The 110,965-nt window shown below is 69.9% G+C and carries 115 protein-coding genes and 2 pseudogenes (1 of these 117 cut by a window edge); 36 read left to right on the top strand and 81 right to left on the bottom strand.

The genetic code is table 11. The features are described 5' to 3' along the window. The 7 genes from ACBJ59_RS35650 to ACBJ59_RS35620 all read right to left on the bottom strand — a co-directional run. A protein-coding gene (locus ACBJ59_RS35650; protein ID WP_375114582.1) for a sugar transferase crosses the window boundary here: on the bottom strand, positions 1 to 1,440 show its 5' portion. The gene continues 15 nt to the left of window position 1, outside the view; only the first 1,440 of its 1,455 coding nucleotides appear in the window; it begins with the start codon at positions 1,438 to 1,440; its stop codon lies beyond the left edge, outside the window. A gap of 267 nt (positions 1,441 to 1,707) precedes the next feature. After that, positions 1,708 to 2,058 carry a hypothetical protein gene (locus tag ACBJ59_RS35645; RefSeq protein WP_148433120.1) on the bottom strand — a complete coding sequence of 117 codons (351 nt, stop codon included), beginning with the start codon at positions 2,056 to 2,058 and terminating at the stop codon, positions 1,708 to 1,710. 112 nt (positions 2,059 to 2,170) lie between these two features. Continuing rightward, a complete protein-coding gene (locus tag ACBJ59_RS35640; RefSeq protein ID WP_375114581.1) occupies positions 2,171 to 2,806 on the bottom strand; it encodes a GntR family transcriptional regulator in 636 nt (211 codons plus the stop codon). Next, a complete protein-coding gene (locus ACBJ59_RS35635) occupies positions 2,803 to 3,687 on the bottom strand; it encodes a DMT family transporter (RefSeq protein WP_375114580.1) in 885 nt (294 codons plus the stop codon). The genes ACBJ59_RS35640 and ACBJ59_RS35635 overlap by 4 nt, the downstream gene beginning before the upstream one ends. 46 nt (positions 3,688 to 3,733) lie before the next feature. After that, a complete protein-coding gene (locus ACBJ59_RS35630; protein WP_375114579.1) occupies positions 3,734 to 4,117 on the bottom strand; it encodes a hypothetical protein in 384 nt (127 codons plus the stop codon). A gap of 9 nt (positions 4,118 to 4,126) precedes the next feature. Beyond that, complete coding sequence (locus ACBJ59_RS35625; RefSeq protein WP_375114578.1) at positions 4,127 to 4,648, bottom strand: GNAT family N-acetyltransferase; 522 nt, start codon at positions 4,646 to 4,648, stop codon at positions 4,127 to 4,129. A 20-nt stretch (positions 4,649 to 4,668) separates the two neighbouring features. Further along, positions 4,669 to 5,040, bottom strand: coding sequence for an MmcQ/YjbR family DNA-binding protein (locus ACBJ59_RS35620; RefSeq protein ID WP_375114577.1), 372 nt, complete (start codon positions 5,038 to 5,040; stop codon positions 4,669 to 4,671). Positions 5,041 to 5,405: 365 nt separating this feature from the next. Here ACBJ59_RS35620 and ACBJ59_RS35615 point away from each other — a divergent pair, with 365 nt between their 5' ends. Then, complete coding sequence (locus tag ACBJ59_RS35615; RefSeq protein WP_375114576.1) at positions 5,406 to 5,627, top strand: hypothetical protein; 222 nt, start codon at positions 5,406 to 5,408, stop codon at positions 5,625 to 5,627. On the opposite strand, the gene ACBJ59_RS35610 is transcribed toward ACBJ59_RS35615, so the two are convergent. Next, positions 5,618 to 6,037: a VOC family protein gene (locus ACBJ59_RS35610; protein ID WP_375114575.1), complete on the bottom strand. Its 420-nt coding sequence runs from the start codon at positions 6,035 to 6,037 to the stop codon at positions 5,618 to 5,620. The two genes, ACBJ59_RS35615 and ACBJ59_RS35610, sit on opposite strands and share 10 nt — an antisense overlap. 130 nt (positions 6,038 to 6,167) lie before the next feature. On the opposite strand from ACBJ59_RS35610, the gene ACBJ59_RS35605 reads away from it, so the two are divergent. Further along, positions 6,168 to 6,626 (top strand): hypothetical protein, encoded by a 459-nt coding sequence (locus ACBJ59_RS35605; RefSeq protein ID WP_375114574.1) that lies wholly within the window; start codon positions 6,168 to 6,170, stop codon positions 6,624 to 6,626. Between the two features lie 16 nt (positions 6,627 to 6,642). Here ACBJ59_RS35605 and ACBJ59_RS35600 read toward each other — a convergent pair whose 3' ends face one another. The 4 genes from ACBJ59_RS35600 to ACBJ59_RS35585 form a co-directional block, all read right to left on the bottom strand. Further along, positions 6,643 to 7,032 carry a VOC family protein gene (locus ACBJ59_RS35600; protein ID WP_375114573.1) on the bottom strand — a complete coding sequence of 130 codons (390 nt, stop codon included), beginning with the start codon at positions 7,030 to 7,032 and terminating at the stop codon, positions 6,643 to 6,645. Further along, positions 7,029 to 7,250: a DivIVA domain-containing protein gene (locus ACBJ59_RS35595; protein ID WP_375114572.1), complete on the bottom strand. Its 222-nt coding sequence runs from the start codon at positions 7,248 to 7,250 to the stop codon at positions 7,029 to 7,031. Before ACBJ59_RS35595 ends, ACBJ59_RS35600 begins: the two co-directional genes overlap by 4 nt. Positions 7,251 to 7,307: 57 nt before the next feature. Next, positions 7,308 to 7,637, bottom strand: coding sequence for a hypothetical protein (locus tag ACBJ59_RS35590; RefSeq protein WP_375114571.1), 330 nt, complete (start codon positions 7,635 to 7,637; stop codon positions 7,308 to 7,310). A gap of 82 nt (positions 7,638 to 7,719) precedes the next feature. Continuing rightward, the gene (locus ACBJ59_RS35585; protein WP_375114570.1) at positions 7,720 to 8,364 is read right to left on the bottom strand and encodes a hypothetical protein; all 645 of its coding nucleotides are present in this window, start codon (positions 8,362 to 8,364) and stop codon (positions 7,720 to 7,722) included. A gap of 53 nt (positions 8,365 to 8,417) precedes the next feature. Here ACBJ59_RS35585 and ACBJ59_RS35580 point away from each other — a divergent pair, with 53 nt between their 5' ends. Continuing rightward, positions 8,418 to 9,146 (top strand): MerR family transcriptional regulator, encoded by a 729-nt coding sequence (locus tag ACBJ59_RS35580; RefSeq protein ID WP_375114569.1) that lies wholly within the window; start codon positions 8,418 to 8,420, stop codon positions 9,144 to 9,146. 50 nt (positions 9,147 to 9,196) lie between these two features. Here the strand turns inward: ACBJ59_RS35580 and ACBJ59_RS35575 are convergent, their stop codons facing one another. The 4 genes from ACBJ59_RS35575 to ACBJ59_RS35560 all read right to left on the bottom strand — a co-directional run bounded on the left by ACBJ59_RS35575 (position 9,197) and on the right by ACBJ59_RS35560 (position 12,188). Beyond that, a complete protein-coding gene (locus ACBJ59_RS35575; RefSeq protein ID WP_375114568.1) occupies positions 9,197 to 10,129 on the bottom strand; it encodes a GNAT family N-acetyltransferase in 933 nt (310 codons plus the stop codon). A gap of 90 nt (positions 10,130 to 10,219) precedes the next feature. Continuing rightward, positions 10,220 to 11,113: an arginase family protein gene (locus ACBJ59_RS35570; RefSeq protein WP_375114567.1), complete on the bottom strand. Its 894-nt coding sequence runs from the start codon at positions 11,111 to 11,113 to the stop codon at positions 10,220 to 10,222. A 244-nt stretch (positions 11,114 to 11,357) separates the two neighbouring features. Further along, positions 11,358 to 11,876 carry a type II toxin-antitoxin system RelE/ParE family toxin gene (locus ACBJ59_RS35565; protein WP_375114566.1) on the bottom strand — a complete coding sequence of 173 codons (519 nt, stop codon included), beginning with the start codon at positions 11,874 to 11,876 and terminating at the stop codon, positions 11,358 to 11,360. A gap of 3 nt (positions 11,877 to 11,879) precedes the next feature. Then, the gene (locus tag ACBJ59_RS35560) at positions 11,880 to 12,188 is read right to left on the bottom strand and encodes a type II toxin-antitoxin system prevent-host-death family antitoxin (RefSeq protein WP_185084420.1); all 309 of its coding nucleotides are present in this window, start codon (positions 12,186 to 12,188) and stop codon (positions 11,880 to 11,882) included. 267 nt (positions 12,189 to 12,455) lie between these two features. On the opposite strand from ACBJ59_RS35560, the pseudogene ACBJ59_RS35555 reads away from it, so the two are divergent. Continuing rightward, positions 12,456 to 12,593 (top strand): annotated as a pseudogene (locus ACBJ59_RS35555) (replication initiator); the annotation flags it as partial. Positions 12,594 to 12,741: 148 nt separating this feature from the next. On the opposite strand, the gene ACBJ59_RS35550 reads toward ACBJ59_RS35555, so the two are convergent. From ACBJ59_RS35550 to msrA, 4 genes are all read right to left on the bottom strand, one after another. Continuing rightward, positions 12,742 to 13,188 (bottom strand): hypothetical protein, encoded by a 447-nt coding sequence (locus ACBJ59_RS35550; protein ID WP_375114565.1) that lies wholly within the window; start codon positions 13,186 to 13,188, stop codon positions 12,742 to 12,744. After that, the gene (locus tag ACBJ59_RS35545) at positions 13,092 to 13,646 is read right to left on the bottom strand and encodes a hypothetical protein (protein ID WP_375114564.1); all 555 of its coding nucleotides are present in this window, start codon (positions 13,644 to 13,646) and stop codon (positions 13,092 to 13,094) included. The genes ACBJ59_RS35550 and ACBJ59_RS35545 overlap by 97 nt, the downstream gene beginning before the upstream one ends. Before the next feature lie 525 nt (positions 13,647 to 14,171). Next, a complete protein-coding gene (locus ACBJ59_RS35540; RefSeq protein WP_375114563.1) occupies positions 14,172 to 14,582 on the bottom strand; it encodes a hypothetical protein in 411 nt (136 codons plus the stop codon). A gap of 71 nt (positions 14,583 to 14,653) precedes the next feature. Continuing rightward, positions 14,654 to 15,313, bottom strand: coding sequence for a peptide-methionine (S)-S-oxide reductase MsrA (gene msrA, locus ACBJ59_RS35535; RefSeq protein ID WP_375114562.1), 660 nt, complete (start codon positions 15,311 to 15,313; stop codon positions 14,654 to 14,656). A 123-nt stretch (positions 15,314 to 15,436) separates the two neighbouring features. On the opposite strand from msrA, the gene rarD reads away from it, so the two are divergent. Further along, on the top strand, positions 15,437 to 16,369 hold the full coding sequence (gene rarD / locus ACBJ59_RS35530; RefSeq protein WP_375114561.1) for an EamA family transporter RarD: 933 nt from the start codon (positions 15,437 to 15,439) through the stop codon (positions 16,367 to 16,369). Here the strand turns inward: rarD and ACBJ59_RS35525 are convergent. From ACBJ59_RS35525 to ACBJ59_RS35445, 17 genes are all read right to left on the bottom strand, one after another. Further along, positions 16,337 to 17,326, bottom strand: coding sequence for a polyprenyl synthetase family protein (locus ACBJ59_RS35525; RefSeq protein WP_375114560.1), 990 nt, complete (start codon positions 17,324 to 17,326; stop codon positions 16,337 to 16,339). The genes rarD and ACBJ59_RS35525 overlap by 33 nt on opposite strands. 11 nt (positions 17,327 to 17,337) lie before the next feature. Continuing rightward, complete coding sequence (nuoN, locus tag ACBJ59_RS35520) at positions 17,338 to 18,930, bottom strand: NADH-quinone oxidoreductase subunit NuoN (RefSeq protein WP_375114559.1); 1,593 nt, start codon at positions 18,928 to 18,930, stop codon at positions 17,338 to 17,340. Beyond that, positions 18,927 to 20,486: an NADH-quinone oxidoreductase subunit M gene (locus tag ACBJ59_RS35515; protein WP_375114558.1), complete on the bottom strand. Its 1,560-nt coding sequence runs from the start codon at positions 20,484 to 20,486 to the stop codon at positions 18,927 to 18,929. Before ACBJ59_RS35515 ends, nuoN begins: the two co-directional genes overlap by 4 nt. After that, positions 20,486 to 22,336, bottom strand: coding sequence for an NADH-quinone oxidoreductase subunit L (nuoL, locus tag ACBJ59_RS35510; protein ID WP_375114866.1), 1,851 nt, complete (start codon positions 22,334 to 22,336; stop codon positions 20,486 to 20,488). Before nuoL ends, ACBJ59_RS35515 begins: the two co-directional genes overlap by 1 nt. Before the next feature lie 73 nt (positions 22,337 to 22,409). Then, positions 22,410 to 22,706, bottom strand: coding sequence for an NADH-quinone oxidoreductase subunit NuoK (nuoK, locus tag ACBJ59_RS35505; protein WP_020542667.1), 297 nt, complete (start codon positions 22,704 to 22,706; stop codon positions 22,410 to 22,412). Then, positions 22,703 to 23,506, bottom strand: coding sequence for an NADH-quinone oxidoreductase subunit J (locus ACBJ59_RS35500; protein ID WP_364130615.1), 804 nt, complete (start codon positions 23,504 to 23,506; stop codon positions 22,703 to 22,705). The genes nuoK and ACBJ59_RS35500 overlap by 4 nt, the downstream gene beginning before the upstream one ends. Continuing rightward, complete coding sequence (gene nuoI / locus ACBJ59_RS35495) at positions 23,499 to 24,014, bottom strand: NADH-quinone oxidoreductase subunit NuoI (RefSeq protein WP_375114557.1); 516 nt, start codon at positions 24,012 to 24,014, stop codon at positions 23,499 to 23,501. Before nuoI ends, ACBJ59_RS35500 begins: the two co-directional genes overlap by 8 nt. Next, positions 24,001 to 25,281 carry an NADH-quinone oxidoreductase subunit NuoH gene (nuoH, locus tag ACBJ59_RS35490; protein ID WP_375114556.1) on the bottom strand — a complete coding sequence of 427 codons (1,281 nt, stop codon included), beginning with the start codon at positions 25,279 to 25,281 and terminating at the stop codon, positions 24,001 to 24,003. Before nuoH ends, nuoI begins: the two co-directional genes overlap by 14 nt. Continuing rightward, on the bottom strand, positions 25,278 to 27,653 hold the full coding sequence (locus tag ACBJ59_RS35485; protein WP_364126338.1) for an NADH-quinone oxidoreductase subunit G: 2,376 nt from the start codon (positions 27,651 to 27,653) through the stop codon (positions 25,278 to 25,280). The genes nuoH and ACBJ59_RS35485 overlap by 4 nt, the downstream gene beginning before the upstream one ends. Then, positions 27,650 to 28,939: an NADH-quinone oxidoreductase subunit NuoF gene (gene nuoF / locus ACBJ59_RS35480; protein ID WP_375114555.1), complete on the bottom strand. Its 1,290-nt coding sequence runs from the start codon at positions 28,937 to 28,939 to the stop codon at positions 27,650 to 27,652. The genes ACBJ59_RS35485 and nuoF overlap by 4 nt, the downstream gene beginning before the upstream one ends. Then, entirely contained in the window at positions 28,936 to 29,670 is a 735-nt protein-coding gene (nuoE, locus tag ACBJ59_RS35475) for an NADH-quinone oxidoreductase subunit NuoE (RefSeq protein ID WP_364126334.1), read from the bottom strand. The genes nuoF and nuoE overlap by 4 nt, the downstream gene beginning before the upstream one ends. Further along, positions 29,657 to 30,982 (bottom strand): NADH-quinone oxidoreductase subunit D, encoded by a 1,326-nt coding sequence (locus ACBJ59_RS35470; protein WP_375114554.1) that lies wholly within the window; start codon positions 30,980 to 30,982, stop codon positions 29,657 to 29,659. Before ACBJ59_RS35470 ends, nuoE begins: the two co-directional genes overlap by 14 nt. Before the next feature lie 46 nt (positions 30,983 to 31,028). Beyond that, positions 31,029 to 31,733: an NADH-quinone oxidoreductase subunit C gene (locus tag ACBJ59_RS35465; RefSeq protein WP_375114553.1), complete on the bottom strand. Its 705-nt coding sequence runs from the start codon at positions 31,731 to 31,733 to the stop codon at positions 31,029 to 31,031. Next, positions 31,730 to 32,281, bottom strand: coding sequence for an NADH-quinone oxidoreductase subunit B family protein (locus ACBJ59_RS35460; protein WP_364126328.1), 552 nt, complete (start codon positions 32,279 to 32,281; stop codon positions 31,730 to 31,732). Before ACBJ59_RS35460 ends, ACBJ59_RS35465 begins: the two co-directional genes overlap by 4 nt. 2 nt (positions 32,282 to 32,283) lie before the next feature. Continuing rightward, positions 32,284 to 32,679 carry an NADH-quinone oxidoreductase subunit A gene (locus ACBJ59_RS35455; protein WP_080043646.1) on the bottom strand — a complete coding sequence of 132 codons (396 nt, stop codon included), beginning with the start codon at positions 32,677 to 32,679 and terminating at the stop codon, positions 32,284 to 32,286. 64 nt (positions 32,680 to 32,743) lie between these two features. Next, positions 32,744 to 33,997 (bottom strand): geranylgeranyl reductase family protein, encoded by a 1,254-nt coding sequence (locus ACBJ59_RS35450; RefSeq protein ID WP_375114552.1) that lies wholly within the window; start codon positions 33,995 to 33,997, stop codon positions 32,744 to 32,746. 208 nt (positions 33,998 to 34,205) lie between these two features. Next, positions 34,206 to 35,150: a helix-turn-helix domain-containing protein gene (locus ACBJ59_RS35445; protein WP_375114551.1), complete on the bottom strand. Its 945-nt coding sequence runs from the start codon at positions 35,148 to 35,150 to the stop codon at positions 34,206 to 34,208. Positions 35,151 to 35,429: 279 nt separating this feature from the next. On the opposite strand from ACBJ59_RS35445, the gene ACBJ59_RS35440 reads away from it, so the two are divergent. Then, positions 35,430 to 36,101, top strand: a complete 672-nt coding sequence (locus tag ACBJ59_RS35440) for a hypothetical protein (protein ID WP_375114550.1) — start codon at positions 35,430 to 35,432, stop codon at positions 36,099 to 36,101. Here the strand turns inward: ACBJ59_RS35440 and ACBJ59_RS35435 are convergent. Further along, entirely contained in the window at positions 36,088 to 36,804 is a 717-nt protein-coding gene (locus ACBJ59_RS35435; RefSeq protein ID WP_364126316.1) for a demethylmenaquinone methyltransferase, read from the bottom strand. The two genes, ACBJ59_RS35440 and ACBJ59_RS35435, sit on opposite strands and share 14 nt — an antisense overlap. Positions 36,805 to 36,910: 106 nt before the next feature. On the opposite strand from ACBJ59_RS35435, the gene ACBJ59_RS35430 reads away from it, so the two are divergent. Then, entirely contained in the window at positions 36,911 to 38,116 is a 1,206-nt protein-coding gene (locus tag ACBJ59_RS35430; protein ID WP_375114549.1) for a hypothetical protein, read from the top strand. Here ACBJ59_RS35430 and ACBJ59_RS35425 read toward each other — a convergent pair. Further along, positions 38,113 to 38,331, bottom strand: coding sequence for a DUF4229 domain-containing protein (locus ACBJ59_RS35425; protein WP_364126311.1), 219 nt, complete (start codon positions 38,329 to 38,331; stop codon positions 38,113 to 38,115). The genes ACBJ59_RS35430 and ACBJ59_RS35425 overlap by 4 nt on opposite strands. A gap of 257 nt (positions 38,332 to 38,588) precedes the next feature. Between ACBJ59_RS35425 and ACBJ59_RS35420 the strand changes: the two genes are divergently transcribed. Continuing rightward, positions 38,589 to 38,810: a BldC family transcriptional regulator gene (locus ACBJ59_RS35420; RefSeq protein WP_026214226.1), complete on the top strand. Its 222-nt coding sequence runs from the start codon at positions 38,589 to 38,591 to the stop codon at positions 38,808 to 38,810. Between the two features lie 179 nt (positions 38,811 to 38,989). Here ACBJ59_RS35420 and ACBJ59_RS35415 read toward each other — a convergent pair whose 3' ends face one another. Continuing rightward, positions 38,990 to 39,232 (bottom strand): hypothetical protein, encoded by a 243-nt coding sequence (locus ACBJ59_RS35415; protein ID WP_364126308.1) that lies wholly within the window; start codon positions 39,230 to 39,232, stop codon positions 38,990 to 38,992. A 10-nt stretch (positions 39,233 to 39,242) separates the two neighbouring features. Continuing rightward, the gene (locus ACBJ59_RS35410) at positions 39,243 to 40,448 is read right to left on the bottom strand and encodes a hypothetical protein (RefSeq protein ID WP_375114548.1); all 1,206 of its coding nucleotides are present in this window, start codon (positions 40,446 to 40,448) and stop codon (positions 39,243 to 39,245) included. 138 nt (positions 40,449 to 40,586) lie between these two features. Between ACBJ59_RS35410 and ACBJ59_RS35405 the strand changes: the two genes are divergently transcribed. Next, a complete protein-coding gene (locus tag ACBJ59_RS35405) occupies positions 40,587 to 40,889 on the top strand; it encodes a PLD nuclease N-terminal domain-containing protein (RefSeq protein WP_364126303.1) in 303 nt (100 codons plus the stop codon). Here the strand turns inward: ACBJ59_RS35405 and ccsA are convergent. The 6 genes from ccsA to ACBJ59_RS35375 all read right to left on the bottom strand — a co-directional run bounded on the left by ccsA (position 40,886) and on the right by ACBJ59_RS35375 (position 46,396). Then, complete coding sequence (ccsA, locus tag ACBJ59_RS35400; protein ID WP_375114547.1) at positions 40,886 to 41,878, bottom strand: cytochrome c biogenesis protein CcsA; 993 nt, start codon at positions 41,876 to 41,878, stop codon at positions 40,886 to 40,888. The genes ACBJ59_RS35405 and ccsA overlap by 4 nt on opposite strands. Next, positions 41,868 to 43,427 carry a cytochrome c biogenesis protein ResB gene (locus tag ACBJ59_RS35395; RefSeq protein ID WP_375114546.1) on the bottom strand — a complete coding sequence of 520 codons (1,560 nt, stop codon included), beginning with the start codon at positions 43,425 to 43,427 and terminating at the stop codon, positions 41,868 to 41,870. The genes ccsA and ACBJ59_RS35395 overlap by 11 nt, the downstream gene beginning before the upstream one ends. Further along, positions 43,427 to 44,149 carry a cytochrome c biogenesis CcdA family protein gene (locus ACBJ59_RS35390; protein WP_375114545.1) on the bottom strand — a complete coding sequence of 241 codons (723 nt, stop codon included), beginning with the start codon at positions 44,147 to 44,149 and terminating at the stop codon, positions 43,427 to 43,429. Before ACBJ59_RS35390 ends, ACBJ59_RS35395 begins: the two co-directional genes overlap by 1 nt. Beyond that, a complete protein-coding gene (locus ACBJ59_RS35385; RefSeq protein WP_375114544.1) occupies positions 44,142 to 44,708 on the bottom strand; it encodes a TlpA family protein disulfide reductase in 567 nt (188 codons plus the stop codon). Before ACBJ59_RS35385 ends, ACBJ59_RS35390 begins: the two co-directional genes overlap by 8 nt. Before the next feature lie 71 nt (positions 44,709 to 44,779). Then, positions 44,780 to 45,418, bottom strand: coding sequence for a histidine phosphatase family protein (locus tag ACBJ59_RS35380; protein ID WP_375114543.1), 639 nt, complete (start codon positions 45,416 to 45,418; stop codon positions 44,780 to 44,782). 57 nt (positions 45,419 to 45,475) lie between these two features. Next, positions 45,476 to 46,396 carry a LysR family transcriptional regulator gene (locus ACBJ59_RS35375; protein WP_375114542.1) on the bottom strand — a complete coding sequence of 307 codons (921 nt, stop codon included), beginning with the start codon at positions 46,394 to 46,396 and terminating at the stop codon, positions 45,476 to 45,478. Positions 46,397 to 46,580: 184 nt separating this feature from the next. On the opposite strand from ACBJ59_RS35375, the gene ACBJ59_RS35370 reads away from it, so the two are divergent. Beyond that, positions 46,581 to 47,438, top strand: a complete 858-nt coding sequence (locus tag ACBJ59_RS35370) for an EamA family transporter (protein WP_375114541.1) — start codon at positions 46,581 to 46,583, stop codon at positions 47,436 to 47,438. On the opposite strand, the gene hemL is transcribed toward ACBJ59_RS35370, so the two are convergent. The 7 genes from hemL to ACBJ59_RS35335 all read right to left on the bottom strand — a co-directional run bounded on the left by hemL (position 47,435) and on the right by ACBJ59_RS35335 (position 55,407). Continuing rightward, positions 47,435 to 48,724: a glutamate-1-semialdehyde 2,1-aminomutase gene (hemL, locus tag ACBJ59_RS35365; protein ID WP_375114540.1), complete on the bottom strand. Its 1,290-nt coding sequence runs from the start codon at positions 48,722 to 48,724 to the stop codon at positions 47,435 to 47,437. The genes ACBJ59_RS35370 and hemL overlap by 4 nt on opposite strands. 524 nt (positions 48,725 to 49,248) lie before the next feature. After that, positions 49,249 to 49,878, bottom strand: coding sequence for a bifunctional DNA primase/polymerase (locus tag ACBJ59_RS35360; protein ID WP_375114539.1), 630 nt, complete (start codon positions 49,876 to 49,878; stop codon positions 49,249 to 49,251). Between the two features lie 128 nt (positions 49,879 to 50,006). Then, a complete protein-coding gene (gene hemB, locus ACBJ59_RS35355) occupies positions 50,007 to 50,990 on the bottom strand; it encodes a porphobilinogen synthase (protein WP_364126275.1) in 984 nt (327 codons plus the stop codon). A 28-nt stretch (positions 50,991 to 51,018) separates the two neighbouring features. Then, positions 51,019 to 52,563 carry a bifunctional uroporphyrinogen-III C-methyltransferase/uroporphyrinogen-III synthase gene (locus ACBJ59_RS35350; protein ID WP_364126272.1) on the bottom strand — a complete coding sequence of 515 codons (1,545 nt, stop codon included), beginning with the start codon at positions 52,561 to 52,563 and terminating at the stop codon, positions 51,019 to 51,021. Beyond that, positions 52,560 to 53,477 (bottom strand): hydroxymethylbilane synthase, encoded by a 918-nt coding sequence (hemC, locus tag ACBJ59_RS35345; RefSeq protein ID WP_375114538.1) that lies wholly within the window; start codon positions 53,475 to 53,477, stop codon positions 52,560 to 52,562. Before hemC ends, ACBJ59_RS35350 begins: the two co-directional genes overlap by 4 nt. Beyond that, on the bottom strand, positions 53,477 to 54,733 hold the full coding sequence (locus ACBJ59_RS35340; RefSeq protein ID WP_375114537.1) for a glutamyl-tRNA reductase: 1,257 nt from the start codon (positions 54,731 to 54,733) through the stop codon (positions 53,477 to 53,479). Before ACBJ59_RS35340 ends, hemC begins: the two co-directional genes overlap by 1 nt. After that, positions 54,730 to 55,407, bottom strand: coding sequence for a redox-sensing transcriptional repressor Rex (locus ACBJ59_RS35335; protein WP_375114536.1), 678 nt, complete (start codon positions 55,405 to 55,407; stop codon positions 54,730 to 54,732). The genes ACBJ59_RS35340 and ACBJ59_RS35335 overlap by 4 nt, the downstream gene beginning before the upstream one ends. A 115-nt stretch (positions 55,408 to 55,522) precedes the next feature. On the opposite strand from ACBJ59_RS35335, the gene ACBJ59_RS35330 reads away from it, so the two are divergent. Beyond that, positions 55,523 to 55,759: a glutaredoxin family protein gene (locus ACBJ59_RS35330; protein WP_364126262.1), complete on the top strand. Its 237-nt coding sequence runs from the start codon at positions 55,523 to 55,525 to the stop codon at positions 55,757 to 55,759. A gap of 6 nt (positions 55,760 to 55,765) precedes the next feature. Here the strand turns inward: ACBJ59_RS35330 and ACBJ59_RS35325 are convergent, their stop codons facing one another. Next, positions 55,766 to 57,250, bottom strand: a complete 1,485-nt coding sequence (locus ACBJ59_RS35325; RefSeq protein ID WP_375114535.1) for an antibiotic biosynthesis monooxygenase — start codon at positions 57,248 to 57,250, stop codon at positions 55,766 to 55,768. A 179-nt stretch (positions 57,251 to 57,429) separates the two neighbouring features. Between ACBJ59_RS35325 and ACBJ59_RS35320 the strand changes: the two genes are divergently transcribed. Genes ACBJ59_RS35320 through ACBJ59_RS35310 form a run of 3 tightly spaced genes read left to right on the top strand, consistent with a single transcriptional unit; the run spans position 57,430 to position 59,714 of the window. Further along, complete coding sequence (locus ACBJ59_RS35320) at positions 57,430 to 58,116, top strand: sigma-70 family RNA polymerase sigma factor (RefSeq protein WP_364126257.1); 687 nt, start codon at positions 57,430 to 57,432, stop codon at positions 58,114 to 58,116. A gap of 59 nt (positions 58,117 to 58,175) precedes the next feature. Then, the gene (locus tag ACBJ59_RS35315) at positions 58,176 to 58,814 is read left to right on the top strand and encodes a DUF5667 domain-containing protein (RefSeq protein ID WP_375114534.1); all 639 of its coding nucleotides are present in this window, start codon (positions 58,176 to 58,178) and stop codon (positions 58,812 to 58,814) included. A 30-nt stretch (positions 58,815 to 58,844) separates the two neighbouring features. Beyond that, entirely contained in the window at positions 58,845 to 59,714 is an 870-nt protein-coding gene (locus ACBJ59_RS35310) for an HAD family hydrolase (RefSeq protein ID WP_375114533.1), read from the top strand. A 1-nt stretch (position 59,715) separates the two neighbouring features. Here the strand turns inward: ACBJ59_RS35310 and ACBJ59_RS35305 are convergent, their stop codons facing one another. The 9 genes from ACBJ59_RS35305 to ACBJ59_RS35265 all read right to left on the bottom strand — a co-directional run bounded on the left by ACBJ59_RS35305 (position 59,716) and on the right by ACBJ59_RS35265 (position 66,890). Next, on the bottom strand, positions 59,716 to 60,720 hold the full coding sequence (locus ACBJ59_RS35305) for an LCP family protein (protein WP_375114532.1): 1,005 nt from the start codon (positions 60,718 to 60,720) through the stop codon (positions 59,716 to 59,718). 2 nt (positions 60,721 to 60,722) lie between these two features. Further along, positions 60,723 to 61,301: an RNA polymerase sigma factor gene (locus ACBJ59_RS35300; protein WP_364126247.1), complete on the bottom strand. Its 579-nt coding sequence runs from the start codon at positions 61,299 to 61,301 to the stop codon at positions 60,723 to 60,725. Positions 61,302 to 61,359: 58 nt separating this feature from the next. After that, positions 61,360 to 62,157, bottom strand: a complete 798-nt coding sequence (locus ACBJ59_RS35295; RefSeq protein WP_375114531.1) for an SDR family NAD(P)-dependent oxidoreductase — start codon at positions 62,155 to 62,157, stop codon at positions 61,360 to 61,362. 69 nt (positions 62,158 to 62,226) lie between these two features. Continuing rightward, positions 62,227 to 63,126: a lysophospholipid acyltransferase family protein gene (locus tag ACBJ59_RS35290; protein WP_375114530.1), complete on the bottom strand. Its 900-nt coding sequence runs from the start codon at positions 63,124 to 63,126 to the stop codon at positions 62,227 to 62,229. Continuing rightward, positions 63,123 to 64,118, bottom strand: coding sequence for an NAD-dependent epimerase/dehydratase family protein (locus ACBJ59_RS35285; RefSeq protein ID WP_364126238.1), 996 nt, complete (start codon positions 64,116 to 64,118; stop codon positions 63,123 to 63,125). The genes ACBJ59_RS35290 and ACBJ59_RS35285 overlap by 4 nt, the downstream gene beginning before the upstream one ends. Positions 64,119 to 64,140: 22 nt before the next feature. Continuing rightward, entirely contained in the window at positions 64,141 to 64,239 is a 99-nt protein-coding gene (locus ACBJ59_RS35280; RefSeq protein WP_018654693.1) for a 30S ribosomal protein bS22, read from the bottom strand. Positions 64,240 to 64,413: 174 nt separating this feature from the next. Next, positions 64,414 to 64,617, bottom strand: coding sequence for a helix-turn-helix domain-containing protein (locus ACBJ59_RS35275; RefSeq protein WP_026214222.1), 204 nt, complete (start codon positions 64,615 to 64,617; stop codon positions 64,414 to 64,416). A 312-nt stretch (positions 64,618 to 64,929) separates the two neighbouring features. Next, positions 64,930 to 65,712, bottom strand: coding sequence for a phosphatase (locus tag ACBJ59_RS35270; protein ID WP_375114529.1), 783 nt, complete (start codon positions 65,710 to 65,712; stop codon positions 64,930 to 64,932). A gap of 14 nt (positions 65,713 to 65,726) precedes the next feature. Further along, positions 65,727 to 66,890 (bottom strand): acetoin utilization protein AcuC, encoded by a 1,164-nt coding sequence (locus ACBJ59_RS35265; RefSeq protein ID WP_375114528.1) that lies wholly within the window; start codon positions 66,888 to 66,890, stop codon positions 65,727 to 65,729. Positions 66,891 to 67,017: 127 nt separating this feature from the next. Here ACBJ59_RS35265 and ACBJ59_RS35260 point away from each other — a divergent pair, with 127 nt between their 5' ends. The 4 genes from ACBJ59_RS35260 to ACBJ59_RS35245 all read left to right on the top strand — a co-directional run bounded on the left by ACBJ59_RS35260 (position 67,018) and on the right by ACBJ59_RS35245 (position 70,519). Then, a complete protein-coding gene (locus ACBJ59_RS35260) occupies positions 67,018 to 68,145 on the top strand; it encodes a sensor histidine kinase (protein WP_375114527.1) in 1,128 nt (375 codons plus the stop codon). Beyond that, on the top strand, positions 68,142 to 68,810 hold the full coding sequence (locus ACBJ59_RS35255; protein ID WP_375114526.1) for a response regulator: 669 nt from the start codon (positions 68,142 to 68,144) through the stop codon (positions 68,808 to 68,810). Before ACBJ59_RS35260 ends, ACBJ59_RS35255 begins: the two co-directional genes overlap by 4 nt. Before the next feature lie 81 nt (positions 68,811 to 68,891). Continuing rightward, complete coding sequence (locus ACBJ59_RS35250) at positions 68,892 to 69,782, top strand: ABC transporter ATP-binding protein (RefSeq protein WP_375114525.1); 891 nt, start codon at positions 68,892 to 68,894, stop codon at positions 69,780 to 69,782. After that, positions 69,779 to 70,519, top strand: a complete 741-nt coding sequence (locus ACBJ59_RS35245) for a hypothetical protein (RefSeq protein WP_375114524.1) — start codon at positions 69,779 to 69,781, stop codon at positions 70,517 to 70,519. Before ACBJ59_RS35250 ends, ACBJ59_RS35245 begins: the two co-directional genes overlap by 4 nt. Before the next feature lie 46 nt (positions 70,520 to 70,565). Here ACBJ59_RS35245 and ACBJ59_RS35240 read toward each other — a convergent pair whose 3' ends face one another. From ACBJ59_RS35240 to ACBJ59_RS35220, 5 genes are all read right to left on the bottom strand, one after another. Beyond that, complete coding sequence (locus ACBJ59_RS35240) at positions 70,566 to 71,750, bottom strand: ABC transporter permease (RefSeq protein ID WP_375114523.1); 1,185 nt, start codon at positions 71,748 to 71,750, stop codon at positions 70,566 to 70,568. Beyond that, positions 71,747 to 72,436: an ABC transporter ATP-binding protein gene (locus tag ACBJ59_RS35235; protein WP_375114522.1), complete on the bottom strand. Its 690-nt coding sequence runs from the start codon at positions 72,434 to 72,436 to the stop codon at positions 71,747 to 71,749. Before ACBJ59_RS35235 ends, ACBJ59_RS35240 begins: the two co-directional genes overlap by 4 nt. Positions 72,437 to 72,465: 29 nt before the next feature. Next, positions 72,466 to 73,815, bottom strand: a complete 1,350-nt coding sequence (locus tag ACBJ59_RS35230; protein WP_375114521.1) for an efflux RND transporter periplasmic adaptor subunit — start codon at positions 73,813 to 73,815, stop codon at positions 72,466 to 72,468. A gap of 316 nt (positions 73,816 to 74,131) precedes the next feature. Continuing rightward, positions 74,132 to 74,926, bottom strand: coding sequence for a pyrroline-5-carboxylate reductase (proC, locus tag ACBJ59_RS35225; protein ID WP_375114520.1), 795 nt, complete (start codon positions 74,924 to 74,926; stop codon positions 74,132 to 74,134). Between the two features lie 45 nt (positions 74,927 to 74,971). After that, positions 74,972 to 75,853, bottom strand: a complete 882-nt coding sequence (locus tag ACBJ59_RS35220) for a proline dehydrogenase family protein (protein WP_375114519.1) — start codon at positions 75,851 to 75,853, stop codon at positions 74,972 to 74,974. Positions 75,854 to 75,950: 97 nt separating this feature from the next. On the opposite strand from ACBJ59_RS35220, the gene ACBJ59_RS35215 reads away from it, so the two are divergent. From ACBJ59_RS35215 to ACBJ59_RS35180, 8 genes and pseudogenes are all read left to right on the top strand, one after another. Then, complete coding sequence (locus tag ACBJ59_RS35215) at positions 75,951 to 76,397, top strand: hypothetical protein (protein WP_364126203.1); 447 nt, start codon at positions 75,951 to 75,953, stop codon at positions 76,395 to 76,397. A 116-nt stretch (positions 76,398 to 76,513) separates the two neighbouring features. Further along, entirely contained in the window at positions 76,514 to 80,311 is a 3,798-nt protein-coding gene (locus ACBJ59_RS35210) for a LamG-like jellyroll fold domain-containing protein (protein WP_375114518.1), read from the top strand. A gap of 252 nt (positions 80,312 to 80,563) precedes the next feature. After that, entirely contained in the window at positions 80,564 to 82,435 is a 1,872-nt protein-coding gene (gene dnaK / locus ACBJ59_RS35205) for a molecular chaperone DnaK (protein ID WP_375114517.1), read from the top strand. Continuing rightward, positions 82,435 to 83,025 (top strand): nucleotide exchange factor GrpE, encoded by a 591-nt coding sequence (gene grpE / locus ACBJ59_RS35200; protein ID WP_364126194.1) that lies wholly within the window; start codon positions 82,435 to 82,437, stop codon positions 83,023 to 83,025. The genes dnaK and grpE overlap by 1 nt, the downstream gene beginning before the upstream one ends. Positions 83,026 to 83,047: 22 nt before the next feature. Continuing rightward, complete coding sequence (gene dnaJ / locus ACBJ59_RS35195) at positions 83,048 to 84,223, top strand: molecular chaperone DnaJ (RefSeq protein ID WP_375114516.1); 1,176 nt, start codon at positions 83,048 to 83,050, stop codon at positions 84,221 to 84,223. A gap of 4 nt (positions 84,224 to 84,227) precedes the next feature. Then, positions 84,228 to 84,551: pseudogene (locus ACBJ59_RS35190) on the top strand (heat shock protein transcriptional repressor HspR); the annotation flags it as partial. 31 nt (positions 84,552 to 84,582) lie between these two features. Beyond that, entirely contained in the window at positions 84,583 to 87,156 is a 2,574-nt protein-coding gene (gene clpB / locus ACBJ59_RS35185; RefSeq protein ID WP_375114515.1) for an ATP-dependent chaperone ClpB, read from the top strand. Positions 87,157 to 87,339: 183 nt separating this feature from the next. Next, positions 87,340 to 88,044: a hypothetical protein gene (locus ACBJ59_RS35180; protein WP_375114514.1), complete on the top strand. Its 705-nt coding sequence runs from the start codon at positions 87,340 to 87,342 to the stop codon at positions 88,042 to 88,044. A gap of 168 nt (positions 88,045 to 88,212) precedes the next feature. Here the strand turns inward: ACBJ59_RS35180 and ACBJ59_RS35175 are convergent, their stop codons facing one another. Next, the gene (locus ACBJ59_RS35175) at positions 88,213 to 88,743 is read right to left on the bottom strand and encodes a tetratricopeptide repeat protein (RefSeq protein ID WP_364126182.1); all 531 of its coding nucleotides are present in this window, start codon (positions 88,741 to 88,743) and stop codon (positions 88,213 to 88,215) included. A gap of 172 nt (positions 88,744 to 88,915) precedes the next feature. On the opposite strand from ACBJ59_RS35175, the gene ACBJ59_RS35170 reads away from it, so the two are divergent. Then, positions 88,916 to 89,233 carry a hypothetical protein gene (locus ACBJ59_RS35170; protein WP_375114513.1) on the top strand — a complete coding sequence of 106 codons (318 nt, stop codon included), beginning with the start codon at positions 88,916 to 88,918 and terminating at the stop codon, positions 89,231 to 89,233. A 29-nt stretch (positions 89,234 to 89,262) separates the two neighbouring features. On the opposite strand, the gene ACBJ59_RS35165 is transcribed toward ACBJ59_RS35170, so the two are convergent. The 4 genes from ACBJ59_RS35165 to ACBJ59_RS35150 form a co-directional block, all read right to left on the bottom strand. Continuing rightward, on the bottom strand, positions 89,263 to 89,826 hold the full coding sequence (locus ACBJ59_RS35165) for a TetR/AcrR family transcriptional regulator (RefSeq protein WP_375114865.1): 564 nt from the start codon (positions 89,824 to 89,826) through the stop codon (positions 89,263 to 89,265). Positions 89,827 to 89,923: 97 nt separating this feature from the next. After that, entirely contained in the window at positions 89,924 to 91,657 is a 1,734-nt protein-coding gene (locus tag ACBJ59_RS35160; RefSeq protein WP_375114512.1) for an SDR family oxidoreductase, read from the bottom strand. Positions 91,658 to 91,699: 42 nt separating this feature from the next. Beyond that, positions 91,700 to 92,773, bottom strand: a complete 1,074-nt coding sequence (locus tag ACBJ59_RS35155; protein ID WP_375114511.1) for a CapA family protein — start codon at positions 92,771 to 92,773, stop codon at positions 91,700 to 91,702. 60 nt (positions 92,774 to 92,833) lie between these two features. After that, positions 92,834 to 93,661, bottom strand: coding sequence for a helix-turn-helix transcriptional regulator (locus ACBJ59_RS35150; RefSeq protein ID WP_375114510.1), 828 nt, complete (start codon positions 93,659 to 93,661; stop codon positions 92,834 to 92,836). A 133-nt stretch (positions 93,662 to 93,794) separates the two neighbouring features. Between ACBJ59_RS35150 and ACBJ59_RS35145 the strand changes: the two genes are divergently transcribed. After that, positions 93,795 to 95,180, top strand: a complete 1,386-nt coding sequence (locus ACBJ59_RS35145; protein ID WP_375114509.1) for an MFS transporter — start codon at positions 93,795 to 93,797, stop codon at positions 95,178 to 95,180. A gap of 128 nt (positions 95,181 to 95,308) precedes the next feature. Further along, the gene (locus ACBJ59_RS35140) at positions 95,309 to 96,757 is read left to right on the top strand and encodes a catalase (protein WP_375114508.1); all 1,449 of its coding nucleotides are present in this window, start codon (positions 95,309 to 95,311) and stop codon (positions 96,755 to 96,757) included. A 400-nt stretch (positions 96,758 to 97,157) separates the two neighbouring features. Here the strand turns inward: ACBJ59_RS35140 and ACBJ59_RS35135 are convergent, their stop codons facing one another. Then, on the bottom strand, positions 97,158 to 97,382 hold the full coding sequence (locus ACBJ59_RS35135; RefSeq protein ID WP_364126161.1) for a DUF397 domain-containing protein: 225 nt from the start codon (positions 97,380 to 97,382) through the stop codon (positions 97,158 to 97,160). A gap of 54 nt (positions 97,383 to 97,436) precedes the next feature. Then, on the bottom strand, positions 97,437 to 98,300 hold the full coding sequence (locus ACBJ59_RS35130; RefSeq protein WP_375114507.1) for a helix-turn-helix domain-containing protein: 864 nt from the start codon (positions 98,298 to 98,300) through the stop codon (positions 97,437 to 97,439). 647 nt (positions 98,301 to 98,947) lie between these two features. On the opposite strand from ACBJ59_RS35130, the gene ACBJ59_RS35125 reads away from it, so the two are divergent. From ACBJ59_RS35125 to ACBJ59_RS35100, 6 genes are all read left to right on the top strand, one after another. Next, complete coding sequence (locus ACBJ59_RS35125; RefSeq protein WP_364126155.1) at positions 98,948 to 99,163, top strand: hypothetical protein; 216 nt, start codon at positions 98,948 to 98,950, stop codon at positions 99,161 to 99,163. Position 99,164: 1 nt separating this feature from the next. Continuing rightward, complete coding sequence (locus ACBJ59_RS35120; RefSeq protein ID WP_375114506.1) at positions 99,165 to 99,812, top strand: hypothetical protein; 648 nt, start codon at positions 99,165 to 99,167, stop codon at positions 99,810 to 99,812. A gap of 134 nt (positions 99,813 to 99,946) precedes the next feature. Beyond that, the gene (locus ACBJ59_RS35115; RefSeq protein WP_375114505.1) at positions 99,947 to 102,127 is read left to right on the top strand and encodes a molybdopterin-dependent oxidoreductase; all 2,181 of its coding nucleotides are present in this window, start codon (positions 99,947 to 99,949) and stop codon (positions 102,125 to 102,127) included. Between the two features lies 1 nt (position 102,128). Continuing rightward, positions 102,129 to 102,740 carry an HD domain-containing protein gene (locus ACBJ59_RS35110; protein WP_364126146.1) on the top strand — a complete coding sequence of 204 codons (612 nt, stop codon included), beginning with the start codon at positions 102,129 to 102,131 and terminating at the stop codon, positions 102,738 to 102,740. 30 nt (positions 102,741 to 102,770) lie between these two features. Next, complete coding sequence (locus tag ACBJ59_RS35105) at positions 102,771 to 103,682, top strand: Rieske 2Fe-2S domain-containing protein (RefSeq protein WP_375114504.1); 912 nt, start codon at positions 102,771 to 102,773, stop codon at positions 103,680 to 103,682. Positions 103,683 to 103,711: 29 nt separating this feature from the next. Beyond that, complete coding sequence (locus ACBJ59_RS35100; protein WP_375114503.1) at positions 103,712 to 104,536, top strand: NAD(P)H-binding protein; 825 nt, start codon at positions 103,712 to 103,714, stop codon at positions 104,534 to 104,536. On the opposite strand, the gene ACBJ59_RS35095 is transcribed toward ACBJ59_RS35100, so the two are convergent. The 4 genes from ACBJ59_RS35095 to ACBJ59_RS35080 all read right to left on the bottom strand — a co-directional run bounded on the left by ACBJ59_RS35095 (position 104,533) and on the right by ACBJ59_RS35080 (position 107,412). Then, the gene (locus ACBJ59_RS35095) at positions 104,533 to 104,757 is read right to left on the bottom strand and encodes a hypothetical protein (RefSeq protein WP_375114502.1); all 225 of its coding nucleotides are present in this window, start codon (positions 104,755 to 104,757) and stop codon (positions 104,533 to 104,535) included. The two genes, ACBJ59_RS35100 and ACBJ59_RS35095, sit on opposite strands and share 4 nt — an antisense overlap. 23 nt (positions 104,758 to 104,780) lie before the next feature. Then, a complete protein-coding gene (locus ACBJ59_RS35090; protein ID WP_375114501.1) occupies positions 104,781 to 105,536 on the bottom strand; it encodes a sulfite exporter TauE/SafE family protein in 756 nt (251 codons plus the stop codon). 77 nt (positions 105,537 to 105,613) lie between these two features. Continuing rightward, positions 105,614 to 106,537 (bottom strand): SPFH domain-containing protein, encoded by a 924-nt coding sequence (locus tag ACBJ59_RS35085; RefSeq protein ID WP_375114500.1) that lies wholly within the window; start codon positions 106,535 to 106,537, stop codon positions 105,614 to 105,616. 86 nt (positions 106,538 to 106,623) lie between these two features. Then, on the bottom strand, positions 106,624 to 107,412 hold the full coding sequence (locus tag ACBJ59_RS35080; protein ID WP_364126129.1) for an ABC transporter ATP-binding protein: 789 nt from the start codon (positions 107,410 to 107,412) through the stop codon (positions 106,624 to 106,626). A 68-nt stretch (positions 107,413 to 107,480) separates the two neighbouring features. On the opposite strand from ACBJ59_RS35080, the gene ACBJ59_RS35075 reads away from it, so the two are divergent. Further along, positions 107,481 to 108,197: a hypothetical protein gene (locus ACBJ59_RS35075; RefSeq protein ID WP_375114499.1), complete on the top strand. Its 717-nt coding sequence runs from the start codon at positions 107,481 to 107,483 to the stop codon at positions 108,195 to 108,197. Between the two features lie 111 nt (positions 108,198 to 108,308). Here ACBJ59_RS35075 and ACBJ59_RS35070 read toward each other — a convergent pair whose 3' ends face one another. Then, positions 108,309 to 109,655 carry a WD40 repeat domain-containing protein gene (locus ACBJ59_RS35070; RefSeq protein ID WP_375114498.1) on the bottom strand — a complete coding sequence of 449 codons (1,347 nt, stop codon included), beginning with the start codon at positions 109,653 to 109,655 and terminating at the stop codon, positions 108,309 to 108,311. Between the last annotated feature and the right edge of the window lie 1,310 nt (positions 109,656 to 110,965).

The following is a 110,965-nucleotide window of genomic DNA, read 5'->3' as shown; positions in this document are numbered from 1 at the left end:
TCCACGGGTGACGACGGACCAGGTCTTCCACAGGATCTGCAGGTCGAGGATGAGCGACCAGTTCTCCACGTACCGCAGGTCGAGGCGTACGGACTCCTCCCAGGTCAGGTCGGAGCGACCGCTGACCTGCCACAACCCGGTCATGCCCGGCTTGACCACCAGGCGGCGGCGGACGTCGGCGCCGTACTTGCCCACCTCTTCCGGGAGCGGCGGGCGGGGGCCGACGAGGGACATCTCTCCGCGGAGGACATTGAGCAGTTGAGGCAGCTCGTCGAGGGAGTATTTCCGCAGGAAAGCGCCTACCCGAGTGATCCTTGGATCGTTCCTAATCTTGAAGAGCACCCCGTCGAACTCGTTCGCGTCGAGTAACGCGCTCTTGAGTCGTTCCGCATCAACCACCATCGTACGAAATTTCACGACACGGAACTCTTTGCCGCTTTTGCCGATCCGCACCTGGTGGAACAGGGCGGCACCCGGGCTCGTCATGCGGATCACCACCGCGATCGCCAGCAGCGGCAGGGCCAGCACCACGAGCGCGGCCCCCGCCACCAGGCGGTCGAAGACCGTCTTCACGAACTGCCGCATGCCGTCGAACTCGGGATGCTCCACGTGCAGGAGCGGCATCCCCGCGACCGGCCTGATGCTGATGCGCGGCCCGGCCACGTCGAGAAGGGCGGGGGCCACGAAGAGATCGGTGCGCGCGGTCTCCAGGCTCCAGGCCAGCCGGCGCAGCGCCGCCCCGTCCAGCTCCGGGCAGGCCAGCACCGCCACGGCGTCCGCCTGCTGCCGCTCGACCGCGCTCGCCACGTCGGCGAAGGAGCCCAGGACCGGGATGCCGTCCACGTCGACGTCGAGCGCGTTGTCCGGAAGGCAGGCTCCCACCACCCGCATTCCGTGATACGGCTGCCGCCTGAACTGCACCACCAGGTCGAGGATCGACTCCCGGTGCCCGACCGCTATGACCTGGCGCATGTAGTCGCCCACCGCTCTCCTTCGGTGGAGCCGCTTGCGCATCCGGTAGCGGTAATAGAGCGTGATCAGCAGGGCCAGCGGCAGCATCGCCATCACGAAGCTGCGCGCGATCACCGCCTGCGTGGCGTAGGCCATGATGGCGACGGTGGCCATCAGGCCGATGCCGCCGTTGAAGACGGCCTTGAACTCCTCCGTTCCCTCGCCGTTGGCGCGCTGGCGATACGCCCCGCTCATCAGGAGCGCGACCGGCCAGGCGATGACGAGACCGAACCCCAGCAGGTATTCGGCCAGTGGAATGTACGCGCCGGCGATCAGCCGGATGCCCAGCACGCATACGCATGCGAGCAGCACGCAGATCGTGTCCCCGCATAACAGGAGCCGTAAATACGCCCGCGTCCAGATGCTGGACGCGCGGCGTGGTACGGCCTCGAGGAGCACGACAGCGGACTCCCCAGTCCCCACCCTCATAGCACCACCCTGACAACTCTGTGCACCGCGATAACTTGACGTTCCTTGAACCACATGGGTTGACAAGTCCCACGCACAACAAGGGCGGCGGCCCCCACTAAAGAGTAAAGATCGAGTCCGGCGCGGGGAATAACGTCAAACGTCCACAATCGGACGATTGCCGGGCGGCCGGAGGGGTTGACGGAACGGTCCACAAGTGGCAGCAGTTCCGTAGGGAAATGGGAGTTTTACGGCGACATTTCAGCAGGTTGCCGTTGCGTGAAGCGGCTAGTCGTACTCGAGGTCCGGCAGCGCCGACGGCGGATCCGGGCTGCGCCAGACGACCACCACCCCGTCGTGCGCGGAGTCGGCGGCCAGGGTCAGCCGGTCGAGGTCGAAATCGGGCAGGTAGCGCAGGCGCGCGAGGAACGTGGCGTCCGTGGCCGAGCGCGGTACGACACAACCTTCGCCGTCGCGATCGAGCAGGATGTAGAGGACGTCTTCCCCGGATTCGGTGACGACACGGACCTCCACCACGTCCTCCCAGGCGAGGGCTTCGACGCTACCGTCCGCATAGTGACGAGTGACGCCCTCTTCCGTGACATACACGTAGGAGTCCGGCATCGGATTGCCGTGCATGGCCGCGATTCTTGCGAGTTCCGGGGCAGTCCCGCAAGGGTTCGCGCTCAATGGTGCTCATGCGCACCCCAATCACCTCAATCACCCCGCCGTCACCCTCCGGCGGGCCGGCTCAATGACCCCGCCCCTCACCGCCCCAGGAGTGGCTGAGATGTGCCGCCACGGCCGCCCGCGCCGCCTCCTGCGGCCCGTCCGCGATGGCGTCGAGCAGCTCGCGATGCTCGCTGATCAGCACGTCGCGGTCCTTGTACACCTCGCGCAGCCGCACCAGCCCGAGCCTGGTCTCGGCGGACAGCGCGCCGTAGAGCCGCTCCAGCCGCGGGCTGCCGACCGCCTCGATCAGCGCCTGGTGCAGCGCCATGTGCTCGGCCACGGTCTCCGACCAGGGCGCGTCGTGGGGCAGGGCGGCCATCCGGTGCAGCGCGGCCTCGGCCCCCGGCACCGTCCGCCCCGCCACGGCCCGCGCCATGAGGTCCTCCAGGGGGCGGCGGACGTACATGAGGTCTTCGAGGTCCGAAAGCGTCACTTCTGGGACATAGGCACTGCGGTTGCGTTCGCGCCTGAGCACTCCCTCGTTGACCAGGCTCGCCAGCGCCTCGCGCACGGTCGGCCTGGCGACGCCGTACGCCGCGGCGATCTCCTGCTCGGGCAGCGCGGTGCCGGGTGGGATCTCGCCGGACAACACCCTGCTGCGCAGGGCGTCGGCGAGCGCGCCGACGGTGGAGACGGGTCTGAGCGGCAAAGTCACGGCTGCGACTCTAGCTCCCTTTCCGGCCTTCTTTCCGGCCTCTTGTCTGGTACGGCCACCGCCACGAGGCTGAGGCCCAGCAGCACCAGCCCGGCCACCGAGACCGGGGCCAGCCGCTCGCCCAGCACCACCAGGCCGAGCAGTGCGGCGACGGCCGGCTCGGCCAGGGCCAGCGTGGCGGCCGTGGCCACGGGGGTGGTGCGCAGGCCCCGGCCGTACAGGAAGTAGGACAGAGCCGTGGTCCCGAGCCCCAGGTAGAGCACGGCGAGCAGCGCGCGCGGCTCCGCCATCCAGCCGGCCCCGCTCACCACCAGCACGGGCAGCATGATCAGCGCCGCCCCGCCGAACATCACGCCCATCACCGCGTTGGACTCGCCGCCCTGGCCGATCGCCCGGGCCGCCATGACGGCGTAGAAGGCATAGAGCAGCCCGCCCATCAGCGCGAGCAGGATCCCCGAGACGACCTGCGCACCGGCCTCGGCACCCCCGCCCGCGATCAGCGCCGCGCAGCCGCAGATGGCCGCGCTGGTGGCCAGTGTCCAGCGCCCGCTGGGGCGGCGGCCGTGCAGCACCCAGGAGAGCAGTCCCGTGAAGACCGGCCCGCTGCCGATCGCGACGACGGTGCCGATGGCCACGCCGGTGCGGCCGACTGCGGCGAAGAAGCACAGCTGGTACGCGGCCACCGCGACCGCTCCCAGCAGCAGCCCCGGCCGGACGACCCGGCGAAGGCCGGCCCCGGCCAGGAGCGCGAGAGCGGCACCCCCGATCACCAGCCGCGCGGCCGCCAGGGCCACGGAGTCGGCGGAGACCAGCAGCCCGGCCGTCCCGGCGGTGCCCCAGAGCACGGAAGCGCCCACGACGGCAAGGGGTCCATTCCTCATGGTCCCATTATGCCGTCATTGTCAGACAATCAGACACCCAATTTGCCTAGCTGTCTGACAATTCCTCCAGCAGCTGCTCGATCACCCGTGCCGCCGGAGCCGCCACCTCCCCCGCGTAGTCGTCGAACACGGCCAGCCCGTCGTGGATCCCCGGCACGCTCTTGCGCGGCAGGTCGAGCAGGGTCTCGGCCTCGGCCGTGATGCCGCCCTCCACGTGGAAGGCGTTGCCGGCGGCGACGATGGAGACCTCGAACCGCACCTCACGGCCGTCGGGCAGCATGAAGAGGGCGCCGACGCGGGCTCCCGCGGGCGGGAAGAAATAGGAGAAGCGCTCACTTCTCACGAAGGGATGACGTAATTCGGCGAGAATCTCCGACGCCCGACCCAGGGCCGCCAGCAGCCCGGCCGCGGCCAGACTCTCGCTGTCCACCCGCAAAGGTTAGTTCAGCGCGCCCCACCCTGACCACTCATCGGTGGCCAGCCGCGCATGCCGCTCGACGTCGTATCGGATACCCTCGTAACAGAGCTTGCCCCGCTCGATGCCCTCCGGCAGGAACCCGGCCTTGGTAGCGACCCTGCACGAAGCCGGATTGTTCGTACGATGCCCCAGCTCAAGCCGATAGAGCCCGCGCTCGTCAAAGGCCCACCTCGCGAGCAACTCGGTGGCCGCGACCGCGATCCCCTTGCCCCTGGCCTCGGGGACCACCCAGTAGGACACCCACCCGTTGCCGTGATCATCGATCCGGGCCACCGCGACATTCCCGACGACCTGCTCCCCGCCCGGCCCGTCGACCGTCACCGCGAAGGCGTGCCCCACCCCCGACCACGACGCGATCCACCCGCAGGCGTCCTTGAGCGTGACAACAGGCCAGGGCGCCTGCCGGCGCAGGTCAGGCGCCTGGAAGGCGCGGAGCACGGCGGGTGCGTCGCCCTCGCGCCACTCCCGGAGCCGGACGTTCACAGGGATCACGTTGCCCGAGATTACCCGGATTGCACCCTCTGCCCGATCGGGTGGGAGGCCTCGAAGTCGGCCACCATCTGCCGCGGCGCGGTCAGACACCAGGCCTCGGCCACCAGCTCGAACAGCTCCTCGGCGTCGATCTTGTCGAGATGCACCACCACCCAGCCGAACCGCCCCGCCGTGAACTGCACCTCGAACACCTCCGGCCGCTCGGCCACGAGCGCGATCTGCTCCTCGATCGTGGCCTTGAGCCCGACGGTCTCGGTCGCCTCCCACAGGTAGCCGAACCCCTTGTCGCGCACCTTGAGCGCGATCCACTCGCCGCCATGGCCCATCCGGACCTCAGGCAGCTCGTCCAGCAACTCGAGGAACTCGTCGACACTCACACCCATGCCGCCTGTGTACCAGACCGGACCGACACTTCCCGAGCCGCCTTCGACCCTCGGCAGGGCCCGTAAGCGGACCTGGTGTCGCACGGGTTCCGGCCGGCGTGAGGCCGGACGGAGCAAGCCCGTCGCCGACCGACACTCGACCGACGCGAACCAACTCTGATCGAGCTGATCGACGCTGATCGAGCTGATCGACGCTGAGAAGCTCGACCTGGGCCGCGCGCTGCACGCCGAGGAGCGCGCGGAGGGCAGCGTCGCGGCGCTCGCCCAGCTCCTGGCGGACAGCCAGTCCGACCGGAAGCTGGCCCCGGCGGTGTTGGCCGGGCTCAACCTGTGGATCGCGGAGGTGGAGCAGGCCGCTCGGGAGGGTGCCGGCGAGCTCGCCACCGGCCGAGTTCGTGGACGTCGCGGAGCCGGCCAAGGCGACGGCGGCGGCGTTCGTGGGGCTGGAGCTGAACGAGGGCGCGTCCAGCGCCTGGACGGCACCGTCGGTGTCCGCGCTGGAGGAGCTGACCGTGCTGGCTCACCCGCGGCATCGGACGTACCCGGGCGACCCACACGTAACGCCGGCCGGGCTCACTCACTCGTAATATCGGACCTCGATCACGTTCCCATCGGGATCGGCGAAGAAGAACGTCTCCGGCGCGATGCCCTGCGCCCCGAAGGAGTTCGCCCCGGTGCCGGTGATCTCCACCCCGTTCTGCTTCAACCTGACCTGCAACGCGTCGAAGTCCTCCCTGCTGACCGCCAGGCAGAAATGGTTGATCGGATGCCCGGCGCTCCCCCGCACCCCGGTGCCCTCGTCCACACCCCGCATCGCCTCGAAGGACATCAGGTCGAGAATGCACTCGGGCGATATCCGTACGCTGGGAAAAGGCGCCTTCCCGTCACGGAACTCCGCGGCCCGGACCCCGGGCAGACCGATCACCTGTTCGTAGAAACGCAGGGAGACGAGCTGATCGGAGACCCAGCAAACGATATGGTCAAGGCGTGCATGCATGAAAACACCTCCGTTTTCCCTTCCAATATCTGATGCCCGAATCCCCCTGTCCACCGGCGACCTCGGATCGCCCGCTGTCGGAAATAGCCGGTTCACAGCGAGTTCGTGCCAGGTTCAGCACAATAGTGATGTGACGAACACGACCGCGGCGCCGGCGACGGATCGAATGCCGATAGCCGTGAAGACAGCCCAATATGTCATGACGTTCGAGGTGGCGTTCGGTCTTGCGGGCACGGCACTCATGCTCGTCGTCTTCGCCCCCTCCTTCGAGTGGCCCCTTCTTCTGCCACTCGCCTATGTCACCGCCCTCCTGTCGGCCATCGGCTGGCAACTGAGCCGCTGGCGACGGCGGAGAAGGATGCTGCGCTGGGAGATCGCCGCCGTACAGGTGGTGTCGATGGCGTCCAATCTGACGGACGCCGCCGTCTACTCCGAGCTCACCTGGTCCAAGCTGATCAACCCGTTTCCCCTGATCATCATCATCGCCATGCTCCTGCCCTCGGCGGGCCGCTGGTTCTGCGAGCCCCGCGGAAAATGGCCGCTCAGCTCGCCGGCGATCGCGCCCCGCACCCCGGACAGCGCCGGATGACGCACCTGCGCACCGGTCACCCGGCACGCCGTCCCTCCACACAGAACCGGTTGCCCTCCGTGTCGGCGAGCACCACATAAGGCCACTCCTCGGGCCGCGGATCGTCCGGATAATGCGCCCAGTCCACGCGCCGTGCCCCCAGGGCCACCAGCCTCTCGACCTCCTCGTCGAGGTCACGATCACCAGCGTGGAGATCGAGATGAACGCGCGGGAACTCCTCCGCCGGGCTCTCGCTCACATCCAGCGCGATCGCGACCCCGGCCACACCCGGCGGCGGCTCCAGCACGATCCAGTCGTCACCCTCGAACCGCGGCGCCCTGCGCACGTAACCGAGCGCCCGCCCCCAGAACCCGGCGGCCCGTACGTCATCCCCCACACCCAGGGAGATCTGCCCGATGACCGTCATCGACCGTCCAGGCGCCGCACCCACTCATCCAGGGCCGCGTGGACCTCGCGGGGGTCGTACCCCCTGAGCACGAGCTCCAGCCCGCCTTCGGTGAGCTCCTTGCGCAGCTCCGCCCCCGACAGCTCCCCGGAGCCACCGAGCGCCCGCTGGACGCGTTCGGCCAGCTCATCGACCTGGTCCCGGCGGTAACCACGGAACCGTACCCTGAAACGCGCCACGCGCAGATCATCACAGCCCCGCCGATCATTGTCGAGGGCCCCTATCGACGGCGGAACTCAGTAGCTGTCGCTCCACCGATACCAGTGACCCCGCACATGCTCGAAGGACGAAGCCACCGCATCGGAGTCGTCCGTGTCGACCGGCACGCCGTTCGGGCTCCAGACATAGCCGTAGGGATCCACCCCACCGGTGCTGTTGCCCGCCTGGAAATACACCCGGTCGCCGTCCCGATGGACCTCCTCGAACTCGAACGCCCCGATTTCCCGCGGCAGTTCCCCGTCACCCGCCGCCCGCGCCACCTCCTCCATGCTCGCCACCGACCGCGCGAACCGGTCCTTCTCGGAAAGCCCGCAACCCGACAACGAAACCACCGCCACGAGCACCACGACGGCACCCCGTGACCACGGCATCCCACCACCCACCGATCTCGGGCCGAGTCCCCGGTGAACCCGGCCGCCGCTCCGTACGTCACCCACGCCGCAGAAACCGCCGGCCCAGCAAGCCGTACCACAAGATGACCGGCAACTGCAGCGCGTACCCGAGCTGTTCCAGGGCCACCGGCACCCCCTCCGCCCCGGCCGTCCACGGCAGCACGACCGCGGCCAGACCGAAGAGAGCCGCGCAAAAGCCGGCCCGGCGAAGCCCGGCAGGCATCGGCACGCCGGCCGCCGCGGCGACGGTGGCCGCGGCCCACAGCAGCCCGGCCAGGTTGACCATCCACTTGGCGGTCAGAAGCACCGCCCCGGCGACCGCGGGAACGGGGCTCAGCTGGGTCAACGCCAGGTTCCCGGCGTCATGGAGCAGCCCGGCCACCCCGGCCGCCGCCAGCAGCCCGCCGGCGAGCACCACCAGGTACGGCCTGGGCGCCCCGCCCGCACCGGCGCCCATCACCAGCCCCGCCGCGGTCAGCCCCAGCCAGCCCAGCACGTCGAAGGCCAGCTCGGCCAGATGCAGCCCGGCCTGCTCGCGCACCGCGGCCAGCGCGGCGGCGGGGTCGGCCGGATTCAGGGTAAGCCCCGATGGCACCACGAGGGCCGCACCGGAGATCATGGCAACCAGCGAGCACAGCAGCAGTACACCGGCAAGCCGGCGCCCAGCGTTGGAGTCAGTCATGGCGGCGAACGTAGGACTCTGCCGCAGGGACAAGGTCAATACGAGAGGTCGAAATGTGGCGGATCGGGCAACTGGCACGCATGGTCGGCATCACCGAACGCACGCTGCGCCACTACGACAAGATCGGCCTCCTCATGCCCGCCGCCACAGACCAGGCCACGGGCTACCGCTGGTACGGCGTGACCGAACTGTCCCGGCTCGAACGCATCCGCGCCCTACGCCGCCTCGGCCTCCCGCTCCGCCAGATCGTCGACCTGCTGGACGCACCCGAGACCCAGCTGCGCCAGGCCGTGACCGAGACCCTGGCGGACATCCGTCGCGACATCACCGCGCTGGCCGCCACCGCGGCTCACGCCGAAGACCACCTCGCCACCCCGATGTCGATCCTGCCGCAGCAGACCGCGGTAGGCCCACGCCACCTCCACGTACGCCACCTGCGCCTCGACCATCCGTCCGCCCTGGCGGCCATCTGCCCACCACCGCTCGCGACCCTTCTGACCTGGCTACGCGGCCACCCCACGGGCACCTTCACCGCGGCGGTGACCACGGACCGCAGCGGAATGCGGCTCACCCTGCCCACCCGCACCGTCGTACGCGCCGTGGTCCCGCCCACGACCACCCTGGTCGAAGCCGGGCAGGACCTGTTCGGCTGGCTGGACCGCCACCACCTGGACGTCGCCGGCCCCACTGTGGAAGACCACCTCGTGGACGCCGACGGCATCCAGGCCACCGTCCTCGAACTCCCCGTACGCCCACGCCCGGTTGCCGCCGCACCCGGATGACCGCCGGCGCACCGGCCCGACGGTCGACCCCGGACGGGGGCGCCCGGTTCTCAGGAGTTCAGGTCGTTGGAGAGGTTGATCCGGATCTCCGTGTTGCGGTATCCGGCGCGCCGGAACGCGGCCGCCATCGGTGCGTTGCCCACGTCGGTGGTGGCGGTGATGCGCGACGCTCCGCCGGCCGCGTGGATGCGGGTGATCTCGGCGAGCACCTCGTCCACGTACCCACGCCCCCGGAACTCCGGGATCACCCCGAGATACCCCACGTTCACGCTGTACGGCGTCGCCGAGGGGATCGCCATGCCGGCCACCTCGCCCTCGCCCGTGTAGGCGAGCCGCCACCACTCCCGTCTGCCCGGCGCGCCGAGATAGAAGTCCATCTCTCCACGCGCCGTCGCGTCCACGCCCTTGGCCGCCAGGCTCGCCCGGGTGTGAGCGTCCAGGCTGCCCTCGGCGATCCGCGCGAACACCGCCAGGAACTCCTCGTCCGACGCCTCGGCGAACCGCAGCACGCCCGTCGCCGCGGGCACCCCGTCGGCCGGCACCCACTCGAACTGCAGCCGCTCCACCTCCCGGGTGAGCCCCGCCGCGTGCGCCGCCGCCCGCCGCCATCCGACGGCCGCCGAGGTGGCCGGATCGTCGCGCCAGCCGCCGGCCGCCTTGATCGCGTACTGCACCGGCTGCGGGAACCCCGCCAGCCCGGCCCTGATCAGCTCGGCGGCGACGGTGGCCCGCTCACCCACCGCGGGATCCACGTCGAGGCAGTCGAGCGCGACCGGGTACGCGCTGTCCCGCGGCCCCCACCACAGCGCCCGCCCCACCACCCGGTCACCGACCTCGGCAATCCACGTCCACTCCGGCCGGTACATGTTCTCGGCCAGCTCCGCGAGGTAACGGTCGGCGGGGATCCAGCCGACAGGCTCGGACACGATCCAAGCAGTCACCCGTTCGAGTTCGGCGGGGACGATCGCACGGCAGGAAATCATTCGAAGAGGTTAGTGCACCTTTAGCCCACCACAACCCAAATGTCCGGCGCCCACCTCTCGCACAAGCCACAAACACCACCGACGACGCGGCTACGACGCGGCGCGCCCCTGCACAAACGCGTCGATCAAACACCCGGCGAGATCACGCCCCGCCTCGCCACCCGGATCGAGCCCAGGATTGTAGATCGTCACGTCGACACACACCACCCGTTCATCGGCGAGCAACGCCCCCACCAGCACACCGAACTCCCGTCGATCCAACCCACCGGGCAGGCGGTAGTCGACCGCCGGCATGAGCGCATCATCGAGCACGTCGGCATCGATGTGCAGCAGAAACCCTTCGACCCCCGCCTCGTCCAGATGAGCGAGCGCCCGCCGCGCGACCCCCTCCACCCCGCTCTCACGCACCTCCTCAAGCGAAACGACCAGGGCATCGGTCGCGGACAGCGCCGCACCGGTGTCCCGCCACTCGTCAGAGTCCCGGCGCCCGATCAGCACCGCCGCCCGAGGATCGACCAGCGGCCGCGCACCGTCCAGGTTCGCGATCACTTCCGCACCGTTGCCGAACGCGAGATACACCTCAGAGTCCGACGCCTGCCCCGTCGGCGAGTCGCCAGGTGGATAGAAGTCGGTGTGCGCATCCAGAAACACCAACCCGTAGGCCCCTCGCCGCCGCAACGCCAGCAAACTACCGAAGATCACGCTGTCGTCCCCACCAAGCACCACAGGCAACCGGCCACCCTCGATCACGTCCGCCACCACGAGGGCCTGGCGCAGCGCCACCTCACCCATCGCCTCGGCATTGAGCAGCCGACTCGGATGAACCCGCTCCCCCGAGTACGCCGGCGCCTCCACCACCGCCCCGACCCTCGCCCCGATCCCCTCCGCCAACCCTTCCCCCAACAGCACCTCACCCAGCCGCTCAACCCCAGGCACCAACCCCAGATTGGTCCGCACGTGAACGATCTCGGGACGACGCACCATCGGCTTCCCCTCTCCTCAGGCCGACGATCTCACCCGATACATGCCCGTCAACCCCGGATACACCAGCCCACGCGTGTCATACGGGGCAGCCACGTCGCACGCGAGCAACACCCGCCCCCTGAGGACATCGTCCGCATCCCCGGCCAGGCACGCGACCCTTGCCACCGATACCGCAGTAGCCCGTTGAGTACTCCAAAAGACATTTCTGGTGATAGCGCTTCGCTTCGGGCAATAGATGCACGACCTAATGTGGCTTGGACCGGTACTCAGCCCACATGTCGACTGCCTCTTGAAGGTCAAGAGCGGCAACGTCCTCACGCGCCATCCCCACTGTGTAGATCAACCGGTCCGCGAGCCAATCTGGAACCGATTCCCTAGGAGGTGCTTTCTCCACCCGAATATGATCGGCCAGCGTGCCCAGGCGTTCGATCACCTGGCCGAGCTGGATGATCTCAGGACGGCCTGCACCCGCCTCACGGACCCTCGCCGTCGCCTCCGCGTACACTTCCGCGTCAGCACGTTCACCGACAGCCCACACCTCGCAGATCTCCACCGACTTGTCCTCAGTTATGCGGTAGACGACACGCCAGGTGTTGCGACCGACCACCAGCTTCCGGAAACCGGTCAGTTCCCCGCCAAGCGGGTAACCAGCTTCAGGGTTGTCCAGCAGGAGAAGGATCTTCTTGAGCACCTTGGGTACCGCGTCTGGGCCAATGCGCCGGAGGTCGTCGACTGCCGGCGCCGTGAAGACGACGTCGGACACGATTCACTCATCGTCTGGGATGGCGGACAGCGACTCGCGAGTATGCCCGAAAGCGGCAAGCACCTCATCGAGTGAGACCCGCTCCCCCGTGTCCGTGACCGAACGGGCAAGCACCAGCGCCAGATCACGCAGATCAGCCGCCGCCTCCTCCAGCTCATTGAGCCGACGAATACTCACCACGGCCGCCACTGGCTGATGCCGACGGGTGACCACCAGATCGGCCCCCTGCTCCGCATCAGCCACCAGGCGGGCAACGCCTCGCTGGGCCGCCTCCGTGACGCTCAGCTCAGTAGCATCGTGCAGAACAGTCATGCATCAACTGTACATCTTTCTGTATAGAACCGCAGCGCCTACGGCAGAGCATCGGCTCACGCGTCGCCCCATGCCAGACCGACCGGACAGGTGACGCCGGTGCCGCCGATCCCGCAGTAGCCGTTCGAGTTCTTCACAAATCGTTCGTCACCTTACCGCCCCATCCTTCGGAGCCGTCCACGCGCACCGCGAGCAGTCAGGCCGGACGCTCCCATGCCGTCCACCCCGGGATCGTCCCGTCTGTGAACACGGCCGGCCGAGGGCTGCGGCTTGCATCACGAGAGCGATGACGTGCAGGTCGGACAGCCCTTGTGGGTGGACTGCTACGACTACATCGGGTCCGCCCGGTGGAACGCTCACGCGGGCGCGCTCTGGCGGGAGTTCACCAGGACCATAGCTTTCTGATCTTGTTCACGACCGCTGTCCGCGTAAGGGTGCAGAGCTCGAGTCCGGCCTTCTGGCCGTTGGCGATCATGAAGGCGGAGGCACGCTTTTCTCGAGACCGGAGGGAACACCTGGCGTGTCCGGACGGATGTGACCTGACCTGCCTGTCTCACCCGTTGGAAGACTCCGTCGCGGGCCCCAGCCCCCAGACCCGCACGGTGCCGTCGTCGCTGCCAGCGGAAAGCGCGATCGTTTCGCCGTGCAGTTGACCGACTGCGACCGAACGCACCTCGGCGGTGTGGCCGGTGAGCGGGTCGCCCAGCTGCTTGCCCGCTGCCACGTCCCACACCCGTAGCGTGCCGTCCTTGCTTCCCGACACCGCGATCGTCTTGCCGTCGAGCTGCCCGGTCGCTACCGAGAAGACGTAGTCGGTGTGGCCGGTGAGCTCGTTCCCGAGCTGTTTGCCGGTGGTCAAGTCCCATACCCGCACGGTGCGGTCATTGCCGCCGGAGACCGCGATCATCCGTCCGCCGAGTTGCCCGAGCGCCGCCGCGTAGACGGCCCTTCGGTGGCGACGAGCATGGTGGCCGGCAGCCGTCCCGCCCCCAGGTGCCACACCCCCACCCGGCCGGCCTGATCTCCGGCGACCGCGATCGGCTTGCCGTTCACCTGCCCCAGGGCGATCGATGACCCCACGCCGACGAAGTCGCCGATGTCCTCGCCGGAGGCCAGATCCCACATCCGTATGGGGTCGCCGCCGCCACCGCCGGCGACGAACTGCCGGCCGTTCATCGACCCGACCGCCAGGGCATCGATGAAGGCGTCGCTGCGGCCGTCGTCGAAGGCCGTACCGAGTCTCTTGCCTGCGGACAGATCCCACACCTGCGCCTGGTCACCGTGCGCGACGATGGCGACCGTACGGCCGTTGGACTCCGTCACGGCCACGGCCCCAGCCCATCTGGGGTCGCCGACGATCGGCTCGCCTATGAGCCGGAACGAAGGAGCCGCATCCGGCACAGAGGCAGCCACGAACAACCCCGCCGCGACCGTCACGATCACCGCCACCGCCGCCATGACCCAGCGTCGTGGGCCTCTAGGGTGACTCCCTGCCGCTGCGTGCGGTCTCGGTGGCGGCGCCACGTCGCCGGGAGACAAGGAACGGTGATCAGTCACCAGACCTCCAGCGGATACTCGGCCTGGCGGCGAGACGGGTAACAAACCCTAGATCACCATTAGTGCGGGCGAAAGAGCAGGCCAGGAACAACGCAAGATCTGCGCCTGCTCCCTCCGGCCACAAGTTGGCTCTGGCAACGGACATGCTTCATCCTTTTGCGGGATGCGCGTACTTGATCTTGTATTAGTGAACCGTACGCCGACAGCCGGAAACCCCCGTTATCCAGTGGCAAGCGGACCCGGAGCGCAGGGCGCCGCCGGGCCCGAAGCACCGGAAGCCGCACGGCAGTCGATCGCCCCAGCCGGTTCGGAGAGTACCGAAGTGAGCGATCGTCACGGCGTTAACTAGTGACCTCTGGCGCCCGGCGGACCGCAGCGGTCCGCCCTTGACCCTGTAGAGAAAGTTGTCGCCGTGGCTACAATCGGCTACCAGCCCGGGGGTAGAACGTTCGGCCTTCGAGTCCACCACCATCGGGTCTCGTTCCCCTCTGCGAGGGGCCGCCAGTACCGTGCAAGCTCAGCGCCGCCGTCCTCGTGCGTCACGGCGCGGTAGCGGTCGTCGAGGCGATCCAAAGTGCTGGTGAGCTTCGTGCGGGCCATCCCTTGCAGAGCCTCGCGGTACTCCTCCAGACCATCCCGAATGGTGAGCTCATTGAGGTACTCGTAGACCGGGCAAAAGACCTGGCCAGGCCACCCTTCCATGTCATGGATCAAGTCCTCCCACCACCTGAGTGAGGAAAGAACGCCATAGATCGGCTCCTCGAACTGCGCCGCACGTTCGGGCACCATGCCCTCCTTCTCCAGGGCGAGGCGCTGAAGATCGAGGACAGTGATCATCTGGCGTTCGTCGGGAGTGAGACTTCCGGCCAGAGCCTCCGTCTCACTCCCAGGCGGCGTACCGCGAATCATCACTCGCTGGTTGTCAGACCAACGGGGCAGGCCACGCCCGTCCCACCGATCCCGCAGTAGCCGTTAATGTTGCGGTGGAGATACTGCTGGTGATAATCCTCCGCGAAGTAGAACGGACCCGCCGGAGCCACCTCAGTCGTGATGTCCCCGTACCCCGCCACCTTCAGCACCCGCTGGTACGCCTCCCGCGAAGCCTCCGCCGACTTCTGCTGCTCCGGTGAGTGGTAGTAGATCGCCGACCGGTACTGGGTCCCGACGTCGTTGCCCTGGCGCATCCCCTGCGTGGGGTCGTGGGCCTCCCAGAAGACCTTCAGGAGCTCCTCGTGCGAGACCTTCGCCGGGTCGAACACCACGCGTACGGCCTCGGCGTGCCCCGTGAGACCGGAACAGACCTCCTCGTACGTCGGGTTGGCCGTGTAGCCCCCCTGGTATCCGACGGCCGTCGTGACCACCCCGGGCGTCTGCCAGAACTTGCGCTCGGCGCCCCAGAAGCAGCCCAGGCCGAAGTCGGCGACCTCCAGGCCCTCCGGGTACGGCGGCGCCGGCGGGGCGTCCAGGACCGCGTGACGGGCCGGCACGGGGATGGGGTCCGGGCGGCCCGGCAGGGCGTCCTCGGGCCGAACCATCGATGTCTTGTTACCGCCGAACAGCCAGCCCATAGCTGCCACCTCCATAGGTCGTTCGCCAGCCTATACAGGCCCCAACACTTAAGAATGTCTACACATTTCCGTGCAGAGACTGAAATTTGTGTTTAAAGGTGGTAATGCCCGAAAATCGGTTACATGCCTGACCTTCGGCGTGGTGTGTTCTACGGGATCGCCGCCTACACCATGTGGGGGCTCTTCCCCCTCTACTGGCCCCTCCTCAAGCCCTCCGGCGCCATCGAGATCCTCGCCCACCGCATGGTGTGGTCGCTGGTGATGGTCCTGGCCGTCCTCGCCGTCCGCAAGCACTGGTCCTGGATCAAGCAGATCGTCCGGCAGCCGGCCAAGGTGGCGCTGCTGGCCCTCGCCGCCGTCGTCGTGACGGTCAACTGGGGCACCTACATCTACGCCGTCAACGCGGGCCACGTCGTGGAGACCGCCCTCGGCTACTTCATCAACCCCCTCGTCAACGTGCTGTTCGGCGTCGTGCTGCTGCGCGAGAAGCTGCGGCCGCTGCAGTGGGCGGCCGTCGGGTTCGGGGCGCTGGCGGTGCTCGTGCTGACGCTCGACTACGGCCGCCTGCCCTGGGTGGCGCTCGTCCTGGCGGTCAGCTTCGGCGTGTACGGGCTGATCAAGAAGCAGGTCAACGTGGCCGCGACCGACAGCCTGGCCGTCGAGACGCTGGTCCTGCTGATTCCCGCCCTCGGTTACCTGGCCTTCCTGCAGAGCACCGGGGACGCCACGTTCGGGCAGGTGACCGTGGCGCACGCGGCGCTGCTGGTCGGAGCGGGCCTCATCACGGCCGTGCCGCTGATCTGCTTCGGGGCCGCGGCCATCCGGGTGCCGCTGAGCACGATCGGGCTGTTGCAGTACATCGCGCCGATCCTGCAGTTCGCCTGCGGGGTGCTGATCGCCAAGGAGGTCATGCCGTCCAGCCGGTGGATCGGGTTCTCGATCGTCTGGCTGGCCCTGGCGATCTTCACGTACGACAGCCTCCGGGCAGCGCGGGCGGCCCGGAGCCGTCGTCGTCGTGAGGCGTCAGCCGGAGCGCTGGACCACGTAGTCACATAGCGCCAGGAACGCGTCCTTGGCCGGGATGTCGGGCAGGCCCGAGATGTCGTCGCGGGCCCGGTCCACCCAGGCGTCCAGCTCCGCCCGCGCCCGGGCCATGCCGGAGTGGGCGCGCAGCAGGGTGAGCGCCTCCTCGACGTCCTCCTCGGCCACCGGGCCCGACAGCAGGGCCGTCAGGCGCGGGGAGTCGCCGACCGCGAGCGCGTACAGGACCGGGAGGGTCTTGATGCCCTCCCGGAGGTCCGTGCCGGGCGTCTTGCCCGACTGCGCGCCCGTCGAGGCCACGTCCAGGAGGTCGTCCCCGAGCTGCCAGGCCACCCCGATCGCCTCGCACGCCCGGCTGAGGCGCTCCTCCACGTCCGCCGGGGCGCCCGAGAGGAGCGCGCCGAAGCGGCCGGAGGCGGCGATGAGCGAGCCCGTCTTGTCCGACAGGACGCTGAGGTAGTGGGCGATCGGGTCCTCGTCGTCGCGCGGGCCGATGGTCTCGCGGATCTGGCCCTGTACGAGGCGGGAGAACGTCTGGGCCTGGATGCGGATCAGCTCGGGACCGAGGTCGGCGAGGATGTCCGAGGCCTGGGCGAACAGGTAGTCGCCGGTGAGGATCGCCACGGTGTTGTCCCACCGGGCGTTGGCGGACGGTGAGCCCCGGCGTACCGGGGCCTCGTCCATGACGTCGTCGTGGTAGAGCGAGCCCAGGTGGGTCAGCTCGATGACCACGGCGCCGGGCACCACGCCCGGCGCCGACGGGTCGCCGAACTGCGCGGCCAGCAGCACCATCAAGGTACGGAACCGCTTGCCGCCGGCCTCGATGAGGTGCTTGGACGCCTCCGTGACGAAGGCGTCCTCGCTCTCCACCGACGAGCGCAGGAGCTTCTCGACCGCGGCCAGTCCGTTGGCCACGTCCTGCGCCAACCGCTCGTCCTCAATGGGAAGGTCAACCACGGGAGGCGCAGACATACGAGATCCCCTTATCTAATGAACAGGCTGCTAGCAGCGTCGTTGGCAACACCGAGTACGGACTCCGGATAGAGCCCCACTCCTACGGTAACCAGCAGCGAAACTGCGATGACGGCCACGGTGCCCATACTGGGTGCCGCGATCGCCGGGCCGTCGGCCGCCGGCTCGCTGAAGAACATCAGCACGATCACGCGGGCGTAGAAGAACGCCGCGACCGCGGAGGCGACGACGCCCACGACGACCAGGCCGGCCATCCAGCCGCCCATCGAGTCGCCGGGCTGGGTGCCGCTGTTCAGGGCGGCGGCGAAGACGGCGTACTTGCCGAAGAAGCCGCTCGTCAGCGGGATGCCGGCGAAGGCGAGCAGGAAGAAGGCGAACACCCCGGACAGCACCGGCGCGCGCTTGCCGAGCCCGGCCCAGCGCGACAGGTGCCCCGCCTCGCCGCCCGGGTCACGCACCAGCGTCAGCACCGCGAACGCGCCGACCGTGGTGATGCCGTAGACCGCCAGGTAGAACAGGATCGCCTTGAGCGAGTCGGCGTTCTGCTGCGCGCTGCCGAACGTGGCCATCACACCGACCAGCAGGAAGCCGGCGTGCGCGATGGACGAGTACGCGAGCATCCGCTTGATCTCGGTCTGCGTGATCGCCAGGATCGAGCCGACGACCATCGTGAGCGCGGCGACGCCCCAGATGACCGGCCGCCACTCCCAGTCCAGGTTGCCCAGGCCGACCCAGAACACCCGCAGCACGGCCCCGATGGCGGCCACCAGCGTGCCGGAGGCCATGAGGGCGGTGATGGGGGTCGGGGCGCCCTGGTAGACGTCAGGTTTCCAGGCCTGGAACGGAGCCGCGCCGATCTTGAACAGCAGGCCCACGCCGAGCATCGCGAACCCGATCAGCAGCAGCGGGTCGAGCGTGTTGCCCGCGGCCATGGCCTGGTTGATGCCCGGCAGCGAGACGGTGCCCGCGAAGCCATAGATCATCGCGGTGCCGTACAGGAAGAACGCCGAGGAGAAGGCGCCCAGCAGGAAGTACTTCATGGACGCCTCCTGCGACAGCAGGCGGCGCCGGCGGGCGAGCCCGCACAGCAGGTACAGCGGCAGCGACATGACCTCGAGGGCCACGAACATCATCAGCAGGTCGTGCGAGGCCGGGAACAGCAGCATGCCGCCGACCGCGAACAGGACCAGCGGGTAGACCTCGGTGTGCCCGGTGCCGTTGTCGTGGGCCTCGGCCTCCTCCTCGTCGGCGCTGCCCGGCACGGCCGCGGCGGAGGCCACGAAGTGGCCCTCGTCGTTGATCAGCAGCACGCAGACGAACGACAGGATGAGGATGACGCCCCAGATGAACAGCGAGGGCCCGTCCACGGCGATCGCGCCCATGGCGGAGGCCGTGGTGGACACCTGGCCGCGCAGCGTCTGCACGAGGACCAGCGCGAACGCGCCGGCCAGGCTCAGCAGGGTGAGCGGCACGTGGATCGACTTGCGCAGGTAGCGCGGCGCGAACGCCTCGACGAGCACGCCGATGCAGGCCGCGCCGAAGATGATCAGCAGCGGCGCCAGCGTGCCGTACTCGATCGTCGGCGCTTCGATGGCGGGGTTCACTGACCTGTCCCCTTCTCAGCGATGGTGGAGGTGGGTACCTTCACGTTCGTCAGCGTCTGTTGCACCGACGGGTTGATCACGTCCAGCAGCGGCTTGGGGAAGAAGCCGAACCCGATGATCAGGGCGACCAGCGGAGCCAGCACCCACACCTCGCGGGCGTTCAGGTCCTTGAAGGCCTTGACCGGCTCGGCCGTCGGCCCGTTCATGATCCGCTGGACCATCCACAGGATGTAGACGGCCGCCAGGATCACGGCCACCGCGGAGATGATCGCCGCCACCGTCAGCGCGCCCGAGCCGTGGGCGGTGCTGGAGTACGTGCCGATCATGACCATGAACTCGCTGACGAAGGACGACAGGCCCGGCAGCGACAGACCGGCCAGACCGGCGACCAGGAAGAAGCCCGCGAGCACGGGCGCGACCTTCTGCACGCCTCCGTAGTCGCCGATGAACGGCGAGCCGCGCCTGGCGATGAGGAACCCGGCGGCCAGGAACAGCGCGCCGGTGGCGAAGCCGTGGTTGACCATGTAGAGGGCCGCGCCGGACTGCGCGATGTCCGACATGGCGAACACGCCCAGCACGATGAAGCCGAAGTGCGAGATCGACGTGTACGCGATGAGCCGCTTCATGTCGGTCTGCCCGATGGCCACGATGGCGCCGTAGATGATGCTGATGACCGCCAGCACGACGATCGGCATCGTGAACGCCTTGGCGGCGTCGGGGAACAGCTCCAGGCAGAAGCGCAGCATGCCGAACGTGCCGACCTTGTCCAGCACACCCACCAGCAGCACCGCGGCACCGGCCGGGGCCTGGGCGGCCGCGTCGGGCAGCCAGGTGTGCACCGGCCAGAGCGGCGCCTTGATGGCGAAGGCGATGAAGAAGCCGCCGAACAGCCACTTCTGCATGTTCGGGTCCTGGATGGCCCCGATCAGCTCGGGGAACATGAAGGTCTGCTTGTTCGCGACCACGTAGAGGCCGATGACCGCGACCAGCATGAGCAGGCCGCCGAACAGCGAGTAGAGCAGGAACTTGACGGCCGCGTAGGACCGCTGGGCACCGCCGTACGAGCCGATCATGAAGTACATCGGGATCAGCATGGCTTCGAAGAAGACGTAGAAGAGGAAGATGTCGGTCGCCGCGAAGACGCCGATCATCATCGTCTCGAGCACGAGCAGCAGCGAGAAGTACGTCTTCACCGACCGCTTGGGCGTGATCAGCGTGCCGTCGGCGGTCTTGACGCCGTCGGCGTCGTGCCAGGAGGCCAGCACCACGATCGGCACCAGCACCACCGACAGCGCGATGAGCACGAGCGCCACGCCGTCCACGCCGACCCCGAACTTCACGCCGAAGCTCGGGATCCAGTTGTACTCGGCCGTGAACTGGAAGCGGTCGCCGTTCGGCTTGAACCCGGCGGCCATGACGCCCGTCAGGACCAGCGTCAGCAGCGAGACCAGCAGCGTGACCTGCTTGGCCAGCTTGTCACTGCCCTTGGGAAGCAGGGCCACCACGATGGCGCCCACCACGGGCACCGCCATGAGTATCGGAAGCCAGGGTGACATCAGATGTTCCCAACGAGGAGCAGGGCGCCGGTCAGCAGGGCGGCGCCGATCAGGATGGACAGCGCGTACGTTCTGGCGAAGCCCGTCTGGAGCCTGCGCAGGCGCCCGGAGCTGCCGCCGATGCCCGCCGCCAGCCCGTTGACGATCCCGTCGACGCCGCGGTTGTCGAAGAACACCGCGAGGCGGGTCAGCCACTGGCCGGGGCGCATGAAGAGCGACTCGTTGAGCGCGTCACCGTACAGGTCGCGCCGGGCGAACGTGGTGAGGAAGGAGCCGCGCGGCTGCACCGCCGGCACCTCGACCCGGCCGTACTTCATCCAGGCGAAGACCACGCCGACCGCGACGAGCGCGAGCGTGGCCAGACCCGGCGTGGTGAACGGGTCGAAGTGCGGCCTCTGCTCGGGCGTGCCGCCCACGGCCGGCATCAGGAAGTCGTACAGCGTCCCGTTCAGGACCAGGTAGGCGCCCAGGCCCAGCGAGCCGAGCGACAGGATCATCAGCGGCACGGTCATGACCAGCGGCGACTCGTGCGGGTGGGCGTCCTCGGCCCAGCGCTTCTCGCCGAAGAAGGTCATGAAGACCATCCGCGACATGTAGAAGCCGGTGATGCCCGCGCCCAGCACGGCCAGCCAGCCGAGGATCGGCTGGTGGTGCACCGCGGTCTCGATGATGCCGTCCTTGGTGAAGTAGCCGGACAGCAGCGGGAACCCGATGATCGCCAGGTAGCCGATGAAGAACGTGACGAAGGTGATCGGCATGAACTTGCGCAGGCCGCCGTACTTCCGCATGTCGACCTCGTCGTTCATGCCGTGCATGACGGAGCCGGCGCCGAGGAACATGTTGGCCTTGAAGAAGCCGTGCGTGATCAGGTGGCCGATCGCGAAGGCGTAGCCCACCGGGCCGAGGCCCGCGCCGAGCATCATGTAGCCGATCTGCGACATCGTCGAGCCGGCCAGGCCCTTCTTGATGTCGTCCTTCGCGCAACCGATGATCGCACCGGCGAGCAGCGTGGCCGCGCCGACGATGGCCACGGCGAGCGCGGCGCCCGAGCCCTCGGGGAAGAAGAACGCCCCCGAGCGGACCACCAGGTAGACCCCGGCGGTGACCATGGTCGCGGCGTGGATCAGGGCCGAGACCGGGGTCGGGCCCTCCATGGCGTCGAGCAGCCAGGACTGCAGCGGGAGCTGCGCCGACTTACCGCAGGCGCCGAGGAGCAGCAGCAGGCCGATGGCGAGCATGATGCCCTGCGACGGGGCGGGGCCGGTGTACTCGGCGATGCCCTTGAACGACAGCGTGCCGAACGCGGGCAGGATCAGGAACATGCCGACCAGCAGGCCGAAGTCACCGACGCGGTTGACGACGAACGCCTTCTTCGCCGCGACCGCCGCCGTCGGCTTGAACTGCCAGAACCCGATCAGCAGGTACGACGCCAGACCGACGCCCTCCCAGCCGATGAACAGGCCCACGTAGTTGTCGGCCAGCACCAGCAGGAGCATCGCGGCCACGAACAGGTTCAGGTAGGCGAAGAACCTGCGCCGGTGCTCGTCGTGCGACATGTAGCCGATCGAGTAGATGTGGATCAGCGAGCCCACACCGGTGATCAACAGCGCGAAGCTGATCGAGAGGGGGTCGATGAGCAACCCCATGTCGACCAGCTTGGGAATGAACTCGTACAGATGGACGGCCCGGCGGCGCTCCTCCGTCCCGAACCCGATGAGCTCGAAGAACGCCAGCACCGCCACGACGAACGAGGCGAGGGACATGGCCACGCCCAGCAGATGGCCCCAGCGGTTGGTGATCCGGCCGAACACCAGCAGGACGAACGCTCCCAGAAGCGGGAAGGCGATCATCAGCCAGGCGTTGCCGATCACTCCGCCGGTGTGCTGGACGATCTCAGCGATTTGAGATTCCACCAGTCACCTCTTAGTACTTCAGCAGGTTGGCGTCGTCGACGGACGCTGACCTGCGGGTTCGGAAGATCGTCACGATGATGGCCAGGCCCACCACGACCTCGGCCGCGGCCACCACCATCACGAAGAACGCGATGATCTGGCCCTCCAGGTTGCCCACCTGCCGGGAGAACGTGACGAAGGCGAGGTTGCAGGCGTTGAGCATGAGCTCCACGCACATGAACACCACGATCGCGTTCCGCCTGATCAGCACGCCCATGGCACCGATGGCGAACAGCAGGCCGGACAGGACGAGGTAGTGCGTCGTCACTTTGTCACCTCATTGGTCTCGGCGTCCTGCTCGGCCTCGGTCGGCGCCTCGTCGTGCTCGGCCGTGTGCTTGATGGCCTCGGCGAGCCTGGGGTCCGCCGGCAGGTGGTCGTGCTCGACGTCGTAGCGCGCGATGTAGCGGTTGACCGAGGTCTCCGCGACCGACCCGTCGGGCAGCAGCGCCGGCATGTCGATGGCGTTGTTCCTGGCGTAGGTGCCAGGACCGGGCAGCGGCGAGGGGTGGTCGCCGAGGAACCGGGCGCGGGCCAGGTCCTTCTGCGTGACCTTCTCGGTGAGCTTCTCGCGGTGTGCCAGCACCATCGCGGCCAGCGCGGCGGTGATCAGCAGTGCTGAGGTGATCTCGAACGCGAACACGTACTTGGTGAAGAGCTGCAGCGCGATCGAGCGGATGTAGCCGCCCTGCTGCGTGGCCGCCGCCAGCCCGGCCTGGGGCGCGAACACCGCGTTGCCCACGGCCGCGACGATCAGCGCCAGGAAGCCGAGGCCGGCGATGATCGCCCAGAAGCGCTGGCCCTTCAGCGTCTCGACGAAGGAGTCGGACGAGTCCACGCCCACGAGCATGAGCACGAACAGGAACAGCATCATGATCGCGCCGGTGTAGACGATGATCTGCACCGCGGCCAGGAAGGGCGCGTCCTGCACGGCGTACAGGACGGCCAGGCAGAGCATCACGGTGCCGAGCATCAGCGCGGAGTACACGGCCTTGCGGTTGAAGACCATGCCGAGTGCCGCACCGACGGAGACGACGGCGAGCACCCAGAAAGTGATGGTCTCACCCATTGGTCCGCCCCAGCCGGTAGTAGTCCTCTTCGGTCTCACCGAGCCGCATGGGGTGCGGCGGCTGTTCCATGCCCTGGGTCAGGGGCGCGAGCAGCATCTCCTTGGTGTAGATGAGGCTCTCGCGGTTGGTGTCGGCGAGCTCGTACTCGTTGGTCATGGTGAGCGCGCGGGTCGGGCAGGCCTCGATGCACAGGCCGCACAGGATGCACCGCAGATAGTTGATCTGGTACGTGCGCCCGTAACGCTCGCCCGGCGAGAAGCGCTCCTCGTCGGTGTTGTCCGCGCCCTCCACGTAGATCGCGTCGGCCGGGCACGCCCAGGCGCACAGCTCGCACCCGACGCACTTCTCCAGCCCGTCAGGCCAGCGGTTGAGCTGGTGACGCCCGTGGAAGCGAGGAGCCGTCGGCTTCTTCTCCTCCGGGTAGTTCGTCGTGACGGGCTTCTTGAACATCGTGTGGAAGGTGACCCCGAAGCCCTTGACGGGGTTCAGCCAATCAGTTAGTCCCACTGGGAATCTCCTTGTGCTGCACCCCGTGGTAGTGCGGCAGGTCGAGCGGCGGCACAGGGAAGCCGCCGGCCGTCGGCTCGTTGGACAGTTCCTCGAACTCGGCCTCCACCTGAGCCTTCTTCGCTTCCTTGCGCCGTTGGTTGACGGTGTCGAAGCGCATCCAGATGGCCAGGGCGCCGACCACGATCACCGCGCCGACCGCGATGCCGATCATCCGGTTGCCCTCGTTGACCACCACGTTGCGCACCGCGGCCACCAGCAGGATCCAGGCCAGGTTGACCGGGATCAGCACCTTCCAGCCCAGCGACATGAGCTGGTCGTAACGCACGCGCGGCAGCGAGGCCCGCACCCACACGATGAAGCAGAAGGTCAGCACGAACTTGATGAAGAACCACAGCGCCGGCACCCAGCCCGTGTGGGCCCACTCCCAGTCCATCGGCAGCGGCGCCCGCCAGCCGCCCAGGAACAGCGTCACGGCGATGCCGGAAGCGGTGAAGGTGTGCAGGTATTCGCCCATCATGATCAGGGCGAACTTCAGCGACGAGGAGTATTCGGTCTGGAAGCCACCGACCAGCTCGCCCTCGCCCTCGGGCAGGTCGAACGGGATCCGCGCGGCCTCACCGAACATGCAGATCACGTAGACCAGGAACGACGGGATCAGCAGCACCGCGAACCAGGTCTGCTCCTGCGCCTTGACGATCTCCGAGGTGGACAGCGTCCCGGCGAACAGGAAGATGGCCACGAACGACAGACCCATCGCGATCTCGTAGGAGACCACCTGGGCCGCCGAGCGCAGACCGCCCAGCAGCGCGTACGGCGAACGCGACGACCACCCGGCCAGCACCACGCCGTAGACCGACACCGCGCCCATGGCCAGCATGAACAGCACCGCCACCGGCAGGTCGACCAGCTGCAGCGGCGTCTGCACGCCGAACAGGTTCACGACCGGCCCGAACGGCACGATGGAGAAGGCCAGGAACGCCGGCACGACCATGATGATCGGAGCCAGCAGGTAGAGCACCTTGTCCACGGTCCGCGGGAAGAGGTCCTCCTTCAGGCCCATCTTCAGGCCGTCGGCGACCGACTGCAGCAGGCCGAACTTACCGGCCCGGTTGGGCCCGTAGCGGTTCTGCATCCGCGAGATCAGCTTGCGCTCGAACCAGACACCGAACAGGACGCCCAGCATCAGGAAGACGAACAGCATCACGGCCTTGATGATGGTGATCCACAGCGGATCGTGGCCGAAGTTCTCCAGGGTGGGACTCATGACGCGCTCCCGATGGTGACGATGTCGCCGGCCACCGCGCGCAGGTCACGCGTGACCGAGCAGCCGCCGGAGTTCGCCGGCACCCAGACCACGCGGTCCGGCAGGTCGGCGATGCGCACCGGCAGGGTGACGACCTCGCCGACGACGAGCTTGTCGCCGTCGGCGACGCCGAGCTCGGCTGCCGTGCTCTCGGAGACCAGTGCTTCGGCGGTGCGGGCGGTGCCCGCGAGGTAGGGCTCGCCGTCCTGCAGCCTGCCCTCGTCGAGCAGCAGGTGCCAGGTCGCCAGCAGCGCCTGGCCCGGCTCCGGCACCTCCTGGGTGCGGGTCAGGGCGTTCGGCGCGTTGACCCGGCTGCCCCGCCAGGAGCCCAGGCCGGACAGCTCGCGCCGGGCGGCCTTGGCGTCCGGCAGGCCGAGGTGGACGTCCATCCGGTCGGCCAGGTTGCCGATCACGGCGAGGTCGGACTGCAGGCCCGGCACCTTGAGCGGCGCCTCGAACGAGCGGCCCCTGCCCTCCCAGTTGACGAACGTGCCGCCCTTCTCCTGGACGGAGGCGACGGGCAGGACCACGTCGGCGCGGTCGGTGACGGCGCTGGCGCGGATCTCCAGGCTGACGATGAACGGCGTGTGCTCGAGTGCTTCGAGCGCCGCCGCCGGGTCGGCCAGGTCGTAGGGGTCCACGCCGGCCACGACCAGCGCGTCCAGCTCGCCGTCGCGGGCGGCGGCGAGGATGCCGGCCGTGTCGCGGCCCGGGGTGGCGGGCAGCGAGGCCACGTTCCACGCCCTGGCGACCTCGGCCCTGGCGCTCTCGTCGTCCACCGGACGGCCGATCGGCAGCAGGTTGGGCAGCGCGCCGGCCTCGACCGCGCCGCGCTCGCCGGCCCGCCGCGGGATCCAGGCGAGCCTGGCGTCGGAGGCGGCGGCGAGGCGAATGAGAGCGGACAGGGCGCCCGGCACGGTGGCCAGGCGCTCGCCGGCCAGCACGATCGTGCCCTCGGCCAGCGTGCCCACCAGGTCGCCGATCGCGTCGGCCTCGGCGCCCGGGACGGTGCGGATGAGCGTGCCGCCCATCTTCGCCAGCCCGGCGGAGGCGAACGGCGCGATCGCCGAGACCTTGAGGCCCTTCTTCATCCACGCCTTGCGCAGGCGCAGGAAGACGATCGGCGACTCCTCCTCGGGCTCGAACCCGACGAGCAGCACGTGCGGGGCGTTCTCGAGGTCGGCGTAGCTGATCTCGATGCCCCTGCCGGCCACCGCGTGCGCCAGGAACTGCGCCTCCTCGCCGGAGTGCGGCCGGGCGCGGAAGTCGACGTCGTTGGTGGCGAGCGCGGTCCTGGCGAACTTGGCGTACGCGTAGGCGTCCTCGACCGTGACCCGGCCGCCGACCAGCACGCCGGCCTTGCCGCGGGCCTTGGCCAGCCCCTCGGCGGCCACCGCGAGCGCCTCAGGCCACGAGGCGGGCACGAGCACGCCCTCCTCGTTGCGGACCAGCGGCTGCTTGAGGCGGTCGGGCTGCGTGGCGTACGAGAACGCCCAGCGGCCCTTGTCGCAGTTCCACTCCTCGTTCACCTGCGGGTCGTTGCCCGCCAGGCGGCGGGTGACCCGGCCGCGCCGGTGATCGGTGCGCTGGGCGCAGCCGGAGGCGCAGTGCTCGCACGCGCTGGGCGTGGAGACCAGGTCGAACGGGCGGGCCCGGAACCGGTAGGCGGCGCCGGTGAGCGCGCCGACCGGGCAGATCTGCACCGTGTTGCCGGAGAAGTAGGAGTTGAACGGCTTGCCCTCGGCCGTACGCACCTGCTCCTTGGCCCCGCGCTCGAAGAACTCGATGAGCGGGTCACCGGCGATCTGGTCCGAGAACCGGATGCAGCGCGCGCACTGGACGCAGCGCTCGCGGTCGAGCAGCACCTGCGTGGACAGCGGCAGCGGCTTGGGGAAGGTCCGCTTCTGCTCCTGGAACCGGGTCTCGCCCTGACCGTTGGACATGGCCTGGTTCTGCAGGGGGCACTCGCCGCCCTTGTCGCAGACCGGGCAGTCCAGCGGGTGGTTCATGAGCAGCAGCTCCATCGCCCCGCGCTGCGCCTTCTCGGCGACCGGCGAGGTGAGCTGGGTCTGCACGACCATGTTCTCGGCGACCTCGATCGCGCACGACGGCTGCGGCTTGGGGAAGCCGCGGCCGTTGCCCGCGTCGGGGATGTCGACGAGACACTGGCGGCAGTTGGCCGCCGGGTCGAGCAGGGGGTGGTCGCAGAACCTGGGGATCTGGATGCCCAGCAGCTCGGCGGCCCTGATGATCAGAGTGCCCTTGGGGACACTGACCTGGAACCCGTCGATGGTCAGGGTCACCAGGTTCGTTTCGGTCTCTACGACGGTCACTGCTCACCCCAGAGAGTGGACTTCTTCGGGTCGAACGGGCAGCCGCCGATCTCGAAGTGCTTGAGGTACTCCTCGCGGAAGTACTTCACCGAGGAGTGGATCGGGCTGGTCGCGCCGTCGCCCAGAGCGCAGAACGAGCGACCCAGGATGTTGTCCGCGATGTCGGTGATCGTGGACAGGTCCTCCTCCGTGCCCTGGCCCTTCTCCAGGCGCTTGAGCACCTGCTTGAGCCAGTACGTGCCCTCGCGGCAGGGCGTGCACTTGCCGCAGGACTCGTGGGCGTAGAACTCGGTCCAGCGCAGCACCGTGCGGACCACGCAGGTGGTCTCGTCGAAGATCTGCAGCGCGCGGGTGCCCAGCATCGAGCCCTTGGCGCCGACCGCCTCGAAGTCGAGCGGCACGTCGAGGTGCTCGTCGGTGAAGATGGGCGTGGAGGAGCCGCCCGGGGTCCAGAACTTGATCTGGTGCCCCTCGCGGATGCCGCCGGCCATGTCGAGCAGCTCGCGCAGCGTGATGCCGAGCGGGGCCTCGTACTGGCCGGGCCTGGTGACGTGGCCGCTGAGGGAGAAGATGCCGAAGCCCTTGGACTTCTCGGTGCCCATCCCGGCGAACCAGTCGGCGCCGTTGGCGATGATCGAGGGAACACTCGCGATCGACTCGACGTTGTTCACGACAGTAGGCGAGGCGTACAGGCCCGCCACGGCCGGGAACGGGGGCTTGAGCCGCGGTTGACCTCTGAAGCCTTCGAGCGAGTCGAGCAGCGCCGTCTCCTCGCCGCAGATGTAGGCGCCCGCGCCACTGTGCACGACGAGTTCGAGGTCGTATCCCGAGCCGAAGATGTCGGTGCCGAGATAACCCTTCTCGTACGCCTCCCGTACGGCCGCGTGCAGCCGCCGGATCACGTGCAGCACCTCGCCGCGCACGTAGATGAAGGCCTGGTTGGCCCGGATCGCGTACGACGTGATGATGATGCCCTCGACCAGCGAGTGCGGGTTGGCCATCATCAGCGGGATGTCCTTGCAGGTGCCCGGCTCCGACTCGTCGGCGTTGACGACGAGATAGTGCGGCTTGCCGTCGCCCTGCGGGATGAAGCCCCACTTCATGCCGGTCGGGAAGCCGGCGCCGCCGCGGCCGCGCAGGCCCGAGTCCTTGACGGCCTGGATGACGGCGTCGGGGTCCATGCCCAACGCCTTCTTGGCCGCCTCATACGCGCCGTAGACGTCGAGCGTGAAGGAGTTGGGCTGGTCCCAGTTGGCCGTCAGGACCGGTGTCAGAGTCGTGCTCATGCTTCGGGGGCCTTCCATCCCTTGGCCTTGGCGACCTTGAGGCCCTCCAGCGAGGGGCCGGCGGCCGACGGGCCGTCACCCGCGAGGTCGTCGGGCAGGCCGGCGAGCACGCGCGAGGCTTCCTTGAAGGTGCACAGCTTCTTCGGGCCGCGCGTGGGCCGCACGTCCTTGCCGTCACGCAGGTCGTCGACGAGCTGCTTGGCCGACTCGGGCGTCTGGTTGTCGAAGAACTCCCAGTTGACCATCATGACCGGGGCGAAGTCGCAGGCCGCGTTGCACTCCAGGCGCTCCAGCGAGACCTTGCCGTCCGGGGTCGCCTCGTCGTGACCGACGCCGACGTGCTCCGTCAGCTCCTCCCAGATCTCGTCGCCGCCCATGACCGCGCACAGCGCGTTGATGCACACGCCGACGTGGAAGTCGCCGGCGGGCTTGCGCTTGTACATGGTGTAGAAGGTCGCGACGCCCGTGACCTCGGCCTTGCTGAGGCCGAGCATCTCCGCGCAGAACTCCTGCCCGTCGTCCGAGACGTAACCGTCCTCGGACTGCACGAGGTGGAGCAGCGGCAGCAGGGCCGAGCGGGTCTTGGGGTAACGCCCGATGATCTCCTTGGCGTCCCGCTCCAGACGCTCCCGGACCTCCGGTGAATACGTCATGACCGCGCCTCCGGCGCGCTCATGACCTGCGTGCTGTGTCCGATTGTGCGCGCGACAAGCTCGCTCACCTGTCCACACCTCCCATGACGGGGTCGATAGAAGCCACCGCGGCGATCACGTCGGCGACCTGGCCGCCTTCCGCCATCGCGGGGAAGCTCTGCAGGTTGCAGAAGGACGGCTCGCGGAAGTGCACGCGGTAGGGCCGGGTGCCCCCGTCGCTGACCACGTGGGCGCCGAGCTCGCCCTTGGGCGACTCGATGCTGGCGTACGCCTGCCCGGCCGGCACCCTGAAGCCCTCGGTCACCAGCTTGAAGTGGTGGATGAGGGCCTCCATGGAGGTGCCCATGATGTGGGCGATGTGGTCGGGCGAGTTGCCGAACCCGTCGGGGCCGAGCGCGAGCTGCGCGGGCCAACCGATCTTCTTGTCCTCGATCATCACCGGGTCGCCCTTGAGCGGGCCGGCGATGCGGTCCAGGGCCTGCTCGACGATCTTGAGGGACTCCTCCATCTCCCTCATGCGGACGAGGTAGCGCGAGTAGACGTCGCAGCCGCGCTCGGTGGCGACGTCGAACTCGTAGGTCTCGTAACCGCAGTAGGGCTGCGACTTGCGCAGGTCCCACGGGAGCCCGGCGGCGCGCAGGATCGGCCCGGTGACACCGAGCGCCATGCAGCCGGTCAGGTCGAGGTAGGCCACGTCCTTGGTGCGGCGCACGTAGACGGGGTTCTCGTCGAGGAGCTTGCGGATGTCCTTGATCCGCTTGGGCATCTCCTTGAGGAACTCGCCGATCTTGTCGACCGCGCCCGCCGGCAGGTCGACGCTGACGCCGCCCGGCCTGATGTAGGCGTGGTTCATGCGCAGGCCGGTGATGTACTCGAACAGGTCCATGATCATTTCACGATCGCGGTACCCGAAGAGGAACGGCGTGGTCGCGCCCAGCTCCATGCCGAACGTGCCCATCGCGACCAGGTGCGAGGCGATGCGGTTGAGCTCCATCATCATCACGCGGATGGCCTGCGCCCGGTCGGGCACGCGGTCCTCGATGCCGAGCAGCTTCTCCACGCCGAGGCAGTAGGCGGTCTCGTTGAAGATCGGCGAGAGGTAGTCCATGCGGGTCACGAACGTGGTCCCCTGGGTCCACGTCCGGTATTCCATGTTCTTCTCGATGCCGGTGTGCAGGTAGCCGATGACGCCGCGCGCCTCGGTGACCGTCTCGCCGTCGAGCGTCAGGACCAGGCGGAGCACGCCGTGCGTGGACGGGTGCTGCGGGCCCATGTTGACGACCAGGCGCTCTTCCTCGGAGTCGCGCACGCCGGTGACGACCTGCTCCCAGTCGGCTCCGGTGACCGAGTAGACCTTGCCCTCGGTCGCCTCGTCATAAGCGGTGCTCACGAGTGATCCTTCCTACGGTCGTCAACGCTCAGCTCCACAAGGTCGCTCACGCGTACGACCTCCTCTCATCCGGCGAGGGGATGGTGGCGCCGCGGTATTCCACCGGGATGCCCCCGAGCGGATAGTCCTTGCGCTGCGGGTGTCCGTCCCAGTCGTCGGGCATCATGATCCGGGTGAGCCCGGGATGACCGTCGAAGATGATCCCGAAGAAGTCGTACGTCTCGCGCTCGTGCCAGTCGTGACCAGGGTAAACGCTCACCGTGGATGGAATGTGCGGATCGGAGTCGGGAGCGCTCGCCTCGACGCGCACCCGCCGGTTGTGGGTGATCGAGCACAGGTGGATGACCGCGTGCAGCTCCTCACCCGCCAGGTGTGGGTAGTGGACGCCGGACACGCCGAGCGAGAGCTCGAAGCGCAGCGCCGGGTCGTCGCGCAGCTTCTGGCAGACCTCCACCAGGCGCTCGCGCCTGACGTGCAGGGTCAGCTCGCCGCGGTCCACGACCACGCGCTCGATGGCGTCGTCGAGCCCGAGGGTGTCCACGAGCTCGTCGAAGTAGCTCCCGTACGGGCGGGGCGTGGACAGCTGCGGCGCCCGGCGTACGACGAGGCCGCCGTAGCCGGAGGTGTCGCCGGTGTCCTGGGCCCCGAACATGCCGCGCCGGGCGACGGGGGACTCGGGCACCGCCGGGACCGGCGCCTGCGGGGTCTCGCCGCCTTCCGGGCTTCCGGGGAGGTTGTCGGGCGAGGTCACTTCGCGGCCCCCTGATCGATCAGCGGCAGCGTGCGCAGCGCCTGCAGCTCGAGCTCCTCGATCTGCTTGGCCCGGTGCGCGCCGAACTTCATGTTCTGGATCTTGTCGTGCAGCTTCACGATCGCGTCGATGAGCATCTCCGGCCGCGGCGGGCAGCCGGGCAGGTAGATGTCCACCGGCACGATGTGGTCGACGCCCTGCACGATGGCGTAGTTGTTGAACATGCCGCCGCTGGAGGCGCACACGCCCATGGAGATGACCCACTTAGGCTCGGCCATCTGGTCGTAGATCTGGCGCAGCACCGGCGCCATCTTCTGCGACACGCGCCCGGCCACGATCATGAGGTCGGCCTGGCGAGGAGACGCCGAAGCGCGCTCCATGCCGAAGCGCGCCAGGTCGTAGTGGGGGCCACCGGTGGCCATCAGCTCGATCGCGCAACACGCGAGGCCGAAGGTGGCCGGCCATACGGAGTTCTTACGCGCCCATCCGGCGGCCGCTTCGACCGTGCTGAGGATGAACCCGCTGGGGAGTTTCTCTTCAAGTCCCATTTTCAGTCCCAGTCCAGACCCTTGCGGCGCCACACGTACGCGTAGGCGACGAGCACGGTGACGATGAACAGCAGCATCTCGACGAGCGCGAACAGCCCCAGGCCCGAGGAGAGCACGCGGCCGAGGTCGTCCGTCTGCGGAGCGAACGAGACGGCCCACGGGTAAAGGAAGATGATCTCGATGTCGAAGACGATGAAGAGCATCGCCGTGATCATGTATTTGAGCGGGAACCGTCCGCCACCGACCGGCTGGGGCGTCGGCTCGATGCCGCATTCGTAGGCGTCAAGCTTCGCGCGGTTCCAGCGCTTGGGACCGGTGAAGGGAGCGATGGCGACCGAGAAGATCGCGAAGCCCCCCGCGAGAACGGCGAGCACCAGGATGGGCACGTAAAGGTCCATCGCTACGCCTCCTCTGGAGTCGCCGCGCGCGCGGGCGCGCAGCCGGATCTGTGGATTCTGAGATTCATGCTGGTGGCGCGACCTTCGAGAGTGCGTTAATGATCATGTCCGACGCATCGCCTCGCCGGTCGGTGAGATTACCAAGGAGTTTGAGCGCGAAGCGCATCAGCCTCGGGTGGGGCAGCCCGTGCCTGGTGCCGAAGCTCATCACACCCGGCTTCCCAATCGCCTCGACGAACAACCTCCCGAGCGTGAAATATCCGCCGTAGGCGTCCTTCAGTACTCGAGGATAGGACCGCAGGGTCCGCTCCCGTTGCGCGGGGGTGGTGCCCTTGAGGGCCTTCGCGATGACCTCGGCGGCGATCTCGCCGGTCTCCATGGCGTAGGCGATGCCCTCGCCGTTGAACGGGTTGATCGACCCGCCGGAGTCTCCCACGAGCATCAGGCCGCGTGTGTAGTGGGGCTGCCTGTTGAAGGCCATCGGGAGCGCGGCGCCGCGGATCGGGCCCGTCATGTTCTCCTCGGTGAAGCCCCACTCCTCCGGCATCGACCGGCACCAGCGCCGCAGCAGGTCGCGGTAGTCGATGTTGCCGAACTGGGAGCTGGTGTTGAGCAGCCCCAGGCCCACGTTGGAGGTGCCGTCGCCGACACCGAACACCCAGCCGTAGCCGGGCAGCAACGTGTCGCCGTCCCACAGCTCCAGCCAGGTCTCGAGGTAGTCGTCGTCGTGGCGCGGGCTCTCGAAGTACGTCCGCACGGCCACGCCCATCGGGCGGTCCTCCCGCTTGTGCAGGCCCATGCCCAGGGCCAGGCGGGTGCTGTTGCCGTCGGCGGCCACCACCACGCGGCTGCGGAACTCGCGGCCGTCCTTGGTCGTCACGCCCACGACGTGGCCGCTGCGGTCGTCGAGCACGGGGCCGGCGACGGTGACGCCCTCCATGAGGCGCACGCCGTTCTTGACCGCGTTGGCGGCGACGATCTGGTCGAAGTCCTGGCGGGTGCGTACGAGCCCGAAGTCGGGGAAGCGCTCGAGCCGCGGCCAGTCGAGCTCGAACCGGAGGCCGCCACCGACGACGCGCAGGCCCTTGTTCCTGATCCAGCCGGGTGCGTCGATGTCGACGCCCATGTTCTGCAGCTGCTTGACCGCCCGCGGGGTCAGGCCGTCGCCGCAGACCTTCTCGCGGGGGAACCTGGTCTTCTCCAGGAGCAGCACGTCGAGCCCGGCCTGCGCGAGGTAAAAGGCGGTTGCGGAACCGGCGGGACCGGCGCCGACGACGATGACGTCTGCGTCAGCCTGTGTGGCTGTTGGCACGGTCACTGGACTGTCCTGTCCCTACACGCTCGAAGGCCTCGGGGTGTGGCGCCTTCGTTCCTTTGTGAACCCCTTCACAAACTTACCGGCCCGCAGTCTACTGCTTTTCCTGTACATAGTGGCAGTCGGGGTGCTGTTCTGTGATCCAAGAGGACGGCGTGTCGCCTGGGGCAGCGCAGTCATGATCGTCACGCTAGCAGCAGGCCCCCGGCACTCAGAGTCCGGCGAGTGAGGCGATGCAGTCTCGAGATGCTTCTTCGTCGAGAGCCGCCTCCTTGAGCAGATCGAATATCACGGAGTAGCGATAGACCCGCTCCTCGTCCTCCACCACTTCGGCCACCGGATAGTCCTCCGAATAGACGATGTCGCCCGAGACCGGACCCAGCACCGGCATGGAGGGAAATCCGAGGAGCACGAAATGCGAGAAGTTGATGGGGTGCGACTGCTCCAGCAGGAGAACGTGAATGCTGATGTTCGGCCGGTCACCGAGTTTCAGCAGGTGACGTAACTGCTCGCGCATCAGCCCATCGTCGGCGGCGCCGAACCGGCGGCGCAGGACGGCCTCGTCGATCACCGCCGAGTAGGCCAGCGGCGGATCGGCGAACAACCGCCGCTGCCGGCGCAGCCAGGTCCGCGTCCGGCGCTCGACCTTTCCCGGCGGGACTATCTCCACGGCGCGGGTGAGCCGCGTCATCTCCGCGCAATAGGCATCGGTCTGCAGCAGCCCGGGCACCGCGTTCGAGCCCCACGTCCTGAGCGAGGAGGCGCCGTCCTCCAGCCCGACGAACTCGCGGCCGATCTCGGTGAGCACGTCGGAGTAGGACTCCCACCAGCCCTTGGCCGCGTGGTTGCCGACGAGCGAGAGCAGCAGCGCGGCCGGCTCCGGGCCGATGCGGTAGTGGTCGAGCAGCTTCGCCACGTCCTCGGCCGAGGGCGCGACCTGGCCCGTCTCGAGGCGGGAGAGTTTCGACGTCGACCAGTGCAGCGACCGTGACACCTGAACGCCGTTGAGACCCGCTTCCTCGCGGAGCCGCCGCAGCTCAGTGGCGATTTTCCGGCGGCGGAGTGTCGGATTGATTTCCCCGATCACTCGGTCTCCTTTCGGCATTCCGCGATATATGCCCCGCCCCGCCCACGCGCAATCGTCGCCGGGAAGCACCTTTCGCGTTTCGCCAGGAGTCCCTGGACTCATCCCCGCGGGAATTGCACCGGGCGGCCCTGCGGAACACCCTTAGGGTAGCCCGCAGGCAGGAAAGCGGGCCAGACGGAAATGAGGTTTTCGCCAGACGCGGGCAGGCGGATGGTGGGACCCCATCCGCCCGCCACCGCGTAGCACCCCGACTCTGACCGAAGAGTGGAAATGGGAGCCGCGGACATGACCGACGCTACACGTGGCAGGGGAGATCGCAAGGGCGGACGGCGGCGATTAACCGTCGCCTTGAACAGGTGGTTCTGGCACGGATCCAACGAGTTCGCCAGGGAACAGGGCTGGGAGATCGACAGGTCGGCCGGGGGCGGCCGGAGATACCGCGATCCCCGGTTCGACATCCGCAAGAAGGAGATCCTGGAGGCGCCGCTCCAGGAGGAGCCGGTCAGCGAACCGCCTCCGCGCAAGTTCAGCCCGGGGGACGGTTTCCCCAGGAAGCATCCGAAGATAGCCAGGGCACACGACCTCATCGCCACCACGGGCCTGGTCTGGCGATGGAGGACCGAAATCACCGTGTGCTGCGCCGTACCGATGGCCGCCGTCCCGCTGATCCAGTGGCTGGGGCCGGTGGCGGCACTGCTGCTCGCGGGGGCGGTGTCCGCCGGCGGCGCGATCCCGGGAGTGCGCAGGGCCGCCGACCGGGTTGTCGTCCGCCATCGCTTCCAGGGCCTGTGCCTGCGTACGTCGATGCGTACGCCCGAGGGGCGCCTGCCCCTCATCGTCCACACGCAGTCGATCCCGCACGGGACGGCGCTCCTGATCTGGTGCAGGTCGGGCATGAGCCCCGAGTTGTTCGAGGACTACATCCCCGAGATCAGGGTCGCCTGCTTCGCCGAGGAGGTGACCTTCCACCGCCATCCCCACCGGCCCCATCTGCTGACGATGGAGCTCAGGCGGGCTTGAAACCCCTGTGCATGGCGACGATCCCCATCGTGAGATTGCGCCAGGCCACCCGTTCCCAGCCGGCGTCCTGGATCGTCCGGGCCAGCGTCGGCTGGTCGGGCCAGTCCCTGATCGACTCGGCCAGGTATTCGTAGGAGTCGTCGTTGGACCCGAAGACCTTGGCCACCTTCGGCAGCATCCGCATCAGGTATTCGCGGTAGACCAGGTCGAACGCGCCGACGGTCACGTGCGAGAACTCCAGGATCACCAGCCGCCCGCCCGGCCTCGTCACCCGCAGCATCTCCCGCAGCGCCTGCGCGGTGTCGTGCACGTTGCGCAGCGCCACCGAGATCGTCACCGCGTCGAACGCGTCGTCGGCGAACGGCAGCCGCATCGCGTCGCCCGCGACGAACGGCACCCCCGGCCCCGCCAGCGCGTTACCGCCGTGGCGGCGCACTCCCGTGCGCAACATGCCGAGCGAGAAGTCGGAGGCGATCGCGCGCGCGCCCAGCGTGGTGAACGCGTCGGTGGACGTGCCGGTGCCCGCCCCGAGGTCGAGCACGATCTCACCGGGACCGGCGTCCACGGCGGCGGCCACCGCCTTGCGCCAGAGCCTGACCTGCCCGAGGGAGATCACGTCATTGACCAGGTCGTAGCGGCGGGCGGTGCGATCGAACATCGCGGCGACCTCGTCCGGCTGTTTGTCCAACTGAGCGCGCGTCATGCTCACAGCCTATTGGGAGGGGTCGCAGACCTTGCGGTCATGCCCATCCGGGACAATCAACGGAAAGTAGTCTCATGACTACCGAACGTCTGCTAGATATTGGCGAATGCTTGCCCGTGTCGCCCTTGCGGCGATCATCGCCTCGGCCCCCGTCGCGCACCCGCGTGTCGTGTCGGCCGACCCGATCGACAGCACCCCTCATGTGCTCGACGGCATCGTCAACGCCATCACCGTCGTCGGGAGCACCGTCGTCGTCGGCGGCTCGTTCAGCGAAGTGAGCGACGCAGCCCGCAGGACGACCTATCCGCGCGACAACCTGTTCGCCTACGACCTGGCCACCGGCCGCGTCCTGCCCGGCTTCGCGCCGAGCGTCGCGGGCCCGGTCTACGGCCTGGCCGCCGGCGACCGGGGCACCGTCTACGTCGGCGGCGAGTTCCACGGGATCAACCACCAGAGGTCCCGCGGGCTGGCCAGGCTCGCCCTCGCCGACGGCTCGCTGGTGCCCGGCTTCGCGCCGCGCATCGGCGGCGGCATGGTGACCTCGCTGGCGCGGCAGGGTCCCAAGCTCTACGTCGGCGGCGACTTCATCAGCCCGCGCACGGCGCTGGCCAGGCTCGACGCCGCCACCGGGGCGCCCGACCCGGCGTTCGACATCACGCCGGGCACGCCGCTGACCGCGAACGTGAAGGTCTACGCGCTGGCCGTCTCGCGCGACCGGCTGGTCGTGGACGGCTCGTTCACCACGCTCGACGGGCATTCCAGGCCGCAGCTCGGCCTGATCGACGTCAGCGGCGCCACGGCGAGGGTGGCGCCGTGGCGGACCGACGCGTACGCGCGCAAGTGCAGCGGTGCCTTCCCCTCGTACGTACGCGGCCTCGACTTCTCCCCCGACGGGCGCTATTTCGCGGTCGTCACCACGGGAGGCGCCCGGGGCGGGATGTGCGACACCGCGGCGCGGTTCGAGACCTACGCCAGGGGCTCGGCCATCAGGCCGACCTGGGTCAACAGCACGGGCGGCGACTCGCTCTACGCGGTCGCGGTGACCGGGGCGGCGGTGTACGTCGGCGGGCATCAGCGCTGGTTGAACAATCCGCAGGGCCGGGACTCGGCCGGCCCGGGCGCGGTGTCACGGCCGGGCATCGGCGCCATTCATCCGCGGACCGGAAAGGCCCTGAGTTGGAATCCCGGACGGGAGCGCGGCATCGGCGTGAAGGCGTTTTTCGCGCACGGCAGCGGACTACTTGTCGGTAGTGACACAACGAGACTCGGACGGGAGTACCATGCCCGGATTGGCATGTTCCCCCTGCCCTAGTCGTCGTGCGGCTTCGGCCGGTCGATCCTGTCGCTGAGACGCGCGCTCATGGCGTCGCGCTGCTTGGACAGCAACACGTAGCTCGCAATGCCGCTGATCAAGAAAGAAGCCGCGATCAGGATCAGCGGGTTTGTCAGGCCGAGCAGCCACAGCACACCGAGGGTCACGACAAACAGGCCGATCCGCGACGCGGTGTAAACGAGAACGGGACGCACAGGTTCGAGGTTACTCGGACCTGCGCAGCGGTCGCTCTTCGCATCGGACGCGAGCACTGCTACTGTTCCCAGTTAGGGAGTTTCGTAAAGAAACACCCACGAGAGCCCCAAAGAGGCTCTATCATATAACAATCGGGCAGTCAGCTGATAACAACCCGTGATCTTTGCAGAAAACCACGGATAAATCAGGCTTCGCTCGACACACTGGTTACCTGTCCGCCCGCTGGCAGGAAGCGGGATGCGAGGGGGAGAGATTGGTGGAGAGTAGCAGCGAGCGTCTGCTGACCCCAGGAGAGGTTGCCGCCCTCTTCCGGGTAGACCCAAAGACGGTTACGCGCTGGGCTGCGGCAGGCCGCATCAGCAGTATCCGCACCCCCGGAGGGCACCGGCGCTTCCGCGAGTCGGAAGTCCACGCCCTTCTCCGAGGCGAGGACGTTCTTACGGCCGACAGGCCAGCAGGTGAGTCCCCGCGCGTCTGACGTTCCGTCTAGTCGGTGATCCTGCACGGTGGGCCGCATGAACAGCGGTCCGAGCCGCCAGGATCACCGCTGGCGGAACACCCACTGTTCGCGTGCTTCCCGGCCACACTTCCGTACGGTGAGCACGGGGCGGCGCCAACCGCCGACCGTGGCTGGCGCCTGTCCTTTTTCTCCGCCGATCAGGCGTCCTCCTGCCGCGCTTTGAAGGCCAGGAACTCGCGCTCCAGATCGTCGTTCTCCTCTTCCCAGCGCCGGCGGCGCAACTCGGCCTCCTCCTCGGTCAGCGACTCCGGCAGCCACTGCTCGTAGTCGGGGTCACCAGGCTGCAGTTCCACGTACGCGTTGCCGATCAGACGCCCGTCTTCGCTGGTCAGGCTCTGCGGCACGCGCAGGGTCCCGTCCGCGAGCCGGATGACGTACATGGCCGATCACCTAGATTCCGTAGCGCCGGTTGAAGAACAGCATGATGTCGAGCGCCATGCGCGTGTCGCCCCCGAGCATGTCCACGAGGGCCGGACGCTGGCGGGAGGCGATGGCGGCGAAGGCGTCGGCGAAGAACTCCTTGCGGCCCAGCCCTCCTCCCTGACGGTGGAACGTCGAGGCCAGCAGCGGGACGGCCGCTTCGTAGAGGCGCACGAACTCGGGCGAGTCCGACACCCAGTCGCCGTACATCGAGTCGACGTCGTCGATGGCGTGGCCGACCTCGTGCATCATCACGTCAGGGGTGGGTGAGGGGCGGTCGCCGACGACGATCTTGCGGTCGCCGTACGCGCCCGCGCAGATGTCCCAGGTCGCCCGCCCGGACGGGAGCGGGGCGCCGCGTAAGTAGGCCATGTCGTCGAGGTCGGGCACGCCTCCGGGGCCGACGTAGATTCCTTCCAGCCCGGCCGCGAGCAGCTCCTTCAGCCGATCGGGCAGCCTGGCCAGGCTCTCCACGGCCCGGACGACGTCCGCGGGCGGCGGGCCCAGCCGGGCGTCCCACTGGCGGTGCAGGATGGACTCCAGCTTGCCGCAGTGGCGCAGGCCGTCGCCGAGCGAGGGCACGTCCGGCCGGTTGGGCTGGGCCCGGGGGGGCTGGTCGGCGAGCTCGAAGTCGTACCAGGTGTAGCGGGGGCGGTCGGCCATGACGGCGGCGGGCAGCCGCTCGCCGCGCTCGCGCACCGCGAACCCGTCCCAGCTCGCCTCCGGCGCACGCCGCCCACCTTCACCCGGCCACGCCGCGCGCTCCCGTTCACCGGGCCAGGCCGCTCTCTCGCGCTCGCCAGGCCACGCAGCTCTCTCGCGCTCGCCGGGCCACGCCGTTCCTTGGCGCTCGCCGGGCCACGCCATCCGCGCCGTCTCCTCGCCGCCGCCCGGCCACGTCACCCGCTCGGACTGCGCGCCACCGGGCCGGCCTGCCCGGCCGGGGTGGCCGCCGAGCTCGCGGTCGCCGGGCCGCCGGCGGCGTTCGGCGCCGTCGTGTCCCCTGGCCGCCGCGCGCGCCTCACGGCGCTTCTCGCGGGCGTTGGACCAGAAGGAGCGGTGAGCATCGGGGGGCGCTTCGTCACGCCGTGAGAAGAGGTACGAGCCGCGCCGCCACCAACGACCGCGCCGATGCCGCCCCTTGTCACCGTGACTCTTGTCGTGAGAAAAGGCCATCTCACCCCTCAGCGCCTGTGGAGCCCCTTGGACACCGCCGCATCGGGTTCCACCGTACGACGCCGATCTTCCGCTAGTCACCCGAAATGGGACATCGGGCAGCACGATCACGCCGCATGATGGCTTACAGTTCGGGACATGGCAGGTGTTCTGATCGGCCTGGCGCTGCTGGCCTTCTGGCTCTTCTCGCTGTTCGACGTGGTGACCACGCCGGAAGACGAGGTTAGGAACGTACCAAAAGGGCTCTGGATCCTCGTTGTCGTGCTCATCCCGCTGCTCGGCGGCCTGGTTTGGATGGCGCGCGGCCGTCCGCGGGCCCCGCGCGCGGCGTGGCCCGTCCCCCCGGGCGCCCCGGGTCCGGGCATGCCGAAGGGACCGGACGACGACCCCGACTTCCTCCGTGACCTCGACCGCCGCATGCGTGGCGACGACCTGAGCTAGGGCACGTCGGCGTAGCTGTGCAGCCCCTCGATGAAGATGTTGACCCCGATCAGGTTGAACAGAAGGCAACCGAACGCCACGAGCTGCACGATGGTCGCGGCCCTGCCCCGCCATCCCGCCGTCGCCTTGGCGTGCAGGTAGGCGGCGTAGGCGACCCACGTGATGAACGACCAGACCTCCTTGGGGTCCCAACCCCAGTAGCGGCCCCACGCCCGGTCCGCCCAGAGGGCGCCCGCGATGACGGCGAACGTCCACAGCGGGAACGCGAACACGATCGCCCGGTGCGCCACCCTCTCCAGGTCGGCGCGGGACGGCAGGCGTGACATCCCGTCGCCGCGCACCAGGTAGAGGATGCCCGCCACGCCCGCCAGCGTCAGCAGGCCGCTGGAGATGATGGCGGCGGTGACGTGGATGGCGATCCAGTACGAGTCCAGCGCGGGCATGACCGGACCCGCGGCGGTGTAGAACACCTTGGACGCCAGCCCGAGGCCGAGCGCGGCGGTGACCGTGACGAAGGCGCCGAGGAAGCGCACGTTGTGACGGAGCTGGGTGCCGAGGAACGCGGTCACGGCGGCGAAGCAGATCGCGACCACGAACTCGTACATGTTGCCCCACGGCCACCGGTCCACGGCCAGGCCGCGGGTGACGATGGCGCCCAGGTTGGCGGCCCAGCCGAGCCAGGTGAGCACGAGGGCCACCGTTCCGGCCCGGTCGGCCCCGGCGGGCGGTTCGGCGGGCGGCGCCGGGACGGCGGGTTCGCCGGAGGCGACCACCGACGTCGTCGGCCCGTCAGCGGCCTCCCCCGTCACCGCGCCGACCGCGACCGGCCGCTTGGCCTCGACCGGCGGCGTGGCGGCGGTCTCCGCCCTGCCGGGCCGGGACCGCCCGAAGGCCAGCTCGATCGCGAAGCCGACCATGGCCACGACGTAGAGCAGGACGGCTGCGACGACGAAAAGGTCGCTCAGCTCGGCGAGTTGCTCAGCGGACATCCTTTTCTCCTGCTGATAGAACCTTCACGATGTCGGCGAACTCCTCTGCGAAGCCCGCCGCGGAGCCCTCGGTACGGGTCAGGCCGCCCACGTCGACCCGGCCCTCGGAGATCCGCACGAACACCCTCCGGCGGCGGATCATGAGCGAGAGCGCGATGGCGACGACGGCCGTGCCGGCGGCCAGCAGGGCGGGCATCCGCCCCGGGTCGTAGGCGGTCTGGAGCGTGATCCACTCCTTGACGCCGGTGAACTCCAGCTTGCCCAGCCCCTTGGGCAGGTCGACCGACTGCCCCACGGCCAGCGGCTTGGGCGTGCCGGCGCCCATGAACAAACGGTCGAGCTTTTTCAGCACCTCGGGCTCGGCCAGCGTGTAGACCGACTGCGGCTTGCCCGAGCGCACGCCCAGGTCACCGGAGAAGGCCCCGAGGATCTGCACCTCGGGGTTGAGCTCGCCGGGGAAGGCCGAGGCGTAGCCGCCGTTGGTCAGCGGCACGCTGGTGGGCATGAACTGCAGCAGGAACCCCAGCTGCGACGGCTGCGCGTCGGGCACCTTGACCACGCAACCCGAGGTCAAGGTGGCCTTCTCCTCGATCAGGCAGGCCACCGGCCCCTCGAAGGCGACCTGCCCCTTGCCGTCGGTGACCTTGAACACGGGCGCGTAGCCGTTGCCGATCAGGTAGGTCTGCGTGCCGTTGATCTCCAGCGGCTCGTTGACCTTGAGCTCGTAGTCGCGGGTGGGCGCGGTCGGCGAGTCGTTGACCTTGAGGTGCGCCGAGTAGTCGAGGGCCTGCCCCCGCTTGTCCCCCGTGACCTGGTAGGCGGCCTTGAACTCGGCGAGCTGGAAGGAGAACGGCTCCAGCGACTCGGCCGAGACCTGGTTGCCCGGGATGAACCGGTCGTAGGCGGCCACGGTGTTGGCGAACCCGTCGCCCTCGACGACCAGCACGTTGCCGCGGTAGCCGAAGAGCGAGCCGGCGCCGATCGCGAGCAGGATGCCGAGCAGGGACACGTGGAAGAGCAGGTTGCCGGTCTCGCGCAGGTAGCCCTTCTCCGCCGACACCCAGCCGTCGCCCGCCACGACGCGGAAGCGCAGCTTGCGCAGCCGCAACGCGGCCTCCTTGACCCCGAGGTCGCCCTCGAAGGAGGCGGAGTGCGGCAGGCGGGACAGGTTTTTCGGGGCGGCGGGCGGCTTGCGGCGCAACTCGCGCAGGTAGGTCGAGGTGCGCGGGATGATGCAGCCGATCAGCGAGGCGAACAGCAGCAGGTAGACCGCCGCGAACCAGGTCGAGGTGAACACCTCGAAGAGCTGGAACCGGTCGTACCACTCGGCCAGCACGGGGTTCTGCTCGTAGATCCGGGCGACCTTGTCGGGCTCGACGCCCCGCTGCGGCACCAGCGAGCCCGGCACCGAGCCGAGCGCGAGCAGGAACAGCAGGATCAGCGCCGTCTTCATCGAGGTGAGCGTGCGCCAGGCCCAGCGCAGCCAGGCCACCAGCCCGAACGATGCCTGCCTGGGCTCCTGCTCCCTCTCCATCTCCGTGACGCTCATCAGATCACCGGCTCGAACGCGCCGATCAGTCCCTGCATGGCCGCGATCATCTCTCCCCATAGCCCGGTCACGAGCAGGACGCCGACGGCCACCATCATGCCGCCGCCGATCCGGGTGATCAGGCGCGAGTGCTTGCGGATGGCCCGGAACGTACGCAGTGCCCGGCTGTAGGCCAGCGCCGCGGCCACGAAGGGCAGGCCGAGACCCAGGGCGTACGCGACGGCCAGGAGGGCGCCCCGGCCCGCGCTGCCCTCGTTGAGCCCGAGCGTCAGCACGACCGCCAGGGTGGGCCCGATGCACGGCGTCCAGCCGAGCCCGAACACCACCCCGAGCAGCGGCGCGCCCGCCAGGCCCGCGGCGGGCAGGCGGTGGATGCGCACGTCGCGCATCAGCCCGGGCAGCACGCCCAGGAAGGCCAGCCCGAGCACGATGGTCAGCACGCCGAGCACCCGCGTGATGACCTCCGCATTGCCCAGCATGATCGACCCGAGCCCGCCGAACAGCGCCCCGCTGAGCACGAACACCAGCCCGAACCCGGCCACGAACAGCGCCGTCCCCAGCACCAGCCGCCCCCGCTTGGGGTCGGCGCTCATGCCGGTGACGTAGGACAGGTAGCCCGGCACCAGCGGCAGCACGCACGGCGACAGGAAGGACACCACCCCGGCCAGCACCGCGATGGGCACGGCCAGCAGCAGCGAACCCGAGGCGACGACGTCACTCATCTCGCACCTTGGTCACCGCGTTCATCAGGTCGGTGTATTTGACGGCGCCCAGCGCCCTGGCCGCGATCCTGCCCTGCTCGTCGATGATCAGCGTGGACGGGATGGCGGCGGGCGGCACCGTGCCCTGGAAGGCCAGCGCGACCTTGCCGGGCTGGTCGAAGATGTGCGGGTAGCCGGTCTGCTCGGTGCGCTCGAACGCCTGCGCGTCGGCCTGCCGGTCCTTGAAGTCGACGCCGAGGAACTCCACGCCGCTGCCCTTGGTCTTGGCCGCGACCTCCTTGAGCACCGGCGCCTCCGCCCGGCACGGGCCGCACCACGACGCCCAGAAGTTGAGCACCACGACCTTGCCCTTGTGCGCGGCCAGCGAGGCGGTGGCGCCGTCGAGCGTCGGCCCCTCGATCGCGGGGGCGGGGTTGCGCTCGCTCGCCTCGAACACCTGCATCTTCCCGTCGCCCGCGACGAACCGGGTGTCACCGGCCTGCGGTTGGCCGCTCTGGTTGCCCGCACAACCGGCGACGAGGACAGCCAGGAGAACGAGGGGAAGGGACTTGGCGCGCACGGAGGAAGATCTCCTTGTACTACAACCGGTAGAGCTTGCAACTCTACCGGTGTGCCTCCGCGCCCCGGACATCAGGCCCCGGGGACGGAAGGGCCCGCCTCCAGGGATCCGGCGGGCTCGCTGTAGCCGATGCTGATCAGGCGGTCGCCGTCGAACGTGAGCGTGGTCAGGCTGGCCAGCGCGCACTGCCGGCGCCGCGGGTCGTGCCACAGCCGGCGGCCCTCCGCGGCCGACCTGATCGCCCAGATCGGGAGCTGGTGGCTGACGAGCACCGTCTCGTGCCCGCGTGCCGCCGCCCTGGCCTCGTCGATGATCGACTTCATCCGCTTGACGATGACCGGGTACGCCTCGCCCCAGGACGGGCGCAGCGGATTCCAGAAATAGCGGTAGTTGCGCGGGTTGCGCAGCAGGGCCAGGCCCTGGCCCACCTCACGTCCCTCCAGGAGGTTGCCGGCCTCGATCAGGCGGGCGTCCCGGGTGATCTCGAGGCCGAGCTTCTCCGCGAGCGGGGCCGCCGTCTCCAGCGCGCGTTCGAGCGGCGAGCTGTAGAGCGCGACGATGTCACGGCCCCCGACGGCCTTGGCGACCGTCTCGGCCATGAGCTGACCTGTCTCCGACAGGTGGTAGCCGGGCAGCCTGCCGTACAGGATGCCTCCGGGGTTATGCACCTCACCGTGGCGCAATAGGTGAACGACGGTGGTTTCAGCCATGGTGCGCACAGCCTATCCGCTCACCCGAGCCTTACGGCCAGGCCCGCGCCGAAGATGTCAGTTCACGGCCCAGGCGTTCTCCTGCTTCCTGCTCACCTCGACCAGCGCCTCGACCATCGCCCTGATCGCGGGGCGGCGGGCGGCGTCCGTACGCCACACCGCGTAGATGCGCCGCGACTGGCGCGGCCGCAGCGGGATCAGCCGCACCCCGTCGGGCACGCAGTCGCGGCCCAGGCGCGGCACGATCGCGCAGCCCAGGCCCGCCGCCACCAGCGCGAGCTGGGTCGGGTACTCGTCGGCCATGCAGGCGATCACCGGCTCCAGCGAGGCGCTGCGCAGCGTGAACACCAGCCAGTCGTGGCAGACCGTGCCGGGCGAGGAGCTGATCCACTGCTCGCTCCGCAACGCGGACAGCTCGACCTCCCGCTCGCCGGCCATCGGGTGACCGGCGGGGACGGCGACGTCCGCCACGTCGTCGAGCAGCGTGGCCTTGGACAGGCCCTCGGGGATGGCCATGGGCCGGTTGAGCCAGTCCTGGATGATGCCGAGGTCCAGCTCGCCCCTGGCCACCTCGCGTACGACCCGCTCGGGCTCGCGCTCGTTGAGCTGCACCCACAGATCGGGGTGGCGCTGCCTGAGCGAGACCAGCGCACCGGGCATGAGGCCGCGCACGGCGGTGGGGAAGGCCGCGATGTTCAGGCGGCCCACGACCTCGCCGCGCAGCGCCTCGAAGTCGGCCTCGGCGGTCTCCACCAGGGCGAGGATGCGCTCGGCGTGCTCGGCCAGCAGCCCGGCGGCGTCCGTCAGCCGCACGCCGCGGCCGTTGCGCTCCATGAGCCGGGCGCCGGTCTCCCGCTCCAGCTTGGCGATCTGCTGGGAGACCGCCGAGGGGGTGACCATCAGCGCGTCGGCCGCCGCCCCGACCGACCCGTAGACGTGAACTGCGTGAAGAGCCTTGAGCCGGTTCAAGTCCAACATGTAAGCCAGCCTAAACGGTTTAGCGTAGAAAGTCTCGCTTGTCGTTGAATGTGTAGCGGATGAAAATAGTTGTATGAGAATCCTGAAGACGAAGAAGCAGCAGACCGGCTCCGTGTCGTACCTCAAGGCGCTCGCCGAGCAGGCTCGCGAGCAGCGGATCCGCTACCAGAAGCCCACTCGCTGAGTGAGCCCCCGCCACCTCGCCCTCGCCGTCGGCCTCGCGGCCGTGTGGGGCTTCAACTTCGTGGTCATGCAGGTGGGCCTGCGGCACTTCCCGCCCCTGCTGTACGCGGGCGTCCGGTTCGCCATGGCCGCGTTCCCGGCCCTGCTGCTGGTGGGGCGGCCCGGAGTTCCCTGGCGCTGGGTCGCCGGGGTGGCGGCCACCATCGGGGTGGGCCAGTTCGGCCTGCTGCTCGTGGGGATGCGAGCGGGCATGCCGGCCGGCCTGACCTCTCTCGTCCTGCAGATGCAGGCGTTGTTCACCGTGGTGTTCGCGGTGACGCTGCTCGGGGAGCGGCTCACCGCCCGCCGCGTACTCGGGCTGGCCGTCGCGTTCGGCGGCCTGGCCCTGGTCGCCCTCGACTTCGGCGTGTCGGGCCCGATCGGCGCCTTCGCGCTGTGCGTGGCCGCCGCGGCCGCCTGGGGCCTGGGCAACGTCGTCCAGCGCCGCGCCGCGCCACCCGACTCCCTGCGCTTCATGGTCTGGGTCAGCGCCTTCTCCGCGCCCCCGCTCCTGCTCCTGTCCCTGCTGGTGGAGGGCGCGCCGGTGCTGAGCTCACCGGCGGAGGGCTGGCTGTCGCTCCTGTACGTGGCCTTCGTCTCGACGCTGGGCGGCTTCGGCGTCTGGGGCTGGCTGCTGCGTCGCTACGACGCCTCGACCGTGGCGCCGTACACGCTGCTCGTGCCGGTGTTCGGCATGTCGTCGGCCGCGCTCGTGACGGGCGAGTCGCTGTCCTGGCTCGAACTGCTGGCGGCGGCACTCATCGTCTCCGGCGTCCTCTACGCCGGCACCAAGCCCCGCCGCGCACTCGTGGCGACCTAGAGCACCGCGGCGGCGGCCTTCGCGGCGGCCGGGAGGGCCTCGGCCACGCGGTTGAGCGCCTCGTCGTCGTGGGAGGCCGACAGGAACCACGCCTCGTACGCCGACGGCGGCAGGTAGACGCCCTGGTCGAGCATCGCGTGGAAGAAGGCCGTGAACGCCGCCGTGTTCTGCGTCTTGGCCTCGGCGAAGCTCGTCACCTCGGCGTCCGTGAAGAAGATCGAGAACAGGCTGCCCGCCCGCTGCAGCCGGTGCGGCACGCCCGCCGCGGCGAGCGCCTCGGAGGCGGCCTGCCCGACGGTGAGCGCCGCGGCGTCCACCCGCGCGTACGCCTCCGCGTCCAGGGCGCGCAGCGTGGCCAGGCCGGCGGCGCAGGCCAGCGGGTTGCCCGACAGCGTGCCCGCCTGGTAGACGGGACCCTCCGGCGCGAGGTAGGCCATGACGTCCGCCCGGCCGCCGAACGCCGCCGCGGGCAGGCCGCCGCCCATGACCTTGCCGAACGTCATCAGGTCGGCCTCCACCGGGTCCAGGCCGTACCAGCCCGCCGGCGAGACGCGGAAGCCCGTCAGCACCTCGTCCACGATGAGCAGCGCGCCGTTGGCCGTGCACAGCTCGCGCAGGCGCGCGTTGAAGCCGGCGCGCGGCGGGACGACGCCCATGTTCGCCGGGCACGCCTCCGTGATCACGCACGCGACGTCCGCCGCCGCGAACGCCTCCTCGACGGCCGCGACGTCGTTGTACGGCAGCACGATCGTGTCCGCCGCCGACGCCCCCGTCACACCGGGCGTGTCGGGCAGCCCGAACGTCACCACCCCGGACCCGGCCGAGGCCAGCAGCGCGTCCACGTGCCCGTGGTAGCAACCGGCGAACTTGACCACCTTGGACCGGCCGGTGAACCCCCTGGCCAGGCGCACGGCGCTCATCGTCGCCTCGGTGCCCGAGCTGACCAGGCGCACCTTCTCGACCGGCGCCACCCTGGCGACGATCTCCTCGGCCAGCTCGACCTCGCCCTGCGTGGCGGTGCCGTAGGAGAACCCGTTGGCCACGGCGCCGGAGACGGCCTCGACGACCGCGGGGTGGCGGTGGCCGAGGATCATCGGGCCCCAGGAGCAGACCAGGTCGACGTAGCGGTTGCCGTCGACGTCGGTGATGTAGGGGCCCTGGCCCGAGGCCATGAAACGCGGCGTGCCGCCCACCGCGCCGAACGCGCGCACCGGGGAGTTGACGCCTCCCGGCACGATCTGGCGGGCGCGGGCGAACAGGTCCTCGGAGTTCTGTGTACGGCTCACCCGATCCAGGTTAGCCGCGCCCGCCGCTGACCCCGGCAACGCCCCACACCCGCCACCCTGCCCGACCCCTTCGTGCCCCCCTGCCCCACCCTCCCTGACGTCTTCTGACCGTCCTTCCCCCTGGCCTCCGAAGGACCGCCGCAGCGTGCGGTGACGGGCCCCGCGGCTGCGCGACCCTCCGCTGATACGCCTTCCGAGCGCCGCAACGGCGGGGAGTGGTGCGGAAGCCCGGGGCCGCGGAAGGGCCGGGGGCGCGCGGAGGCCCGGCGGCCCGCGAAAGGCAGGAGGGCGCGAGAGCCGGGGGTGGGCGGGAGGCGGGAGCGCCAGCGAGCCGGGGGCCAGAGGCCGGAGGGTGCCAGCGAGGCTGGGGCTGCCAACTGAACCTTGAGGGGTGCGCAGAAGGCCAGGGCGCGCAAGGCCCATGGGGAGACGCGGAAGGGTCAGGGAGCCGCTGGAGCACGGCCGGGCGCGCGTGAACGGCGGGCGGGCCTGAACGGCGGGTGGTGGGTGGGCGGTGGGCCGGGTCAGTCGGCCAGCCACTCCAGGAGGCGCAGCGGGTCGGGCAAGGGGCGGCCGTCAGGGGGGCGGAGCCAGGTGACGGGCTGGCCGCTGGGCAGGGTGGACGGCGGCGCGAGGACGTAGCTGTCGCGGCAGTGCCACCGCAGCCCCGGCGTGTCGTCGATCGTCGCCGGGTCGCAGTCGAGGTGGCACGACCACCACTCGTCCTCGTCCTCGGGATTGCCCCGCGTGGCCACATAGAACAAGACCCGGTCGCCATTGGCGGCGACCGGGCCGGGATGGGCTCCCGCGGCGTCGATCCGGGTGAGGGCGGACAGGCCGACGGGGAGCGGTACGTCGAACACGTCGAACACGCGCCCCGTGGGGAGGATCACATTGGCCTCGGGCTCGGCCTGCCACCAGCGCGTGAGCAGGGCGGGGTCGGTGGTGGCCTGCATGTGCCAGGCGGGGGACAGCGGGTGGGCGCCGGGGTCGGGACAGCCGACGCGGTCGCACGAGCAGGCGCGCGGCCCGTGCCGCAGCGGATAGGCGCCCGGCACGACGGGCCAGCCCATGGCGGCGTATTCGAGCACCGTCCCGATCCGTGTCGGCCGCGACCGCTTTTTGGTACGCCGAGCCAGTGGTACCCCCACCATGGTGTCTCCCGTCGAGTCCCCGTGCCTGAGGAGGCCCCGGCTCCGGGCGTTGCGCACACGCGGGACACACCAGCACTTGTCATGCACTCTAACCCACAGGCCCCACGAGTTGACGGGAAACCCCTTGGTTAGAGCGTTCGCGCCACTTCCGTGGCCCAGTACGTGAGGATCAGGTCGGCCCCCGCCCGCTTGATCGCGACCAGCGACTCCATGATCATCCGCTGCCGGTCCACCCAGCCGTTGGCGGCCGCGGCCTCGATCATCGCGTATTCGCCGCTCACCTGGTAGGCGGCCACCGGCACGTCCACCTCGTCGCGGAAGCGGGCGATGACGTCGAGGTAGGCCAGCGCCGGCTTGACCATGACGGCGTCGGCGCCCTCCGCCAGGTCGAGGCGCACCTCGCGCAGCGCCTCCTCCAGCGGCCCGGCCGGGTCCTGCTGGTGGGTGCTGCGGTCGCCGAACTGCGGCGCGCACTCGGCGGCGTCGCGGAACGGGCCGAAGAAGGCTGACGCGTACTTGGCGGAATAGGCCAAAATCGGGATATTTCCGTAACCTGCCCCGTCCAGGGCCGCACGGATCGCCCCCACCTGGCCGTCCATCATCCCGCTCGGCGCCACCATCTGCGACCCGGCCTCGGCCTGGGCCACCGCGATCGAGGCGTACCGCTCCAGCGTGGCGTCGTTGTCCACGTCACCGGACGGGGTGAGGATGCCGCAGTGCCCGTTGTCGGTGAACTCGTCGAGGCACGTGTCGGCCATCACCACGATGGAGTCGCCGACCTCGGCGGTCACGTCGCGCAGCGCCTTCTGCAGGATCCCGTCGGGATCGTCGGCGGCCGAGCCGCGGGCGTCCTTCACCGCCGGGATGCCGAACAACATCAGCCCGCCCACCCCGGCCTCGGCGGCCTCGTGGGCGGCCTTGCGCAGCGAGTCGCGGGTGTGCTGCACCACGCCGGGCATCGAGGCCACGGGGTGCGCCTCGGAGATGCCTTCCTTGACGAACATGGGCAGGATCAGGTCGGCGGCGTGCAGCCGGGTGCCCGCCACCATCCGGCGCAGGGCCGGGCTGCGGCGCAGTCGCCTCGGACGGGCGACGGGGTATTGCGCGCTCATTCGGCGCTCCTTCTGGGGTGTCGCACGCTCATTTGGCTCTCCTCCTGGCTCCCCGGCGGTTCTGCGAGGGCCGGCGCGGGGTGTCACCCACGGCCAGGGCCGCCTGGCGCTGCTTGGCTCCGTACTCGGCGACCGCGGCGGCCAGGGCGGAGGCGGACGGCTTGTCGGCCATGACGTCGACCCGGAGCCCGAACTCCTCGGCCGTCTTGGCCGTCTGCGGCCCGATGACCGCGATCACGGTCACGTTGTGCGGCTTGCCCGCGATGCCCACGAGGTTGCGCACGGTGGACGAGGAGGTGAAGAGCACGGCGTCGAAGCCGCCGCCCTTGATGGCCTCGCGGATGGGCGCGGGCGGCGGGGCGGCCCGCACGGTGCGGTACGCGGTGACGTCGTCGCACTCCCAGCCCAGCTCGGTGAGCCCGGCGACGAGCGTGTCGGTGGAGATGTCGGCCCGCGGCAGCAGCACCCGGTTGATCGGGTCGAGCATCGAGTCGTACGGCGGCCACTCGGCCACCAGCCCCTCGGACGACTGCTCCCCCGAGGGCAGCAGGTCGGGCTTGACCCCGAACTCGACCAGGGCCCGCGCGGTCGCGTCGCCCACGGCCGCCACCTTGAGCCCGGCGAAGGCACGGGCGTCGAGACCGTATTCCTCGAACTTCTCGCGCACCGCCTTGACCGCGTTCGAGCTGGTGAAGGCCACCCACTCGTAGCGGCCGGTGACCAGGCCCTTGATCGCGCGGTCCATCTGCTGCGGCGTGCGGGGCGGCTCGACCGAGATGGTCGGCACCTCCTCGGGCACCGCGCCGTAGGCGATGAGCTGCTCGGACAGGCTGCGCGACTGCTCCTTCGTACGGGGCACCAGCACCCGCCACCCGAACAGCGGCTTGGTCTCGAACCACGACAGCTTGTCCCGCAGCCCCACGGCCTCGCCGACCACGATCAGCGCGGGCTCGGTGAACCCGGCGTGCTTGAGGTCGGCCTGGAGCCGTCCGAGCGAGGACACGACGGTGTACTGCTCGGTGGTGGTGCCGCCGCTGCTGACCGCGACGGGCGTGGTGTCGGGCTTGCCGCCGGAGACGAGGGCCTTGCCGATGGCCACGGCGTCGCCGATGCCGTTGTAGATCACCAGCGTGCCGCGGCAGGCGGCGTGGGCCGCCCAGTCCTGCTCCTGGGCCGCGTCGACGATCCGGAACTCGGGCACGGCGGTCGCCGGCGGGATGCCCGCGTAGGTGAGCACGGCGGTCGCGGGCGGCACACCGGGCACGATCTCGAAGTCCACCTCCGCCGCGGCACAGGCCGCCACCTCCTCGGTGATCGAGGAGAACAGCATGGGGTCGCCCTCGCAAAGGCGCACCACGAGCTGCCCCCGTGCGGCGCGCTTGACGAAGTCGCCCTCGGCGACCTCGACGCCCGTGCGGCAGTGGCGCAGCAGCGGGGTCTGCGTCTCCGCGTCGAGCACCACCGCGTCGGCCTTGCCGAGCAGCTCGGCGGCGCGGAGGGTGAGCAGGTTGGGATCGCCGGGGCCCGCGCCCACGAACGCGACGAATCCGGAGGTTGGACTATCGGAGCTCAATGGGAATGCTCCCCCATCAATCTGTCGGCCCCTTCGGCGATCATCTCGGCCGCGAGGAGGCGGCCCAGGTTCGCTGCCTCCGAAGGAGAGCCGGCGGCGGACTTGCGGACCGCTTCGCGGCCGTCGATGGAGACGACCACTGCGGTCAGGTTCAGAGTGTGCCCGTCATCGGCCGCGAAAGCACCCACCGGTGCGGAGCACCCGGCCTCCAGGGCGGACAGCACGGCGCGCTCGGCGGTGACCGCGGAGCGCGTGGCCGGGTCGTCGAGCACGCGCAGGAACTCGATCAGGTCGGAGCGGTCGGAGCGGCACTCGACGGCCAGCGCGCCCTGGCCGGGTGCGGGCAGCAGCTCCTCGATCTCGAAGATCTGGGCGATGTCCGCGCTGCGGCCGATCCTGGTCAGGCCGGCCGAGGCCAGCACGACCGCGTCGAGCTCGCCCGAGGTGACCTTGCCGATGCGCGTGTCGGCGTTGCCGCGGATCGGGACGTATTCCAGGTCGGGGCGCAGCGCGCTGAGCATGGCCACGCGACGGGGCGAGCCGGTGCCGACCCTGGCCCCGGGCGGCAGGTCCGCGAACTTGTGCATGCCGACCAGCGCGTCGCGGTGGTCGTGACGGGCCGGGATGGCGGCCAGTGTGAAGCGCGGGTCCTGCTTGGTCGGCAGGTCCTTCAGCGAGTGGACGGCGAAGTCGACCTCGTCCTCGATCAGCTTGTCGCGCAGCGCGCTGACGAACACGCCCGTGCCGCCGAGCTGCGCGAGGTGCGCCTTGGTCACGTCGCCGAAGGTCGTGATGCCGACCAGCTCCACCGCCCGCCCGGTGCGCTGGGTGTAGGCGTCGGCCACCATGCCGGACTGCGTGGTCGCCATGAGGCTGCGGCGGGTGCCGAGACGCAGGGTGCCCAACCGTGACATCACAGCTCCACCTCCCTCACGGCCTCGGGCATCTTCGGATCCAAATTGAACAACTCACGCAACGCTTCCGCATAATGATCGCCTCCTGGGCAGGTGGCGAGCTGCTTGACACGCACAGTCGGCTCGTGAAGCAGTTTGTCGACGACCCGCTGAACGGTCATGGCGACCTCGTCCTTGACCCGCTCGTCGAGGTCGGGCACGCGCATCAGCAGGCGGCCCAGCTCCGACTCGACCACGCTCGCCGCCTTGCTGCGCAGCGCCACCACGGTCGGGGTGACCTTGGCCGCCCGCTCGGCGTCGAGGTAGGCGCGCAGCTCCTCGGCGACGAGGGCGCGTACGGACTGAACGGCGTCGCCCTCGCGAGAGCCGATGCCGGACTCCTGGATCGTCTCCAGGTCCACCAGCGTGACGCCGGGGACGGCGCGCACGGCCGGGTCGATGTCGTGGGGCAGCGCCAGGTCCAGCAGGAACGCGGGCCGGCTCAGCATGCCGGGGGTGATGACGTGGCGGCCGGCGCCGGTGCAGGTGATCACCAGGTCGGCCGTGGCCAGCTCGTCGGCCACGGCGGCGAACTCGACCGCCCGCCCGCCGACGGACTCGGCCAGCCGGGCGCCCCGCTCGTACGTACGGTTGGCCACGACGATGTCGGTGACCCCGGCGCGCGCCAGCGTGACGGCGGCCAGGGAGCTCATGGAGCCCGCGCCCACCACCAGCGCGCGCCGCCCGGCCAGGTCGCCCGCGAGGGCGAGGCCCGCGGAGACGAGGGAGGCGCCGTGCTTGTCGATGCCGGTGTCGTGGTGCGCCCGCTTGCCGACCCGCAGCGCCTGCTGGACCAGGTCGTTGAGGGTGGCGCCCACCGTGCCCTGCCGCTGGGCCAGCTTGAGCGCCTGGCGGACCTGCCCGAGGATCTGGCCCTCGCCGACGACCATGGAGTCGAGGCCGCACACCACGGAGAACAGGTGCTCGACCGCCCGCTCCTCGTAGTGCACGTAGAAGTGCGGCGTCAGCTCGTCGACCGGGACGCCCGAGTGCACGCCCAGCAGGTTGCTGATGGCGGTCACGGCGGCGTGGAAGCGGTCGACCGTGACGTAGACCTCGACCCGGTTGCAGGTCGAGACCACCATGGCCTCGGCGACGCAGGGGTCGCTCTGCACGTCGTGCAGGAGCTTGACGAGCGCGTCGCCCGTCATCGAGACGCGCTCGAGAAGAGCCACCGGCGCGGTCCGGTGGCTTAGTCCGATAGACAGAACACTCATTGACTGTCCACCGCCATGAGTGGCCCCCCAGCCTTGCGTTGCTCGTGGAACGCGAGAATCTGCAGTTCGATTGATAGGTCGACTTTACGGACATCGACGGTGTCCGGTACGGAAAGTACGACGGGCGCGAAGTTCAGGATGCTGGTTACGCCCACGGCGACCACGCGATCGCAGACCTTCTGCGCCGCTGCCGCCGGTGTCGCCAGAACCACGATCGAGACTCCACGCCGCTTGATGACGGCTTCCAGTTCGTCGATGTGCTCCACATTCAATCCCGCGATGGTGTCGCCCACGACTTCGGGGTCGGCGTCCACGAGCGCCGCGACCCGGAAGCCCCTGGAGACGAAACCGCCGTAGTTGGCCAGCGCGCGACCGAGGTTACCGACTCCGACGATCGCGACCGCCCAGTCTTGCGTCAGGCCGAGCTCGCGGGAGATCTGGTAGACGAGGTATTCGACGTCATAGCCTACGCCGCGGGTGCCGTAGGAGCCGAGGTGCGACAGGTCCTTGCGCAGTTTGGCGGAGTTCACGCCGGCCGCCACGGCCAGGTCCTCCGAGCTGACGGTCGCGACGCCCCGCTCCGCCATCCCGTGCAGCGCCCGGAGGTACAACGGAAGCCTGGCGACCGTCGCCTCGGGTATACCGCGGTCACGGGGCTGGGACGGGCTCTTCACGTGCCGGTGCTCCAGGGGACGGGCGGCTTGGGGACCGCGTGACGGGAATCGAACCGTCTTTCAGGTTAATCCCTTTGTGAACCGATGCACAAAGTCAGCGGGGTACGGTTGCGTTATGCATCGCATCACGTTGCTCGGCAAGCCCGGCTGTCACTTGTGTGACGACGCGCGAGAGATCATCGCGAGGGTCGCGGGCGAGCTCGGCGTGCCGTGGGAGGAGGTCAGCATCGACTCCTCCGACGAGCTCAAGGAAAAATACTGGGAGATGATCCCCGTCACGCTGATCGACGGCGTGCAGCACGACTTCTGGCGCGTCGACGAGAGCCGCCTGCGCGCCGCGCTCACCACCTGAGCGGGCTCAGTACATCGCGGTGGGCAGCGGCACCACCTTCGCGGCGTTGACGGTGAGCTCGATCACATTGGTGGCCAGCACCATGGCCTGCCGTTCGTTGACGAACCTCTCCACGTGCGGCTGCCGCTGGTGGTCGCGGTAGGCGACCTCGTCGCGGTAGAGCTCGTAGACGATCCGCTGCAGCGGCGCCGACTTCACCGCGTGGCAGGCGTAGACCAGCGTGTCCGGCTCGCCGCGGCGCACGGCCTCGACGGTCGCCTCGGCCAGCCGGTCGAACGCGTCGCCGGCCCCGTCCATGATCGTGAAGACCGTGAGCAGGCCGTAGATGGTCGGTGACGGCTTGCCGGAGGCGGGCTGCTGCCGCGGCGCGGGCGAGAACACGTCGGCGCCGGGGAAGACGGCTCCCGTCCCGGGCACGGCGTAGTCGGGGCGCTGGGGCGGGGCGCCGTTCATGATGTAGCCGGTCGAGGGACCCGCGTCGGGCGGCGGGGCCATGCGGGCGGCGTAGTCGACCTCCTGGTCGCCCGCGCGGTATTCGGCCACCAGGTCCCCCAGCCCGGACGCCCGGCGCGGCGGCGCGGGCGGCAGGTCGGCGGCGGGCACGGGCTCGGGCATGCCCATCGGCTGGGGCCTCTCGTCGCGGAACATCGGGCGGTCGCCAACTGGCATCTGGCGGTCGCCGACCGGCATCGGGCGCTCGCCCAGGGGCATGGGCCGCTCCTCGCGATGCTGGGCACGCTCGTCGCGGCGCTGAGAGCGCTCGTCACGGCGTGCGGGCCGCTCGTCGCTGTCAGGACCGAAGTCGTCCTCGTCGTCGTCCTCGTACGGCGCCAGCGGCCGCAGCACGGTGTACCAGACCGCGGCCCCGGCCACGGCCAGCAGCGCCGTGGTGAACAGCGCCGGCACCGGGAACCTCATCGCGCCCACGAGCGCCAGCCCCGACGGGACGATGACGACGGTCGCGTGCAGGTTGTCGGTGTCGTATTCGTCGCCGCTGCGCCACTTGAGCCCCGCCACGACCAGCATTGCCAGCATGACCAGCACGGCGACGGCGTGCACGCCGATCAGCAGGTAGCCGGGCGGGACGTTCCAGTGGGTCGCGGCGGAGGGCAGGGACTTGCCCATGTCCGTGTTCTTCAGCGGGTCGAAAACCATGATCACCGCGGCGACGACGGTCAGCGCGATGCCGAGCAGCCACGCCAGGAACCGGGGCGGCACCTTCTCCGACAGCAGCTGCACGAGCCCGATGGCCAGCCAGAGCGGCGCCAGCAACGATCCGGTCACCTGGTAGATCCGGAAGGTGACCTGGCCGAAGCCCATGAGATAGCCGATGCCGATCACGACCAGTGAAAGGCAAAGAGCCACGACTGCAACGGTCCAGGCGATCAACCACCCCTCGGGCTCGTCGCGCAGTCGTTGGATCAGGGCACCTGCCGCGATCGCGGCCAGGAGCGCACCGGCAAGAGCTATGACAGCAACGAGGATCTCCATGGTGACTCCAATGCTGCCGGACGATGCCTCCCAGCCGGTAGCCGAAGAGGGAACGGGTCGGTCCAACACGGTATCCGCCGATTACGCCTAGTCATGCCAGGACGATGTGGATTGTGAATTTTCCGGTTGATTTCTAGAGTGTTCGAGCACGCCGCACCCCTTACCCCTAGGGATACCGGATGCCTGACTCGTCGCCGTTCGCCGGGCTGCTGGCGCCAGCGGTCGCTGGACCTGCCCGGACGGGCGAGCTCGCCGTGCGCGAAGACGTACGTGACAGCGGGCGTGAAGACGTGCGCGAGGACGCGCGGGACGGCGTGCCCGACGACCTGCGTACGCTGGTGATGCACGCCAAGAACGGATGCACGCAGTCCTTTGGCACGCTCTATGACCGCTACGTCGACCTCGTCTACCGCTACATCTACTTCCGCGTGGGCTCCCACCCGCTGGCCGAGGACCTCACCAGCGAGACGTTCCTGCGCGCGCTGCGCAGGATCGGCGACTTCACCTGGCAGGGCCGCGACTTCGGGGCCTGGCTCGTGACCATCGCGAGGAACCTGGTGACCGACCACTTCAAGTCCGGGCGCTACCGGCTGGAGGTGCCGACCGGAGAGGTGATCGACGTTCCGCTCGACGGTTCCCACATCCCCGAGAACGCCGTGGTCACGGCCATCATCAACGACCGCGTGCTGCGTGCCGTACGCGATCTCAATCCCGAACAACAGGAATGCGTGGTCCTGCGCTTCCTGCACGGCCTCTCGCTCGCGGAAACCGCGCTGATCATGGGGAAGAAGAGTGGAGCGATCAAAGCGCTGCAGTTCCGGGCCGTACGGGCGCTGGCCAGGGCTCTCAAGCACGACCTGGCGTAACCTCCGCCATCGGCCCCTCGTTAGGCAAGTGTCATGGCCTGGTCGGTCAGGGAGCTGTCATGAGTAGTGCGCGCAGGCGGCGGGAGCGCGTGCTCGAACACCTCACGGAGCTGAGGGAGCTGCCGCTCGGCGGCGCGCCGGAGCCTGCCTTCAGGGACCGGCTGCGCGCCGAGCTGCTGTCCGGCGCGCTCGCCGAGGAGCGGGCGGCGCCGGCCGCGCCGGCGGGCCACCGCCGCCCGGTCCGGCGCCGGCCGCTGCTGTCCCAGCTCGCCGCCGTGGGGCTGGCGGCGGCCATGATGGTCTCCTCCTTCGCCACCTACCGGGCGGTGCCGGGTGATTCGCTCTACCCGCTCAAGCGCGCCGCCGAGAGCACGCTCGTCCGCCTCAGCACCGACGACGCCGAACGCGGCGAGCGCGAGCTCGCCTCGGCCAAGACGCGCGCCAAGGAGGTCGCGAGCCTGCTCGGCTCGTCCACCGACGGCCCGCTGATCGACAAGACGCTGGAGGACATGGAGGAGTCGACGCGGGCGGGCATCAGCCGCCTCGAACGGACCGAACCGCGCTCACCGAAGATCAAGACTTTCGCGCGGGACCAGAAGGAGACCGTCAAGCCGATGCTCCAGCAGCTCAACGAGGATCAGCTGGCCCAGGCGGAGGGGTACCTCGACTACATCGAGGGTCTGGTCGCCCCTGAGTAGGAAAGTAAGCTGAAGCCCATGTGGCGGCTTATGCGACGACGACAGGAAGTCCGGCCGGAGGTCGCCGGTGAGGCCGCGGCGCGAGCGGCGGTCACCGTCGCCCCGGTCGCCCCGGTCGAGCCCGACCTGCAGGCCGCGGCCTTCTTCGACGTGGACAACACGATGATGCGCGGCGCGTCGATCTACCACTTCGCCCGCGGGCTGGCCACCCGCGGCCTGTTCACGACGTCCGACCTGTTCAAGTTCGCCGTCGGGCAGGCGGTGTTCCGCCTGCGGGGCAACGAGAACCCCGAGCACATCGCGGTGGCCAGGGAGACGGCGCTGGCCTTCGTCGCCGGCGCCAAGGTCGACGACGTCGTACGCCTCGGCGAGGAGATCTACGACGAGGTCATGGCCGACCGCATCTGGGGCGGCACCCGCGCCCTCGCCCAGAGCCACCTCGACGCCGGCCAGCGGGTCTGGCTGGTCACCGCCACGCCGATCGAGCTGTCCAGGGTCATCGCGCAGCGGCTCGGCCTGACGGGCGCGCTCGGCACGGTCGCCGAGACCAGCAACGGCGTCTACACCGGGCGGCTGGTCGGCGACCTGCTGCACGGACCCGCCAAGGCCGAGGCCGTGCGCGCGCTGGCCCGCCGGGAGGGGCTGGACCTGACGCGGTGCACGGCCTACAGCGACTCGGCCAACGACCTTCCCATGCTGTCGCTGGTCGGCAACGCGGTGGCGATCAACCCGGACAGCGAGCTGCGCGAGCACGCCAGGAAGCACGACTGGCCGATCAAGGACTTCCGCACGGGCCGCAAGGCCACGCTCACGGCCCTGCCCATCGCGGCAGGCGTGGGGGCGGTCGCCGGCGGAGTGGCGGCGGGCCTGGCCCTGCGCCGCCACTACCGCCGGTCCTGAGCTACTCCTTCAGCGACTCGAACAGCTGGTCCGCCTCCGGCTGCGCCCACTCGATCCGGTTCCTGTCCTTCGCGTGCGGCTTCCAGGGCACCGCCAGGAAGGTCATCTTGGTGCCGGCCAGCTGCGTGCCCAGCTCGTACATCTCCTCCAGGCTGAGATCGGTCCTCACCTTCTCGCGCAGCACGGCGAGCAGGTCCTTGAGCTTGCCGGGTTCGGCGACCATCCGCTGCGCCTTCTTCAGCATCGCCAGCACGACCGTCTGCTGCCGCTTCAGCCGCGCGATGTCGGAGCCGTCCCCGTAGCCGCGCAGGCGCACGTAGCCGAGGGCCCGCTCGCCGTCGAGCACCTGCTCGCCCGCGGAGAGCCGCAGCTTGGAGGCCCGGTCGTCCACCGGCTCGGGCACCTTGACGGTCACGCCCCCGAGCGCGTCCACCATGTCCTTGAAGCCGGCGAAGTCCACGTCGATCGTGTAGTCCAGGCGCAGTCCCGTCAGCTTCTCCAGCGTCGTCCTGAGGCACGCGGCGCCACCCTTGGCGTACGCCGAGTTGATCATGTCGATCCGGGCCGGCTCCGAGCCGCAGGGCGCGATCCGCACCATCGAGTCGCGCGAGATGCTGACCGCCGTGGCCCTGCCCCGGTCGGCCGGCACGTGCACGATCATGATCGTGTCGGAGCGCTGGTCCGCGTGCTGGCTCCGCGGGCCGTACTTGGCGTTGCCCGCGCCCTGCCGCGAGTCCGAGCCGATCACCAGCACGTTCCTGGCGCCGCTCACGTCCACCCGATCGGCCCCGGCCGGCGGCGCGGCCGTGTGCTGGGTGCCGATGAGCACCGTGGGCACCGCGACGGCGGTGGCCGTGGCGGCGGCCACGAGGCCGGCCGTCCACCAGCCCGTCCACCTGCGCCGGGGGCGGGCGCGCAGGAAGCGGTCCCGCTGGCGGGCGAGGGTCGCGGGAGGTTCGTGCTCCAGCTCTCCCCCGAGGTTCCGGAGCAGCTTCAGGTCGTCCATCGTCACTCCTCCTCCATCGGGTTGGCGTCGCCGAGCGCGGCACGTACCTTCCGCCTGCCCCTGTTGAGGCGGGAGCGCACGGTTCCGACGGGGATGCCGAGCGCTCGCGCGACCTCCTCGTACGTGAGATCGCCCCAGGCGATCAGCAGCAGGACGTCGCGGTCCTTGGCCGGGAGCGCGGCCAGCGCGCCGGCCAGCTCCGCGCGGACGGCCTGGGCGGTCACCCCGGCCGCCACCCGGTCTGCGGGCGACTCCACCTCGGAGTCGACAGGGGCGCGCAGGAGGGCCCGGTAGCGGGCCGCCTCCGTGCGGTGGTGCCGGGAGACGAGCTTGGTCAGGATGCCGAACAGCCAGGGCCGGGCGTCCGGGTACGCCAGGTCGTAGCTCCTCCTCCGGGAGAAGGCGACCAGGAAGGTCTCCCCGACGAGGTCCTCGGCGGGCTCGGGGCCGAGGCGTTTGGAGACGTACCTGTAGAGCATGGCGGAGTAGCGGTCGAAGAGCTCGGCGAACGCCTCGGGTTCGGTCCACGAGGCGCTCACGAGCTCCGAGTCCGCACCCTTGACGGCGGGTTGCGTGATCATCTCCGCCCTTCTGTGGGGGATCGGTCACGGATGTCTTGCCACAACCCGCCGTTCGGGTTCACAGCTCCTTGAGCTGGCCCCCGTCGATCACGAACTCGGCACCGGTCGTGCTGCCGGAGCGGGGGGACACGATCAGGGCGATCGCGTCGGCGATCTCCTGCGGGTGCACGAGCCGCCCGGTGGTCAGCTTCATCATCGCAGGGGCGACCTCGGAGATCACACTCTCCTTGTCCGACCCGGCCAGCCCGGCGATGACCTCGGCCGCGCCGCCCTGCTTGGTCCACCAGTCGGTCAGCACCGGCCCGGGCGAGACGGTGTTGGCCCTGATGCCCTGGGGGCCGTACTCCTCGGACAGCGACTTGCCGATCGCCAGCACGGCCGCCTTGGCCGCGCTGTAGTCCACGTTCATGGCGCCGGGCTGCCTGCCCATCGTCGAGGACACGTTGACGATCGAGCCGCCGCCCCGCTCCAGCATGACGGGCACCGCGGCCCGGATCATGCGTACGGCGGCGAACACGTTGAACTCGAACATCGCCCGCCAGTCCTCGTCATCCGGCGTCATGAACCCCACCCGCGGCAACGTCGCCCCGGGCGGCGGCCCGCCGGCGTTGTTGACCAGGATGTCCACCCCGCCGAACTCCTCGACCGCGCGGGCGACGACCCGGGCCGGGGCCTCCGGGTCCATCAGGTCCACCGCGACGTGCGCCACCTTGCCGTCGATGGGAGCTTCGGCGGGCGTGCGCGAGGCGGTGACCACGTGGGCGCCCTCCTCGGCCAGGGTGCGGGCGACGGCCAGGCCGATGCCCTTGGACGCGCCCGTGACGACGGCGACGCGGCCGGAAAGCTGCAGATCCATGGGAGTTCTCCTCCGGTGTTCGGCGATGACGGTTGCTGAACACCGGGGCCGCCGCGGAGGTTGCAGCCCTCAGAGGAACGGCGGGAAGGCGTGGCCCCTGCGCAGGCGGAGCTCGTTGAGCAACTGCTGGATGACCTCGCGCACGTGGTCGGTGATGTTGAAGACGGTCATGGGGTCGTCGGCCGCCGACGGGTCGTACTCGTCGGTGCGGATCGGCTCGCCGAACTCGATCATCCACTTCGACGGCAGCGGCACCAGGCCGAGCGGGCCGAGCAGCGGGAAGAACGGGGTGATCGGCAGGTAGGGCAGGCCCAGCATCCGGGCCAGGAACTTCAGGTCGCCGATCTTGGGATAGATCTCCTCGGCCCCCACGATCGCGGTGGGCACGATCGGCACCCCGGCGCGGATGGCCGAGGCCACGAAGCCGCCGCGGCCGAAGCGCTGCAGCTTGTAGCGCTCGGAGAACGGCTTGCCGACGCCCTTGAATCCCTCGGGGAACACCCCGACGAGCTCGCCCTTGCGCAGCAGCCGGTCGGCGTCCTCGCGGCAGGCCAGCGTGTGGCCGGTCTTGCGCGCCAGGTGGCTGAGCAGCGGGAGCTGGTAGACCAGGTCGGCGCCGAGCAGTCGCAGCGGCCGGCCGGCCTCGTCGTGCAGCGCTACCTGCAACATCAGCGCGTCCATCGGCAGGGTGCCCGAGTGGTTGGCGACGATCAGGGCGCCGCTGTCGTCGGGGATGTTCTTGAGCTCGACCGTCTCCACCCTGAACCAGTGGTTGTAGAGCGGCCTGATCAGCTCGAGGACCACCTTGTCGGTCAGCTCGGCGTCGTAGCCGAACTCGTCGACCTCGTAGTCGCCCGTGACCCGCCTGCGCAGGAAGGCCAGCATCCTGGCCATGGGGTCGGGCTCCTCGAAGGAGGGTGCCGCACTGATCGGGATCACGCGGGCCTCTTCCTCGTGGGGAACGCTCAAGTGAGGACACCTCCGAACGGCCGCAGGCCGCGCGAGCGCAGGTAGTCGTCGAAGGCCGCCCCGGTGGTGAACTTGGGCTTCCAGCCCAGCTCCGCCTCCAGCCTGGAGGTGTCGACGGCGCGGCCGTGGCTCATTAGCCTGACCTGCTCCGGCGAGTATTCGACCAGCCCGATCTTGCGTACGGCGCTGCCCAGCGCCCTGAAGGCGGGCGAGAACAGCGGCAGCGACGGCCGCCCCGCCCTCCGGGCGCACTGCGACAGCAGCAACACGCCTGCCCCGGCCACGTTGTACGTGCCGGGGTGATCCTCGGTCGCCATCCGGCGCAGCACCTCGACCGCGTCGTCCTCATGGACGAACTGCAGCCGCGGGTCGAAGCCGAACACGGTCGGCAGCACCGGCTGGGTGAAGTAACGCGTCAGCGGCGAGTCGACGCCGGAACCCATGAAGTTGGCGAAGCGCAGCAGCGACACCGTCACGTCGGGACGGCGCCGGGCGAAGCCCCGCACGTAGCCCTCGACCTCGACCGCGTCTTTGGCATAGCCGTGGACGGGGCCGTCGTGCGGCTCCAGGTCCTCGGTGAACACCGCCGGATCGCGGGGCGACGAGCCGTAGACGGCGGTGGTGGAACGCACCACCACGCGCCGCACGGTCGCCGACCGCTGGCAGGCACCGAGCAGTTGCATGGTGCCGATGACGTTGTGCTCCTTCATGGCGGCCCTGCCACCGCTCCGCGAGGGAGCGCTGACCAGGCTCATGTGCACAACGGTGTCGATGTCCGCGGCCGCGATCACCTGAGCGATGTCGGGGCTGCGCAGATCGACCCGGACGAACTCCGTCCGGCCGAGAGAGATGCCGCCTTCTCGCGTCAGCGAGGAGGGCGGCACGGTGTCCACTCCGATGACACGGCTGATGTCCGGGTCCGCCGCCAGAACGCTCGCCACCCGGGCGCCTATGTGGCGCGAGACCCCGGTGACAAGCACGGTGTGGGTCATCAGCGCCTCGCAGCTGCGTCGGTTACTTCTTGTTACGCCGCTGGATGCGCGTCTTCTTGAGCAGCTTGCGGTGCTTCTTCTTAGCCATCCGCTTGCGGCGCTTCTTGATGACAGAGCCCACGGGACCCCCAGGTACTGATAGCAAGTCTGGAACGGAGTGCGAGCGCACACCGGGTCACAGACTACCGGCGATCCATGGTAGATCGCCCCCCGGGGGGTGAGAGCCCGGTCGCATGTGCGGCGGCCGGGCCCCTCCCGCGACAGCATTCACGACACGGTCTGGCGTGTCGCTACATCAACCTGCCTCGATGTAGGCCTCCCGCAGATAGTCGTGTACCGCCTGCTCAGGCACCCTGAACGATCGGCCGACTCTGATGGCCGGCAGCTCGCCAGAGTGGACGAGCCGGTACACCGTCATCTTGGACACCCTCATGACCGTCGCCACTTCTGCGACGGTCAGGAACTTCACCTCGCTGAGAGGTCTTTCGCCTGCACCCATCGGACGCCTCTTCCGCACGTGTTTCCGGGTTATCCCCACTGGTGCCATTGCTCACGCACGTGTACTGCCGTCAGCGTAAGTCGGGACTCCGAGTGCGCAAACCCCCTATTTTCTCAGCCGACGGAGCCACCTGTCAGCCGAACCAGCGAAATCGCTGGCCAGCAGCCGGGCCGAGCACCTCACTCGGACGTTGGAACTGTCCAAGCTGCCACACATAAGAGTCGCCGGAGCCCCATCAAAAGTTGGCAAAGGGACAGCGAGCCCCTTGGAATGCAGGCGCGAAAAGACGGTATGGGGATGACCGAATCGGACTCAAAGGGCGCGTGAGACTTCTGTGACTAGTCTCTCGGTCAGCGGAGCGTAATAGCGCGGTAGCACGTTGTCGTCAAGTGGCACGACCACGTCAATCTTGCCCTCCGCCTCCCCGACGAACAGCCCGGGGTCGTTGCTGTCGGCGAACGCCACTGTCGGCACACCGGCCTCTCCGGCCGCTCCCGCCCAGCCATGATCGGCGATCACCAGGTCCGGCAGGTCGTCACCGAGCTCGCCGAGCATGTGCCGCATCGGGGCGGAGTCGTGGGTGTGCACCAGCGCGCCCCGGTCGTCGAGCATGGCGATGTCCTGCAGGTAACGGATCCTTCTGGGACGACCGAAACTCGACCCCGCGTACGTCCAGCCCTCGGCGGGCGACAGCAACCGCGCGCCGCGCGCGGCGCAGAAGGCGGCCAGCCGCAGGTGCACGGCCAGCAGGCCCGTGGGGTGCCCGGTGGCGAACAGGATGCGCGGGCTCGGCCGCGTCAGCACGGCGGCGATGCGCTCGGCCATGGCGTCGATCGCGTCGATCGTCAGGTCGGGGTCGATGGTGTCCTGGCCCCAGCGGTGTCCCGGGTCGGAGACCACGCCCGCGGACTTGGCCATCAGCGCCAGGATGTCGCGGTAGGACCACGGCTGGTCGAACGTCAGGCCCAGCGCGTAGTAGGGATCACCGTTGGCCAGCGAGCTGTAGTGGTCGAGGTTGTTCTCGCGAGAGGTCGCGACATCGCCGGCTATGCGGCTGTAGACAAGTTGTTCTCGGAGTTCGTCGCGGCTCAGCACTGCTTCTTTCCTCGTCAGGGCATCGGATCGAGGCCGTGCAGGGGGAACACCGCGTGCCGGGTCGCCATGACCGCACGGTCAATGGGGTCCGCTGGATCATAACCATCGGAGAAGTCGCGAAATTCCGGGCTTCGGCCGTCGGTCATGGTAAGGGGCGGGGTCTCGCCCGTACGCTCCCGCACGAACCGGCGCCATTCCTCGCTCGTCGGCGTGGCCGGATCGAGCGGGTGCCCCGCCATCTCGGCGATGAGGTGCGTCCACGCCCGCGGCACCACCTGGACGAGCTCGTAGCCGCCACCGCCGGTCGCGATCCACCGCCCGCCGGCCGTCTCGTGGGCCAGGCGGTGCAGGGCGGCGTACGCGGCCCGCTGGCCGTCCACGCTGAGCATCAGGTTGGCCAGCGGGTCGAGCGCGTGGCTGTCGCAGCCGTGCTGGGTCACCAGGATCTCCGGCCCGAAGTCGTGCAGCAGCGGCGGCACGACCGCGTGGAAGGCCCGCAGCCAGCCGGAGTCGCCGCAGCCGGCCGGGAGCGCGACGTTGACGGCCGTTCCGTCGGCGCCGGTCTCCTCCGGGAACCCGGTGCCGGGGAAGAGCGTGCGGGGGCTCTCGTGCAGGCTGATCGTCAGGACCCTGGGGTCGTCGTAGAACACCGTCTGCACGCCGTCGCCGTGGTGGACGTCGACGTCCACGTACGCGATGCGGCCCACCCCCCGCTCCAGCAGCCAGGCGATGGCCAGCGCCGGGTCGTTGTAGACGCAGAACCCGCTCGCCACGGCGGGCATCGCGTGGTGCAGCCCGCCGGCGATGTTGACCGCGTGCTCGGCCGAGCCCTCCCAGACCGAGCGGGCGGCGGCCAGGGAGGCGCCGGCGATCAGCGCGGAGGCCTCGTGGACGCCCGCGAACGCGGGGTTGTCGGTCGTGCCGAGCCCGGCGGTGAGGTCGGGCCGGCCGGAGGCGGACACGCGCTTGACGGCCTCGATGTAGCCGCGCTCGTGGACCAGGGAGAGCTCGTCGTCGGTCGCGGGCGCGCAGCCGGTCATCTCGACCTTGTCGAGCACGCCCAGCTCGCGGGCCAGCGCCATGGTCAGCTCCACGCGCACGGGATGGAGCGGATGGCTCGCGCCGAAGTTGTAGGAGGTGAGAGCGTCGTCCCAGATCACCCGTGCCGACCGGCTCATGCCAACCCCTCTGCTGCGCCCTCGCCTTGCGCCGACGTTACCGCAGCGCAGGCACCTCGTTGTAGCCCAGGTTCATGGCTGTGAAACCTGCGGGCAATAGGGGAAAATCGTGAATTAGGGTTTCAGCGTGCGCGTGGCGCGGGCCTTCATGAAGATCGTGCGGTTCTTACGGCGTCCCCAGGTGTTCGACCGGGCGCTGGTGATCGTCCTGGCCGCGCCGATGCTCATCGGGACCATCGCCCTGGTCCTCCGGGGCCAGACGGGCACCGTCCCGGGCTCGGCGCACTACCTGCTGGGCCTGGCGCTGCTGCTCATGCGCCGCCGCCGCCCGATCCTGACGGCGGCTCTGGTGGCCGCGACCGACGTGGTCTTCCTCGCCACGCAGACCGTGGCGATGACGAACCTGCCCACGATCATCGCCCTCTACAGCGTGGGCCGCTACACCAGCGGCCGCACGACCGCGATCGCCTCCGGGGCGGCGTTCGCCGTCTACGCCACGGCGCAGGAGCTGTCCTGGCCCGGCGCGGGCGGCTGGGTGGCGGCGCTGTTCACGGTCGGGATGTCCGTAGGGGTCGGGCAGCTCGTACTCCTCAGGGCGGAGCTCAACGACCGCAACAGGCGCGAGGTGGCCGACGCCGCCGTACGGGCGGAGCGCCGGCGCATCGCCAGGGAGCTGCACGACGTGGTGGCGCACCACATCACCGTGATCAACGCGCTGGTCGGCGGCGCGCGGGCCACGCTCCCGCCGGAGCAGGAGGTCACCAGGAGCGCCCTGGAGAGCGCCGAGCAGACCGCCCGCCAGGCGATGTCGGAGATGCGCCGCCTGCTCGACGTGCTCAGGGCCGACGGCAACGAGGGGCCGGACGCCGCGACCGGGGTGGGCGCGGAGCGGCTGCCCGAGCTGATCAAGGAGGCCGCCTCGGCCGGGCTGCCCGCCAGCCTGACCGTGACGGGCGAGCCCGTCGGCCTGCCCGCCGCCGTGGACCACGCGGTCTACCGGATCGTGCAGGAGGCGCTGACCAACACCCGCAAGCACGCGGTCAGCGCCAGGGCCAGCGTCCGGCTGGCGTACGGGCCCGCCGCGGTCGAGGTCGAGGTGCTCGACGACGGCCTGGCGAAGGCCGGCGGGACACCGGGCTTCGGGCTCGGGGGCATGGCCGAGCGGGTGGCCCTGTGCGGCGGCCAGCTCTCCACCGGCCCCCGCCCGGACGGAGGATTCCGCGTGCACGCCCGCATCCCGCTGGAGACGAGATGACGCCTGACGGAACGATCAAGGTGCTGCTGGCCGACGACCACGAGCTGGTGCGCAAGGGCTTCAGGCTGATGCTCGACGCGCAGCCCGACCTGGGCGTGGTCGGCGAGGCGGCGGACGGCGCGCAGGCGGTGGACCTGAGCCGGCGGCTGCGGCCGGACGTGGTGCTGATGGACCTGCACATGCCGGGCATGGACGGGGTGCGCGCGACCCAGCTGATCACCGCCGAGCTGCCGGGTGTGCGGGTGCTCGCGCTGAGCACGTTCGACCTGGACGAGAACGTGGTCGCCGCCCTGCGCGCGGGCGCGGACGGATTCCTGCCCAAGGACGTCTCGCCGGAGGAGCTGATCGAGGGCGTGCGCGTGGTGCACCGGGGCGAGTCCGCCGTCGCGCCGCGCCTGCTGACCCGGCTCATCGGCACGTTCGTCCGCACGTCTCCCCCGCGCCCGGCCCCGGCCGAGCTGGGCGGGCTCACCGAACGCGAGCGGGAGATCCTCGTGCTCATCGCCCGCGGCAGGTCGAACGCGGAGATCGCCGCCGGCCTGTCCGTCTCGCCCTCGACCGTCAAGAACCACGTGACGAGCCTGTTCGCCAAGATCGGCGTCAGGGACCGCGCGCAGGCCGTGATCGTCGCCTACGAGGCGGCGCTGATCCACCCTGGAGAGTAGGACCAGGGTCCTACACGGCCGTCCCCGAAACGGTTCCCGGGCAGGAAGAAACCGGGCGCGCGCAGCGGCACGCTTGGAGCCATGACCGCGATTCGGGCTACGAACCTGAGCAAGCGCTACGGCGGCACCGTCGCCGTGGCGGACCTGTCGTTCGACGTCGAGCCGGGTCAGGTGACCGGCTTCCTCGGCCCCAACGGCGCCGGCAAGTCGACCACCATGCGCATGATCCTCGGCCTCGACCGGCCTTCGGGCGGCTCCGTGCTCGTGGACGGGAGGCCGTACGGCGAGCTGAGACACCCCCTGCGCAAGGTGGGGGCCCTGCTGGACGCCAAGGCCGTGCACGGCGGGCGCAGCGCCCGCAACCACCTGCTGGCCATCGCGCAGAGCAACGGCATCCCGGCCGGCCGGGTGAGCGAGGTCCTGGAGCTCGTCGGCCTGCGCGAGGTCGCCAGGCGGCGGGTCGGCGGGTTCTCGCTGGGCATGGCGCAGCGGCTGGGCATCGCCGCGACGCTGCTCGGCGACCCGGAGATCCTGCTGTTCGACGAGCCGGTCAACGGCCTCGACCCGGACGGCATCCTGTGGATCCGCACGCTCATGCGCAAGCTGGCGGCCGAGGGGCGGACGGTGTTCGTCTCCAGCCACCTGATGAGCGAGATGGCGCAGACGGCCGACCACCTGATCGTGATCGGCAAGGGCCGGCTCATCGCCGACACGAGCGTGCAGGAGTTCATCGGGCGCAGCTCCCAGGGGTACGTACGCGTGCGCTCGCCCCGGCTGGCCGAGGTGGCCGAGCTGGTCAAGGTGGGCGAGCTGCACCCCGACCACCTGCGGGTCACCGCGATGAGCACCCTCGAGATCGGCACTCTCACCGCCCGTGCGGGCCTCCCCCTGGAGGAGCTGACGTTCGTGCAGCCCTCGCTCGAAGCGGCCTACATGGAGCTGACCAAGGACAGCCTGGAGTTCTCCTCATGATCGACATCCTCAGGTCCGAATGGACCAAGATCCGCTCCGTGCGCTCGACCGTGTGGACGCTGGCCGCCACGGTGGCGCTGATGGTCGGCATCGGCGCGCTCATCAGCGCCGCGAACAGGGGCAACACCGACGGCCCCATCCCCGCCGACGAGGCCATCGCGGGCAGCCTGGTCGGCGTCATGTTCGCCTCGCTCTCCCTGGCCACTCTGGGCGTGCTGGTGATCTCCAGCGAATATCGCACCGGGGGCATCCGCACGTCGCTCATGGCCGTGCCGAAACGGCTGAGCCTGCTCACCGGCAAGATGCTGGTGTTCACCGCGACGGCGCTGGTCACCTCCGCGGTCGCGTCGGCCGCCGCGTTGGCCGTGGGCCTGGCGATCATCCAGCCGCCCTCGCTCGTGCTGGGCGACGCGGCGCGGGCCGTCGGCGGGGCCGCCCTCTTCCTGACCGCCTGCGGCGTGTTCGGGCTGGGTCTGGGCACGCTGGTCCGGCACACGCCCGGCGCGATCATGGCGGCCACCGCGCTGATGCTGGTGCTCCCTCCGCTGATGAACCAGCTGCCCGGGCAGTGGGGCAGGACCGTGGCCGACTACTTCACCACCAACGCCGGGATGCTGATCGCGAACGGGCAGAGCAGCGCCTCGCTGGGGCCGTGGAGCGGGTTCGGCGTCTACCTGGTCTGGATCGCCGTCACCGTGGTCGCGAGCGCCGCACTGCTGCTCCGCCGGGACGCCTGACCCGGCCCGCTGCTCCGCCGGGACGCCTGACCCGGCGCGCGCGGGCTCATTCGGCGCGGAGGGCGATCACGGGATCCAGCCGGCCCGCCCGCCGCGCCGGCGCCACGCCGAAGAACACCCCGACGGCCGCCGACACCCCGAAGGCCAGCACGATCGACCACCACGTGATCGACGCGGGCACCTCGGTGAGCGCCGCGATGGCCAGCGAACCGCCGACCCCGAGCATGATCCCGATGAGCCCGCCGATCGTGGTCAGCAGCACCGCCTCGATGAGGAACTGGGCCAGGATGTCGCGCTGCCTGGCCCCCAGCGCCTTGCGCAACCCGATCTCGCGGGTGCGCTCGCGCACGCTGACCAGCATGATGTTCGACACGCCCACGCCGCCGACCAGCAGCGAGATGCCCGCGATGGCGGCCAGCACGCCGGTGAGCATGCCCAGCACGCTGCCGATCGTGCCGAGCAGCGCCGTCTGCGTGACCGCCGAGAACTGCTCGCCCGGGTACCGGTCCCGCAGCGCCGCCGTCACCCGGTCCGACAGCGGGTCGATCTCCTCGGGCCCGGACGCGCCGACGGCCAGCCCGTTGATCCGCTCGATCCCGAGCAGCCGCTGCGCCGTGGTCACCGGGATGTGGATCTCCTGGTCCCGCGAGAGGCCGAACGTCTGCCCCACCTCGGCGTACACCCCCACCACCCGGAACCTCGCCCCCGCCACCGTCACCTGCCGCCCGATCGGGTCCAGGTCGCCGAAGAGCCGGTCGGCCACCTCCGAGCCCAGCACGGCCACCCGGCGCCGGGTGTCCACGTCGGTCTCGCTGAGCGCCCGGCCCTTGCCGACCGGCCGCTCGAAGATGTTGACCATGTTCTGGTCGGTGCCCATCACGGTGACGAACACCTCGGTCCGGCCCACGCGTACGGTCTCGCCCGACTGCAGCGAGACCGTCACCTTCGACGGGTCGCCGACCACCCGCCGGACGTACGCCACGTCGGCCAGCCCGAGCTTGCTCTGCGAGGGCGCCGCGCCCAGGCTGATGCGGCCGGGGACGACGAGGATGATGTTCGTGCCGAGCCCGGAGATCTGCTTCTCGATCTCGTCCTTCGCGCCGGTGCCGATGGCCACCAGGATCACCACGGCCAGCACGCCGATGATCACCCCGAGCATGGTCAGCACGCTGCGCAGCCGGTTGACCCGCAGCGCCTCCAGCGCCATGACCAGCGCCTCGCCGCCCCTCATGACGCGCTGTCCCGCTCGATCAGTCCGTCGCGCACGTGGATCTGCCTCCTGGCGTGGGCCGCGATCTCCGCCTCGTGCGTGACGAGCACCACGGCCACGCCCCCGTCGGCGTTGAGCCGGTCGAGTATGGCCATGACCTCGGCCCCGTTGCTGGTGTCGAGGTTGCCGGTGGGCTCGTCGGCCAGCAGCACCTTCGGCTCGCCGACCAGCGCCCGGGCGATGGCCACGCGCTGCTGCTCGCCGCCGGACATCTGCGAGGGCCGGTGCTCCATGCGATGCCCGAGCCCCACCGACTCCAGCGCCGCACGGGCCCTGGCGCGCCGCTCCGCCCGCCCCAGACCCCGGTAGACCAGCGGCAGCGCCACGTTGTCCAGCGCCGAGGTCCTGGCCAGCAGGTGGAAGGACTGGAAGACGAAGCCGATCGTCTTGTTGCGCAGCTCGGCCAGCTCGGCGTCGGACAACCGGGAGATGTCCACCCCGTTGACCCTCAGCACGCCCGTCGAGGGCCGGTCGAGGCAGCCGAGCAGGTGCATGAGCGTGGACTTCCCGGATCCGGACGGGCCGACGATGGCGGCGAACTCGCCCTGGTCGATCCGGAGCGACACGCCGCGCAACGCCTCGACGGCCACGCCGTCGAGCTGGTAGCGGCGGGCGAGGTCCACCGCTTCGATGGCGGGGGCCGTCATGGCAGGATCCGCCCCTCCCGTACGGAGCGTCATGGGAGGGTCTGCCCCTCCCGTACGGAGTCCGCGCCCTTGACCACGATCCGCTCGCCCACGGACAGCCCGCTCAGCACCTCCACCACGGCGTCCCCCTGGGCCCCGAGCTTGACCACGCGCCGCCGCGCCACGCCGTTGCTGACCGCCCACACCACGCTCTCGCGCCCGCTGGAGACGATGGCCGAGGCGGGGGCCGAGACGGCCGACGCCGACTCCCGCACGGTCAGCCGCGTGACGGCGCTCATGCCCGGCTTGGGCGTGGGCGCCTTGGAGCCGTCGTCGAAGGCGCCGGCGCCGAGCGAGAGGCGCACGGGGTAGCTGACGCCGCCCGTGGTGCCCTCCATGGGCGTGACGCCGATGCCGGTGACCACGGCCGTGTACGTGGCGCCGGGCACCGCGTCCAGCTCGACGTCGGCCTTGACGCCCGCGCGCACCAGCAGCACGTCCGTCTCGTCCACGTCGGCGGCCAGGGTGAGCTCGGAGACGTCGGTGACGGTGGCGATCGAGTCACCGGCCGAGATCGGCACCCCCGTGGCGACCGGGGTGCCCGAGGCGGACCCGCCGGAGGGCATGGACGGCAGCTGCTGCCCGCCGCCGGGGAGCTGGCTGAGCAGCCCCTCGACCCCGCTCGGGGCGCCGCCGCCGCCGGACACCCGGCCCAGGGTGACGATGCCGGAGAACGGCGCCTTGACCGTGAGCGACCGCACCGTGCTCTCCGCCGCCTTGACCGCGGCCCTGGCCTGCGACTTCGAGGCGGCCTGGAGGGAGGCCATGGAGCTGGACAGGCCGCTGCTCACGCCGGTCAGCAGGCCGCTGATCGAGCGGTTGAGCTGGGCGGTGATCGACGACAGGGCCTTCGCCTGCGCCCTGTGCTGGGCCTGGGCCAGGTCGATGGCGCTCAGCAGCTGCTTGCGGGCCTGGGGGTCGTCGACCTTCCTGGCCTCCTTGCGGGCCTTGGCGAAGTGGGTGGCGACCTTGCGGTCGAACGCCCTGGTGTCGAAGGTTGGCAGGCGTACGTTCGGGGTGAAGCTCGCAGGGGCCGACATCCTGGACGTCTGGCGGGCCTGGCGCAGCTGGTCCTCGGCCTGGGGCGAGCGGATCCTGGCGATGATCTCGCCCTTGCGGACGCGGTCGCCCTCGCGGACGTACAGCTTGGCGATCGTGCCCTGGGCGGGAGAGCGCAGTGTCGCGGAGGCCCGCGCGCCGATGGTGGCGGGGGCCTCGACGACCTCGGTGACCGGGGCACGCCGGACCTCGGCGAGCTGGACGCTCGGCGGTTCCTCGGAGGTGCAGCCGGTCAGTGCTAACAGGACGAGCAGCGGGGCGAGCCCGCGACGGATCGTCACCCGACCCATCGTAGGATCCCGCCCACCCGCCTCCACAAGCGCCCGCTCGGGCTCTCTTCCCCCTGCCGACCCACCCAGCTCAGCACCACCCCGAGCCTCGCGAGCACGCCGGGCGGCGGTCGCGGAGCGGGGCGGACCGGCGCGGAGCGGGGCGGACCGGCGCGGAGCGGGGCGGACCGGCGCGGAGCGGGGCGGACCGGCGCGGAGCGGGGCGGACCGGCGCGGAGCGGGGCGGACCGGCGCGGAGCGGGGCGGACCGGACCGGCGCGGACCGGACCGGCGCGGAGCGGGGCGGACCGGACGGGCGCGGGAGCGGTCAGCCGGAGGCGAGCTGGCGGCCGCGGTCGCGGGCTGCCTCGATGGCCGCCAGGAACGCCGCGCGCACGCTGTGCCGTTCCAGCTCCGCGATGGCCGCGATCGTGGTGCCCCCCGGCGAGGTGACGGCCTCGCGCAGGATCACCGGGTGCTCGCCGGAGTCGCGCAGCATCACCGCGGCCCCCACGATGGACTGGGTGACCATGTCGAGCGCGGCGGCCCGCGGCATGCCGAGCAGGATGCCGGCGTCCACCATGGCCTCGACCAGGTAGAAGAAGTAGGCGGGCCCGCTGCCGGAGAGGGCGGTGGCGGCGTCCTGCTGCGACTCGGGGATGCGCAGCACCTTGCCGACCGGCTCCAGCAGGCCCTCGGTGAGCTTGAGGTGCTCCTCGCCCGCGTGCGCCCCCGCCGAGATCACGCTCATCGCCTCGTCGAACTTGATCGGCGTGTTCGACATCACCCGCACCACCGGCACGTCGACGCCGAGCCGCTGCTCGACGAAGGACGTCGTGATGCCCGCCGCGGCCGAGATCACCAGGCGGTCGGCGGGGATGTGGGGGGCGATCTCGGCCAGCAGCGTGGCCATGTCCTGCGGTTTGACGGCCAGGATCAGGGTGTCAGCGGCCTTGGCCGCCTCCGGGTTGGACACGACGCGTACGCCATAGGTCTCCCGCAGCGCCTGTGCCCGTTCGGCCCTGCGGGTGGTCGCCATGATGTCGCCCGGCTTGAACCCGGCCCGCAACAACCCGGACAGCAGGGCCTCGCCCATCTTGCCCGTGCCCAGAATCGCGATCATTTCGGCCCCTCGAAAGAAATAGACGCTGGTCTGGAAGCCTATCCGCTAGCCCCGGGACACCAGCGACCGCAGGAAGAAGGCCAGGTTGCGGGGCCGCTCGGCCAGGCGGCGCATGAGGTAGGGGTACCAGTCGGAGCCGTACGGGACGTAGACCCGCATCCGCGCGCCGAGCCCCGCCAGGCGGGCCTGCTCCTCGGGGCGCACGCCGTACAACATCTGGTATTCGAAGCCGGTCACGTCGCGGCCGTCCAGCACGGCCAGCGTGGAGGCGATGCGCAGCAGCCTGGGGTCGTGGGTGGCGACCATGGGGTAGCCGGTGCCGGCCATGAGGACCTTCAGGCAGCGTACGAACGAGCGGTCGATGTCGGCGGTCCTGGTGTAGGCGCCGGGCGCGGTGTAGGCCCCCTTGCACAGCCGTACGCGGGCGCCGCCGAGCTTCTCGCAGCGGTCCAGCGAGTCCGGCAGGTACGCCTGCACCACCACCCCCACGTCGGGATGCTCCCTGCGCAGCGCGGCGTGCACGGCGTGCAGCCCCGGGATCGTGTCGTGCTCCTCGGCGTCGAGCGTCACCGTGATGCCCTTGCCCGCGGCGGCCGCGCAGATGGCGGCGGTGTTGTCGATCGCGAGCCGCTGTGACAGCCGCAGCCCCAGGGCGGTGAGCTTGACCGAGACGTCGGCGCCCGCGGGCAGCAGGTCGAGCAGCGACAGGTAGTTCGCGACGGCGGCCTCGGCCTGCGCCTGGTCGGTCACCTCCTCGCCGAGGTGGTCGACGGTGACCAGCAGCCCCTTGCGGGTCAGCTCCGCGAGCACGGCGCCGATGTCGTCCGCGACATAGCGCCTGACGACGTCGGCGGTCAGCGGCGAGGTGGTGACGAGCCGCTCGGCGCGTCGGCTCTTCGAGATGGCGAGCAAGGCCTGACGGAGCACGCGAACCACACTAATCAGTCGGCTTCTCACCCGTGAACGATCCACGACCGGCTTTGAACCGGCGGCCGGTGTGATCCGTCCTATGGGTATGCGGACAATGACAGCGACTTTCCTGGCCGGATGTCTGGTGCTCGCCACGAGTTGCGGCACGGCCCCGCCGGTCGAGCGGGCCGCCTCCACCACCCCGGAGAAGCCCCCGGTCGTGTCGGAACCGGTCACCACCGCTCCCACGAAGGCTCCCGAGCCGGTCAAGCCGACGGGCAACGCCATCAACGTCCACAAGATCCGCTGGACCAAGGCCAAGCCGGTCTCGAAGGGCAAGAAGATCCAGCTCACCTGGTGGTCGGGCGTGGCGCCGTGCACGGTGCTGGACCGCGTCAAGGTGAAGGAGACCGGCAAGCAGGTCACGATCACCCTGTACGAGGGCACCGCTCCCAAGGCCAGGAACATGTCGTGCATCATGATCGCGGTCGAGAAGACCACGACGGTCAAACTCAAGAAAGCCCTGGGCAAGCGCAAGGTCGTGGACGGCGCCAAGTCGTGATCTGTCCACTTACGGACAACCCCAGTGACAAATGATCGATTTGTTGCGATACATCGATCAGAACACCGTGGCGTGGGGGCGCCGGTGGTGATGTAACGCTCCAAATGGGGGGACCCGTGAGACGGCTCTTATCCTGCCTGATTTCTGCTGCCCTGATCCTGACCAGCCTGATCGTTCTGTCTCCCCCGGCGGCGGCACTGCCCCAGCGCTTCCACAAACAAACCGTCTTCAGCGGGCTGATCAGCCCCACCAACATCGAGTTCGCCTCCGACGGGCGGGTGTTCGTGGCCGAGAAGGGCGGCTACATCAAGGTCTTCGACTCGCTGACGGACACCACCCCCACCGTGTACGCCGACCTGCGGACCAAGGTGCACGACTTCTGGGACCGCGGCCTGCTGGGCATGGCCCTGCACCCGAACTTCCCCACCGACCCCCGCGTGTACGTGCTCTACTCGCACGACGCCGAGCCCGGCGGCACCGCACCCCGCTGGGGCGAGCCCAACGAGGACTTCGACGCGTGCGCCTCTCCTCCGGGCCCGACCGGGGACGGCTGCCGCGTCACCGGCCGCCTGTCCGTCATCTCCCCCTCGGGGGCGGAGACCCCGCTGATCACCGACTGGTGCCAGCAGTATCCCAGCCACTCCATCGGCGACCTGCAGTTCGGCCGCGACGGCGCGCTCTACGCCTCGGCGGGCGACGGCGCCAGCTTCGAGTTCCCCGACTACGGCCAGGACAACCAGACCAGCTCCGACATCGTGCCGGACAACCCGTGCGGCGACCCGCCGAACGCGGTCGGCACCGCGCTGACCCCGCCGAGCGCGGAGGGCGGCGCCCTGCGCTCCCAGGACGTGCGGACGAACGGCGACCCGGCCGGACTGGACGGCACCATCATCCGGATAAATCCGGACACGGGGGCGGCCGCCGCCGGCAACCCGAACGCCGCCAGCTCCGACCCCAACGTACGCCGGATCGTCGCCCACGGGCTGCGCAACCCCTTCCGGATCACCCAGCGCCCCGGCACCGACGAGATCTGGTCCGGCGAGGTCGGCTGGGGCTCGTACGAGGAGATCAACCGGGTCGCCAACCCGACCGGCGGCGTGGCCAACTTCGGCTGGCCCTGCTACGAGGGCGCGGACCGGGAGGACGGCTACGACGCCCTGAACCTGACGCTCTGCGAGAACCTCTACAGCGCCGGCGCCGCCGCGCACACCCAGCCGTACTTCGCCTGGCACCACGGCCAGCGCCTCCACACCGGCGACACCTGCACGCCGGGCGGCCAGTCCTCCTCCAGCGGCGTCGCCTTCTACCAGGACGGCACGTACCCGCCGTCCTACGACGGGGCCCTGTTCTTCTCCGACTACAGCCGTAAATGCGTCTGGGCGATGACCAAGGGCTCGAACGGCCTGCCCAACCCGGCCACGGTCGCCACGTTCGACACGGGCATCGGCGCGGTGGAGCTGGAGACGGGCCCGAACGGCGACCTGTTCGCGGTGAACTTCGACAACGGCACGATCGTCCGCTACATCTTCGACAACGCGCCGCCCACGGCGGCGATCAACGCCGTCCCGACCTCCGGGGCCGCCCCGCTGGCCGTCGCCTTCTCGGCCGCGGGATCCACCGACGCCGACGGTGACGCGATGACGTACGCCTGGGACCTGGACGGCGACGGGGAGCTCGACGACTCGACGTCGGTGGCGCCGTCGCGCACGTACACGCAGAACGGCTCGTACGTGGTCCGGCTGCGGGTGAGCGACGACAAGGGCGGCCAGGCCGACGCCACCGTCACGGTCAACGTGGGCAACACCGCCCCCACAGCGGCGATCACCAGCCCCTCGTCCACCACGACGTGGGCGGTCGGCGACACGATCGGCTTCTCCGGCACCGGCACGGACCCGGAGGAAGGGGCCGTCCCCGGGTCCCGGATGACCTGGACCCTGATCATGCACCACTGCCCGGGCGCCTGCCATGAGCACGAGATCACCCGGTACACCGGCGCGTCGGGGTCCTTCCAGGCGCCCGACCACGAGTACCCGTCGCATCTGGAGCTGCGGCTGACCGTCACCGACCAGCACGGGCTGACCGACACCAAGAGCGTGCTGCTGCAGCCCAGGACCGTGAACCTGACGTTCCAGACGAACCCGCCCGGCCTCCAGCTCGGCTTCAACCAGGAGCAGACGGTCGCTCCCTTCACCAGGACGGTGATCGTCGGCTCCAGCAACTCGATCACGGCGCCCTCGCCCCAGGGCGAGCACGGGTTCGACGCCTGGTCCGACGGCGGGGCCGCCACGCACAACTTCGCCGCGCCGGCGACGGCGACCACGTACACGGCGGCGTACAAGGTCGTGCAGTCCCCCGCCGGTCTGGTGGCCGCCTACGGCATGAACGAGGGCGCCGGCACCACCGTCGGCGACGCCTCGCCATCGGGCAACCCCGGCACGGCCACGGCCACCACCTGGGCGGCGACCGGCAAGTACGGCAAGGCCCTGTCGTTCAACGGCTCGTCCAGCTGGGTCACCGTCAACGACGCCGCCGGCCTGCGCCTGACCACCGGCATGACCCTCGAAGCCTGGGTCCGCCCCACCACCGTCGACAGCTGGCGCACCGTCATCATGAAACAACACACAAACGGCCTGGCCTACGTGCTCTCCGCGGGCAGCGACACCGACCGCCCCCACACCGTCATCCACACCACCGGCGAGGTCGACACCGGCGGCACCGCCTCACTCCCCCTCAACACCTGGAGCCACCTCGCCACCACCTACGACGGCACCACCATCCGCCTCTACGTCAACGGCACCCAAGTCAGCCAACGCACCGCGGGCGGACCCATCCGCACCGACAACGGCGTCCTGCGCATCGGCGGCAACAGCCTCTGGGGCGAATGGTTCAACGGCCTCATCGACGAAGTACGCATCTACAACCGCGCACTGACCCCCCTCCAGCTCCAGACCGACATGAGCACCCCGATCGGCGCGGCGCCCGAGCCCGACACCCAGGCGCCGGCCGCGCCCGGCTCGCCGGCGGCGACGGGCGGCCCCGGCAGCGCCCAGCTCACCTGGACGGCCTCGACGGACAACGTGGGCGTGGAGGGCTACACGGTGCACCGCTCGACGACGCCGGGCTTCACTCCTTCGGGCGCGAACCAGGTGGGCTCGTCGCAGACCACCGCGTACACCGACACGGGCCTGGCGGCGGGGACCTACTACTACCGCGTCCGCGCCTTCGACGCGGCCAGCAACCTGAGCCCGCCGTCGGCCGAGGTGTCGGCGGCCGTCACCGCGCCGCCGACCACCCCGGGGCTGGTGGCGGCGTACGGGATGAACGAGAACACCGGTTCCACGGTCGCCGACGTCTCGGCCACCGGCAACACCGGCACCCTCACCAACACGAGCTGGACGACCACCGGCAAGTACGGCTCGGCGCTCTCCTTCAACGGCTCGTCCAGCTGGGTCACCGTCAACGACGCCGCCGGCCTGCGCCTGACCACCGGCATGACCCTCGAAGCCTGGGTCCGCCCCACCACCGTCGACAGCTGGCGCACCGTCATCATGAAACAACACACAAACGGCCTGGCCTACGTGCTCTCCGCGGGCAGCGACACCGACCGCCCCCACACCGTCATCCACACCACCGGCGAGGTCGACACCGGCGGCACCGCCTCACTCCCCCTCAACACCTGGAGCCACCTCGCCACCACCTACGACGGCACCACCATCCGCCTCTACGTCAACGGCACCCAAGTCAGCCAACGCACCGCGGGCGGACCCATCCGCACCGACAACGGCGTCCTGCGCATCGGCGGCAACAGCCTCTGGGGCGAATGGTTCAACGGCCTCATCGACGAAGTCCGCATCTACAACCGGGCGCTCAACGCCACCGAGATCCAGGCGGACATGAACACACCCGTCTCCTGAGCCATCTCCCGAATGCGGACCCCCGGCGCGCGCCCACCGCGTCCGGGGGTCCGCCCTGTTCCGAGGTGGAACCCCCGTACCTCCGGTCCCGTTACCCGTGGTGTGGAGCGACACGGGCGTTGTCTCCGATTTGGCGGGAATGCTTTCGCGCTCACGAGGGTTGAGTCGGGTAGGCTCAAGTCGTTTGACAAAGACGACTCGCATCCATACGTTGAGTCCAACAGACTCAACTTTGACTACAAGGACGTACTCATGGCACGTGCGGTAGGTATCGACCTTGGGACGACCAACTCCGTCGTCTCGATCCTCGAGGGCGGTGAGCCCACCGTCATCGCCAACGCGCAGGGCTCGCGGACCACGCCGTCCGTGGTCGCCTTCGCGAAGAACGGCGAGGTCCTGGTCGGTGAGGTCGCCAAGAGGCAGGCCGTCACCAACGTCGACCGGACGATCCGCTCGGTCAAGCGGGAGATGGGCACCAACTGGTCCCAGGAGATCGACGGCAAGAAGTTCTCGCCGCAGCAGATCAGCGCCTTCGTGCTGCAGAAGCTCAAGCAGGACGCCGAGGCCTACCTGGGCGAGAAGATCACCGACGCGGTGGTCACCGTTCCCGCCTACTTCAACGACGCCCAGCGCCAGGCCACCAAGGAGGCCGGCACGGTGGCGGGCCTCAACGTGCTCCGCATCATCAACGAGCCGACCGCGGCGGCCCTCGCCTACGGGCTCGACAAGGAGCAGGACCAGACCATCCTGGTCTTCGACCTCGGTGGCGGCACCTTCGACGTGTCGCTGCTCGACGTCGGCCAGGAGGACGGCCACGGCTTCGTCGAGGTCAAGGCCACCTCCGGTGACAACCACCTCGGCGGTGACGACTGGGACCAGCGCGTCGTCGACGAGCTGGTCAAGCGCTTCCAGAACGCGCACGGCGTCGACCTGGCCAAGGACAAGATGGCGCTCCAGCGCCTGCGCGAGGCGGCCGAGAAGGCCAAGATCGAGCTGTCCAGCCAGTCCGAGACCAACATCAACCTCCCCTACATCACCGCCTCCTCCGAGGGCCCGCTGCACCTCGACGAGAAGCTGACCCGCTCCGAGTTCCAGCGGCTCACCGCCGACCTGCTCGAGCGGACCAAGGGCCCGTTCCACCAGGTCATCAAGGACGCCGGCATCAAGGTCTCCGACATCGCCCACGTGGTGCTCGTCGGCGGCTCGACCCGCATGCCCGCCGTCTCCGAGCTCGTCAAGGAGCTGACCGGCGGCAAGGAGCCCAACAAGGGCGTCAACCCGGACGAGGTCGTCGCCATCGGCGCCGCCCTGCAGGCCGGCGTGCTCAAGGGTGAGGTCAAGGACGTCCTGCTGCTCGACGTGACCCCGCTGTCGCTGGGCATCGAGACCAAGGGCGGCATCTTCACCAAGATCATCGAGCGCAACACGACGATCCCCACGAAGCGCTCCGAGGTCTTCACCACGGCCGAGGACAACCAGCCGTCGGTGCAGATCCAGGTCTACCAGGGCGAGCGCGAGATCGCTTCCTACAACAAGAAGCTGGCGACCTTCGAGCTGACCGGCATCGCGCCGGCGCCGCGCGGCATCCCGCAGATCGAGGTCACCTTCGACATCGACGCCAACGGCATCGTCAACGTCTCCGCCAAGGACCTGGGCACGGGCAAGGAGCAGACGATGACGATCACCGGCGGCTCCGCGCTGCCGAAGGACGACATCGAGCGGATGATGCGCGAGGCCGAGTCGTACGCCGAGGAGGACAAGAAGCGCCGCGAGGAGGCCGAGGTCCGCAACAACGCCGACGGGCTCGCCTACCAGACGGAGAAGTTCCTCCGCGAGAACGACGACAAGGTCCCCGGCGACATCAAGACCGAGGTCAACGACGCCCTGGCCGAGCTAAAGAAGGCTCTTGAGGGCACCGACACCGACGTCATCCGCAACTCGGCGGAGAAGCTCGCCACGGTCAGCCAGAAGATGGGTTCGGCGATCTACGCTCAGAGCCAGGGCCAGCAGGCCGGCGGCGAGGGCGCCCCGCAGGACACCTCGGCCGGCCAGGACCAGAAGGCCGACGACGACGTGGTCGAGGCCGAGATCGTCGACGATGACCAGCCGAAGAAGGACCAGTGATGCCGCCGCGTGAAAACGGGCACGAGGAGCCGGTGATCCGCGACAACCGCAAGATCGACCCGGAGACGGGCCAGGTCAGAGAGGCGCCGACCGTGCCACAAGAGGTGCCGGCCGACGTGCTGGAGGCGCAGGACGGCGAGCTGGCGGCCCAGCTCGCCGAGCGGACCGCGGACCTTCAGCGCCTTCAGGCCGAGTACACGAACTACCGCAGGAGGGTCGAGCGCGACCGCGTCGCGGTCCGCGAGCAGGCCGTCGCCGGGGTGCTGGCGGAGCTCCTGCCCGTGCTCGACGACATCGGCAGGGCTCGCGACCACGGCGAGCTGACCGGCGGCTTCGCGAAGGTGGCGGAGTCGCTGGAGTCGGCGGTCACCAAGCTGGGCCTCAGCTCCTTCGGGCAGAAGGGCGACCCGTTCGACCCGACGGTCCACGAGGCGCTGATGCACAGCTACTCGACGGAGGTGACCGAGCCGACCGCCGTCGAGGTGTTGCAGCCTGGATACCGGATGGGTGACAGGGTGCTGCGCCCGGCGCGGGTGGCCGTCGCCGAGCCCGAGGACGCCCCTGCCGCGTCCAATGACGACGACAACTGATCACAAGGACGAAGGGCCGTAGATGAGCACCAAGGACTACCTGGAAAAGGACTACTACGCCGTCCTTGGTGTGCCCAAGACCGCCACCGCCGACGAGATCAAGAAGGCCTACCGGAAGCTGGCCCGGCAATACCACCCCGACACCAACCAGGGTGACGCGACCAAGGAGACCAAGTTCAAGGAGGTCTCCGAGGCTTACGACGTCCTGTCGGACGGCAAGCGCCGCAAGGAATATGACGACGCGCGCACGCTGTTCGGGTCCGGGGTGGGCGGCCAGCGGCCCGGCGGTGGCGGTTTCCCGTTCGACTTCGGTGACCTGTTCGGCGGCACCAGCCAGCAGGGCCAGGGCGGGGGCGCGGGTGAGCGGCTCGGCGACCTGTTCGGCGGGCTGTTCAACCGGGGCGGCGGAGCCCGCACGACCAGCGCCACCCGGCCGCGGCGGGGCCAGGACATCGAGTCCGAGGTCACGCTGACGTTCACCGAGGCCGTCGAGGGCACCACCGTGTCGCTCAGGCTGACCAGCTCCGCCGCCTGTGCCGCGTGCACCGGCACCGGCGCCAAGGCGGGCACGACCCCCAGGGTCTGCCCCACCTGCGAGGGCACCGGCGCGGCCAGCCGCAACCTGGGCAACTTCGCCTTCTCCGAGCCGTGCCGCGACTGCAAGGGCCGCGGGCTGATCGTGGACGACCCCTGCCCCGTGTGCGAGGGCAGCGGCCGGGCCAAGAGCACCCGCACCATCCAGGCGCGCATTCCCGCGGGGGTGGCCGACGGCCAGCGGGTCAAGCTCAAGGCGAAGGGCGCTCCGGGGGAGAACGGCGGCCCGGCGGGCGACCTCTACATCCAGACGCACGTCAAGTCGCACGCCGTGTTCGGCCGGATGGGCGACAACCTGACGATCACCGTGCCGGTGACGTTCACGGAGGCCGCTCTGGGGGCCGAGATCAAGGTGCCGATCCTCAAGGGCATGCCGGTCACGCTGCGCATCCCCGCGGGCACGCCCAACGGGCGCACGTTCCGCGTCCGCGGCAGGGGCGTCACCAGGAAAGACGGGACGAAGGGCGACCTGCTCGCCAGCGTCGAGGTGATCGTGCCGAAGACGCTCGACGACAAGTCGCGCGAGCTTCTCACCGAGTTCAACACCGCGACCGCGGGCGAGGACCCGCGCGCTGAGCTCATTCAGCGAGCCAGAAGCGAGTAAGCCGATGGACGCCAACTATTTCGACCTTTCAGATGACACCCCTGTCTATGTGATTTCGGTGGCCGCGCAGCTGTCCGGGCTCCACCCGCAGACGCTGCGCCAGTACGACCGGCTCGGCCTGGTCAGTCCTGGGCGCACGGCGGGGCGCGGCCGCCTCTACTCGACACGCGACATCATCCAGCTCCGCGAGGTGCAGCGGCTCTCCCAGGAGGAGGGCATCAACCTCGCGGGGATCAAGCGGATTCTCGAGCTCGAGAACGAAGCGCTGCGGCTGCGTGAGGAGGTCCACCGCCTGCGAGCCGAGATGCGGATGGTCAGAGCGCTGATCCGCTACGAGCTGCCACCGGGGGCCTAGGAACATGGACTACAAGCTCACCCAGAAGAGCCAGGAAGCGCTCTCGGGTGCCATGCGGCGCGCCGCCGCGGAGGGCAACCCCGAGATCTCCCCGGCTCACCTGCTGACCACTCTGCTCTCCCAGACGGGCGGCACCGCCGTGCCGCTGCTGGAGGCCGTCGGCGCCGACTGGCGCACGCTGCGCGCCCGCACCGAGGAGCAGCTCGCGGCGCTGCCGAAGGCACAGGGCTCGACGGTGGGGGCGCCGTCGAGCTCCCGCCAGCTCCTGACGGTGATGAACACCGCCGCCCAGCACGCCAACCGCCTCGAAGACCTCTACGTCTCGACCGAGCACCTGCTGGTCGGCCTGGCCGCCGACGGGGGCCGGTCGGCCGAGCTGCTCAAGGCCCAGGGCGCGACGCCGCAGGCGCTGCTCGACGCCTTCGAGAAAGTACGCGGCAACGCCCGCGTCACCAGCGAGACCCCGGAGGACACCTACCAGGCGCTGGAGAAATACGGCGTCGACCTGACCGAGCACGCCCGGGGCGGCAAGCTCGACCCGGTCATCGGCCGCGACTCCGAGATCCGCCGCGTGGTCCAGGTCCTCAGCCGCCGCACCAAGAACAACCCGGTGCTCATCGGCGAGCCCGGCGTCGGCAAGACCGCGGTCGTCGAGGGCCTGGCCCAGCGCATCGTGGCCGGCGACGTGCCGGAGTCGCTGCGCAACAAGCGGCTCATCTCCCTCGACCTGAGCGCGATGGTGGCCGGCGCGAAATACCGCGGTGAGTTCGAGGAGCGGCTCAAGGCCGTGCTCTCCGAGATCAAGGAGAGCAACGGGCAGATCGTGACGTTCATCGACGAGCTGCACACCGTCGTCGGCGCGGGGGCCGCCGAGGGCGCGATGGACGCCGGCAACATGCTCAAGCCCATGCTGGCCCGCGGCGAGCTGCGCATGATCGGCGCGACCACGCTCGACGAATACCGCGAGCGCATCGAGAAGGACCCGGCGCTGGAGCGCCGCTTCCAGCAGGTCTACGTGGGCGAGCCCACGGTCGAGGACACGATCGCGATCCTGCGCGGGCTCAAGGGCCGCTACGAGGCCCACCACCAGGTGCAGATCGCCGACGGCGCGCTGGTGGCCGCCGCCGCGTTGTCCGACCGCTACATCACCAACCGCTTCCTCCCCGACAAGGCCATCGACCTGGTCGACGAGGCCGCCTCGCGGCTGCGCATGGAGATCGACTCCCGTCCCGTGGAGATCGACCAGCTCCAGCGCAACGTCGACCGGATGAAGATGGAGGAGCTGGCCCTGTCGAAGGAGACCGACGAGGCCTCCGTCCAGCGGCTCGACCGGCTGCGCCAGGAGCTGGCCGACCGCCAGGAGGAGCTCAACGCCCTCGTCGGCCGCTGGGAGCACGAGAAGGCCGGGCTCAACAAGGTCGGCGAGCTGAAGAAGCAGCTCGACGAGGCGCGGGGCGCGGCCGAGCGGGCCCAGCGCGACGGCGACTTCGAGGCGGCCTCCCGGCTGATGTACGCCGAGGTGCCCCGCCTGGAGCAGGCGCTAAAGGCGGCCTCCGAGGCCGCGCCGCCGGACAACGCCATGGTCAAGGAGGAGGTCGGGGCCGACGACATCGCCGAGGTGATCTCGTCGTGGACCGGCATCCCCGCGGGGCGGCTGCTGGAGGCCGAGACGGTCAAGCTGCTGCGCATGGAGGATGAGCTGGGCCGGCGCCTCATCGGGCAGCAGCAGGCCGTACAGGCCGTCTCAGACGCCGTACGCCGCAGCCGCGCCGGCATCGCCGACCCCGACAGGCCGACGGGCTCGTTCGTGTTCCTCGGGCCGACCGGTGTGGGCAAGACGGAGCTGGCCAAGGCGCTGGCGGAGTTCCTGTTCGACGACGAGCGGGCGATGACCCGCATCGACATGAGCGAATACTCCGAGAAGCACAGCGTGGCCCGGCTCGTCGGGGCGCCTCCCGGCTACGTCGGCTACGAGGAGGGCGGCCAGCTCACCGAGGCCGTCAGGCGGCGCCCGTACACCGTGGTGCTGCTCGACGAGGTCGAGAAGGCCCATCCCGAGGTGTTCGACATCCTGCTGCAGGTGCTCGACGACGGGCGGCTCACCGACGGCCAGGGCCGCACGGTCGACTTCCGCAACACGATCCTGATCCTCACCTCCAACATCGGCTCGCAGTTCCTCGTCGATCCCAAGCTGGAGAACGGCGCGAAGCGGGAAGCCGTCATGGGGGCGGTGCGCAGCTCGTTCAAGCCGGAGTTCCTCAACCGGCTCGACGACGTGATCCTCTTCGACGCGCTCGGCACCGAGGAGCTGGCGCAGATCGTCGACCTGCAGGTCGACCGCCTGGCCCGGCGCCTGTCCGACCGCAGGCTGACGCTGGAGGTCACGCCGGCGGCCCGCGAGTGGCTGGCGATGACGGGCTTCGACCCGATGTACGGCGCCCGCCCGCTGCGCCGCCTGGTCCAGTCCGCCATCGGCGACAAGCTGGCCAAGGCGGTGCTGTCCGGCGAGGTCGCCGACGGCGACAAGGTCGTGGTCGAGCTGGGCGACGACGAGCTGCTCATCCAGCGCGCGGCCTGACAGCCCGTCCCGGAGCCCGGAGATCCAGGTGATCTCCGGGCTCCGGCGTGTCATGGCACGGTCATCGGGCCGCCTCTTCGGTAAGGTTCGCGCCACCCTTCGGACAAGCCGCACTCGCCCTGCCGGAGGTATGACTACGTTCGGCGTTCGTCAGATCACCGAAATCGATCAGGGGGACGTGCAGTGTCATTCCAGAAGATCCGGAGCATGATCGCGGTGGCCGCTCTGACCGCGGGTGTCAGCTGGCTGTGCGCGGGCCCCTCGGCGGCCGGCAGCTGCGCCGGCACCGAGCCCGCGCTGTTGTCGCCCACCTCGATCGCCAACTTCTGCGACGAGCACGCCAGGCTGCGGGTGAACGACGGCGGCCCCGGGAGCAGCCGGATGCTCACCTCCGAGAGCAACAAACTGGCCACGTCGGCCGGGGAGCTGGCCAGGCATCTGGGTCTGACCGGCCTGGCGACCGGCAAGGAGGTGCTGGGCCTGGCGGACCTGGGCGGCGTGGCGGCCACCTGGGGCATGCCCTCGCTGGCCACGGCCTCGCCCGCGTTGTTCCCCATGGTGCCGGGACCGGCCGGGATGAAGGATCTGTCGACGATGACCGGCATCCCCGCGCTGCTGGCGCTGCCCGAGATGCCGCAGCGGCCGCTGGAGAGGAAGCTGCCGGGCGAGATGACGCTCGGCCACGCCCCCTACCACAACCGCATCGCCGGCAGCGGGATCGAGTCGCCGCTGGACCTGCAGCAGCCGGTGAGCGAGGTCAGTGAGGAAGTCATCGGCGTGCTGCTGCCGAAGGCGGTGGAGAGCGTCGAGGGCACCTCGATGCTGCCGGGCGGGCAGACCGCGGTGTCCGGCTTCACCGGCCTCGCGGAGGGCCTCGGACTGCGATGAGCCACCTCGTCCGGGCGCGGACCGTGCCTGCCGCGCCCGGATTCCCATAGGTCGGAGGGCCGCGGTCGCCCGGCCGCGGCCCTCCGGCGAACCATGGGGACCGCACGTGTCGGGGCATGACGGAGCGCGCCCTGCCGGGACGGTCACCGCCCGGCGGGACGCGCGCCCTCAGGAGACGAGCTCGTCGAGCTCGTCCTCGGGGAGCCCGAGATCGACCCTGATGCGATAACGGGTGCGCAGCAGCGCCACCTGCTCCGGGTCGTTCTCGTCACACCGCAGGGCGGCCTGCGTCGCCCATTCGAGGCCCCCTTGCAGGTCGCCATAGGCGACCAGGGTCTCGGCGATCGTATGAGCGGTCGCCGTGGAGACGTCTCCCTCCGCGCGTATCGTCTCGATGACCTCCCTCGCCTCGTCCGGCCGGTCGAGCTCGAAGAGCGTGTCGGCGATGCCGGCACGCGGATCGAACCCGGCCTCGCCACCGTCCTCGACCGCGCGCTGGAAACACTCCATCGCGCGCGCGGGCTGGCCCGCCGCTCGCCATTCCTCGGCGGCGAGGACCAGGATGGATGCCCTTGAGACGTCGCCGGACGAATAGTCGAGCGCGACGTCGTACAGCCGACTGGCCAGGGAACTGTGGTCGTCGGCCAGCAGGGCCTGCTCAAGCAGACGATCAAGGTGCTCACGGGTCACATGCGCCACACCGCGAGACTACCGAGCCGCCCGGGCCTTTGCCCGGTCAATCCACATCGCCGGTCCCGTGCAAATTCGGTAACGTCTCGTCCAATCCTGCTCACAGAAGGCGTGTCCGCCCAGGTCACCGGGCATATAGAGGTCGCTTTGCCGCCACGCGAGCGAAGGGACTGTGATGGGCATGTCCAAGCAGCTGACCTTCATGCTGGCCTGTGCCGTCGTGTTGTCGGCCCTCATTCCCGGTGTGGCCGGCTATCTGTCGGCCCGGATGGAGGCCCTCGAGGCCGCGGAGAGCAACCTGCGGGCGCTGGAGGCCCGGCTGGACGTCCGCGAGGCCAGGGACGCGCGTCCGATCTCGTTCCCGGCCCCCTGCCTGCGCACGCCGGCCACGCCGCGATTCCAGCAGGTGCCCGCGACCGCGCTCGGTGAGCGCGAGCACGGGAAGCACTGGCACCGCGATCTGGTCCCCGGCGCGCCGAAGGTGGCCGCCGGCTACTGATCCGGCCATCTGCGGGCCCCGCCGGGCTCCTAGCGGGGGGACCAGGATCGGAGCTGGCGGGACAGGAAGCCTCTGATCAGGTGTTTGGCCGCGTCGATGATCTCGGGCGCGCCGTCGGGGTCGCGGCGGAAGGCCAGCTTCAGCACGGCGTCGCCCGCCTCGACCGCGACGAGCACCGCCAGGTCGAGCGAGGGGCTGTCCGCCAGGCCGAACTCCTTCAGGAACAGCCCGCGCAGCCGCCCGGCGATCACCGTGTTGTTGTCGGAGTCGGAGTCGAGCAGGTTGAGGTCGACGACGTCGCCGAACTGCAGGCTCTTGAAGCCGGCGACCGTCCTGTGCATGTCCACGTAGATGTCGATGATCGCGTCGACGGCCTCCCACCAGCCGCGGTAGTCCTCCTCGAGGAACCTGCGATCGACCCTGCGGACGAACTCCTCGACGTTGCGCCGGGTGAGCTCCTGGGTGATGGCCCGCTTGTCGGGAAAGAACTGATAGACCGAGCCGATCGCCACGCCCGCCCGCTCGGCTATGCGGGTGGTGGACAGGGCCTCGTATCCGGTCTCGTCGAGCAACTCGGCACACGCGTCGAGCATGCGCTCGACACGCCGGGCGCTGCGGCGCTGTGCGGGCTGCCGCCTGAGGGCTTTGGGGTGGACGCACTCATCGTTCATTTGCGGCGTAGACACGGATTCATCTTCTCTCGTACGGGCGATCGTTACCTGCCAATTTCGGATTTCTCACGGCACCGCTCAACCGGGCGAGCCCCCGCATCGCCCTCGGCGAAATCCGAGACAGGGCATACCCGACTTTCCCCTCCAAGTTCACCGGCACGACCGCCTGATTTCTGTGCACCGCCCGCAGAATGTGCGCGGCCACGCGCTCCGGCGGGTATCCGCGCCGCGCCAGACCCTGCACGGCTCCCTGGCGCAGGCCGTCATCGGTGTACGTGGCGTTGCCCGCGATCCCCGTGGAGACGAAGCCCGGGCAGATGACGGTGACCCCGATGCCCTGACCCGCCAGCTCGGCCCTGAGACAGTCGCTGAGCATCTTCACGGCCGCCTTCGAGGTCGAGTACGCGGGCAGCACGATGGACGGCGCGAACGCGGCCAGAGAGGCGACGTTGACGATGTGGCCGCCCTCGCCGCGCTCGGCCATGGCGGCGCCGAAGAGCCGGCACCCGTGGACGACGCCCCACAGATTGACGTCGATGGTCCTGCGCCAGTCCTCGACGGTGTGGTCGAGGAACGGCCCGGCGACCGCGATCCCCGCATTGTTCACCACAATGTCCGGCACGCCATATTCAGAGATGATATTTCGCGAAAAATCCTCCATCTGATCGCTTTTCGCCACATCGACCTGCGCCGCGTACGCCGTACCCCCGAGATCCGCACCAATGGCGTCGGCGGCCCGCTTCGCGGCGTCCAGGTCGATATCCGCGCACACCACTTCCGCCCCATGCGCCGCGAAAGCCCGCGCGGTCGCCAGCCCGATCCCCGACCCCGCGCCGGTGATCACCACCAGCTTTCCCCCGAACGCCCCGGCCGCCCCCGCCGCCCCCGCCCGCCGCAACCCCCGGGAGGCCGGGGCGCCCTCGGCGTGCTCCACGAACTCCGCGATCATCCCGGCGACCGCCTCCGGGCGGCTCCGGTGCGCCCAGTGCCCGGTCGTGATCCGGCGGTGCCAGAGCCTGGGCGCCCAACGCCCCACGGCGGCCAGCAGCGCCGGGGTGACGTACGGATCGTGGGTGGCCTCGACGAGCTGCACGGGCACCCCGGGGACGCGCGGATCGAGCCCGGAGCCCCCCAGCGGCATGTTCCGCCGGTAGAGCCACAGCCCGTTGAGCCCGTCCCTGCTCAGGGTGTCGGCCGGATGCCCGGGCCGGGGCGGCGCCCCGAGGGCGCGGGAGACGATCCCCGGCAGGACCGTCCGCCACGCCAGCTCGGGCAACACCGGAATCTGAAATGCCCCGATATACCAGGACTTGAGGCGCTGCACCGCCACGTCGCGCCGCCGCCCGTGCCGCGTGAAATCCGCCGCCTGCCGCAGCCCCGGCCCGCCCAGGCTGGTGAACGAGGTCAGCCGGTCCCGGATCCCCGCCCGGCCGAGCGCCTCCCACCCCTGCAGCGAGCCCCAGTCGTGCCCGACGAGGTGCACCCGGGGCGCGCCGACCGCCTCGATCACCGCGCCGAGATCGGCGATCAGCCGGTCGAAGCCGTAGTCGCGCCGGTCGCGCGGGGCCGTGGACCGCCCGGCGCCGCGCACGTCGTATCGCACCACGCGGAAGCGGTCGCGCAGCAACGCGGCCACCTCGTCCCAGACGCGATGCGTGTCCGGATAGCCGTGCAGGAGCAGCACGACCGGCTTGCCCGGATCGCCCTCCTCGAAGACCGCCAGCCGCACGTCACCGGACTCGACCCACCGCATCGCGACCTCCTATTGGACGAACTGTCCAGCAGAATAGATCGATCAGGGTCGCGCGGCCAGCCCCGTGCAGGATCGCAGCGCCTTCCAGTCCGCCACGGCCTGGGTCCGGGCGGACCCCGTCATCGGTATCGGGATACCCCCCTGGATGGTCGCCGGAGTCCAGGCGTCCTTGAGAATCTTCCGTCCGTTGATCGTCAGCGTCAGCACGCCGGTCCTGCCGGTGGTCGCCGGGTTGGAGTTGTAGAAGACGAAGTTGCCCATGCCGTAGTTGACGTAAGCGTTGTCCAGGTATCCCGACCCGAGCAGGATGTGCGCGTGCCCGCCGACCACCACGTCGGCCCCCGCCTCGACCAGCTTGGGAGCGAGCGAGCGCTGCGCCTCGTTGGGGCACTTCTGCATCTCGGTGCCCCAGTGCAGGTGGACGATCACGGTGTCGGAGTTCTTGCGCGCCTGCCGCACCGCCCGCAGCAGGGCCGTCTCGTTCTTCGCCGAGGCCAGCCCGCCCTTGTCCGCCGTGGCCGTCCACGCCTGGATGAACTCCGCGTCCAGCACCTGCGTGGCCCCGATGATCGCCACCCGGTTGCCGTTCACGACCTTCCGGAAGGGCCGGTACGCCTCCGCAGCGTCCGCCCCGATCCCCACCACGGGGAACTTGCTGCGCTTGACCGCCGCCAGCGAGTCGGCCAGCCCGCTCTCCATGTAGTCCATGCCGTGGTTGTTCGCCATGGAGGCGACGTCCACCCCCGCGCCCTTCAGCGCGGTCAACGCGCTGGCCGGAGCCCTGAACGTGAACTGCTTGCCCGGCGCCGGCGTCCCCCCGGTGGTGATCGCCGTCTCCAGGTTCACCATCGATAAGTCGGCCTTGCGCAGCGTGCTCGCGATCGGCCCCAGCGCCGTGCGCGGGCTGGCCAGCCTCCCCCGCAACATCCCCTCGAAGTGCACGTCCCCGCCGAACGCGATCGTGTACGGCCTCCGCTCCGGTGTCGGCTTCTTGCTGGGCGAGGCGGCCGCCTGCCGCTCCACCTGCCCGCTCTGCGGCTCCCTCTCGGGCGGCGACGAGCACGCGGCCAGCGACGCGACGACAGCGAAAACCGGGAGGGCACGGGGGAATCTCATCTGCCGCCACTTCCGCTCGAATCCTGTCTTTCAGGGATCGAGCATGCCATGTGGGGCGGATTACCGCGCAGCCTCCCGAATCCTGGACATAGCGGAACGAGTGTCGTCATCCATCGGGGAGTACACAATCAGCCGCAACTCGGGCACGGCCATGAGGCTGGTCGTGCTGAAGCGCAACATCCCGAGTTCCCGGTGCTTGTATCCCTTCACCCGCGGCCCGGGCTCGGCCACGTCCTGCCGCGCCCACAGCCGCGCGAACTCGGCGCTCTCCGAGCTGAGCCGGCGGACGAAGTCCTGCCAGCACGGATCGTCCGCGTGCCGGGTGTAGGCGCCCCTGAAGACCGCCACGGCCCGGGCGAGCTCGTGGTCGCGGTCGAGCAGCACCGTCATGGGCGAGGGGTTCAGGCAGGTCTGCCAGAGCGAGTTCCGCTCCCCTTCCGGCGCGGCGACCAGCTCGGGGAACAGCGCCGCGTAGGAGTCGTTCGAGGCCAGGACGTCGCACCGGCTGTTGGTCACGCAGGCCGGCAGGTCGCCGAGCCGGTCGAGGATCTCCTGCATCTCGGGCGTCACCTGGCCCGAGTCCACGGGGATCGGCTCCTCCGCCTGCCCGGCCAGCCGGTAGAGGTGGTGGCGCTCGGCGGTGTCGAGCCGGAGCGTGCGCGCGATCGCGTCGAGCACCTGGCTGCTGGCGTTGATCGGGCGCCCCTGCTCCAGCCACGTGTACCAGGTGACGCCCACGCCCGCGAGCTGCGCCACCTCCTCGCGGCGCAAGCCCGGAGTGCGCCTGCGCGGGCCCGGCCCGAGATCGACCATCTCGGGCGTGATCCGCTCGCGCCGGGTGCGCAGGAACGCCGAGAGATCGGTACGTCGTGCTTCTGCCACGCTCATCCCTCCACTATCGGGTGCAACGCCGACACTTAGCCAGTTACCACCAATACCAGGATAAATGGGCTCTCGTTACTGGTACCGGATCCACGGCAGACTCATCAGCATGTCGCAAACTGCCGCTTTTCCCTCTCCCGTGGGCACAAAGCCACAGGAGGCCTCGAAGGCCAGCGGTCTGCTCCTGGCGATCATCCTCGTAGGGCAGTTCCTGGCCATCCTGAACGTCAACATCGTCAACGTGGCCACCCCCACCATCGAGTCCGACCTGCACTCGTCGGGCGCGGGGCTGCAGATGATCGTCGCCGGTTACACCATTGTCTACGCCGTACTTCTGATCACCGGAGCCAGGGTCGGCGATCTGTTCGGCTATCGCAAGGCGTTTCTCGGCGGCCTGGCGGTCTTCACGGTCACCACGCTCGCCGCGGGCCTGGCGCCCTCGACGGGCTGGCTGGTGGCCTCCCGGCTGCTGCAGGGCGCCGGGGCCGCGATGATGATGCCGCAGGTGCTGACGCTGATCCAGCGCAACTATCAGGGTGCGGCCAGAGGCCGGGCGATCGGCCTGTGGTCCCTGGTGATCAGCGGTGGCATCGTGGTCGGCCAGGCGCTCGGCGGGATCCTGCTGGGCCTCGGGCTGGGCTGGCGGATCGTGTTCCTGGTGCTGGTGCCGATCGGGGCGCTGCTCCTGCTCGCGGGGATCCGGGTGCTGCCCGCCGACGAGGGCGGCGGCAAGACCGGGCTCGACCCCTGGGGCCTGGTGACCCTGTCCGCCGCCGTGCTGCTCTTCGTGGTGCCGCTGGTGCTCGGGCGTGACCTCGGCTGGCCGGTGTGGGGCTGGGTCTCGATGGCGCTGAGCGTGGCGGCGTTCGCGGCGTTCGTCCGCATCGAGCGCTGGGTGACCGCGCGCGGCGGGCGCCCGCTGGTGGACGCCCGCGTGCTGCGCGCGCCCGGCATGCGGCCGGGGCTGGCGATCCTGCTGTTCGGCCCGGCCACGTGGGGCGCGTTCCTGTTCACCTCGGCCCTGCACCTGCAGGGCGACCTGCACCTGACGCCGCTGGCCTCCGGCATGATGCTGGTGCCGTGCGCGCTGGCCTTCGGCCTGGTCGGGCTCGCCTGGCCGCGCCTCCCGCCGCGCCTGCAGCGGACGCTGGTGCCGTTCGGCTACGTGGTGGCCGCGCCGGCCTACCTGGGGCTCGGGCTGGCCGCCGGGGGCGGGCTCCCGTACGCGGTCATGAGTGCCCTCATCGGCGCCGGCCTCGGCGTGCAGGTCGCGGTGACCAACATGGCGACCGAGCAGGTGGACGGCGCGTACGCGGCCGACGCCAGCGGCGCGCTGCTCACCGTGATGCAGCTCGGCCAGGTGATCGGCGTCTCCACCGTGGGAACGCTGTTCATCACGCTCAGCCAGGGCCAGGACACGGGCTCGGCCTCCCTGCTCTCCTCCCTCGCGATGGCGGGCCTGGCCGTCCTCGCCGGGCTGAGCTCCCTCTTCCTGGTACGCCGCCGCACGCCGATCACCGCATAACTTGGAGAATTCCTTTACTTGAGTCATTCAGGTTAAGGGCATAGGTTGACAGACATGGACAAAGCCGACGTCAGCACTCGGGGGCGTCTGCCCGAACCGTCAACGATGATCATTCGGAGGATCGCGCTATGACGACCAGGCCTGTCACCACCGACGACGCCGGCATCCCGGCGCCGAGCGACGAGCACTCGCTGTCCGTCGGCCCGAACGGCCCCCTGCTCATGCAGGACCACTACCTGATCCAGAAGATGGCGCACTTCAACCGCGAGCGCGTCCCGGAGCGGGTGGTGCACGCCAAGGGCGGCGGCGCCCACGGCTTCCTGCGGATCACCGAGGACGTCAGCCAGTTCACCAAGGCCGAACTGTTCCGCAAGGGCGCCGAGACGCCGCTGTTCCTGCGCTTCTCGACCGTCGCCGGTGAGCTGGGCGCGTCCGACACCGCGCGTGACCCGCGCGGTTTCGCGATCAAGTTCTACACCGAGGACGGCAACTACGACATCGTCGGCAACAACACGCCGATCTTCTTCATCCGCGACCCGCAGAAGTTCTCCGACTTCATCCACAGCCAGAAGCGCCGCGCGGACAACCACCTGCACGACCACAACATGCAGTGGGACTTCTGGACCCTGTCCCCCGAATCCGCGCACCAGGTCACCTTCCTGATGACCGACCGGGGCACGCCGGCCTCCTGGCGGCACATGCACGGCTTCGGCTCGCACACCTTCCTCTGGTACAACGCGGCCGGCGAGAAATACTGGGTCAAATACCACTTCAAGACCGACCAGGGCATCCAGAACTTCACCGCCGCCGAGGCCGCCGCCCTGACCGCCACCGACCCCGACCACCACACCCGCGACCTGTACGACGCGATCAGGCGCGGCGACCACCCGTCCTGGACGGTCAGCGTGCAGATCATGCCGTTCGCGGCCGCCGCCGACTACCGGTTCAACCCGTTCGACCTGACCAAGGTGTGGCCGCACAGCGACTACCCCGAGATCCCGATCGGCACCTTCACCCTGAACCGGAACCCGCGGAACTATTTCGCCGAGGTCGAGCAGTCGGGCTTCGAGCCGTCGAACCTGGTGCCCGGCATCGGTGCCTCGCCCGACAAGATGCTCCAGGGCCGCCTGTTCTCCTACCCCGACGCGCACCGCTACCGGATCGGGCCCAACTACCTCCAGCTCCCGATCAACCAGCCGCGCAACCCGGTCGACTCCTACAACTTCGACGGCCCGATGACCTTCCGCAACCCGCAGGACCCGGTGTACGCCCCCAACTCGGCGGGCGGCCCGGCGGCCGACCCGGCGCTGTACGAGGGCGAGCACTACCACGTCACGGGCGAGATCCTGCGCTCGGCCTCCATCAAGCACGCCGAGGACGACGACTACGTCCAGCCCCGCGCCCTGTGGGAGAACGTGCTGTCCGACGTCGACCGCGCCCACCTGGTCGGCAACATCGTCGGCCACGCCTCGGCCCCCGAGGCCACCACCGACATGAAGCAGCGGGTCGTGGAGTACTGGAGCAATATTCACAAGGATCTCGGCCAGGGCGTCGCAAAGGGCCTGGGCCTTTCCTGACCGGCCGCACCGCACGGCCCGCAGCCCATTTCGGGAGGCGGGCCGAACGCGTTTCTCCAGAGAAAGGTGAAGCGTTCACAGCATTTCCCGTCCAGGCAGCCGGGAATCGAAAATCCTGCGTCCCGCGAGGCAACTCGGGGAACATTTCCCGGCCACCGGAGAATGCCGTCCTGCCGCGCTGGAAGTCGCTGCGGCGGCGGTCACGAGAGGCCGGGACACCTGGCTCGGGCGGGCCGGAAACAGCCGCGCCGAAGGTTGATCAAGACGGTGGTGGGTGTGCCATGATGAGCGGGTCTTCTGTGCTCGACCTGTGGGGAGAGCTGGAATGCCCTGGAGGCTGTGCCATGCCTCCGCCCGAACGGCCCTGCGGTTGTGCCAGCAACTTGCCAGGGCCGTTCACTTATGCGCTGGCTACGAGCGTGGCCAGGTCGAACTCGCCGCTCCGGACCCCGGCCGTGAAGGCGGCCCACTCTGCCGGCGTGAAGACCAGGACGGGCCCGTCCTGCTCCTTGCTGTCCCTCAACGCGACATTGCCGTCGGCCAGGGGGGCAACCTCGACGCACGCCGCCGCGCCGTTGCAGAACGAACTCTTCTGCCAGGATGCCGTCTTAGTGTGGTTGTACATTTTCTCCCCAAATGCGTAAAGGGGCTCCATTGCCCCTTTCTGAGGTTTTCGTCGCTAGCGCCGCCATAGCATGGCTTTACGCTGGATAAGGACCCGCGACTCATCCTCATCCAGAGCTTCCGACCGGATGTGGTCGAAAGCCGTTTCGTATCCGGCCACTCGTTCGAGATCATCGACGAAGTGAGCAGTATACAGTTGCTCTAGGTACACAACATCATCAAACGCGGCAAATTTCAGGTGAATGAACGCACCGGTGTTAACTGGATGAAGTGATTCTAGAGCCAGAACCTGGACACTCACGTGTGGCAGGAGGGAGATCTCCAGGAGATGCTCCATCTGCTCACGCATGACCGACGGCTCACCGAAGCGGCGCATCAGCGCCGACTCGTCGAGCACCACGGTCAGGGCGCAGGGGTCGGTGCGGTGCAGCACGCGCTGCTGCCTGTCGAGACGGGCCTCGACCCGACTCCTGACACCGCTGTGCGTGATGCGCGCGATGCCCCGGGTCGCCAGGATCACTTCCCTGGCATAGTCGTCAGTCTGCAGCAGGCCAGGCACGAGCTGGGGTTCCCAGTTGCGCTGGAATGTCGCCTCAGCCTCCAGCCCGAGGAATCTTGTGTACTCCTCAGGCAGGGAGTCTTCGTAATCCTCCCACCACCCTCGCTGCTCCGCATCCCGTAGAAACCCGAAGAGCTCGTCAAGCTTCTCCCCGTCCACGTGATAGAGCTTCGCCAGCGCCTTGACGTCCTCGGCACTCGGCATGGTCTTGGCGGCTTCGATGCGGCTGACCTTGCTCGCCGACCAGCCGAGCTCTCTGGCCGCCTTGGACCCCGTGAGCTTTCGCCGCTCCCGGAGGAGACGCAGCTCCTGGCCCAACCGGAGCCGCCGTACCGTTGGACTGCCCTGCTGTGATGGCACCGTCCACTCTCCTTCTCGGGAATGAAGGTGTAGCCGGGAGGGACCGTTTGGAGCCCGGCATTCTGGGCCGTTCGCCCAATCTTACACTGCAAGTTGCATGTGTAGTGCCGCACAGCCTTGCCAGAAGGCTTTCATGCAGGGAGCGTAGGAGCAAGGACAAGGTTCGCAATCAGCACGGGTCGGGAGAGTTTCTCGACCTCACGCCTGCTGCCGACACTTCTCGTGCAAGTTGCACGGCAACCGGCGAAGAAATTCAAATCTTCCTTGCTCGAAGTATTGCAGCATCGAGGACGTCGGGGGACGATCAGAACCAGGAGGGCTCTCGAGTGGTGAGGAGGCCGTACATGACGCGACGGCCGTACGCATCGGGCCTTCCGCTCACGATGGCGCGCCCGCACGAGGGCCGCCGCTCCGGCAACGTCGCCGTCCCGGAAACGAAACTCTGCCCCAGGGAGGCCACTTGCCGGAGGTATCACGCAATCGCCTGAACAACGCTGCGCGGATCCGCTCATTCGAGCGCACAAAAAGCCGGGCCGAGGCTGACCACCAGTTCACCGCATATGGGCTGCCACCCTGCGGCGAAACCGGTCATCAGCCGTCGGACCGGCCAAGAAGCCACCTCTGAATTGCCGCGAAAGGGGTCTTCTATGTACTCACAAGGTACCAAGGGACTCAGCCGAATCAAGTCCTGGATCCAGGAACTCATCGCCTCGGCAGACTACGAAATCTGCGTCGAGCCGGACGAATTCGCCTTCCGGGTGGGCTGGACCGTGACCAAGACGGGATTCGGCTCGCGTCGCTACCGCGACCCACGGTTCGACCAGCTCCGCCTGCCGCACAAGGTGACCGAGGAGGTGTCCTGACGTGTCGAGGAATCCGCGTAACCAGATCTACCCGGCCAACGAGGACCTCCCCGGCGCCGGCGGTGGCGGGCCGCTCGTGAAGCTCTGGCGGGCCCGGGCCGAGTTGCTGCTGCTGGCCGGGCTGGCGGTGTTCACGCTGGCCCTGCTGGGCGCCACGCAGGAGGGGCGGTGGGTGCCCTTCATCCTGCTGACCAGCGCCATCTCGGTCCCGGCCGCCACCAGGGTCGGCCGCAACTGGATCGTGTCCCACTTCTGGTGCGTGATGTCCAGGCACCGCCTGCACCGGGTCTGCCTGGAGACCACGATGCACACGAGGGCGGGCCGCATCCCGCTGGTGTTGTGGATCACGCCCACGGCCACCGGCGAGAAGGCGCTGATCCTGGTCAGGGCCGGCATCAGCGCCGAGGAGTTCGAGGCGTACAGCGAGGAGATCGCGGCGGCCTGCTGGGCCCGCAGCGTGAACGTCTACCGGCACCGCACGCGGGCCCAGTTCCTGATCGTGGAGATCGTCAGGCGCGACGAGGTGCCGGGGGCCACCTCTCCCGGGCTGGACCGCCTGTACGGCAGGCGCGCCTGGGTCGCGCTGAGACCCGACCTCGAGGAGCCGCCTGATCTGCGCACTCGGGTGGCACTTCCCCAGATGGGCTGAGGCCCGCTGAAGAAGCCTAGGGAATCCGGGAAATTCCCTGGGGTGCAAGCCCCGGAGACCGCGGGGGCTCCGGGGCTTCCCCATGCGCGCGCTCCGCGCGAAGATGAGTTCATCTGGCGAACTCAGGAGTCGTGATGACCTCGACCGTCCACCGGACATGTCCCCTCTGTGAGGCCGTCTGCGGCCTGACACTCACCCTCGACGCCGGCGGCCACGTGACCAGCGTCAGAGGCGACAAGGACGACCCGTTCAGCAAGGGCTTCATCTGCCCGAAGGGGGCCAGCCTCGGCCGGCTCGACGAGGACCCCGACCGCCTGCGCAAGCCCCTGGTCAGGGACGGCGACCTGTGGCGCGAGGTCGGCTGGGAAGAGGCGTTCGCCGCCGTCAAGGCGGGGCTCGACCGGGTCGCCGACCGTGGCTCCGTCGCCGTCTACCTCGGCAACCCGAACGCCCACACCATGGCCGGCGCCCTGTACGGCGCGCCGCTGATCAAGGCGCTCGGCACCCGCCACGTCTACTCCGCCAGCACCGCCGACCAGATGCCCAAGCACGTGGCCAGCGGTCTCATGTTCGGCCATCCGCTGGCCATCCCGGTGCCCGACCTGGACCGGACCGACTTCCTGCTGATGCTGGGCGCCAACCCGCTGGAGTCCAACGGCTCCCTGTGCACCGCGCCCGACTTCCCCGGCCGGCTCAAGGCCCTGCGCGGGCGGGGCGGGCGGTTCGTCGTGGTCGACCCGCGCCGCACGCGCACCGCCGCGCTGGCGGACGAGCACGTCTTCATCCGCCCGGGCACGGACGCGTACCTGCTGTTCGGGATCGTCCACACCCTGTTCGCCGAGGACCTGGCCCGGCCCTGGCACGAGGTCAACGGGCTGGCCGAGGTGCGCGAGGCGGCCAAGCACTTCCCGCCGGAGGTCGTCGCGCGGCGGACCGGGGTGCCCGCCGAGGTGATCGTGCGGCTGGCCAGGGAGCTGGCCGGAGCGCGTACGGCCGCCGTCTACGCCCGGATCGGCACGTGCACCACCGAGTTCGGCACGCTGGCCCAGTGGCTGGTGGACGTGCTCAACGTGCTCACCGGCAACCTCGACCGGCCGGGCGGCGCCATGTTCGCCAAGCCCGCCACCGAGTTCGCCGCGCGCCGCCGGGCGTACACGGTGGGGCGGTGGAAGAGCCGCGTGCGCGGGCTGCCGGAGGCGAACGGCGAGCTGCCCGTGGCCACGCTCGCCGACGAGATCGAGACGCCCGGCGAGGGCCAGATCAGGTTCCTGCTCACGGTCGCGGGCAACCCCGTGCTGTCGGCGCCGCACGGCGACCGGCTGGACGCGGCCTTCGAGCGGCTCGACTTCATGGTGAGCGTGGACCCGTACCTGAACGAGACCACCCGGCACGCGAACGTCATCCTGCCCCCGCCCCGGGTCCTGCAGTCCGGGCACTACGACTTCGCGCTGCTCGGGTTCGCGGTGCGCAACTACGCGCGTTACTCGCCGCCGCTGCTCCCGCTGGACGAGCGGCCCTCGGAAGCCCAGATCCTCGCCAGGCTGGCGTTGATCGCCTCGGGGCTGGAGGGTGACCTCGACGCGTTCGTGATCGACGAGATGTTGCGCAAGGCCACGCAGACGCCCGCTTCAGGGGTCGAGGGGCGGGACGTGGCGGAGCTGCGCGAGCTGCTGGAGGGCGAGACGGGGGCCGAGCGGCGTTTGGACCTCATGCTCAGGCTCGGCCCGTACGGCGAGTGGGCCGGCAAGGGCGACCTGTCCCTACGCAAGCTGCTCGACAACCCGCACGGCCTGGACCTGGGGGCGCTGGAGCCCCGGCTGGACGAGGTGCTCAAGACCGCCTCCGGCCTGATCGAGCTGGCGCCGCCGCAGCTCATCGAGGACGTGGAGCGGCTGCGCGCCAAGCTGGAGGAGGAGCCGCCGGAGATCGTCCTCATCGGGCGGCGTCACCTGCGCTCCAACAACAGCTGGATGCACAACGTGGGCCCGCTGGTCGGCGGCAGCAACACCTGCACGCTGCAGATCCACCCGGCCGACGTGGCGCGGCTCGGGCTGGGCGGCGAGGCCGTGGTGCGCTCGGCGAAGGGCCAGGTCACGGTGCCGCTGGAGCCCACCGACACGATCATGCCGGGCGTGGTGAGCCTGCCGCACGGATGGGGTCACGCGGGGGGCAGGCAGAGCGTCGCGGCCGAGCACGCGGGCGTCAGCGCGAACTCGCTCACCGACGAATCCGCCCTAGACGTTCCAAGTGGTAACGCAGTGTTCAACGGAGTTCCGGTCACGATTTCACCAACCGGGGTGATCATCGCACATTAGGGTGTCGCGCGTGACTATCGCGCCGGAAGAGGACCGCCTGAACGCCCAGATCGCCTTCGCCATCGAGATCGACAAGTTGAAGCGGATCATCCGCCGCAACCATCTCATCGACGGCTCGCGGCGGGAGAACACCGCAGAGCACTCCTGGTACGTGGGCACGCTGGCGATGGTCCTCGGCGAGCATGCCCCACCCGGTACCGACCTCCAACGGGTGGTGGCCATGTTGTTGGTGCACGACCTGGTCGAGATCGACGCCGGTGACACCTTCGTCTACGACGCGGTGGCGGTCTCCGCGCAGGCCGAGGCCGAGCGGGCCGCCGCCGACCGCATCTTCGGCCTGCTGCCCGCCGAGCAGGGGGCGTGGCTGCGGGAGCTGTGGGACGAGTTCGAGGCCAGGAAGACGCCGGAGGCGAGGTTCGCCAAGGCGCTCGACCGCTTCGCCCCGATCCTGGCCAACCACCACACCGAGGGCGGCACGTGGCCGCTGTTCAAGGTGACGGCCGGGCAGGTGAGGGAGAAGGTACGGATCATCGAGGAGGGGTCGCCCTCGCTGGGCGCGTACGCCCTGGAGCTGGTCGAACTCTCCGTGGCCCGGGGCCACCTGTCCGAGTGATCCCCCAAAGCCCGGGGTAGGGGACTTGTCGTGAAAGAGACAGTACGCGCGAGACGTCGGCAGTTGCGGGGTTTCGCCGGGCCAGTGGCCATCGCCGACCGGCTCGAGAAGTCGAAGGCCATGGACCGGCCGATCAGAGGGCTGGCCAAGGCCGTACGCCGGCGGCTGCGCCAGGGCCGCCTGCGCGACCTGCTGCACGGCGTCCCGCTCGGGGAGCCGGTGCACCCGCCGCTGGCCACGGTCAGCCTGGGCTGCTGGATCTCGACGGCCGTGCTGGACCTGGCGAAAGCCGACCCGCGCGCCGCGCGCCTGCTGCTGGCCACGGGCCTGGTCAACGCGCTGCCCACGGCGGCGGCCGGGCTGACCGACTGGTCCTCGCTGCACCGCGAGCAGCAGCGGGTGGGTTTCGTCCACATGTTGTCGAACATGACCGCGCTTGGCCTGTTCTCCGCCTCCCTGTGGGCCCGCATGCACGGGCGCGAGCGGCCCGGCCGGATGTTGTCCTTCGCCGGGCTGGCCGTGGGCGGGCTCGGCGCCTATCTCGGCGGCCACCTGGCCTACCGGCAGGCCGCGGGGGCCAACCACGCCCCGCAGGTGACGCATCTGGTGCCGCTGGGCTGGCACGACCTGTGCCCGCTCAAGGACCTTCCCGAGGGCCGGCCGGTGGCCCGGCGCCTCGGCTACATCCAGCTCTTCGTGCTGCGCCAGGGGGAGGGCGTGACCGTGCTCGCCGACCGGTGCCCGCACCTGGCCGGACCGCTGCACCAGGGCCGGCTGGTCATGGAGGACGGCGAGGCGTGCGTGGTGTGCCCGTGGCACAGCAGCACGTTCCGGCTGGCGGACGGCTCGGTCAAGCACGGGCCCGCGACCGCGCCGGCGCCCGTGTTCGAGACGCGGATCAGGCGTGACGGCACGATCCAGGTACGGCCGGGGTTGACCTGAAGTTAGATTGAGGTCCTACCGTCGAGGTCATGGGGAAGATTCTTGTGACCGGCGCGACCGGCAATGTTGGCAGGCATGTGGTGTCCCGGCTCGCGGAGGCCGGGCTGGACGTCCGGGCGTTCGCCAGGAACCCGGAGCGGGTCCAGGCGGACGTGGAGACCGTACGCGGTGATCTGACCGTTCCCGGGACGGTGGAGGCCGCGCTGGCGGACGTGGAGAGCGTCTTCCTGGTCTGGCCGGGCTTCACGACGGGGAACGCCTCCGACGTGATCTCGGTGATCGCGCGGCACGCCCGGCGCGTGGTGTACGTGTCGGCGAACGTGCCCGACGACGGGACGGCGGCCTCGCACTACCAGGAGATCGAGGAGCTCATCCGGCGGTCCGGGCTCGGCTGGACGTTCCTGCGGCCCGGCGGCTTCGCGGTCAACACGCTGGGGTGGGCGGACCAGATCCGGCAGGGTGTGGTGCGGTGGCCGTACGGGAAGGCGTCCAGGGCGCTGATCCACGAGCAGGACATCGCCGCGGTGGCCGTGCACGTGCTCACCTCCGGCGGCCACAACGGCGCCTCGTACGTGCTCAGCGGTCCCGATGAGCTGACCCAGGCCGAGCAGGTACGCGTGATCGGCGAGGTGATCGGGCGGGAGGTGCGCTGGGAGGAGCTGCCGCCGGAGGAGGCCAGGGAGCAGCTCATGGCGGGATGGGGCGACCCGGCGTTCGTGGACAGTGCGCTGCGGACCTGGGAGAGCTTCGTGACCAGCCCCGAGAGGGCCACCGGCACCGTGGAGAAGCTGCTGGGCCGGCCCGCGCTGACGTTCCGCCGGTGGGCGGAGGAGCACGCCGCGCACTTCTCCTAGGAGGCCTCGTCGGCGGGGTGCTCCACGAGGGCGAGGATGCGGCTGGACATGAACCTGGCCGTGCGCACCGGCGTGCCGCTGCGGGTGACCTCGCTCACCTCCACGAGCCCCCGCCGGTTGGCCACCTCGACCCGCCGGCCGGCGCGGGTGGCCGTGATCTCGTAGGTGCGGGGCGACGAGCCGCCCGCGTCGATGACGATCTCCACCCGATCACCCTTCATGTCCTGGTTATACCCACGGGCAGTTATCCGTACACCAGTACGATAATGGCCGCAATCCCGACACAGACGATGACCGCGCGCAGCACCGGGGCCGGGATGCGCCGCCCCAGCTGGGCGCCCACGAACCCGCCCGCGACCGCGCCCAGCGCCACCCCCGCCACGGCCTGCCAGTCGACGTCCGCGACGACCACGAACAGCACGGCGGCCACGGCGTTGACGATCAGCGCGAGGACGTTCTTGGCCGCGTTCACCCGCTGCAGGCCGTCGTCCAGGAAGATGCCGAGCAGCCCGATCAGCAGCACACCCTGGGCGGCCCCGAAGTACCCGCCGTAGACGCCCGAGGCCAGCACCCCCAGCCACAGCGCCGTGCCGCCGTTCGGATGCGCCTCCTCGCGCCGCGCCGACACCCACGCGTTGAGCCTGGGCTGTGCCAGGACCAGCACGCAGGCCAGCGCGATCAGCGCCACGACCACGACCTCGAACACGTCGGGATCCAGGAACAGCAGCAGGATCCCGCCGATCAGCGCCCCCAGGGCCGAGGCGGTGCCCAGGCGCAGCAGGCGCTCGCGCTGGCCCAGGAGCTCGGTGCGGTAGCCGTACGCGGCCGTGAAGGAGCCGGGCACGAGGCCGATGGTGTTGGAGACGTTCGCCGTGACGGGGTCGACGCCGATCGCCAGGAGCGTGGGGAACGTGATCAGCGACCCCGACCCGACCACCGCGTTGATGGCGCCCGCCACCACTCCGGCAGCGCAGACCGCGGCCAGTTCCCACCCCGTCACGAACCCTCCCCGACCAGACCGCCGCCGTGCCGCCGTGCCCGGTCAGGGCCGCGGCGGCAGTCAGTGCGGCAGGGTTCTCACCGGGTGTCCCGGTCCTTGGGGGGAGTGAAGAGGCCGCCCAGGTTTTCCAGGACCTTGCCCATTTCGGATGGGACGATCCAGATTTTATTGGCGTCGCCTTTTGCGATCTCGGGCAGGGTCTGCAGGTACTGGTAGGCGAGGAGATGCTGGTCCGGGTTGCCCTCGTGGATGGCCTTGAACACCATGCCGATCGCGTCCGCCTGCCCCTTGGCGCGCATGGCCTGGGCCTCCGCGTCCGCCTGGGCGCGCAGCACGGCCGCCTCCGCCTCGCCGCGCGCCCGCAGCACCGCCGCCTGCTTCTCGCCCTCGGCGGCCAGGATCGCCGCCTGGCGCTGCCCCTCGGCGGTCAGGATGGCGGCGCGCTTGTCGCGGTCGGCGCGCATCTGCTTCTCCATCGAGTCCTGGATGGAGGCGGGTGGGTCGATGGCCTTGAGCTCGACCCGGTTGACCCGGATGCCCCACTTGCCGGTCGCCTCGTCCAGCACGCCGCGCAGCGCGGTGTTGATGTCCTCGCGGGAGGTCAGCGTGCGTTCCAGGTCCATGCCGCCGACCACGTTGCGCAGCGTGGTGACGGTGAGCTGCTCGACGCCGGTGAGGAAGTTCGCGATCTCGTACGTGGCCGCCTTCGGATTGGTGACCTGGAAGTAGATGACGGTGTCGATGGACACTACGAGGTTGTCGGAGGTGATCACCGGCTGCGGCGGGAACGACACCACCTGCTCCCGCAGGTCGATCATGTCCTTGATGCGGTCGATGAACGGCACCACCAGGTTCAGCCCGGGGGTCAGCGTCCGGTGGTAGCGGCCCAGGCGCTCGATGATGGCGGCCGTGGCCTGCGGGATGATGCGGATCGTACGGGCCACCCCGAAGCCCACCGCCGCGACCACGACGATGGCGACGATGAGCTGCTCGACGGACATGGCGACGCTCCGGAGTCGAGGATACCGACTCCGTAGATCCTATTTGGTTTCAGGTTTGGCCGTCTTTTATCCGCATAAATGGTGATCTAGTGAGCGCGCGCGTACCAGCGGCCCTCCGCGCTGCGCTCCAGCGAGAGCGGCACGCCGAACGTCTGCGAGAGGTTGTCGGAGGTCATGACGTGCTCCAGCGGCCCCTGGGACACCACGGAGCCGTGACGCAGCAGCAGGCCGTGCGTGAACCCGCTGGGCACCTCCTCCACGTGATGCGTCACCAGCACCAGCGTCGGCGAGCGGTAGTCGCCGGCCAGCAGCGACAGGCGGCGCACCAGGTCTTCGCGGCCGCCCAGGTCGAGCCCGGCCGCCGGCTCGTCGAGCAGGAGCATCTCGGGGTCGGGCATGAGCGCGCGGGCGATCTGCACCCGCTTGCGCTCGCCCTCCGACAGGGTGCCGAAGCGGCGCCTGATCAGGTGGGCCGCGCCCATCATGTCGATCAGCTCGACGGCCCTGGTCACGTCGTTGGAGTCGTATTCCTCGGTCCAGCGGCCCATGATCGCGTAGGAGGCCGTCAGCACGAGGTCGATGACCTTCTCCTCCGGCGGGATGCGCTCGGCCAGCGCGGCGCTCGCCAGCCCGATCCTGGGCCGCAGGTCGAACACGTCCGCCTGCCCCAGCCGCTCCCCCAGCACCTCGACCAGGCCCTCGCTCGGATAGAGCAACGTGGCCGCGACCTGCAGCAACGTGGTCTTGCCGGCACCGTTGGGCCCGATGACGACCCATCGCTCGTCCTCGTTGACCGTCCAGTCGATGCCGCGCAGCAGGGCCGCTCCGTCGCGCCTGACGGCGACGTCCTGGAGCCGCAGCACCTGACCACCCATCCCCGATCCCTCCTTAGGAGTCACCCTCTGGACAAACCTATTGCAGGGCGAGCGCTTATCGTGGATCGGTGCGCCCTGAATCGACTGTCTGCCCATCCCTGGTCGCCTGGGGCAACGCCTGGCTGTCCGGTCACGTCGGCCTCGATGAGGCGGCTGACCACGTGGAAGCCGTCGGCGGGCCCGCCGTGGCGGGCGACGTCCCCTTGCGTAAATACCTCGCAAACCTGCGCGCCGGTGGCCTGCGCGAGTTCCGGCTCGCCCTGCCCGCGCCCGGCGACCCGCTGGGGCTGTCGGGGCCGGCGTCGTTCAACTCGGCCGCGGTCGACGCCGGCCAGGCCGCGATCGCCGTGCTCGGTGACCACAACCTCGGGCTGGTGCCACTGCCGGACCGGCGCGGGTCGTCCTATGTCGGGGTACGCCTGGAGGTGCACGACTCCGGCCCCGTACGCCATGACCTGCCCTCCTTGGCGGAGGCCGAGCGGGAGTTGTCCGACGCGATGCGCGCGGCCACCGAGGCCCTGGCGTCGGTGGACGGCCCCGCGCAGGGCCGTCCCGAGCGGCTGGAGCGCGGCGGGGAGCTCGCGCCCGGCTATCCGGGGCGGGCCCACCGGGTCTCGGCCCTCGCCACGCGCCTGGGCGCCGTGCTGCGCCTGGCCGACGAGCGCGGGCTCACGTCGGGGCAGGTCGCCGCGGGCAGGGCCGCCCTGCGCGAGCTCGACCGGGCGGTACGCCGCGCGCTCGTGGCGGCGCACCACGCGATCTTCGAGCCGGTCAGGAACCAATGACCCCGCCCTTTCGTGTGCCGGAACCGTCGACCCGATCCCCTCGTCCACCGGAACCGTCGACCCGGTCCCCTCATCCACCGGAGCAGGCCGCCGCGCGCCTCCGTCCCGCCGTCAGGAGCCGGAGGCGGCCACGTCTTCGGCCTTCCACACCCTGACCAGCTTGTCCTTGCCCGCCGAGACCACGGCCGTGTCCTTGCCCACGGGGACGATGCCGACCGCGTACACGCCGCTCTTGTGGGCCTTGACGGGCTTGCCGAGGGCCTTGCGGGTCTCGGGGTCCCAGAGCCGGATCGTGCCGTCGGTGCCGCCTGACAGCAGCACCGTCCGGTCGCTCATGGATCCGAAGGACAGCGAGTAGACGATCTTCTTGTGGCCGGACATGGTGCCGAGGGTCTTGCCGTTCTTCGGATCCCAGATCCGGATTTTTCCGTCTTTGCCGCCAGACGCCACGACCGTCTTCCCGTCCACCTTCCCCACCGCGACCGAGTAGACGCCCTTCGAGTGGCCCTTGTACGTCTTGCCGTACGCCTTGCGCTTCGACAGGTCCCAGACCCGCAGCGTCTCGTCCTCGCTGGCCGACACGACCACCGCGCGGTCGCCGATGTGGGTCGCGCTGAGCCAGTTCACCGGCTTGCGGTGGGCCCTGATCATCTTGCCCGTGGCCTTGCGCCTGTCCAGGTCCCAGAACTTCAGGTAGCCGTTGGCGTCGCCGGTGACCGCGACGTACTTGCCCTTGACCTTCGTCAGCGCGACGGCGTAGACCGCGTCACCGTGCCAGCCGAGGACCTTGCCCTTGCGGGTCTTGAGGTTCCACAGGCGGACGCTGCCGTCGTAGCCGCCGGAGAGGGCCATGGGGGTCTTGCCCATCATCACGCCGGCGACGGCGTAGACCTCCTCGCTGTGGCCCCTCATCGTGGCCAGGGACTTGTGCCCGCCCAGGTCCCACAGGCGTACCCGGCCGTCCTGGCCTCCTGTGACCAGCCACGTCTTGTCACCCACGGGGACTGCGGAGAGCGTCTGCACGCCCCTGGTGTGGCCCTTGAGCGACTTGCCGTCCTGCTTGCCCAGCACCGGCACCGTCGCCCGCTCCACCTCGACCGGCGTCGGCACCGGAGTCGGCGTCGGCGTCGGCGTCACCGTCGTCGGGGTTGGGGTCGGGGTGGCGCTTGCGGGAGTCGGGCTGGCGGACGTGGTCACCTGCGCCACGGTCCCGCCACCGGACGGTCGCGTGCCGAACATCGTCGGGCCGAAGTACAGGATCCCACCGGCCAGCGCCAGGGCGACGACCAGCGTGACGGACACCATGGCGGCCCGCTTACGCCTGGCCTTGACGAGGTCGGGCTGCTCCTCGGCCGGGGCATGCTTGAAGAAGGCGTCGTTGCCGTCACTCCCCGCACCGCCGCCGGCGGGGTGGTCGGCTCGCGACAGCGACTCGGACGCATCCCCCTGCTCACGCACGGCGCCTTCGCCCTGCACGGGTGCTTGGCCCTGCACGGGTGCTTGGCCCTGCACGGGCGCTTGGCCCTGCACGGGCGCTTGGCTACGCGGCTCCACCTGGCTACGCGGAATCGCCTGGCCCTGCGCCGCTGCTGAACCATGCGGCGCCGCTCGACCCCGCAACGCCTGCCCTTGAGACGGCCCCTGACCAGCGGGCGACACCTGATCGGGCGATGACGTCTGCCCAGCTGGCAGCGGCGCCTGACCGGCTGGCGGCGCGTCACCGGGCGGCGGCGCCTGACCGGGCTGAGGTGCCTGGCCGGGCGGTGCTTCCCCGGGTGCGGGCGCGGCTCCACCACCTGCAGCGCCATACGGCGGGGAGCCCATGGGGTAGGGCGGCGGAACCTGCTGTGGGGACGGCCCAGGCTGCTGGTGGTGCTGTGACGGCACATAGGGCGGGGAAGACGGCCGCACCCCAGGAGCCGGGGCAGGCGAATGCGCCCCGAGCACCGCACCGGGCGGCTGCTCCCCATCCGGCCCGCCATAAGCTTGCGGGCCGTTCAACCCGCCGGGCGTCTGCGGCCCGCCAGAAGCCTGTGGCCCATGCAACCCGCCGGGCCTCTGCGGCCTGTGCGGCCCGTCATGGCCTGGCACACGCTCCTGTCTGCCAAAGCCCTGCACACCCTGCGGCCCGCCCGGACCTTGCACGTTCTGCGGCCCGCCGGGGCGGTGCGCGCTCTGCGGCCCGACGGGACCGTGCGCGCCCCACGGCGTGGCCGGGGGCTGCGCTCCGCGCTCTTGCCCACGTTGCGGCCCGTACTGGGGGCCGGGCGCATGACCGGGCGCATGACCGGCGGAGGGGCCCCCGGGCGGCGCGTGATCGTCGCCCGACGGGTTGGCCCACCCGGACGGATTCGCCCAGCCCGAGCCGCCTGCACCGCCAGCACCGCGAGCACCGCCGGACGGCGGTCGGCTGTCCGGCGCGACCCAGCCGGAGCCCGATGGAGCCGCACCCTCCGGGCTGGCCCAGCCTCCACCGGCGGGACCCGCGTCCGGCCCGGCACCACCAGGACCGGGAACGGAGGGCCGCCCCTGGGGATCACCCCACCCGGCAGCAGGCGCCTGCCCCCGGGAACCGACCCAGCCCGCAGCAGCCCCGGCCCCCGGACCCGGCTGCCCCTGAGGACCGGCGGCCCGCCCAGCGGCAGGCGCGGCACCGGAACCGGCGGGAGAGTGCCTCTGAGGACCGGCCCAGTCAGGCGCGGCACCCGGCCCCGGCGGCCCCTGAGGGCCGGAGCGTCCGGCTGCGGGGGCGGCGTTCGGTGTGGCGG

It is taken from the genome of Nonomuraea sp. MTCD27, from assembly GCF_041950495.1.
GTDB lineage: Bacteria > Actinomycetota > Actinomycetes > Streptosporangiales > Streptosporangiaceae > Nonomuraea.
This window is presented reverse-complemented; position numbering and strand designations above follow the sequence as displayed.

Bases quoted from the DNA above. Each gene is read 5' to 3' on its own strand.
- ACBJ59_RS35645 (WP_148433120.1), bottom strand. From the start codon at position 2,058: ATGCACGGCAATCCGATGCCGGACTCCTACGTGTATGTCACGGAAGAG.
- ACBJ59_RS35635 (WP_375114580.1), bottom strand. From the start codon at position 3,687: ATGAGGAATGGACCCCTTGCCGTCGTGGGCGCTTCCGTGCTCTGGGGC.
- ACBJ59_RS35620 (WP_375114577.1), bottom strand. From the start codon at position 5,040: ATGGGTGTGAGTGTCGACGAGTTCCTCGAGTTGCTGGACGAGCTGCCT.
- ACBJ59_RS35610 (WP_375114575.1), bottom strand. From the start codon at position 6,037: ATGCATGCACGCCTTGACCATATCGTTTGCTGGGTCTCCGATCAGCTC.
- ACBJ59_RS35600 (WP_375114573.1), bottom strand. From the start codon at position 7,032: ATGACGGTCATCGGGCAGATCTCCCTGGGTGTGGGGGATGACGTACGG.
- ACBJ59_RS35585 (WP_375114570.1), bottom strand. From the start codon at position 8,364: ATGACTGACTCCAACGCTGGGCGCCGGCTTGCCGGTGTACTGCTGCTG.
- ACBJ59_RS35580 (WP_375114569.1), top strand. From the start codon at position 8,418: ATGTGGCGGATCGGGCAACTGGCACGCATGGTCGGCATCACCGAACGC.
- ACBJ59_RS35575 (WP_375114568.1), bottom strand. From the start codon at position 10,129: ATGATTTCCTGCCGTGCGATCGTCCCCGCCGAACTCGAACGGGTGACT.
- ACBJ59_RS35570 (WP_375114567.1), bottom strand. From the start codon at position 11,113: ATGGTGCGTCGTCCCGAGATCGTTCACGTGCGGACCAATCTGGGGTTG.
- ACBJ59_RS35560 (WP_185084420.1), bottom strand. From the start codon at position 12,188: ATGACTGTTCTGCACGATGCTACTGAGCTGAGCGTCACGGAGGCGGCC.
- ACBJ59_RS35545 (WP_375114564.1), bottom strand. From the start codon at position 13,646: ATGGCGGCGGTGGCGGTGATCGTGACGGTCGCGGCGGGGTTGTTCGTG.
- ACBJ59_RS35540 (WP_375114563.1), bottom strand. From the start codon at position 14,582: ATGATCACTGTCCTCGATCTTCAGCGCCTCGCCCTGGAGAAGGAGGGC.
- msrA (WP_375114562.1), bottom strand. From the start codon at position 15,313: ATGGGCTGGCTGTTCGGCGGTAACAAGACATCGATGGTTCGGCCCGAG.
- rarD (WP_375114561.1), top strand. From the start codon at position 15,437: ATGCCTGACCTTCGGCGTGGTGTGTTCTACGGGATCGCCGCCTACACC.
- ACBJ59_RS35525 (WP_375114560.1), bottom strand. From the start codon at position 17,326: ATGTCTGCGCCTCCCGTGGTTGACCTTCCCATTGAGGACGAGCGGTTG.
- ACBJ59_RS35515 (WP_375114558.1), bottom strand. From the start codon at position 20,486: ATGTCACCCTGGCTTCCGATACTCATGGCGGTGCCCGTGGTGGGCGCC.
- nuoL (WP_375114866.1), bottom strand. From the start codon at position 22,336: ATGATCGCCTTCCCGCTTCTGGGAGCGTTCGTCCTGCTGGTGTTCGGC.
- ACBJ59_RS35500 (WP_364130615.1), bottom strand. From the start codon at position 23,506: ATGGGTGAGACCATCACTTTCTGGGTGCTCGCCGTCGTCTCCGTCGGT.
- nuoH (WP_375114556.1), bottom strand. From the start codon at position 25,281: ATGAGTCCCACCCTGGAGAACTTCGGCCACGATCCGCTGTGGATCACC.
- nuoF (WP_375114555.1), bottom strand. From the start codon at position 28,939: ATGAGCACGACTCTGACACCGGTCCTGACGGCCAACTGGGACCAGCCC.
- ACBJ59_RS35460 (WP_364126328.1), bottom strand. From the start codon at position 32,281: ATGGGACTTGAAGAGAAACTCCCCAGCGGGTTCATCCTCAGCACGGTC.
- ACBJ59_RS35455 (WP_080043646.1), bottom strand. From the start codon at position 32,679: ATGGACCTTTACGTGCCCATCCTGGTGCTCGCCGTTCTCGCGGGGGGC.
- ACBJ59_RS35435 (WP_364126316.1), bottom strand. From the start codon at position 36,804: ATGACGCGCGCTCAGTTGGACAAACAGCCGGACGAGGTCGCCGCGATG.
- ACBJ59_RS35430 (WP_375114549.1), top strand. From the start codon at position 36,911: ATGCTTGCCCGTGTCGCCCTTGCGGCGATCATCGCCTCGGCCCCCGTC.
- ACBJ59_RS35415 (WP_364126308.1), bottom strand. From the start codon at position 39,232: ATGTACGTCATCCGGCTCGCGGACGGGACCCTGCGCGTGCCGCAGAGC.
- ACBJ59_RS35410 (WP_375114548.1), bottom strand. From the start codon at position 40,448: ATGGCCTTTTCTCACGACAAGAGTCACGGTGACAAGGGGCGGCATCGG.
- ACBJ59_RS35405 (WP_364126303.1), top strand. From the start codon at position 40,587: ATGGCAGGTGTTCTGATCGGCCTGGCGCTGCTGGCCTTCTGGCTCTTC.
- ccsA (WP_375114547.1), bottom strand. From the start codon at position 41,878: ATGTCCGCTGAGCAACTCGCCGAGCTGAGCGACCTTTTCGTCGTCGCA.
- ACBJ59_RS35395 (WP_375114546.1), bottom strand. From the start codon at position 43,427: ATGAGCGTCACGGAGATGGAGAGGGAGCAGGAGCCCAGGCAGGCATCG.
- ACBJ59_RS35390 (WP_375114545.1), bottom strand. From the start codon at position 44,149: ATGAGTGACGTCGTCGCCTCGGGTTCGCTGCTGCTGGCCGTGCCCATC.
- ACBJ59_RS35380 (WP_375114543.1), bottom strand. From the start codon at position 45,418: ATGGCTGAAACCACCGTCGTTCACCTATTGCGCCACGGTGAGGTGCAT.
- ACBJ59_RS35375 (WP_375114542.1), bottom strand. From the start codon at position 46,396: ATGTTGGACTTGAACCGGCTCAAGGCTCTTCACGCAGTTCACGTCTAC.
- ACBJ59_RS35360 (WP_375114539.1), bottom strand. From the start codon at position 49,878: ATGGTGGGGGTACCACTGGCTCGGCGTACCAAAAAGCGGTCGCGGCCG.
- hemB (WP_364126275.1), bottom strand. From the start codon at position 50,990: ATGAGCGCGCAATACCCCGTCGCCCGTCCGAGGCGACTGCGCCGCAGC.
- hemC (WP_375114538.1), bottom strand. From the start codon at position 53,477: ATGTCACGGTTGGGCACCCTGCGTCTCGGCACCCGCCGCAGCCTCATG.
- ACBJ59_RS35340 (WP_375114537.1), bottom strand. From the start codon at position 54,733: ATGAGTGTTCTGTCTATCGGACTAAGCCACCGGACCGCGCCGGTGGCT.
- ACBJ59_RS35330 (WP_364126262.1), top strand. From the start codon at position 55,523: ATGCATCGCATCACGTTGCTCGGCAAGCCCGGCTGTCACTTGTGTGAC.
- ACBJ59_RS35325 (WP_375114535.1), bottom strand. From the start codon at position 57,250: ATGGAGATCCTCGTTGCTGTCATAGCTCTTGCCGGTGCGCTCCTGGCC.
- ACBJ59_RS35320 (WP_364126257.1), top strand. From the start codon at position 57,430: ATGCCTGACTCGTCGCCGTTCGCCGGGCTGCTGGCGCCAGCGGTCGCT.
- ACBJ59_RS35315 (WP_375114534.1), top strand. From the start codon at position 58,176: ATGAGTAGTGCGCGCAGGCGGCGGGAGCGCGTGCTCGAACACCTCACG.
- ACBJ59_RS35310 (WP_375114533.1), top strand. From the start codon at position 58,845: ATGCGACGACGACAGGAAGTCCGGCCGGAGGTCGCCGGTGAGGCCGCG.
- ACBJ59_RS35305 (WP_375114532.1), bottom strand. From the start codon at position 60,720: ATGGACGACCTGAAGCTGCTCCGGAACCTCGGGGGAGAGCTGGAGCAC.
- ACBJ59_RS35300 (WP_364126247.1), bottom strand. From the start codon at position 61,301: ATGATCACGCAACCCGCCGTCAAGGGTGCGGACTCGGAGCTCGTGAGC.
- ACBJ59_RS35295 (WP_375114531.1), bottom strand. From the start codon at position 62,157: ATGGATCTGCAGCTTTCCGGCCGCGTCGCCGTCGTCACGGGCGCGTCC.
- ACBJ59_RS35285 (WP_364126238.1), bottom strand. From the start codon at position 64,118: ATGACCCACACCGTGCTTGTCACCGGGGTCTCGCGCCACATAGGCGCC.
- ACBJ59_RS35275 (WP_026214222.1), bottom strand. From the start codon at position 64,617: ATGGGTGCAGGCGAAAGACCTCTCAGCGAGGTGAAGTTCCTGACCGTC.
- ACBJ59_RS35265 (WP_375114528.1), bottom strand. From the start codon at position 66,890: ATGAGCCGGTCGGCACGGGTGATCTGGGACGACGCTCTCACCTCCTAC.
- ACBJ59_RS35255 (WP_375114526.1), top strand. From the start codon at position 68,142: ATGACGCCTGACGGAACGATCAAGGTGCTGCTGGCCGACGACCACGAG.
- ACBJ59_RS35250 (WP_375114525.1), top strand. From the start codon at position 68,892: ATGACCGCGATTCGGGCTACGAACCTGAGCAAGCGCTACGGCGGCACC.
- ACBJ59_RS35245 (WP_375114524.1), top strand. From the start codon at position 69,779: ATGATCGACATCCTCAGGTCCGAATGGACCAAGATCCGCTCCGTGCGC.
- ACBJ59_RS35240 (WP_375114523.1), bottom strand. From the start codon at position 71,750: ATGAGGGGCGGCGAGGCGCTGGTCATGGCGCTGGAGGCGCTGCGGGTC.
- ACBJ59_RS35235 (WP_375114522.1), bottom strand. From the start codon at position 72,436: ATGACGGCCCCCGCCATCGAAGCGGTGGACCTCGCCCGCCGCTACCAG.
- proC (WP_375114520.1), bottom strand. From the start codon at position 74,926: ATGATCGCGATTCTGGGCACGGGCAAGATGGGCGAGGCCCTGCTGTCC.
- ACBJ59_RS35215 (WP_364126203.1), top strand. From the start codon at position 75,951: ATGACAGCGACTTTCCTGGCCGGATGTCTGGTGCTCGCCACGAGTTGC.
- dnaK (WP_375114517.1), top strand. From the start codon at position 80,564: ATGGCACGTGCGGTAGGTATCGACCTTGGGACGACCAACTCCGTCGTC.
- grpE (WP_364126194.1), top strand. From the start codon at position 82,435: ATGCCGCCGCGTGAAAACGGGCACGAGGAGCCGGTGATCCGCGACAAC.
- dnaJ (WP_375114516.1), top strand. From the start codon at position 83,048: ATGAGCACCAAGGACTACCTGGAAAAGGACTACTACGCCGTCCTTGGT.
- clpB (WP_375114515.1), top strand. From the start codon at position 84,583: ATGGACTACAAGCTCACCCAGAAGAGCCAGGAAGCGCTCTCGGGTGCC.
- ACBJ59_RS35170 (WP_375114513.1), top strand. From the start codon at position 88,916: ATGTCCAAGCAGCTGACCTTCATGCTGGCCTGTGCCGTCGTGTTGTCG.
- ACBJ59_RS35165 (WP_375114865.1), bottom strand. From the start codon at position 89,826: ATGCTCGACGCGTGTGCCGAGTTGCTCGACGAGACCGGATACGAGGCC.
- ACBJ59_RS35160 (WP_375114512.1), bottom strand. From the start codon at position 91,657: ATGCGGTGGGTCGAGTCCGGTGACGTGCGGCTGGCGGTCTTCGAGGAG.
- ACBJ59_RS35155 (WP_375114511.1), bottom strand. From the start codon at position 92,773: ATGAGATTCCCCCGTGCCCTCCCGGTTTTCGCTGTCGTCGCGTCGCTG.
- ACBJ59_RS35150 (WP_375114510.1), bottom strand. From the start codon at position 93,661: ATGAGCGTGGCAGAAGCACGACGTACCGATCTCTCGGCGTTCCTGCGC.
- ACBJ59_RS35140 (WP_375114508.1), top strand. From the start codon at position 95,309: ATGACGACCAGGCCTGTCACCACCGACGACGCCGGCATCCCGGCGCCG.
- ACBJ59_RS35135 (WP_364126161.1), bottom strand. From the start codon at position 97,382: ATGTACAACCACACTAAGACGGCATCCTGGCAGAAGAGTTCGTTCTGC.
- ACBJ59_RS35125 (WP_364126155.1), top strand. From the start codon at position 98,948: ATGTACTCACAAGGTACCAAGGGACTCAGCCGAATCAAGTCCTGGATC.
- ACBJ59_RS35115 (WP_375114505.1), top strand. From the start codon at position 99,947: ATGACCTCGACCGTCCACCGGACATGTCCCCTCTGTGAGGCCGTCTGC.
- ACBJ59_RS35100 (WP_375114503.1), top strand. From the start codon at position 103,712: ATGGGGAAGATTCTTGTGACCGGCGCGACCGGCAATGTTGGCAGGCAT.
- ACBJ59_RS35095 (WP_375114502.1), bottom strand. From the start codon at position 104,757: ATGAAGGGTGATCGGGTGGAGATCGTCATCGACGCGGGCGGCTCGTCG.
- ACBJ59_RS35085 (WP_375114500.1), bottom strand. From the start codon at position 106,537: ATGTCCGTCGAGCAGCTCATCGTCGCCATCGTCGTGGTCGCGGCGGTG.
- ACBJ59_RS35080 (WP_364126129.1), bottom strand. From the start codon at position 107,412: ATGGGTGGTCAGGTGCTGCGGCTCCAGGACGTCGCCGTCAGGCGCGAC.